At 63.6% G+C, this 115100-nt stretch carries 107 protein-coding genes, 1 tRNA gene and 2 riboswitches (1 of these 110 running past the window's edge); of the genes, 41 read left to right on the top strand and 67 right to left on the bottom strand.

Annotated elements, in window-relative coordinates:
- Positions 1 to 14, bottom strand: partial view of a hypothetical protein gene (locus PJL15_RS10170; RefSeq protein ID WP_281451025.1) — the start only. The gene continues 190 nt to the left of window position 1, outside the view; only the first 14 of its 204 coding nucleotides appear in the window; it begins with the start codon at positions 12 to 14; its stop codon lies beyond the left edge, outside the window.
- Positions 15 to 103: 89 nt separating this feature from the next.
- Entirely contained in the window at positions 104 to 448 is a 345-nt protein-coding gene (locus PJL15_RS10165; protein WP_281451024.1) for a hypothetical protein, read from the bottom strand.
- Positions 449 to 601: 153 nt separating this feature from the next.
- On the opposite strand from PJL15_RS10165, the gene PJL15_RS10160 reads away from it, so the two are divergent.
- Positions 602 to 802 carry a hypothetical protein gene (locus tag PJL15_RS10160; protein ID WP_281451023.1) on the top strand — a complete coding sequence of 67 codons (201 nt, stop codon included), beginning with the start codon at positions 602 to 604 and terminating at the stop codon, positions 800 to 802.
- 6 nt (positions 803 to 808) lie between these two features.
- Here PJL15_RS10160 and PJL15_RS10155 read toward each other — a convergent pair whose 3' ends face one another.
- Positions 809 to 2221 (bottom strand): MFS transporter, encoded by a 1413-nt coding sequence (locus PJL15_RS10155; protein ID WP_281451022.1) that lies wholly within the window; start codon positions 2219 to 2221, stop codon positions 809 to 811.
- Between the two features lie 78 nt (positions 2222 to 2299).
- On the opposite strand from PJL15_RS10155, the gene PJL15_RS10150 reads away from it, so the two are divergent.
- Positions 2300 to 3529 carry a GAF domain-containing sensor histidine kinase gene (locus tag PJL15_RS10150; RefSeq protein WP_281451021.1) on the top strand — a complete coding sequence of 410 codons (1230 nt, stop codon included), beginning with the start codon at positions 2300 to 2302 and terminating at the stop codon, positions 3527 to 3529.
- A 17-nt stretch (positions 3530 to 3546) separates the two neighbouring features.
- Here PJL15_RS10150 and PJL15_RS10145 read toward each other — a convergent pair whose 3' ends face one another.
- Positions 3547 to 4992, bottom strand: a complete 1446-nt coding sequence (locus tag PJL15_RS10145) for a serine/threonine-protein kinase (RefSeq protein WP_281451020.1) — start codon at positions 4990 to 4992, stop codon at positions 3547 to 3549.
- Positions 4993 to 5268: 276 nt separating this feature from the next.
- Positions 5269 to 5910 carry a TetR/AcrR family transcriptional regulator gene (locus PJL15_RS10140; RefSeq protein WP_281451019.1) on the bottom strand — a complete coding sequence of 214 codons (642 nt, stop codon included), beginning with the start codon at positions 5908 to 5910 and terminating at the stop codon, positions 5269 to 5271.
- A gap of 114 nt (positions 5911 to 6024) precedes the next feature.
- Here PJL15_RS10140 and PJL15_RS10135 point away from each other — a divergent pair, with 114 nt between their 5' ends.
- From PJL15_RS10135 to PJL15_RS10120, 4 genes are all read left to right on the top strand, one after another.
- Positions 6025 to 7485 (top strand): purine-cytosine permease family protein, encoded by a 1461-nt coding sequence (locus PJL15_RS10135; protein WP_281451018.1) that lies wholly within the window; start codon positions 6025 to 6027, stop codon positions 7483 to 7485.
- Entirely contained in the window at positions 7482 to 8690 is a 1209-nt protein-coding gene (locus PJL15_RS10130) for a serine hydrolase domain-containing protein (RefSeq protein WP_281451017.1), read from the top strand. The genes PJL15_RS10135 and PJL15_RS10130 overlap by 4 nt, the downstream gene beginning before the upstream one ends.
- Positions 8687 to 10306 carry an amidohydrolase gene (locus tag PJL15_RS10125; RefSeq protein ID WP_281451016.1) on the top strand — a complete coding sequence of 540 codons (1620 nt, stop codon included), beginning with the start codon at positions 8687 to 8689 and terminating at the stop codon, positions 10304 to 10306. The genes PJL15_RS10130 and PJL15_RS10125 overlap by 4 nt, the downstream gene beginning before the upstream one ends.
- Positions 10307 to 10407: 101 nt before the next feature.
- On the top strand, positions 10408 to 11001 hold the full coding sequence (locus tag PJL15_RS10120) for a histidine phosphatase family protein (RefSeq protein ID WP_281451015.1): 594 nt from the start codon (positions 10408 to 10410) through the stop codon (positions 10999 to 11001).
- A 340-nt stretch (positions 11002 to 11341) separates the two neighbouring features.
- Here PJL15_RS10120 and PJL15_RS10115 read toward each other — a convergent pair whose 3' ends face one another.
- From PJL15_RS10115 to PJL15_RS10105, 3 genes are all read right to left on the bottom strand, one after another.
- Positions 11342 to 11626 carry a hypothetical protein gene (locus tag PJL15_RS10115; RefSeq protein ID WP_281451014.1) on the bottom strand — a complete coding sequence of 95 codons (285 nt, stop codon included), beginning with the start codon at positions 11624 to 11626 and terminating at the stop codon, positions 11342 to 11344.
- Positions 11627 to 11738: 112 nt separating this feature from the next.
- Positions 11739 to 11969: a DUF6458 family protein gene (locus PJL15_RS10110; RefSeq protein ID WP_018779783.1), complete on the bottom strand. Its 231-nt coding sequence runs from the start codon at positions 11967 to 11969 to the stop codon at positions 11739 to 11741.
- A gap of 107 nt (positions 11970 to 12076) precedes the next feature.
- Positions 12077 to 12973, bottom strand: a complete 897-nt coding sequence (locus PJL15_RS10105; RefSeq protein ID WP_281451013.1) for an SDR family oxidoreductase — start codon at positions 12971 to 12973, stop codon at positions 12077 to 12079.
- Between the two features lie 104 nt (positions 12974 to 13077).
- Between PJL15_RS10105 and PJL15_RS10100 the strand changes: the two genes are divergently transcribed.
- Positions 13078 to 14928, top strand: coding sequence for a glycoside hydrolase family 15 protein (locus PJL15_RS10100; protein ID WP_281451012.1), 1851 nt, complete (start codon positions 13078 to 13080; stop codon positions 14926 to 14928).
- Between the two features lie 333 nt (positions 14929 to 15261).
- On the opposite strand, the gene PJL15_RS10095 is transcribed toward PJL15_RS10100, so the two are convergent.
- The gene (locus PJL15_RS10095; protein WP_281451011.1) at positions 15262 to 16110 is read right to left on the bottom strand and encodes a PRC and DUF2382 domain-containing protein; all 849 of its coding nucleotides are present in this window, start codon (positions 16108 to 16110) and stop codon (positions 15262 to 15264) included.
- A gap of 341 nt (positions 16111 to 16451) precedes the next feature.
- Between PJL15_RS10095 and PJL15_RS10090 the strand changes: the two genes are divergently transcribed.
- Together PJL15_RS10090 and PJL15_RS10085 are read left to right on the top strand one after the other, a co-directional pair.
- Positions 16452 to 17852 carry a glutamate decarboxylase gene (locus PJL15_RS10090; protein ID WP_281451010.1) on the top strand — a complete coding sequence of 467 codons (1401 nt, stop codon included), beginning with the start codon at positions 16452 to 16454 and terminating at the stop codon, positions 17850 to 17852.
- A gap of 22 nt (positions 17853 to 17874) precedes the next feature.
- Entirely contained in the window at positions 17875 to 18735 is an 861-nt protein-coding gene (locus PJL15_RS10085) for a class II glutamine amidotransferase (RefSeq protein ID WP_281451009.1), read from the top strand.
- A 116-nt stretch (positions 18736 to 18851) separates the two neighbouring features.
- On the opposite strand, the gene PJL15_RS10080 is transcribed toward PJL15_RS10085, so the two are convergent.
- Positions 18852 to 19502: an HAD family hydrolase gene (locus PJL15_RS10080; RefSeq protein WP_281451008.1), complete on the bottom strand. Its 651-nt coding sequence runs from the start codon at positions 19500 to 19502 to the stop codon at positions 18852 to 18854.
- 108 nt (positions 19503 to 19610) lie between these two features.
- On the opposite strand from PJL15_RS10080, the gene PJL15_RS10075 reads away from it, so the two are divergent.
- On the top strand, positions 19611 to 21527 hold the full coding sequence (locus PJL15_RS10075) for an HNH endonuclease signature motif containing protein (RefSeq protein WP_281451007.1): 1917 nt from the start codon (positions 19611 to 19613) through the stop codon (positions 21525 to 21527).
- A gap of 53 nt (positions 21528 to 21580) precedes the next feature.
- Here PJL15_RS10075 and PJL15_RS10070 read toward each other — a convergent pair whose 3' ends face one another.
- The 3 genes from PJL15_RS10070 to PJL15_RS10060 form a co-directional block, all read right to left on the bottom strand.
- Complete coding sequence (locus PJL15_RS10070) at positions 21581 to 22606, bottom strand: Gfo/Idh/MocA family protein (protein WP_281451006.1); 1026 nt, start codon at positions 22604 to 22606, stop codon at positions 21581 to 21583.
- Between the two features lie 152 nt (positions 22607 to 22758).
- Entirely contained in the window at positions 22759 to 23778 is a 1020-nt protein-coding gene (locus tag PJL15_RS10065) for a sugar phosphate isomerase/epimerase family protein (RefSeq protein WP_281451005.1), read from the bottom strand.
- Positions 23775 to 24962 carry a Gfo/Idh/MocA family protein gene (locus PJL15_RS10060; protein WP_281451004.1) on the bottom strand — a complete coding sequence of 396 codons (1188 nt, stop codon included), beginning with the start codon at positions 24960 to 24962 and terminating at the stop codon, positions 23775 to 23777. Before PJL15_RS10060 ends, PJL15_RS10065 begins: the two co-directional genes overlap by 4 nt.
- 160 nt (positions 24963 to 25122) lie before the next feature.
- Here PJL15_RS10060 and PJL15_RS10055 point away from each other — a divergent pair, with 160 nt between their 5' ends.
- Positions 25123 to 26139, top strand: a complete 1017-nt coding sequence (locus PJL15_RS10055; protein WP_281451003.1) for a LacI family DNA-binding transcriptional regulator — start codon at positions 25123 to 25125, stop codon at positions 26137 to 26139.
- A 54-nt stretch (positions 26140 to 26193) separates the two neighbouring features.
- Here the strand turns inward: PJL15_RS10055 and PJL15_RS10050 are convergent, their stop codons facing one another.
- From PJL15_RS10050 to PJL15_RS10040, 3 genes are all read right to left on the bottom strand, one after another.
- Entirely contained in the window at positions 26194 to 27120 is a 927-nt protein-coding gene (locus PJL15_RS10050) for an ATP-binding cassette domain-containing protein (RefSeq protein WP_281451002.1), read from the bottom strand.
- A 12-nt stretch (positions 27121 to 27132) separates the two neighbouring features.
- Entirely contained in the window at positions 27133 to 28185 is a 1053-nt protein-coding gene (locus PJL15_RS10045; protein ID WP_018779626.1) for an ABC transporter permease, read from the bottom strand.
- 64 nt (positions 28186 to 28249) lie between these two features.
- The gene (locus PJL15_RS10040) at positions 28250 to 29245 is read right to left on the bottom strand and encodes a substrate-binding domain-containing protein (RefSeq protein ID WP_281451068.1); all 996 of its coding nucleotides are present in this window, start codon (positions 29243 to 29245) and stop codon (positions 28250 to 28252) included.
- Between the two features lie 319 nt (positions 29246 to 29564).
- Here PJL15_RS10040 and PJL15_RS10035 point away from each other — a divergent pair, with 319 nt between their 5' ends.
- Together PJL15_RS10035 and iolB are read left to right on the top strand one after the other, a co-directional pair.
- Complete coding sequence (locus PJL15_RS10035) at positions 29565 to 30305, top strand: GntR family transcriptional regulator (protein WP_281451001.1); 741 nt, start codon at positions 29565 to 29567, stop codon at positions 30303 to 30305.
- A 17-nt stretch (positions 30306 to 30322) separates the two neighbouring features.
- Complete coding sequence (gene iolB / locus PJL15_RS10030; protein WP_281451000.1) at positions 30323 to 31216, top strand: 5-deoxy-glucuronate isomerase; 894 nt, start codon at positions 30323 to 30325, stop codon at positions 31214 to 31216.
- A 67-nt stretch (positions 31217 to 31283) separates the two neighbouring features.
- Here the strand turns inward: iolB and PJL15_RS10025 are convergent, their stop codons facing one another.
- From PJL15_RS10025 to PJL15_RS09960, 14 genes are all read right to left on the bottom strand, one after another.
- Entirely contained in the window at positions 31284 to 32153 is an 870-nt protein-coding gene (locus PJL15_RS10025; RefSeq protein ID WP_281450999.1) for a sugar phosphate isomerase/epimerase family protein, read from the bottom strand.
- 7 nt (positions 32154 to 32160) lie between these two features.
- Entirely contained in the window at positions 32161 to 33174 is a 1014-nt protein-coding gene (locus tag PJL15_RS10020; RefSeq protein WP_281450998.1) for a Gfo/Idh/MocA family protein, read from the bottom strand.
- A 47-nt stretch (positions 33175 to 33221) separates the two neighbouring features.
- A complete protein-coding gene (locus PJL15_RS10015; RefSeq protein ID WP_281450997.1) occupies positions 33222 to 34139 on the bottom strand; it encodes a sugar phosphate isomerase/epimerase family protein in 918 nt (305 codons plus the stop codon).
- A gap of 28 nt (positions 34140 to 34167) precedes the next feature.
- Positions 34168 to 35679 carry a CoA-acylating methylmalonate-semialdehyde dehydrogenase gene (locus PJL15_RS10010; protein WP_281450996.1) on the bottom strand — a complete coding sequence of 504 codons (1512 nt, stop codon included), beginning with the start codon at positions 35677 to 35679 and terminating at the stop codon, positions 34168 to 34170.
- Between the two features lie 42 nt (positions 35680 to 35721).
- Entirely contained in the window at positions 35722 to 37647 is a 1926-nt protein-coding gene (gene iolD, locus PJL15_RS10005; protein WP_281451067.1) for a 3D-(3,5/4)-trihydroxycyclohexane-1,2-dione acylhydrolase (decyclizing), read from the bottom strand.
- 21 nt (positions 37648 to 37668) lie between these two features.
- Positions 37669 to 38631 (bottom strand): Cgl0159 family (beta/alpha)8-fold protein, encoded by a 963-nt coding sequence (locus tag PJL15_RS10000; RefSeq protein ID WP_281450995.1) that lies wholly within the window; start codon positions 38629 to 38631, stop codon positions 37669 to 37671.
- Positions 38628 to 39647: a 5-dehydro-2-deoxygluconokinase gene (gene iolC, locus PJL15_RS09995; RefSeq protein ID WP_281450994.1), complete on the bottom strand. Its 1020-nt coding sequence runs from the start codon at positions 39645 to 39647 to the stop codon at positions 38628 to 38630. Before iolC ends, PJL15_RS10000 begins: the two co-directional genes overlap by 4 nt.
- Before the next feature lie 162 nt (positions 39648 to 39809).
- Positions 39810 to 40214: a tautomerase family protein gene (locus PJL15_RS09990; protein WP_281450993.1), complete on the bottom strand. Its 405-nt coding sequence runs from the start codon at positions 40212 to 40214 to the stop codon at positions 39810 to 39812.
- Positions 40215 to 40491: 277 nt separating this feature from the next.
- Positions 40492 to 41394, bottom strand: coding sequence for a succinate--CoA ligase subunit alpha (gene sucD, locus PJL15_RS09985; RefSeq protein ID WP_159703364.1), 903 nt, complete (start codon positions 41392 to 41394; stop codon positions 40492 to 40494).
- A 12-nt stretch (positions 41395 to 41406) separates the two neighbouring features.
- The gene (gene sucC / locus PJL15_RS09980; protein WP_281450992.1) at positions 41407 to 42576 is read right to left on the bottom strand and encodes an ADP-forming succinate--CoA ligase subunit beta; all 1170 of its coding nucleotides are present in this window, start codon (positions 42574 to 42576) and stop codon (positions 41407 to 41409) included.
- Between the two features lie 264 nt (positions 42577 to 42840).
- Entirely contained in the window at positions 42841 to 43539 is a 699-nt protein-coding gene (locus tag PJL15_RS09975; protein ID WP_281450991.1) for a hypothetical protein, read from the bottom strand.
- Positions 43540 to 43553: 14 nt separating this feature from the next.
- On the bottom strand, positions 43554 to 44990 hold the full coding sequence (locus PJL15_RS09970) for a putative Ig domain-containing protein (protein WP_281450990.1): 1437 nt from the start codon (positions 44988 to 44990) through the stop codon (positions 43554 to 43556).
- Positions 44991 to 45133: 143 nt separating this feature from the next.
- Entirely contained in the window at positions 45134 to 47668 is a 2535-nt protein-coding gene (gene pcrA, locus PJL15_RS09965) for a DNA helicase PcrA (RefSeq protein WP_281450989.1), read from the bottom strand.
- Positions 47669 to 47782: 114 nt separating this feature from the next.
- The gene (locus PJL15_RS09960) at positions 47783 to 48436 is read right to left on the bottom strand and encodes a response regulator transcription factor (RefSeq protein WP_281450988.1); all 654 of its coding nucleotides are present in this window, start codon (positions 48434 to 48436) and stop codon (positions 47783 to 47785) included.
- Between the two features lie 88 nt (positions 48437 to 48524).
- Between PJL15_RS09960 and PJL15_RS09955 the strand changes: the two genes are divergently transcribed.
- Genes PJL15_RS09955 through PJL15_RS09945 form a run of 3 tightly spaced genes read left to right on the top strand, consistent with a single transcriptional unit; the run spans position 48525 to position 51534 of the window.
- Positions 48525 to 49754, top strand: a complete 1230-nt coding sequence (locus PJL15_RS09955) for a sensor histidine kinase (RefSeq protein ID WP_281450987.1) — start codon at positions 48525 to 48527, stop codon at positions 49752 to 49754.
- Positions 49751 to 50899 (top strand): hypothetical protein, encoded by a 1149-nt coding sequence (locus PJL15_RS09950; RefSeq protein ID WP_281450986.1) that lies wholly within the window; start codon positions 49751 to 49753, stop codon positions 50897 to 50899. Before PJL15_RS09955 ends, PJL15_RS09950 begins: the two co-directional genes overlap by 4 nt.
- Positions 50893 to 51534 carry a LuxR C-terminal-related transcriptional regulator gene (locus PJL15_RS09945; protein WP_281450985.1) on the top strand — a complete coding sequence of 214 codons (642 nt, stop codon included), beginning with the start codon at positions 50893 to 50895 and terminating at the stop codon, positions 51532 to 51534. Before PJL15_RS09950 ends, PJL15_RS09945 begins: the two co-directional genes overlap by 7 nt.
- Here PJL15_RS09945 and PJL15_RS09940 read toward each other — a convergent pair.
- From PJL15_RS09940 to PJL15_RS09900, 9 genes are all read right to left on the bottom strand, one after another.
- Complete coding sequence (locus PJL15_RS09940) at positions 51527 to 53263, bottom strand: hypothetical protein (protein ID WP_281450984.1); 1737 nt, start codon at positions 53261 to 53263, stop codon at positions 51527 to 51529. The genes PJL15_RS09945 and PJL15_RS09940 overlap by 8 nt on opposite strands.
- Positions 53256 to 54059, bottom strand: coding sequence for a septum formation family protein (locus tag PJL15_RS09935; RefSeq protein WP_281450983.1), 804 nt, complete (start codon positions 54057 to 54059; stop codon positions 53256 to 53258). The genes PJL15_RS09940 and PJL15_RS09935 overlap by 8 nt, the downstream gene beginning before the upstream one ends.
- Before the next feature lie 79 nt (positions 54060 to 54138).
- Positions 54139 to 54732: an exosortase S gene (xrtS, locus tag PJL15_RS09930; RefSeq protein ID WP_281450982.1), complete on the bottom strand. Its 594-nt coding sequence runs from the start codon at positions 54730 to 54732 to the stop codon at positions 54139 to 54141.
- A 5-nt stretch (positions 54733 to 54737) separates the two neighbouring features.
- Complete coding sequence (locus tag PJL15_RS09925) at positions 54738 to 56099, bottom strand: glycosyltransferase family 2 protein (RefSeq protein WP_281450981.1); 1362 nt, start codon at positions 56097 to 56099, stop codon at positions 54738 to 54740.
- Positions 56100 to 56190: 91 nt separating this feature from the next.
- On the bottom strand, positions 56191 to 56373 hold the full coding sequence (locus tag PJL15_RS09920; protein ID WP_281450980.1) for a hypothetical protein: 183 nt from the start codon (positions 56371 to 56373) through the stop codon (positions 56191 to 56193).
- A gap of 40 nt (positions 56374 to 56413) precedes the next feature.
- A complete protein-coding gene (locus PJL15_RS09915) occupies positions 56414 to 57703 on the bottom strand; it encodes a choice-of-anchor G family protein (protein ID WP_281450979.1) in 1290 nt (429 codons plus the stop codon).
- Between the two features lie 207 nt (positions 57704 to 57910).
- The gene (locus PJL15_RS09910; RefSeq protein ID WP_281450978.1) at positions 57911 to 58747 is read right to left on the bottom strand and encodes an alpha/beta hydrolase; all 837 of its coding nucleotides are present in this window, start codon (positions 58745 to 58747) and stop codon (positions 57911 to 57913) included.
- Between the two features lie 46 nt (positions 58748 to 58793).
- On the bottom strand, positions 58794 to 59153 hold the full coding sequence (locus PJL15_RS09905) for a hypothetical protein (protein ID WP_281450977.1): 360 nt from the start codon (positions 59151 to 59153) through the stop codon (positions 58794 to 58796).
- A gap of 27 nt (positions 59154 to 59180) precedes the next feature.
- The gene (locus PJL15_RS09900; protein WP_281450976.1) at positions 59181 to 60026 is read right to left on the bottom strand and encodes an inositol monophosphatase family protein; all 846 of its coding nucleotides are present in this window, start codon (positions 60024 to 60026) and stop codon (positions 59181 to 59183) included.
- A gap of 33 nt (positions 60027 to 60059) precedes the next feature.
- On the opposite strand from PJL15_RS09900, the gene PJL15_RS09895 reads away from it, so the two are divergent.
- The 4 genes from PJL15_RS09895 to PJL15_RS09880 all read left to right on the top strand — a co-directional run bounded on the left by PJL15_RS09895 (position 60060) and on the right by PJL15_RS09880 (position 63522).
- Positions 60060 to 60680, top strand: a complete 621-nt coding sequence (locus PJL15_RS09895) for a hypothetical protein (RefSeq protein WP_281450975.1) — start codon at positions 60060 to 60062, stop codon at positions 60678 to 60680.
- 111 nt (positions 60681 to 60791) lie between these two features.
- Entirely contained in the window at positions 60792 to 61649 is an 858-nt protein-coding gene (locus PJL15_RS09890) for a hypothetical protein (protein ID WP_281450974.1), read from the top strand.
- Positions 61646 to 63100 (top strand): hypothetical protein, encoded by a 1455-nt coding sequence (locus PJL15_RS09885; protein WP_281450973.1) that lies wholly within the window; start codon positions 61646 to 61648, stop codon positions 63098 to 63100. Before PJL15_RS09890 ends, PJL15_RS09885 begins: the two co-directional genes overlap by 4 nt.
- Entirely contained in the window at positions 63097 to 63522 is a 426-nt protein-coding gene (locus PJL15_RS09880) for a hypothetical protein (protein WP_281450972.1), read from the top strand. Before PJL15_RS09885 ends, PJL15_RS09880 begins: the two co-directional genes overlap by 4 nt.
- Positions 63523 to 63544: 22 nt before the next feature.
- Here the strand turns inward: PJL15_RS09880 and PJL15_RS09875 are convergent, their stop codons facing one another.
- Positions 63545 to 64330: a DUF998 domain-containing protein gene (locus PJL15_RS09875; RefSeq protein ID WP_281450971.1), complete on the bottom strand. Its 786-nt coding sequence runs from the start codon at positions 64328 to 64330 to the stop codon at positions 63545 to 63547.
- A gap of 108 nt (positions 64331 to 64438) precedes the next feature.
- Between PJL15_RS09875 and PJL15_RS09870 the strand changes: the two genes are divergently transcribed.
- The 3 genes from PJL15_RS09870 to PJL15_RS09860 all read left to right on the top strand — a co-directional run bounded on the left by PJL15_RS09870 (position 64439) and on the right by PJL15_RS09860 (position 65351).
- A tRNA-Arg gene (locus PJL15_RS09870) sits at positions 64439 to 64511 on the top strand.
- 1 nt (position 64512) lies between these two features.
- Positions 64513 to 64956 (top strand): DUF6314 family protein, encoded by a 444-nt coding sequence (locus tag PJL15_RS09865; RefSeq protein ID WP_281450970.1) that lies wholly within the window; start codon positions 64513 to 64515, stop codon positions 64954 to 64956.
- On the top strand, positions 64953 to 65351 hold the full coding sequence (locus PJL15_RS09860; RefSeq protein WP_281450969.1) for an NUDIX hydrolase: 399 nt from the start codon (positions 64953 to 64955) through the stop codon (positions 65349 to 65351). Before PJL15_RS09865 ends, PJL15_RS09860 begins: the two co-directional genes overlap by 4 nt.
- A 58-nt stretch (positions 65352 to 65409) precedes the next feature.
- On the opposite strand, the gene PJL15_RS09855 is transcribed toward PJL15_RS09860, so the two are convergent.
- The gene (locus PJL15_RS09855; RefSeq protein ID WP_281450968.1) at positions 65410 to 67323 is read right to left on the bottom strand and encodes an ABC transporter ATP-binding protein; all 1914 of its coding nucleotides are present in this window, start codon (positions 67321 to 67323) and stop codon (positions 65410 to 65412) included.
- Positions 67324 to 67325: 2 nt separating this feature from the next.
- Positions 67326 to 68987: an ABC-F family ATP-binding cassette domain-containing protein gene (locus PJL15_RS09850; protein WP_281450967.1), complete on the bottom strand. Its 1662-nt coding sequence runs from the start codon at positions 68985 to 68987 to the stop codon at positions 67326 to 67328.
- Between the two features lie 215 nt (positions 68988 to 69202).
- Here PJL15_RS09850 and PJL15_RS09845 point away from each other — a divergent pair, with 215 nt between their 5' ends.
- The 5 genes from PJL15_RS09845 to PJL15_RS09825 all read left to right on the top strand — a co-directional run bounded on the left by PJL15_RS09845 (position 69203) and on the right by PJL15_RS09825 (position 73117).
- The gene (locus PJL15_RS09845) at positions 69203 to 69925 is read left to right on the top strand and encodes a hypothetical protein (RefSeq protein WP_281450966.1); all 723 of its coding nucleotides are present in this window, start codon (positions 69203 to 69205) and stop codon (positions 69923 to 69925) included.
- Complete coding sequence (locus PJL15_RS09840; protein ID WP_281450965.1) at positions 69922 to 70629, top strand: hypothetical protein; 708 nt, start codon at positions 69922 to 69924, stop codon at positions 70627 to 70629. Before PJL15_RS09845 ends, PJL15_RS09840 begins: the two co-directional genes overlap by 4 nt.
- Before the next feature lie 237 nt (positions 70630 to 70866).
- A complete protein-coding gene (locus tag PJL15_RS09835) occupies positions 70867 to 71682 on the top strand; it encodes an amino acid ABC transporter substrate-binding protein (protein ID WP_281450964.1) in 816 nt (271 codons plus the stop codon).
- Positions 71683 to 72342 (top strand): amino acid ABC transporter permease, encoded by a 660-nt coding sequence (locus PJL15_RS09830; RefSeq protein ID WP_281450963.1) that lies wholly within the window; start codon positions 71683 to 71685, stop codon positions 72340 to 72342.
- A complete protein-coding gene (locus tag PJL15_RS09825) occupies positions 72329 to 73117 on the top strand; it encodes an amino acid ABC transporter ATP-binding protein (protein ID WP_281450962.1) in 789 nt (262 codons plus the stop codon). Before PJL15_RS09830 ends, PJL15_RS09825 begins: the two co-directional genes overlap by 14 nt.
- A 34-nt stretch (positions 73118 to 73151) precedes the next feature.
- Here the strand turns inward: PJL15_RS09825 and PJL15_RS09820 are convergent, their stop codons facing one another.
- The 10 genes from PJL15_RS09820 to PJL15_RS09775 form a co-directional block, all read right to left on the bottom strand.
- Positions 73152 to 76181 (bottom strand): alpha-mannosidase, encoded by a 3030-nt coding sequence (locus PJL15_RS09820; RefSeq protein WP_281450961.1) that lies wholly within the window; start codon positions 76179 to 76181, stop codon positions 73152 to 73154.
- Positions 76182 to 76366: 185 nt separating this feature from the next.
- Entirely contained in the window at positions 76367 to 77230 is an 864-nt protein-coding gene (fdhD, locus tag PJL15_RS09815; RefSeq protein WP_281450960.1) for a formate dehydrogenase accessory sulfurtransferase FdhD, read from the bottom strand.
- Position 77231: 1 nt separating this feature from the next.
- Entirely contained in the window at positions 77232 to 79538 is a 2307-nt protein-coding gene (locus PJL15_RS09810) for an FdhF/YdeP family oxidoreductase (protein ID WP_281450959.1), read from the bottom strand.
- A gap of 64 nt (positions 79539 to 79602) precedes the next feature.
- A complete protein-coding gene (locus tag PJL15_RS09805; RefSeq protein ID WP_281450958.1) occupies positions 79603 to 80946 on the bottom strand; it encodes a molybdopterin molybdotransferase MoeA in 1344 nt (447 codons plus the stop codon).
- Positions 80943 to 81839: an NTP transferase domain-containing protein gene (locus PJL15_RS09800; RefSeq protein ID WP_281450957.1), complete on the bottom strand. Its 897-nt coding sequence runs from the start codon at positions 81837 to 81839 to the stop codon at positions 80943 to 80945. Before PJL15_RS09800 ends, PJL15_RS09805 begins: the two co-directional genes overlap by 4 nt.
- A gap of 42 nt (positions 81840 to 81881) precedes the next feature.
- Complete coding sequence (locus PJL15_RS09795) at positions 81882 to 82382, bottom strand: HNH endonuclease (protein ID WP_144662688.1); 501 nt, start codon at positions 82380 to 82382, stop codon at positions 81882 to 81884.
- A gap of 217 nt (positions 82383 to 82599) precedes the next feature.
- On the bottom strand, positions 82600 to 83373 hold the full coding sequence (locus PJL15_RS09790) for an NlpC/P60 family protein (RefSeq protein WP_281450956.1): 774 nt from the start codon (positions 83371 to 83373) through the stop codon (positions 82600 to 82602).
- Positions 83374 to 83467: 94 nt separating this feature from the next.
- Entirely contained in the window at positions 83468 to 84199 is a 732-nt protein-coding gene (locus tag PJL15_RS09785; RefSeq protein ID WP_281450955.1) for a C40 family peptidase, read from the bottom strand.
- A 4-nt stretch (positions 84200 to 84203) separates the two neighbouring features.
- Positions 84204 to 84364, bottom strand: a riboswitch (cyclic di-AMP (ydaO/yuaA leader).
- A gap of 145 nt (positions 84365 to 84509) precedes the next feature.
- Positions 84510 to 85346, bottom strand: a complete 837-nt coding sequence (locus tag PJL15_RS09780) for a M23 family metallopeptidase (RefSeq protein WP_281450954.1) — start codon at positions 85344 to 85346, stop codon at positions 84510 to 84512.
- A gap of 4 nt (positions 85347 to 85350) precedes the next feature.
- A riboswitch (cyclic di-AMP (ydaO/yuaA leader) is annotated at positions 85351 to 85564 on the bottom strand.
- A 207-nt stretch (positions 85565 to 85771) separates the two neighbouring features.
- Positions 85772 to 86467: a metal-dependent transcriptional regulator gene (locus PJL15_RS09775; protein ID WP_281450953.1), complete on the bottom strand. Its 696-nt coding sequence runs from the start codon at positions 86465 to 86467 to the stop codon at positions 85772 to 85774.
- 323 nt (positions 86468 to 86790) lie between these two features.
- On the opposite strand from PJL15_RS09775, the gene serC reads away from it, so the two are divergent.
- Positions 86791 to 87921 carry a phosphoserine transaminase gene (serC, locus tag PJL15_RS09770; protein WP_281450952.1) on the top strand — a complete coding sequence of 377 codons (1131 nt, stop codon included), beginning with the start codon at positions 86791 to 86793 and terminating at the stop codon, positions 87919 to 87921.
- Positions 87922 to 87989: 68 nt separating this feature from the next.
- Here serC and PJL15_RS09765 read toward each other — a convergent pair whose 3' ends face one another.
- The 3 genes from PJL15_RS09765 to PJL15_RS09755 are packed head-to-tail and all read right to left on the bottom strand — an operon-like array spanning position 87990 to position 90374.
- The gene (locus PJL15_RS09765) at positions 87990 to 89300 is read right to left on the bottom strand and encodes an MFS transporter (protein ID WP_281450951.1); all 1311 of its coding nucleotides are present in this window, start codon (positions 89298 to 89300) and stop codon (positions 87990 to 87992) included.
- 43 nt (positions 89301 to 89343) lie between these two features.
- Entirely contained in the window at positions 89344 to 89982 is a 639-nt protein-coding gene (locus PJL15_RS09760) for a DUF3027 domain-containing protein (protein ID WP_281450950.1), read from the bottom strand.
- An 8-nt stretch (positions 89983 to 89990) separates the two neighbouring features.
- Positions 89991 to 90374, bottom strand: coding sequence for a cold-shock protein (locus tag PJL15_RS09755; RefSeq protein WP_090820714.1), 384 nt, complete (start codon positions 90372 to 90374; stop codon positions 89991 to 89993).
- 225 nt (positions 90375 to 90599) lie between these two features.
- Here PJL15_RS09755 and PJL15_RS09750 point away from each other — a divergent pair, with 225 nt between their 5' ends.
- From PJL15_RS09750 to PJL15_RS09730, 5 genes are all read left to right on the top strand, one after another.
- Positions 90600 to 90815, top strand: coding sequence for a hypothetical protein (locus PJL15_RS09750; protein WP_281450949.1), 216 nt, complete (start codon positions 90600 to 90602; stop codon positions 90813 to 90815).
- A 54-nt stretch (positions 90816 to 90869) separates the two neighbouring features.
- Positions 90870 to 93335: a helicase-associated domain-containing protein gene (locus tag PJL15_RS09745; RefSeq protein WP_281450948.1), complete on the top strand. Its 2466-nt coding sequence runs from the start codon at positions 90870 to 90872 to the stop codon at positions 93333 to 93335.
- Between the two features lie 94 nt (positions 93336 to 93429).
- Positions 93430 to 95088: a DNA repair helicase XPB gene (locus tag PJL15_RS09740; RefSeq protein WP_281450947.1), complete on the top strand. Its 1659-nt coding sequence runs from the start codon at positions 93430 to 93432 to the stop codon at positions 95086 to 95088.
- 203 nt (positions 95089 to 95291) lie between these two features.
- On the top strand, positions 95292 to 95765 hold the full coding sequence (locus tag PJL15_RS09735) for a hypothetical protein (protein ID WP_189015628.1): 474 nt from the start codon (positions 95292 to 95294) through the stop codon (positions 95763 to 95765).
- 12 nt (positions 95766 to 95777) lie between these two features.
- Entirely contained in the window at positions 95778 to 97877 is a 2100-nt protein-coding gene (locus tag PJL15_RS09730) for a multicopper oxidase family protein (RefSeq protein WP_281450946.1), read from the top strand.
- A gap of 7 nt (positions 97878 to 97884) precedes the next feature.
- Here PJL15_RS09730 and PJL15_RS09725 read toward each other — a convergent pair whose 3' ends face one another.
- Entirely contained in the window at positions 97885 to 98106 is a 222-nt protein-coding gene (locus tag PJL15_RS09725; RefSeq protein ID WP_281450945.1) for a hypothetical protein, read from the bottom strand.
- Positions 98107 to 98185: 79 nt separating this feature from the next.
- A complete protein-coding gene (locus tag PJL15_RS09720) occupies positions 98186 to 99109 on the bottom strand; it encodes a LysR family transcriptional regulator ArgP (RefSeq protein ID WP_281450944.1) in 924 nt (307 codons plus the stop codon).
- 68 nt (positions 99110 to 99177) lie between these two features.
- Between PJL15_RS09720 and PJL15_RS09715 the strand changes: the two genes are divergently transcribed.
- The 4 genes from PJL15_RS09715 to PJL15_RS09700 all read left to right on the top strand — a co-directional run bounded on the left by PJL15_RS09715 (position 99178) and on the right by PJL15_RS09700 (position 102492).
- Positions 99178 to 99804 (top strand): LysE/ArgO family amino acid transporter, encoded by a 627-nt coding sequence (locus PJL15_RS09715; protein ID WP_281450943.1) that lies wholly within the window; start codon positions 99178 to 99180, stop codon positions 99802 to 99804.
- An 84-nt stretch (positions 99805 to 99888) separates the two neighbouring features.
- Positions 99889 to 100599: a response regulator transcription factor gene (locus tag PJL15_RS09710; RefSeq protein WP_026267426.1), complete on the top strand. Its 711-nt coding sequence runs from the start codon at positions 99889 to 99891 to the stop codon at positions 100597 to 100599.
- A 2-nt stretch (positions 100600 to 100601) separates the two neighbouring features.
- On the top strand, positions 100602 to 102065 hold the full coding sequence (locus PJL15_RS09705; RefSeq protein ID WP_281450942.1) for a sensor histidine kinase: 1464 nt from the start codon (positions 100602 to 100604) through the stop codon (positions 102063 to 102065).
- 136 nt (positions 102066 to 102201) lie between these two features.
- Positions 102202 to 102492 (top strand): WXG100 family type VII secretion target, encoded by a 291-nt coding sequence (locus PJL15_RS09700; protein WP_281450941.1) that lies wholly within the window; start codon positions 102202 to 102204, stop codon positions 102490 to 102492.
- 126 nt (positions 102493 to 102618) lie between these two features.
- Here PJL15_RS09700 and PJL15_RS09695 read toward each other — a convergent pair whose 3' ends face one another.
- From PJL15_RS09695 to PJL15_RS09675, 5 genes are all read right to left on the bottom strand, one after another.
- Positions 102619 to 103683 carry a ribonuclease HI family protein gene (locus PJL15_RS09695; RefSeq protein WP_281450940.1) on the bottom strand — a complete coding sequence of 355 codons (1065 nt, stop codon included), beginning with the start codon at positions 103681 to 103683 and terminating at the stop codon, positions 102619 to 102621.
- Between the two features lie 231 nt (positions 103684 to 103914).
- The gene (groL, locus tag PJL15_RS09690) at positions 103915 to 105540 is read right to left on the bottom strand and encodes a chaperonin GroEL (protein ID WP_281450939.1); all 1626 of its coding nucleotides are present in this window, start codon (positions 105538 to 105540) and stop codon (positions 103915 to 103917) included.
- Positions 105541 to 105862: 322 nt separating this feature from the next.
- Positions 105863 to 106066, bottom strand: a complete 204-nt coding sequence (locus tag PJL15_RS09685; protein WP_011773737.1) for a cold-shock protein — start codon at positions 106064 to 106066, stop codon at positions 105863 to 105865.
- Between the two features lie 168 nt (positions 106067 to 106234).
- Positions 106235 to 106867: a LytR C-terminal domain-containing protein gene (locus PJL15_RS09680; protein ID WP_281450938.1), complete on the bottom strand. Its 633-nt coding sequence runs from the start codon at positions 106865 to 106867 to the stop codon at positions 106235 to 106237.
- A 49-nt stretch (positions 106868 to 106916) separates the two neighbouring features.
- Positions 106917 to 107252, bottom strand: a complete 336-nt coding sequence (locus PJL15_RS09675) for a DUF3263 domain-containing protein (RefSeq protein WP_432443811.1) — start codon at positions 107250 to 107252, stop codon at positions 106917 to 106919.
- A gap of 108 nt (positions 107253 to 107360) precedes the next feature.
- On the opposite strand from PJL15_RS09675, the gene PJL15_RS09670 reads away from it, so the two are divergent.
- Together PJL15_RS09670 and PJL15_RS09665 are read left to right on the top strand one after the other, a co-directional pair.
- Positions 107361 to 108128, top strand: a complete 768-nt coding sequence (locus PJL15_RS09670; RefSeq protein WP_281450937.1) for a uracil-DNA glycosylase — start codon at positions 107361 to 107363, stop codon at positions 108126 to 108128.
- 279 nt (positions 108129 to 108407) lie between these two features.
- A complete protein-coding gene (locus PJL15_RS09665) occupies positions 108408 to 109247 on the top strand; it encodes a siderophore-interacting protein (RefSeq protein WP_281450936.1) in 840 nt (279 codons plus the stop codon).
- 15 nt (positions 109248 to 109262) lie between these two features.
- Here the strand turns inward: PJL15_RS09665 and PJL15_RS09660 are convergent, their stop codons facing one another.
- From PJL15_RS09660 to PJL15_RS09650, 3 genes are all read right to left on the bottom strand, one after another.
- Complete coding sequence (locus tag PJL15_RS09660) at positions 109263 to 110750, bottom strand: threonine/serine ThrE exporter family protein (RefSeq protein WP_281450935.1); 1488 nt, start codon at positions 110748 to 110750, stop codon at positions 109263 to 109265.
- 27 nt (positions 110751 to 110777) lie between these two features.
- Positions 110778 to 112094: a peptidoglycan bridge formation glycyltransferase FemA/FemB family protein gene (locus PJL15_RS09655; protein WP_281450934.1), complete on the bottom strand. Its 1317-nt coding sequence runs from the start codon at positions 112092 to 112094 to the stop codon at positions 110778 to 110780.
- 110 nt (positions 112095 to 112204) lie between these two features.
- Entirely contained in the window at positions 112205 to 113293 is a 1089-nt protein-coding gene (locus PJL15_RS09650; RefSeq protein WP_281450933.1) for a lipid II:glycine glycyltransferase FemX, read from the bottom strand.
- A 222-nt stretch (positions 113294 to 113515) separates the two neighbouring features.
- Here PJL15_RS09650 and PJL15_RS09645 point away from each other — a divergent pair, with 222 nt between their 5' ends.
- Positions 113516 to 114031, top strand: coding sequence for a class IV adenylate cyclase (locus PJL15_RS09645; protein WP_281450932.1), 516 nt, complete (start codon positions 113516 to 113518; stop codon positions 114029 to 114031).
- Positions 114032 to 114056: 25 nt separating this feature from the next.
- Here PJL15_RS09645 and PJL15_RS09640 read toward each other — a convergent pair whose 3' ends face one another.
- Positions 114057 to 114878: a DNA/RNA non-specific endonuclease gene (locus PJL15_RS09640; RefSeq protein WP_281450931.1), complete on the bottom strand. Its 822-nt coding sequence runs from the start codon at positions 114876 to 114878 to the stop codon at positions 114057 to 114059.
- 38 nt (positions 114879 to 114916) lie between these two features.
- Positions 114917 to 115100, bottom strand: a 184-nt coding sequence (locus PJL15_RS09635) for an L-serine ammonia-lyase, iron-sulfur-dependent, subunit alpha (RefSeq protein ID WP_281450930.1), incomplete at its 5' end; no start/stop codon positions are given.

The following is a 115100-nucleotide window of genomic DNA, read 5'->3' as shown; positions in this document are numbered from 1 at the left end:
TTTTGAGCAGTCATTTCGGTCGCCTTCCTGGAAGTTCCCATCAGCTCCTTTGGCTGATGGTTCAACCATCGGGCAGGGCCCTCAAGAACGACGCCGGGTCATCTCAAGATTTGCTCAAGCTTTCAAGCAAAGGAGACGGCTCTTCGATAAGCCGCTCGATGGCCGCGAAGCCCAGGCCGGACGCGATCGCAAGGTCGGGAAGGGCCGCCCCTGCAGCCACCGCGCTTCGCATTGCCTGGACCAGGCAGTCTTCGGCTTCATCCATTTCCCATTGAAGGCCCTCCACCCTGGCCGCGGCCGTCCAGACCACATCCAGCAGCCCGGTTCTTTTTGACGGGGTGGACCCCTGTGCGGGATCCGGGCCAAGCAATGAGCCGGGCTCCGGCATTTCCGTCGCGGGGCCCGGGAGAGAAGCATCCTTCTTCCCAGCCACAAGTACTGCAGTCATTTTGGCGCCCTTCCGCGAGAATTTGTTTCGACAAGCTAGTTATATGGCAAACTAACTAAACATGCCAGCCAGAGTGTGCGGCAGTGATTCACATCACAGAAACTCGAGTGTGATGAATCCCGTGGCCAGTGGCAGTCGATTGCCGGCGCCGCCGTGGCAGCTGTGACAGGAGAATCCCTGCCCCTGATCAGCCTCACCACGCCCGGTGGGGGCCTGGCCGTTAAGGCCAGGATCGGCGTCGGAATCCTCCGTCCGGCACCGGAGGTAGCCCGGGAAGTAGTCGCGGCAGTCCGCGGTCACCTGGGAAACGCAACGGCCGCCGTCGAGGTTTCAGTAGTCAAAGTGGGGCAGTAACCGGCCTCAACGCATGGTGGAGGTGTCGGCGTTCTCGCCCTGTTCTTCCTCGGCGGCCTGCGCATAGGAGGCAGTGACGCGGCGGTAGACAGGCGTCAGGAAAGCGAGGAGGGCCACCACGATCATGATCAGGCCCGCCACAAGGAACACCAGCGCAATGCCGCGGGACGTACCCTCACCCAGCAAAGGTTGCAACTGCTCGGCACCTTCAGCCGAGCGCGCGTAGGGGATGATCCAGTACTGAGCGATCGGCGCTATGAGGAAGGCCGTGATGGGCGCGGCTGCCGATTCGAAGGCCATGGCGAAGCCGAAGACCCTGCCCTGCCGTGGGAGGGGAACCACCTTTTGGATGACTGTCTGCTCAGCTGCTTCCACCACGGGCACCAACGCCATGTAGAGCCAGATACCGGCAATGTACAGCCACGCCCACTCCCGAAGGGTGAAGACGGCGCCCACGATCCCCATCACCGCCACGGCAATGAGGAGGGTACGCAAAGGGTTGGCACCAAGGCCGAACTTCCCGATCAACGCACCACCCAGGATGAATCCCGTGGCGCCGATCGCGAAGACAGTGCCCCAGATTTCCACGGGGAACATCTCCAGGCCGTACGGGTCCATCAATGCCATGTAGACCCCGCCGATGAAGTTGTTGAACGTGGAGAAAATGATCAGGGCGAACAACCCTGATATCGCCATGACGGCCGCCCAGGAGCCGCGGAAATCGAACCCACCCTGGGCGTCGGACGCCGCAGCCCGCACTTCCTCGGGCAGGCGGAGGGTCAGCAGATGGGCAAAGGCCAGCGCAGTGAGCACAAGCGCCACCACCACCGTCCAGCCCATTCCCAGAAGCCCCACCGAGAGTCCCGAAAGCACCGAGGTAACGATGAACATAAGGCCTTGGACCATGCCCACGAGCCCGTTGGCATTGGCGCGCCTGTCCGGCTCGATCAGGATGGTGACCGTGGTGGACAGGGCGATGTTGCGCATGTTTTCCACCACTGCACCGACGAGGATGATGAGGGTAAAGATCCAAAACCACGGTTGGGACAGGTCCAGCAGCGCCTGTTCCGGTGTCAACAGGAACATCACTCCGGACAGCACGAACATCACCAGGGTGAAGCCGGCGGCGAAGCGCATCACCGCAAGTTTGCGGTAGCGGTCCACGAAGGTGCCGAAGCTGATGCTGGACAGGGCAATGAGGAGCATGTACGCCCCGCCGATCACTCCAGTGGCGATCACGTTGCGGGTCTCCAGGTACACCCAGAACGTCAGCGCGAACCACAAATAGCTCGTGGTGATGTTGGCCAAGGCGGTATTGACCAGGATCCCGGTGAAGGTCCGGGACCGCTCCGCGGGGGTGCGTTCGGAGGGATTGACATTGCCAGTAGACCCGGCGGTGGCCGGTTCCTGCTCGGTCATGCGTCCCAGTAAACCACTGGGTGGAACGGCCCGGTAGTATCGGCAGGGAATTCACGAGACTCTTGGGGGTTGGTTTCAATGACGGAAATTCAAGGACGGTTGTCTTTCACCACGGACTTCGGCCGTGACATGGAGCTCCAGGAATACGGCCTTGACCCTGCAATGGATTCCGTCCTTCTCCCCAATGCCGCCGTGATGAGCGCGCTGCAGAACCTCGTCAGGCTCGCCACCGAACTTTGCGGTGCGCCGTTTGGCGTGGTCAACATCATCAGCGCCAAATACCAGCACCAGATAGGGGCCTGGGGTGTTGAACCCGGAGTCTGTTCCCGGGAGGACTCGATGTGCGCCAAGGTGTTCCTCTCCCGCGAGCGGACGGTTGTGGCCGACGCCTCCCAGGACCCGCGTTTCGCCGACAACCCTTTCGTCACGGGGGAAATCGGCAACGTCCGTTTTTATGCGTCAGTGCCGCTGCAAACCGAATCGGGCTTCGTGCCGGGGACCCTGTGCGTCTTTTCGGACAAGACAAGGGAGCTGACCCAGGAACAGGTAGGGATGTTGGAGGTCCTTGCCAAGCAGGTGGTTGAGCTGCTGGAACTCCAGCACCGCACAGCACAACTTGACCGCACCTATTCCGAACTCAGGGCCAGCAACGCCAAGCTCGCCGGTTTCGCAGGCCGGGTGAGCCATGACCTCCGCATTCCGCTGACCACCATCCTGGGCTACGTGGAACTGGTGGAGGACGACCCCGACATTGAGCCCAACAGCCCTGCCGCGCGGTATCTGGACCGTATTGGCGCCAGCGGCCGGCGGATGCTGGGAATGCTCGAAGACGTCCTCAGCTACTCACGGGTTGGGGGTAGCATCCAGCCGGACCGGGTCTCGCTGCGTGAGGTCAGCGAAGAGGTGGTGCGCGATCTGGGAATCGAGAACGATGACATCGTAAGCGTCCAGGACATGACCATTCACGCGGACCGCGGCCAGCTCCGGACGCTCCTGCAGAACCTGCTGTCCAACGCCCTTAACTACCGCAGCCCCGAGCGCGACCTCCGGGTGGCGATCACAGGGGTGTCCAATTACCACGGCGCAACGATCTCCGTGGCGGACAACGGCAAGGGCATCAAACCCGAAGACCGCGACAAAGTGCTGGAGCCTTTGGTGCGGTTGCGGCGTGAAGGCGACGGCCCGGGTTCCGGCCTGGGCCTGGCCACCTGCAGCAGCATCGCAAAAGCCCACGGCGGGGACCTCAGTATCAGTGAAACGCCCGACGGCGGCACCACCATCGCGGTGAGCTTTCCCGCCGGGACGTAGGACTCCACCGACGCTACTTACCTACCCGGCTTGTCTTTGTCCTTTTCCGGCTTGACGCTCTTGCCGTCGCTCTTGGTCTTGGCGATGTCCGCGCCCTTCATATCAGCCGGGGACAGAATGGGCTGTGTTTGGTCGGGAATGCTTTGGCCAGGGTTGTCCGGGACCGGATTGTTTTGGAGGACCGGCTCCGGCAAGGACGCCTGCTGAAGGTCGGCCACCTCCGCCGGCACGGCACCGGGCGACGGACTTGCCGGCACCGGGAGGACCGGTGAGGCAGGCTGCGGGTCGGCCTGGGACACATCATTGCTGGCGGGCTTGGCCGGATCTGCCGTGTTGGCAGTCGGAGTCAAACCCTGGGACAGTACCAGCGCAGCAAGCGGTATTGCCACGACTGCCGCCGCCACACCACGTACGGTCTTGGGCCGGCGTTTGCTCAAGTCTCGAATGCCGGTAATCGTCGCCGGCCTTCTTGTCCGGGGGCGGATGGCAGGGGGACGGCCGGCATGGCCGACGACGTTGGGTGTCCGTGCCGTCGTCGCGAGCGGTGTCCGCTGCGGGAGTGGTGGCAGGACGGCTGTCCTGCGCCCGGTCTGAATGCGCTCTTCCGAAAGCGCCTGCTCCACCTCGTGCGCGGTGGGGCGCATCTCAGGGTCCATGTCCGTCATTGCCTGGAGCAGGGAGCGCAGCGGCGCGGGCAGTTCCAGCGGTACCTGCGGTGCCCTGTGGAGCCGTGCCGACGCAGTTTCGATGGGCGTTCCCGGATATTCCGCATAGCCTGTCAGGCATTCCAGGAGCACCAAACCCAGCGAGTAGATATCGCTCTTGGGGGTCAGGTGCAATCCTTGTGCCTGCTCGGGGCTAAGGTACTGGGCGGTGCCCACGGTGAAACCCGTAGCGGTAAGGCGGTTGTCGTTCATCACCAAGGCGACCCCGAAGTCCGCCAGCTTTACCGACTCCGCCAGCCCGTCGTCGTCGGACACCAGGATGTTGGCGGGCTCGATGTCGCGGTGGATGACACCGTGCTCATGGACCTGGGCCAATGCCCCGGCGATCATGATTCCGATCCGCGCGGTTTCGGGAACCGTCAGCGGGCCCTCGGACAAGAGAGCCCGGAGATCCCTGCTGCCGGCGAGTTCCATGACCAGATAGGCGCGTTCCTCGTCATTGCGCGTGTCCACGCCCGCATCGAAGGCGGCCACCAATCCGGGGTGGTCGAAGGCAGCCAAGAGGCGCATTTCGGTTTCCTGGCGGGCACGGAACGAGTCGTCTCCTGAGCCGGGCAGGAAGATTTTGACCGCAACCTCGCGGCCGAGCACCAGGTCGGTGGCCCGATAGACAGCAGACATTGCGCCCCTGCCCAGGAGGGGTCCCAACTGGTAGCGGCCATCAAGTGCGCCGCTCGGTCCCCCGCCGTCCACGGAATCGGAGGCGCCTGAGCCCCCGTTTTTTTGGTTGTAGCCCACGGTTGTCACGTCCTTTGGGACTACCTGGCGCGTCACGGACCAAACCACTGTCCGCCGGTACCAGGTAATGCCGTCAATCACATTTCACGTAGCCGCCTGACCGGTTGCTTCAGCCCTGGCGGCTTGAGCAACTCAGCTCAAACAGCATCATCCGGTTTCACCAGATAAGTCATCAGGATACTGATTAAATGGCCGGAAGGACAATGGAGCGCTTCACGTAACGCCTCACGTGGCGCCTCCGGCGACACCTCGGCCGGCACCACACCAGGCGCCGCGTCATCCGTGGCGAAGTTGGTCCACCGCGGCCCGGAGCTTGCCCCCGGGAACGCCGAGCGACCATTCGGCCACGTCAGTGACGAACCGCGTAAAGGCCTCCTCTTCGAACGACCCCACGTTATTCACATAGGCGCCCACCCCGTCAATGGCCACCAGGATCCGAACGCAGGCAGCAAAAGAGTCATCCACCGCGAACTCACCGGCAGCCACCCCGTCATCTATCAGGGCCATCAGGCGGGACCTGTCCAGGTGCTCCTGGGCCTGGAGCGCCTCCTCCAAAGCGGGCGTAAACCTGCAGAGATGACGTGCATTGAGCCATAAACGCGAGAGCGGAGCGGCACTATCGCCTTCCACGCGGGAGATCAGGTGGGCCATGCGCTCCACCGGCGTGCCGCCGTCGGGGAACAGCTCCTCCCGCTCCTCCGATACCGCCAGCACGAAGGCGGCGATCACCAAGTCCTCGGCGGCCGGGAAGTAGTGGCTGATCAGTCCGGGCCGGACCCCCAGGCGGTCGGCAACAGCGCGAAGGGTGATCCGCTCCAACCCCTCGCCCAGGGCGATCGATGCGGCCTCGGCCAGGATCTCGGCCCGGCGCTCGTCGGGTAATTTTCGGGTCCGCGTGGATGTGGGGCTTGACACCATGACCAACAGTCTATTGGATTAGTGACCAATAGCACGTTGGTCGCATGACCAATAGCATGTTGCCGGGTCCGGTTCCCACTGCTGCGAACCCGCCCCCGCCCGAAAGGAACAGCGTTGTCCCAACCCCCCAAGACCCAGCACGCCAGCATTCCGGAGCCCCTCGCCCATCCGGAAACGCGTGGCATTGAACTCATCCAAGCCACCCAACGGCACGGCCGCGCCCGCGACCTCTTCCCCGTCTGGGCGGCCCCCAACGTCAGTGTCCTGAACTTCACCGTGGGCGCTTCCCTGATCCTTCTTGGCCTGGAGCTATGGCAGGCCTTCGTGGTGATCATCATCGGCAGCCTGCCGTGGATCCTCACAGGAATCGTGGCAACCAGCGGGCCGGCGGCCGGCACGTCCGGCTCCGTCATCACCCGCGCCATCTACGGAATCCGTGGCAACAGGGTTGTTGTCGCCTTCTTCGGCTGGTTCATCTCGGCGGTCTTTCTCGCGTTGAACTGGCTGGCGTCATCGTTCATGGGTGCGGAACTGCTGGGCCAGTTTGGCTTCACTGATCCGGTCCTGGCGCCGGTCCTCGTCACCATCGTGGTGGCGGCCGTAACTGTCTTGGTGGCCGTGTTCGGCCATGGCCTGATCCTTCGCAGCTACCCCGCAGTCGCATCCGTGCTGCTGGCCATCTTCCTGCTGGTCACGGCGTTCGTCCTGCCGCACGCACAGTGGGGGTATGTGGCCCCGGAACCCTTGGAAGGCGCTCCCCTGTGGTCGGCGATGACCATCGGCTTCGCCATTCTTGCTTCCACACCGCTTTCCTATACCAACAGCCCGGATCTGGCGCGCTACCTCCCGGAGTCCACCAAGCCCTCACGCATCATCGCCGCCACTGCACTCGGAGGCGCGCTGCCCTGCATCTTCTTCACCGCAGCAGGTGCGCTGATGGCCACGGGAATCGACGCCGTGGCCATGGACCTGGGGATCGAATCCGCCCTTTTGGCCCTTCTTCCTGCCTGGCTCGGCCCCATCTTCGTCGTCGGGGTCATCATCAACACCATCGCCCTCAATGGCATGACGACGTACACGGCCAGCATGGCATTCCAGTCCATTGGAGTACCGATCCGGCGCATCCCTTCGGCGGTGGTGGTCGGCGCGATCGGCACGGCACTGACCATTTACCTGGTGATGTCCACCAGCCTGCTTGACGCCGTCAACCTCATGCTGCAGTTGTTGGTCCTGATCTCCGGTCCCACCATGGCCGTCTTCGCCACTGACGTCATACTCCGCCGCAACCGCTACAGCGGCGCCGAGCTCTTTGACGAGGACCCTGGCAGCCCGTTCTGGTACAACGGCGGCTGGCATGTCCCCGGTCTGCTGGCTGTCGTCCTCGGCGCGGCGTCCGCGTCGCTCTTCCTCACCAACCCGGCGTGGACCGGGCCGATAGCCGCGGCGATGGGCTTGGTGGACCTGTCCGTTCCCGTCTCCCTGCTGGTCACGGCCGGGATCTACATCGCCCTGACCCGCCTGGCCGCCAAGCGCCGTCCCGGCGTGCTCCCCGCCGTCGAAAACGCTGCGGCATGACCGGCACCGGAAAGCACCCCGACCGTTACCCCGGCGCTGCTGCCCAACCAACGCTGGATTCCTGGCAGGAAGGACCGCACAACCGCTGGGCGTTCGCGCACCTTGGTGAACTGATTCCGACGGCGGCAGTTACCCGTCGCTTCCCGGCAACCCCTGCCGGGACTACTGAACGGCTGGAGACCCTTGGCATGCAGGGCTTGAGGCAACGGCTGGAGGAGAGCTACACCGACGCCTTCCTGGTTATCCAGGGCAACCAGGTCATCGCCGAGTACTACCGGCCCGGATTCGCCCCGGATGACCTTCATTTGGTCATGAGCATCTCCAAATCGCTGTGCGGCCTGGTGATCGGCGCCTTGGTGGATTCAGGGGAGATCGATCCTTCGGCCAGGGCGGTGGACTACGTCCCCGAACTCATCGGCTCGGCGTACGACGGCCCCAGCGTCCAGGCCGTGCTGGACATGGCGGTGGCTGTTGACTATCGCGAGGATTACCTTGATCCGGCGTCCGAGGTCCAAACCCATGATCGCTCCGCCGGCTGGCGGACCCGCAGGGACGGCGACCCCACGGACACCTATGCGTTCCTCACCACCCTGACCGGCCCAGGCAGCACAGGCGAACCAGCCCGCTTCCAGTACTGCTCCGCCAACACCGATGTCCTGGCGTGGATCATCGAACGGGTCACGGGGCTACGGTATGCGGACGCATTGGCCAAGTACCTGTGGTCCAGGATTGGCGCGGACCGGGACGCCACCATCACGGTGGACGCCGCCGGATTCGGCTTCGCCAATGGCGGGGTTTCCTGCACGGCCCGCGACCTCGCCCGGGTGGGCCGGTTAATGCTCGACGGCGGCAAAGGTCCAGGCGGCAGGGTGGCCTCCGAGGCGTGGGTCCGTGCCATCCTGGCGGGCGGGGACCCGGACGCCATGGAAGATTCTTCCTTCACCGCGCTACACCCGGGCGGCTCGTACACCCGGCAGTGGTGGTGCACCGGAAACGAACGGGGCAACGTCACCGGGATAGGCATCCACGGCCAATACCTTTGGCTTGATCCCCTCAGCGATACCGTGATCGTGCAGTTGTCCACGTGGCCGGAGCCGGACAGCGATGAGCTGCACGCACTCCAGAACACGTTGCTGCTGGACGTCAGCTACGCCATGGACGGGATCGGCAATACAGGAAAAGAAAGCAAGGAAAACGCAGCGTGACCACCCAGCTCTATACCAATGCCCGCGTCTTCACCGCCGATACCCGCCGCTGGGCTGAGGCCTTTGTGGTGCAGGAGGAACGGCTCCTCTACGTCGGCGATGTCGCCACAGCCGAACGGCTCAGCCCCGGCGCCGAGCGGATCGACCTGGACGGCAGGCTGGTCCTGCCCGGATTCGTCGACGGGCACGCCCACGTGATCGGCACCGGAGAAGCCTTGGGCCAAGTGAGTCTGTGGGGAGCCAAGTCCGTTGAAGAGATCCAACAGCGGATCAAAGAAAGGAGTATCGATCGCCCACACGATGACCGCGTCCTTGCCACCGGCTGGCTCCACGGCGCTATTCCGGGCGGCGTCCCGGACGCCGGAATGCTGGACGCCGTCCTCCCGGACAAGCCCGTGTACGCCTTCGCCTACGATTTCCACTCGGTGTGGGTCAACACGGCGGCCTTGGCTGAGCTCGGCATCACGGATACGACGACGAACCCCCTCGGTGGGACCATCAAGCGCGATTCCCACGGGCGGGCTACCGGCTACATCGACGAGAACGCCTTCTACGACATCGTGCTTCCTTTCCTCGATTCACAAGTCAGTGGGAGCCAGCACGGCGAGAGCATCGAAGCCGTCCAACAGGCCTACCGGGAAAGCGGAGTGACCGCAGCGTGTGACATGGGCTTCAATGAAACCGACCTCGAGGCGTTCAGGCGCGCGGACAAGAACCGCACCCTGACCAGCCGGCTGATCGCGTACTGGCGGGTCAACAACACGGGGTCCGCCACGGAGAACATCGCCCAGGTCCAGCGGGCGGCCGAGCTCGCCGTCGGGAATCAATCGCCTTTCCTGCGCGTGGTGGGCATCAAAGTGATTGTGGACGGAACCATCGATGGCTGCACCGCCGCACTGGGAATGCCCTACGCCGATGGCTCGAACGCCGAGCCCATCTGGAGCTTGGAGGACCTGGCCCCCGTAGTTGCCGCGGCGGATGCTGCGGGCTTGAAGGTTGCCATGCACGCCATCGGGGATGAAGCGGTGCGGATTGCCATCGGAGCCGTCGAACACGCCGTCGCGGTGAACGGTCCCCGCGAGCGCCGCCACAGGATCGAGCACCTCGAGCTGGTGGACATGGCCGACGTCGATCGCCTCGCCGCGCTGGGAATCACGGCCAGCATGCAGCCGGTGCACGCCGATCCCGCGATCAGCGGGAACTGGTGCGCCAAGCTGGGTGACGAACGCACGGAGCGCGGATTCGCGTGGCCATGGATGACGGATGCAGGTGCACGGCTGGCATTCGGGACCGACTCCCCCACGTCCCCGCACGCGCCCCTGCCGAACATGTATGTTGCCACGACACGCGCTTCCGCGCTGGACCCCGCCACAGGGACCAACGTTCCGGATTTTGCCCTCCCCTTGGCGGAGTCCATCGAGCACGCCACCAGGGATTCGGCCTGGACGTGCGGGGCGGAGCATGAGATCGGAAGGTTGGCTGCGGGGTTGTACGCGGACTTCGTGGTCCTGGACACGGACGTCCTGGCGGCGACAGACCCAACCGCGCTCCTGGAGGCGAAGGTCATCCGGACCGTGGTGGGTGGGCGGACGGTTTACCAGGCCCCTCGGCACTAGCGCGGCACTCACCCAAACACGACGCCCGACGGCGACCTGCCGCCGTCGGGCGTTTCCGCACGTGACGCAGGGAACTGCGCCCCCGTAGCCAACAGGGCACAATGGGAGGCATGACCCTGACAACTTTCGCCCTCGTCCGCCATGGCCAGACCGACTGGAATGCGGAGCGCCGGTTGCAGGGGGCCACGGACATTCCCTTGAACGACGTCGGACGCGGCCAAGCGCGCGACGCCGTCGCTTTCCTGTCCGGGCAGCAATGGGACACCGTGGTGTCATCGCCGTTGAGCCGGGCCGCAGAGACGGCGGAAATCATCGCCGACGGACTCGGGCTTACCGTTGCACGGCTGGTTCCGGAGCTGATCGAACGCAGCTTTGGACCGGCGGAAGGACTGCAGGCAGGGCCCGAACTCGAGGCCCTCCGCATCCCGGGCGGCTTCCGTGGCGGCGAGAGTGACCACGACGCTGCAGCGCGGGGCATCGCGGCCCTGGAGGAACTCGCCGAAGAGTTCGCGGGCAAGCGGGTGCTGGTGGTTGCCCACGGCACTTTGATCCGCCTGACCCTCAGCCGCGCGATCGGCCGCACGCTGGACAGTGTGCAGAACGCGGTCTTGAACCTTGCCCACCATCACCCGACCGACGGTTGGCAGCTTGAGTACTTCAACGGCGAGCGCATCACCGCGGACGTTCAGGCCTGAGCAGGCATCCCCGGCGCGAGTCTCCTGACTTCCTCAAGCAGGCCGGCCACCCAGTCCTCCATGTCCCCATCGAGGTGGCGGCCCACGAAGGTTCCGGCTCCGGGTAGGTCAAAGACTGCGATCGCCTGGTTCCCGCCTTCCCCTGGCCCGGCGTAAAACGTGACTTTGCCCCGATGGATCCCGGCAATATCGAAGCAAAGGTCGGTCCTGGACTCCAGGGACGACGCCCACGCCGCGATTGATTCAGGTGTGTAGGTATTGATGGCCGCTACTCCCTCGGCGCCGACTGACTGGGACGACGGTTAAGTAGCGGAAAAGCCGGGATCGTGACGCGGAACGGCTAGCCGGCCTGGAGCCGTGCCTTCAATTGCTCCGTAAAGTCGGCATAAGCGGCGGCGATCTCTTCGAGGTCAACCGTCTGCGGAAAGTCGATCACTGGTTGATGCTCCGCCATGAATGCGGCGGTTTCTTCGACCACGCGCTGCTCGTCGAAGCCTTCGAGCCCAACCTCGGCAAGGAACTCGGGATTGGTGTGGACCAGGGACTCCCCTGACTGTCCTTCAGCTGCCCAGCGCACCAGGTACTCGTTCTGATTCACCAATTCGATGTCGAATGTCTGCTCCATGGCAGCAGCCTACGCCGTTGGGCGGCGGCGACTTGGCCAACGCGGTCCGGACGCAGGAAGCGCACGACGGCGGACGCCCGCCGTCGTGCGCTTTTTCCGTTCGCTGCGGCTGCTAGATCTCGGGGCGCCGCTCGACGACCGTGTGGGGATCGCCGCGCCGCTCCACCACCGTGCGGCGGGTCCTGTTGGACATGGCGATCGAAATAATGAGGCCGATGACGCCGACCACGATCAGGATGTAGCCAACCAGGACCTGGTCGAGGAAGGGGATGATTCCGGGGGCGAGCGCGAAAGCCAGGATAGCTCCGATGGCGATCAGGGCAATGGAAGAACCGATTCTCATAACGTGCTCCTCATGTTTGTCCGGCACGTGTTCAGGGCATGGCCGGATGCGTGTCATCAGGATACTTATGATTTATCTTAGCCGCCAGCCATCCGACGGCGTTCCAACTAGTGGCCGTACCGTTCAGCCACCCGTCCAATGGCGTCCTCGGGGGTGGGAACCTGGCCGAACACCTGCTCCTGGCGGGCGGTGTCCGCAACGTATTTTCCGGTCTCGAACCACGCAACCATGCTGGCCATGTCACCCACCAAGGGAAGGACCTTGGCAGTGGCCTTGCCCAGCCCAGTGATGGCACCCGTGGGCACGGACATCACCTTCACCGGCTTTCCCGCACGCCTGGCCGCGATCCCAGCGGCTTCCTGCATGGTCACCGGGCGCGTCCACCCGATATCGATACGCTCGCCGTCAGCTACATCGGCATCAACGGCTGCGGCCAGGTAACCAGCCAGATCACTGGCAAGAACGAAGGTCAGGCGCGCGTCCTTGGACCCGAGCCAGACAAAGCGGCCCTTGGAGAACGGGTCACCTCCCATCCCCACGGCCTGGTCAAAGAAGGCCCCCGGGCGCAGCGCGACGAACGGTACGCCGAGCTCCTCGAACTTGTCCTCGGCGAGCTTCTTGTTCCAGAAGTGCGGGATCTGGGGAGTCTGGTCGCAGGTGAGAATGCTGATCAGCACGAAGCGCGGAACGGCCGCGTATTTGGCGGCGACTGCCAGGTTGCTGTTGCCGTAGCTGTCGATCAACTTGGCGTTCTTGTCGTTACGCGTGTAACCCGCCGCCGTCGAAACCACCGCGGAAACTCCCGTCATGGCAGCGATCAGTGATGACGTGTCCAGCATGTCACCCCGGGCAATCCCTACGCCTTTGGCCTCAAGCTTGGCCGCCTTGGAGCCGGGCCGGACCAGCGCCCGCACTTTCTTGCCGCGCTTCAAAAGCTCATCGACCACTTGGCCGCCCAGGAAACCCGTAGCACCAACAACAAGGACAGGCAGGTCTTCGGCCACAACTTCTCCTCTGGGGTTTGTTCCTACGTCAGTGGTAGCACGCCCCGGAAAGTGTGGCCAGACCCTTGGGCGTCTTCACGGACCCGCAGACTAGGATCTGTTCCATGGCGAGGATCGAGGACTACGCAATTATCGGGGACCTGAACACTGCCGCCCTGGTGGGGCTCAGCGGGTCCATTGACTGGATGTGCCTGCCGAGGTTCGACTCCCCTGCCTGCTTCGCGGCGTTGTTGGACAAGCCTGAGGCGGGCCGATGGCTCCTGGCACCTGCCGGCACTCCCGACGGCGGCAACTGCACCCGCCGCCAATACCGGGAGGACACCCTCATCCTGGAAACGGTGTGGGAAGTTGACGGCGGCTCAGTGAAGGTCATCGACTTCATGCCGGTCCGCGACGACGCCGTGGACCTGGTGCGGATCGTCGAGGGTTTGTCCGGCGAAGTAGACATGCACATGGAATTGGTCCTGCGCTTCGATTACGGCAGCGTGATCCCCTGGGTGCGGCACGGCAAGCATGGCATCAGCGCCGTGGCCGGACCCGATTCGGCCTACCTCACCACCCACGCCCCGCTCGAGGGACGGGACAACCGCACCTTCAGCGACTTCACCGTCCGCGCCGGCGAGCAAGTGCCGTTCGTCCTGCGGTGGGCTCCAAGCCACGAGCGCGAACCACGGCGGATCGATCCCCTTCGGGCCCTCAATGCCACGGAATCGTACTGGCTGGAGTGGATAGGCCGCAGCAAGATAGCGGGGAAGTACAAGGAGCCGGTGGAGAGATCCCTGATCACCCTCAAGGCCCTCACCTACGAGCCCACCGGCGGCATCGTGGCGGCGGCCACCACGTCCCTTCCCGAACAGATCGGCGGGCCACGGAACTGGGACTACCGCTTCTGCTGGCTTCGCGATGCAACACTTACCCTGCAGTCCCTCCTCGCCGCCGGCTACACGGAAGAGGCCTCGGCCTGGCGGGATTGGCTGCTCCGCGCCATCGCCGGCGACCCGTCGCAACTCCAGATTGTGTACGGACTCGACGGCGCCCGCAGGCTTCCGGAGGCGAGCATCCCATGGCTTTCGGGTTACGAAGGCTCCATGCCCGTCCGCACCGGAAATGCCGCCGCTCCGCAGCTGCAGCTGGACGTCTGGGGTGAGGTCCTGGACGGCCTTTCCCTGACCCGGGCAGCTTCCGCCGACGGCACCGTGGACAATTCCTGGGACATCCAGGTGGCGCTGATGGAATTCCTTGAAGGAGCCTGGAACCAGCCCGACAACGGGCTATGGGAAATGCGCGGCCCCCGCCGGCATTTCACCCACTCCAAGGTCATGGCCTGGGTAGCCGCGGACCGCATGGTCAAGGCGGTGCGGACATCCGGATTGCCCGGCCCACATGACCGCTGGGCGGCGCTCCGCAGCGAAATCCACAACGACGTCATGACCAAGGGCTTCGACGAGGACCTCAACAGCTTTGTCCAGTCCTACGGCAGCAAGGAACTGGACGCGAGCCTGCTGCTGATCCCCCGCGTCGGGTTCCTCCCCCACCGACATCCGCGCGTGACAGGGACCGTGGATGCCATCCAGAAGGGCTTGACGGAAGACGGCTTGGTTCTCAGGTACCGGACCCAGTCAGGCCACGACGGACTTCCCGGGGACGAAGGCGTCTTCCTGGCCTGCTCCTTCTGGTTGGTGGACGCACTCCTGGGTATTGGGCGCACTGACGAAGCGACGGAACTTTTCGAGCGGCTGCTCAGCCTGCGCAACGATGTCGGCCTGCTTAGCGAAGAGTGGGATCCCCGCACGAATCGGCAGCTGGGCAACACTCCCCAGGCGTTCAGCCATTTCCCGCTTATTCACAGTGCCCTGCAGCTGCATCACGGAGAAGCCCGCAAGAGCGATACTCCGTTTGGCAGCGCCGGGCCCTCCAGCGGCCCTACCCTTCGGAATGATCCCCGTCTTCAGTAGCTTCACCCTTGTGGCGGGCCTCCTCCAGATGCAGGTCCAGCTTGCGTTCGGCTTCGCGCCTGCGTTGACCGACCGTGCGCATCTGTTGGGTCGTTGGAGCTCCCGCATCCTCTGACGCAATGCCTGCCGGCTCAGCGGGCTCGTGTTTCTCTTGATCGCCCATACCAAAATCGTCCCATCGTGGGTGCTTTTGCGATAGCGGCAATTGCTTCGCGGCCGACTGTTCCACCGACCGGCGGTTGGCGGGCGTCCGACGGCGGCCTCCCGCCGTCGGACGCTGTTCGCACCAGAGGCTCGCCTCACCTACGGTGCGCCGTCGCGCGCTCCGGAGGGTCAGCGACGGGTCTCGTCCCTACCGGTCCCTTCGGTGTCGATACGTTCCTTCCGTACTTCGTCTTCAACCCGGACGTCATCCCTGACCGTGTCCTTTTCGAGGCGTACGCGCTCGACCGGGACAGTCTCCTTTTCCACCACCGGGCGTTCCTCGTGAAGGGTTACTTCGTGCTCGCTCTCGGTGAGGTCCGGACCGGACATAGCGTCGCCCGCGTTGGCATCGGTGATGGGCTCGCGCTCCACTCGGACTTCCTCGCGCTCCACGGGAACGGTAGTGGTGACGTTTTCAGTGGTGATGTACTTGCGCAGGCGCGCCCGGCCGGTGGCCTGCTTCTCGGTGCCGACGTTCAGCCGCTCTTCCGAGCGGGTCATGGCGGCGTCGTCGCGATTGGTGCCGACGGTGCTGTCTGCTGTGCCGGTGGTGGCTGCGGTCCCTGCGGTACGCGTGCCGGTGGTGGCGGTGCCGGCGTCGGCGTAATCCGTGCCGCGCGAGTATCCGTCCTGCCCGTTGGTCCCGGTGGTGCCGTAGTCGCCCTCAAGCCCGTAGTGGTTATAGAGCCGGCTTTCCTCACCCGGATCCAGGTGACCGTCCTCGGCGACCCGCGGGGCATCCTTGATGTGGTCCTTGCTGAAGGGGACCACTACGTCGTCACCCTCCACCGAGGCTTCCCTCAAGGGGATGAACGACTCCGAGCTGCCGAAGAGGCCTGTCTTGACGGTGACCCACGTGGGCTCACCCGTGTCGTCGTCGGTGTAGAACGTGCCGATGGACCCAACCTTGTCACCTTCTGTGGTGCGGACGTTTCCGTTCAGGCCCATCAAACGGTCAATGTTTTCCCTCGCGAGCATGATTATCTCCTTGGAATGCGGTTCTCTTGTATGGATCGCCAAGCGGTCTGCATCACCAGGCATGGTTTCCGGTCGCTGGAACGGGGAAGTTTCAACCCGTCAGCTTTAAGGAACACCAATACCATAAGCATGCTTACTGTTTCTTTGGCAAGCCCTCTTCGGCGATTCCTGACAAGGTTCCGGGCCATTTCCCAGGATGCGTGCAGCTGCGGCGATTGAAAGCACGCAAGGCTTGGGTGCGCGGCCCACCCCGGGTAGCGTGAGCCGCAGACGAGTTGCGCCACCTGCCCCACTTGCCCCGCTTGCCCCGCCGTGAGCGAACGAATCCAAGGAGCCGGCCCATGAGCAGATCCCACCAAACGTCCCACCACGAACCGGATACCGCCGTCGAACTCAATCCCCTATTCAGCAGGCCGGGAGAATCCACCATTTTTCCGCGGTTCACCCTTCCGGAAGGCGAATCACTGCCAGCCACCGCGTACCAGGTTGTCCACGACGAAGCCATGCTGGACGGCAATTCCAGGCTGAACCTGGCAACCTTCGTCGGGACGTGGATGGAAACGGAAGCCTCCACGCTGTACGCCGAGACGTTCGACAAGAACATGATCGACAAGGACGAATACCCGCAGACAGCACTTATCGAGACGCGGTGCTGGCGGATGCTCGCCGACCTATGGAACTCGCCGGATCCCGGGAAGAGTATTGGCACGTCCACCATCGGATCCTCCGAAGCGTGCATGCTGGGCGGCCTGGCCTTGAAGCGCCGCTGGCAACACGCCCGGCGTGCCGAGGGCAAGACCACTGACAAACCCAACCTCGTCCTGAGCTCAGCCGTTCAGGTGTGCTGGGAAAAGTTCTGCAATTACTGGGAGGTCGAGCCCCGCTTTGTTCCGGTCTCGGCTGAGCACCCCATGCTGGACGGCCATGACCTGGACCAGTACGTGGATGAAAACACCATCGGCGTCGTCGCCATCCTGGGCGTCACCTACACCGGGCGTTACGAGCCTGTACAGCTCATCTCAGACGCGCTGGATGAAATCCAGGCACGCCGCGGCCTTGATATCCCTATCCACGTTGACGGCGCTTCAGGCGCGATGGTCGCGCCGTTCCTGCAGCCCGGAACAGTGTGGGATTTCAGGCTCCCCCGCGTCGCCTCGATCAACACCTCCGGACATAAATACGGCCTGGTGTACCCGGGTCTGGGCTGGGTGGTGTGGCGGGATGCCGATGCGCTCCCCGAGGACCTGATCTTCCACGTCAGCTACCTCGGAGGCGACATGCCCACGTTCGCCTTGAACTTTTCCCGGCCCGGAGCCCAGGTGCTCCTGCAGTACTACCTTTTCCTCCGGCTCGGCTTTGCCGGGTACAGGGCCGTCCAGGCTACTTCCCGCGACGTGGCACTGTACCTCTCCAGCGAAATCGGAGCCATGGAAGCTTTCACCCTCTGGAGCGATGGTTCCGATATCCCCGTTTTCGCCTGGCAACTCACGGAGGGCTACACCGAGCACTGGAACCTCCACCACCTTTCCGAGCGCCTGCGGATGAATGGCTGGCTGGTGCCCGCCTACCCACTGCCTGACGGGTTGAGCGAGGTAACGGTCCAGAGAATCGTTGTCCGGAACGGATTCACCCGCGATCTCGCTTCCAGTTTCCTCGCCGATCTCACCAAGGCGGTGGACTACCTGGACAGCCTCACGTCCCCGATGCCCCCGGACAAGCAGCCCGAAGGTTTCCACCACTGACCCACGCGCAGGAGGCTTTCTTATGTGTCGACTTTTCGGTCTTCATGCCGGCGCCCAACCAGTGCGGGCAACCTTTTGGCTCTTGAACGCTCCCGATAGCCTCTCAGTCCAAAGCCGTCGGGAACCGGACGGCGCCGGGATCGGGACATTTGGGGTGGACGGGAAACCCCACGTGGCCAAACAGCCGTTGGCAGCATGGGAGGACCACGCCTTCGCCCGCGAAGCCCGCGACCTGAAGAGCACCACCTTCCTGGCGCACGTGCGGTACGCCAGCACCGGCGCCCTCACCATGGTCAATACGCACCCCTTCGAACAGGACGGCCGGCTCTTTGCGCACAACGGGGTGCTCCGCGGCCTCGAAAAACTTGATCGCCGCCTTGTTGAGCTCAAGGCCATGGACCTGGTGCTGGGCCAATCGGACAGCGAGCGTCTTTTCGCGCTCATCACCGCAGAAACCCGGGCCGCCCATGGGGATGTCCACGCCGGCATTGTGACCGCCGTCAGCTGGATCGCCAAGGAACTGCCGGTGTTCAGCCTCAATTTCATCCTGACGACTGCAACGGATATGTGGGCCCTCCGGTACCCGGACACCCACGCGCTCTACATCCTTGAACGGCACCCCTCCAGCAAGCCCAGCCCACTCGACGCCCACAGCGAGCGAATCCGATCCCGCAGCGCCGAGCTCTCCCAGTCCCCGCATGTCCTTTTCGCCACCGAACCCATGGACCAAGACCCTGGCTGGCGGCCCATGTCATCCGGCGAACTGGTGCACGTTGGGCCGGACTTGGCGGCGACATCCGTCGTCACCTTCCCAGACACCCCTGCGCACCCGCTCACCCTCGCTGACCTCGAACCGGCAGCGGCGGCTTCGCAGGCGCCGTAACAACCGCTCCCGGAACCCGTACCTGAGGCGAACAACGTACGACGGCGACCTGCCGCCGTCGGGCGCTTTCCGGTTTTGACGCCGTGGCGGTTTGGCGAGTTAGCGTGGGCTGCCGGTCAGGCGGGGCCCCATGTAAGGGCGGCATTGATGGCTTCCGCAACGGTTGGAGCCGCAAGGTTCGGAGCGGTTATGCCCTCAGGCCACGTTTCGCCTCGGGATATCCAGCCGGTTTTCAGGCCCGCACCTCTGCCGCCGACGATGTCCGCCGTCGGGTGATCGCCGATCATCCAGCCCATATTCACAGATTCGCCCAAGCTGTTGGCCGCGAGGTGGAAAATTTCTGCGTCCGGCTTCTTCACGCCTACGGCCTCGGAAATGATGACAGCGTCCACGTAGGATTCGAGGCCGAGATTACGGACTTTGAGCGTCTGTTGTTCCGTTGCGCCGTTGGTCACGATGCCTATTTTCCATCCTGATTCACGGGCATCCCGGAGTGCGGTCACAGCGCCCTCGTCCATGGTCATCAAGGGCACGTGATCAAAGAGCAGCATCTGGACAATCGTCCCGGGATCCGGCGCGTCCTCGAATCGTTCCCCAATGGCACGGGCCAGGGAGTCGCGGGGTTCGTAGCCGTCCCGGTCTGCCTCGATGAGCCATGTCATGTCCGAAGCGGATCCCCCAAGCGTGCCGATGAAGGACGACGCCCAGGCATTGAAGGCGGCGGCCCTGTCCACAAGGGTGTTGTCGAGATCCACGAGCAGCAGCATGCCCCCAGAATACGCAGCCGTTTGGCTGGGTTCTGCGCCTGCGGCAGGTTGTCCACATACGGTGATTCAGGACTTATGGTCATTTTGATGCGGTGACAGGCTTGATCCATGGACGGAATCGAGCAACTCGTGGAACCTGGGACAGCGTCTCCGGGCCAGGGAGTGGCGCCGTCCACCGGTTTCCCCTATCCCCGGCACGATATCGAAGATGCGCTTGCCGTGGCCGTGGGCTCTTCCCTTGACGATGCGTCGGAGGCGTTGGCTGAGTTGCGTGCCTCGGTTGCCGCTGATGCCCGGTTGTTTGGGTTCGCTGAGGCCGCGGATTTCGCGGGCAGGGTCGAGGATCTGTCGCGGCAGTTGGAGTACGTGCAGGTGGTCGCGGCGCAGGCAGTGGAGCGGACCCGGCGCGAGGCGGCACAGGTCGAATCGCGGGCGGGCGGGTCTGCGCGGCAGGCCGGGTCTGGCGGTTCGGCGGTAGCGCCGCAGTGGCGGACCGGGTGGACCGAACCAGTCACGCCATCCGCCGATTCGGACTCCGCTGCTGCCACCCAAGCCCCCGCCAGGGCATCCAGCGCGGTGGGTAGTGTGTTGGATGACGGGTACCGGAACGCCGCGGAGTTCCTGCGGGCCCGGTTACGGATCGGGATCGGTGAAGCCCGCCGACGCCTCGCCCTGACCCCCAACGTCCTACCCCAGACAGGAATCACCGGGCAGGACATCCCCGCCCGCCGCGAACACCTCGCCGGTGCCCTGGCCGACGGCACCATCTCCTCCCGCTCCGCGACCATCATCAGCACCGCCCTGGACAAAGTCCACCACCTCGCACCGGCAGAGCTGCTCGCCCGGATGGAACACGCCCTGACCACCACCGCGACCGAAACCGACCCCGACTTCGTGACTAAAATGGCCAACCGCTGGACCGACCGGATCGACCAAGACGGCCCCGAACCACCCGAAGAAACCCTCCGCCAACTCCAAGGCGCGTTCCTGCGCCGCCGACGCCGCCACGGACTCCACCACCTCGAAATCTTCGCCACCACCGAACAATACGAAACCCTCACCACCGCCATGAACATCGCCACCAACCCCCGCCTCACCACCACCAGCACCGGCACCACCAGTGGGGATGCCCAGGCAAGCACAGATACCCAGGCAAGCGCAGACACCAGCGTGGGCACCACTACCAGCACGGATACCACCGCCGCCAACGGGCTGGCCGCCGCAGCGTCGAACACGAAAGCAACGGCTCACATCGAAGCCGGCCCGGGACAAGAGAGCGGCTCCCCCGGCCCGGAACTGGACCGCCGAACCCGCGCCCAGAAACTCCTCGACGGACTCGTCGGGGCCTGCGCCGTGGCCATGACCACCGGGAAACTACCCTCCAACGGCGGACTCCGACCCCAACTCACCGTCAACATCGACTACCGCGACCTCTGCGACACCATCCGCCACCACCCCACCAGCACAGGCACCAGCACCAGCACCACCGGACAGGGCACCGGCACCGGCACCACCGGACAGGGCACCAGCACCGGCACCGGCACCGGCACCGGCACCACCGGACAGGGCACCAGCACTACCGCGGGACCGCGCATCAGTACCGGGACCGCGACGTTCACCGGCCCCATCCACCCCAACACCATCCGCAAAATAGCCTGCGACGCCGACATCATCCCCGTCGTGCTCGGCAGCGACTCCGAAATCCTCAACATCGGCCGCACCAGCCGGATCTTCCCACCCCACATCCGCAAAGCCATCACCGCCCGCGACGGCGGCTGCGCCTTCCCCGACTGCACCATCCCCGCACCCTGGTGCGAAGCCCACCACATCACCTACTGGTCACACCAAGGCACCACAGGAACCAACAACGGCACCCTCCTCTGCTCCCACCACCACCACCTCATCCACAAAGAACAATGGCGCATCACCATGGAAACCGGCACCCCCTGGTTCATCCCCCCACCACACATCGACCCCCACCAAACACCCAGACGCAACCACCACCACACACCCCCCAAAACATAAGCACGGGCTCAATAGCATGGGCTGATTCGACGGGTGAAGCCAGCCCGACGAGGCTAAGCGGAAACCCTGACCGGAGCCCCAGTTTCCAGTGACTCCTGCGCTGCGTCGGCCACTTTGGATGCAGCCACGGCGTCGTCCGGAGTGCAAGGGTTCTTGCGCTGACCCAGCACAAGTTCCACGAAGGCAGCCATCTCCGAGCGGTACGCCTGATCGAAGCGTTCAGCGAACGTGGCATGTGGCATACCGGCTGGAAACGAGACTCCGGGTTCAGCCGAGCGCATGGCCATCTGCGGATCCATGCCTACCAGCACGGACCTTTCGGAGCCCTGGAGTTCCAGCCGGACATCATGCCCGGCCCCGTTGTAGCGGCTGGCCGAAACCGTGCCGACCGTGCCGTCGTCGAACGTCACGACCGCCAAGGCGGTATCGACATCGCCCACCTCACCGATTGCGGGGTCGCCGTTATTGGAGCCCTTGGCGTAGACCTCCACGATTTCCTTGCCCGTGAGCCAGCGCAGGATGTCGAAGTCGTGCACCGAACAGTCCCGGAACAGGCCGCCGGAGGTCGCGAGGAATTCCACCGGTGGCGGAGTCATGTCGCAAGTAACAGCCCGAAACGAGTGTATCCAGCCGAGCTCTCCTGCTTCGTAGGCGCGTTTCGCTTCGAGGTAGCCTGCGTCGAAACGGCGCTGGTGGCCGATCTGGACCACGCCATTCTTCTCGCGTATGTAGTCCAGGACCGGGAGCGATTCCGCCACGTTTACGGCCACTGGTTTTTCGCAGAACACGGGAATGCCTGCATCGACACCGGCCCGGATGAGGTCCGGGTGGGTTGCGGTTCCTGTCGCGATGACCAGTCCGTCTACTCCGGAAGCGATCAACTCCTCAACGGAGCCCAAGTAGTCGGCACCGACCTTGCGTGCGACCGAGCGCGCATGCTCTTCCGCGACATCGGTCAGCTTCAATCGCACCTGTACACCGTCCTGGGCCATCGAGCCGTTCAGCGCGCTGATGTTGTTCGCGTGCATCACGCCGATCCGGCCGACGCCCACCAGGCCCAGGGTCACTACGTTCGTCATGTTCTGTCTCCGTCGCTGCAGCAGAAAGTGGTCTCCAGAATGAGACGCTGAAGCGAGACTAAACCTTGTCAGTTTGTCCTGTCAAAGATTTAATGGGTTTGATGACTTGGCACCAGAGCCCCGCGCCGCCGTCATGCCTTAAGTCGCCCTGATCACGCGGTAACGTTCAGCGACTCCTCCAGCGCCGCATCGGCATCCCGGAGCACTTTGGCAGCGACTTCCAGGCCCTCGATGCGTCCCAGTGAGACATCCTCGTGCTCAATGTTCACCAGCATGTTCGGATCAACGTCGTACAGTGCCCGGAGGAACTCAGTCCAGTACGCGGTGTCATGTCCGCGGCCCAGGGCAACGAAGTCCCAGGCGGAGTTTTTCGGCCATTCGTTGGCCCACTCGTCGCCGCCCAGGTTGGTGCGGTTCTCATCGGCCGTGAGCCGGCGGAAGCTGTTGTCCAGCACACCATAGAGTGCCGCGTTTTCCGTATTGATCCGCACGTCCTTGGCCGCCGCCTGAAACACCAGCGGCCCAAGCTCCCGAACCACTGCCACCGGATCCATCTGTTGCCAGAACAGGTGCGAGGCATCGAGTTCAACACCCACATGGGTGGCTCCGGTGAGTTCAATGAGCTTGTAGACGTCCGCAGTGTTGAACACGATGTTCTGCGGGTGCAGTTCCAGCGCCACCTTGATGTCGTGGTCTGCCGCCAGGCGGTCGGTTTCCTTCCAGAATTCAGCGGCCACGCCCCACTGATAATCCAGCACATCCAGGGCTGCCGAATTCCAGGCGTTGACCACCCAGTTGACGGTGGTTGCTCCAGGCTCGCCACCGGGAAGCCCGGACATGGTCACCACGCGGCCCTGTCCAAGGCGGCTTGCCAGGCGGATGGACCGCCGAATGTCCTCGGCGTGCTTTTCGCCGATCTCGCGGCGCGGGTGCAGCGGGTTGCCGTTGCAGTTCAAGCCTGCAATCGACACACCTGTGCCATCAAAGATTGCCAGGTAGTCGTCGCGCGCGGCATCGCTTTCCAGGATCTGGTCGAATGTGGGCACGTGCACGGCCGGCAGGAACCCTCCGGTGTTGATCTCGATTCCCGTCAGGCCAAGGTCGGCAATGACCTTAAGTGCCTCGGGAAGTGGCCTGTCATGGAGGATTGCGTTGTAAACGCCGAGCTTCATAGCGTGATCTTCTTTCCGTTGTTGAGTGCGGATTCGGTGACGGCCCCAAGGAGTTCCATGTTGCGTACGCCTTCATCGAATGTGGCGCACCGAGGGAGGGACTCCGCGTCGGACAGTCCTGCAACTTCTTCGAGGAACGCCCTGGCCTGGTAGCCGAACGCGTCGTTCTGGCCAAAGCCAACCTCGGGTGCGTCCATGGCCAGGCCGCCTGCGATGTAAGGGTGGTCCGGGCCGAGGATCACCTGACGGTAACCGTTCCGGCTCCCGTGGCCATCATTGAGGAACAGCTGGATTTCGTTGGGACGGCGCTGGTCGAACTTGGCGCCTCCGTTCTCGCAAAACACCTCGAACTGCAGGCTGTTGGCATGGCCGGCCGCTACGCGGGAGACTTCGAAACTGCCCGCGCCGCTGGCGAATTCCGCGTTGAAGGCTGCGTAGTCGTCGTTCTCCACGGCTTCGTAGGTGTCGCTGACAGCCACGTGGTCATGGCCCATGACCGCGCTGAGCGGCAGGGGCCGCTTGTCGATCGCAGTGGTCAGGCGACCCCCACTGATGGACCTGATGTCTCCGCAAAGGAACTCGGAGACGTACGTCAGATGGCTTCCGACGTCGGCCAGGGCACCAGAGCCCGGCCCACCCTTGTAGCGCCAGCTCATAGGAGCCGCAGGGCTGAAGCCATAGTCCGTCCAGTAGCGGCCGCTGAAGTGCAGGACGTTGCCAAGGGTCCCGTTCCGGATCAGGTCCCGAATGTAGGCGATGCCAGGCGTCCGTCGGAACGTGAAGCCAATTCGCGCCAGGGTTCCACGGGCTTCCGCACTACGGGCGGCCTCGGCCATGACCCGGGCATCGTCCAGGGTATCGCTGAGCGGCTTCTCGCACAGGACATGCTTCCCTGCAGCCAACAGCCCTTCGACGACTTCCCGATGAAGCGAATTGGCGATGACAACACTCACAACATCAATGTCGTCAGCCTCGGCAATGGCCTGCCAGGATGCATCGTTCCGCTCGTACCCGAACCGGCGCGCGGCCAGTGAACCGAATTCAGCGTTGACGTCGCCAATCGAAACCAGCCGCACCTGCGGAAGAACAGGACTATAGAGCGCAGAGGCCGTCCGGTACGCGGCAGCGTGGGCCTTACCCGCCATACCTGCACCGATAACGGCTACGCCGAGGCTTTCAGCCATTGATTTCTCCTTCGAAATTTTCACCGCAACACAGTGCGCTTGCCAGATTTTGTAGCGCTACAATTTCTACGCTGGGTTTGATCGTAACTATGTCTATATGTCCTGTCAATGACTGACCGGCTATCCTCGAAGACAGAGACGAAAGGCATCGAAGATTCCCTTGAAAAGCCCCGAGACGCAGACAAGTCCCCTTGCCCGACGCCCCACGCTCTATGACGTCGCCGCCCAGGCCGGCGTCTCGCCGTCGTTGGTTTCCTTGTTCCTGAAGGACCCCAACAGGATCAGCGAGAAGCGCCGGAACGCCGTCCAAAAAGCGATCTCCGAACTTGGCTACAGGCCCAGCCGCGCTGCCACCACGCTGGCCAGCAGCCGTACCAAAAGCATCGGCCTGGTCATTGACGACTACCGGAACCTCTGGTTCGTCGACCTCCTCCGGGGCATGGAATCGGTCCTTTCAGACCTCGGCTACCAGGTGATGCTCGCGGACTCCAGGCCCGGCGAGAACCGCATCAAGGAAGCCACTGACGGATTGCTCGCCATGCACGTGGACGCACTGGTGCTGGCCGCCGAACCCAGCGAGGCAATGCTGGCGGGAACGTGGGTTCCCACCGTGGTGGCCGGATGGCGCAAGGGCGTTCCGGACGGTGCCGACCTGATCACCAACGACGACGACGGAGGGGGCAGCCTGGCCGCCAACCATCTGTTGGAATTGGGGCATGTCAGCATCGGCCACCTCTCAGGTTCCGACGGCGCCTCCGCCCACCGGCGGGCCGGTTTCCTGCGCGCGGTGGCGGCTGCCGGCGTCGAGCCTGTGATCAGTGAATCCATCGGGACGTCGGAAGAAGACGGCTACGCCGCAGCAGTGTGGCTCCTGGAGCACCACCCGGACACCACAGCGATCTTCGCCGCCAATGACACCATGGCGCTGGGCGCTTTCGCCGCCCTCAAGGCCCGGGGACTCTCGGTCCCTGACGATGTTTCCGTGATCGGCTATGACAACTCGCCCTTGGCGAAATCCCGCTACCTGGACCTCACGTCCGTGGACAACCGAAGCGACCTCGTAGGGATCGACACCGCACACAGGCTGTTGGCCCGGATCGCGGACCCGGCGCTGAACCCGGAGCGAAAGCTGATTGAACCAGCGCTGGTACTGCGCGGCACTACGTCCGTCCGCTAGGAACGGCTCCGCCCGGAACCCTTGCAGGCTCCGGGCGGATCGATGCAGGCCAGCCTAGTGGCGCTTGGTGGTGGCCTCCGGCGCGGCGTCGGCGACGTCGGCCACCTCGGCTTTGACTTCCTCAAGCGCGTCGGAATGGCCGCCGAGCTGTTCCAGCTCATGGGCCAGCTCGGCCAACTCGGCGCCACCGGCCATCTGGGCCGTCAGCTCATCGAGCGTGATGTCCTTCTTGTCGTAGTAGCCGATCGACTTGCCGCGCTTGAGCAGCAGGAACCGGTCACCCACGGGGAAGGCGTGGTGCGGGTTGTGGGTAATGAAGATAACCCCGAGGCCGCGGTCGCGCGCCTGCAGGATGTAGCGGAGCACGACGCCGGACTGCTTGACTCCCAGCGCGGCCGTCGGTTCGTCCAGGATCAGCACTTTTGCGCCGAAGTAGACGGCCCGGGCAATGGCGACACACTGGCGCTCACCACCGGAGAGCTGGCCGATGGGCTGCTCGACATCACGCAGGTCGATGCCCATGTCCGCGAGCTCCTTCTTGGTGATGTCCTTCATCTTCTGGACATCCATGCTCTTGAACGGGCCGAACCCGCTGGTCAGCTCGGAGCCCAGGAAGAAGTTCCGCCAGATGGGCATCAGCGGGACCACAGCAAGGTCTTGATACACGGTGGCGATGCCGGCGTCGAGGGCGTCCCTGGGTGAGTTGAACTTCCTCTCGTCCCCCATCACCTGCAACGTGCCTTCATCATGCTGGTGCAGTCCGGCGATGATCTTGATCAACGTTGACTTTCCGGCGCCGTTGTCGCCCAGGACACAGGTGACGCGGCCATTGTCCACGGCCATGGTGACATCGCGAAGGGCGATGATGTTGCCGTAGTGCTTGCCTATGCCATCGAGTGAGAGCAGGTGCACCGGTGTGTGCGTCAAGGGATCCTTCTCGTCTTTCAGCAGGGTTTGCTGGTCGATCTGTTGTGCATTCATGGTTCCGGCCCCTTACTTCAGCTCTGCCCGGCGTTTGACGATGAGGTTGACGATGGTGGCCAGCAGGAGCATCAAGCCAAGGAAGAACTTGAACCAGTCCGGATTCCATTGTGCGTACACAATGCCCTTGTTGGCCATGCCGAAGATGAAGGCGCCGATCGCACCGCCAACTGCCGAGCCGTAGCCACCGGTCAGGAGGCAGCCACCGATGACCGCGGCGATGATGTAGAGGAACTCGTTGCCTACGCCTTCACCGGACTGCACGGCGTCGAAGGCAAAGAGATTGTGCATGCCCAGGATCCAGCCGCAGAAGCCCACGGCCATGAACAGGCCGATCTTGGTCTTGGTCACCGGCACACCCACGGCGCGGGCTGCGTTGGCGTCGCCACCGACGGCGAAGATCCAGTTGCCTACCTTCGTGCGCAGGAGCACCCAGGAGGCAATGAGAACAAGAACGATCCAGAAGAATACGGTGATCTTCACTTCCACGCCACCAATGCTGACGGAAGAGGCAAAGACAGCGCGTGCCGATTCGAAGCCGTCAAGCTTGGAGATGGACGGGGAGGAGACACTGCCACCGATCAACCTGGTCAATGCCAGGTTCAGGCCGGTCAGCATCAGGAACGTTGCCAGGGTAACGATGAAGCTGGGGAGCTTGGTCTTGACCAGGATCCAGCCGTTGATGAAGCCAATGCCCAGTGAGACAACCAGGGCCAGGCCAACCCCAACCCATGCGTTCAGTGAGAAGTTCCAACTGAAGAGCGAGGCCGTCAGGGCGGAAGAGATAACGGCCACGCCGGTGGAGAGGTCGAATTCACCGCCGATCATCAGCAGTGATACTCCCACCGCCATGATGCCGATGGTCGATGAGCCGTAAAGGACGGTGGCGAGGGCGTTCGGCTGGGTGAATGTCTGGGACACCGAGGCGAAAAAGATGAAAAGGACCACGGCACCTACGAGGGCACCGACCTCGGGCCTGGCGAGGAATTTCTGGAAGGGGTTGCGTCGGCCGACCCGTTCATCACCAGGCGATGTCGCCGGCGGCAGGGTTGCTGTGTTTGCCATGGGAGTGACTCCTTGTTGTCCAGGCTGCGCGGCGGTTGCCCGCCGCGCAGCCTGATGCCGGGATCTAGCGGACGCCCTGCTGGGCGAATTTGAGGACGTCGGAAGCGTTGGACTTGTCCACGATGGTGGGACCGGTCAGGACTGGCTGGCCGCCACCGATCTTGAAGCCTCCGCGCTTTGCCTGCCACAAGGAGTCAACCGACATGTAGCCCTGAAGCCACGGCTGCTGGTCAACAGTGAAAATCACTGCGCCGTCCACGATCTTCTGCGCGAGGTCGGCATTGAGGTCGAAGCTCGCGACCTTGGCGGAGCTTCCGGCGTCGGAAACGGACTTGAGCAGGGTCAGGGTGATCGGGGCACCGAGTCCGATGATCACGTCCGCGTCCTTGGCGGCCTGGAGCTTCGCCGTCGCCGTGGACTGCACCGCGGTCATATCCTTGCCGTCAACGTAGAGGATCTCTGTGGCGGGAACCTTGGCCTTGACGCCGGCGCAACGTGCTTCAAGGCCAACGTGGCCCTGCTGCTGGATGACGCATACGGGGTGTTTGTAGCCTTCGGAAGCGAGCCTTGTACCAACAGCTTCACCGGCCAGTTGCTCGTTGGAGCCGAAGTGCGTGAAGGCGCCGAGCTTGGCCGAGACGGACTCTCCGGCATTGAGGCTGACCACCGGGATTCCGGCGTCGGTGGCCTTCTTCAGAACATCTTTCAAGGCGTCAGGGGTGGCCAGCGTTACGGCGATGCCATCGACCTTCTGGTCAATGGCCTGCTGGACGAGCTGCGCTTGGCGGCCGGCTTCGGGGTCGCTCGTATAAAGGAGCTCAACGTTGTCTTTCGCGGAGGCTTCCTCCGCACCCTTGCGGACGATGTCCCAGAAGGTGTCGCCTGCGGCAGCGTGCGTAATCAGGGCGACTTTGATCCTATCCGTGCTGGCTACCTGGCCAGCGGCTGCTCCCCCGCCCGAATCTGCCGGCTTGCCACCCTGGCTCGAACAGGCGCTCAGTGCCACCAAGGGAACCACTGCAGCGACGACCGCCGCTTTGCGCCATGAGAATTTTGCCACCATTATCTCCTTTGATTTCAGGTTGAGGGGTCCGGAGACTCGTATCCGGATCTCCCCACTACACCGATCATGGTGACTCGCCTCACACTTTGTCAATAGTTTGTCCTGACATTAGGATGTTTTTACGTAAGCTCCTCGTGTAGACCTCAAATCACTCCCCATGGAGCACCCATCCTTGACGGCCCCAACCCGGCTGCTATTATCAGAAAAAGGCAGTATGTCCTATCAAGAGAACATGAGCGGACATACGCTTCCATCCGGCAGAGGAGCCACATCCCGCTCCCCTGGCCGGCCTTCAGCAGGCGTCTAGGAGAATCCAGTGGCGAACCAACTCAGTCTCAGCATCGATCGTTCGTCCCCCGTCCCCCTTTACCATCAGGTGGTCCAAGGCATTGAGGCTGCAATCCACAGCGGCATCTTGGAACCCGGGAGCCGCCTGGACAACGAGATCGACCTCGCGGCGCAGCTCAACCTGTCCCGCCCCACCATGCGCAAAGCCATGGACGAGCTGGTCCGCGCGGGTCTCCTGGTCCGCAAACGCGGTGTGGGGACGCAGGTGGTTTCCAGCCAGGTTCGCCGTCCCTTGGAACTCTCCAGCCTGTTCGATGACCTCAGCAACAACGGCAAAAAACCCACCACCGAGGTCCTGAGCTTCTCGCATGTCGAAGCCGATGCCGCTACGCTCACGGCCCTCCAACTGCCCGCCGGCTCCAAGGTTTACCACTTCACGCGCCTGCGCAAAGTGGGCGGCAAGCCCCTGGCACTCATGGAAAACTGGGTCCGCGACGACATCACCAGCATGGACGAAGCACAACTTGCCAGCGAGGGACTCTACGCCATCCTTCGGCGCGGAGGCGTGAACTTCCGGCTCGCCTCCCAACGCATCGGCGCCATGATCGCCAATGACTACCAGGCTCCCCTCCTCGAAGCCGAGGTCGGCTCGGCCCTGGTCACCATGGAACGCACCGCGGTGGACGACACCGGACGCATGGTCGAAACCGGCCACCACGTCTACCGCGCCGATTCCTACAGTTTTGAAATGACACTCGTACAGCGCTAACGCAAGGACAATTACTTATGGCCAACTGGGTCTACCCGCTGGGAACAGCCAATGACGGCAAATGGGACATCTCGCTGGGAACGTCCGATTCGAACCTCGCCGTCGACGGCTGGGCCCACACAGGACTGAAGGCCGCGACGCTCGCGGCGGGGGCCGCCGTCGAACTTCCCGCTGCGGCAGAAGAGCGCATCGTGGTGCCGCTGAGCGGCTCCTTCACGGTGACGGTCGACGGCGAGTCTTACCGCCTTGCCGGCCGGGAGTCCGTTTTCCACGGGCCAAGCGACGTCCTGTACACGGGGATCGAAAAAGCAGTCACCATCAGCTCGAACGACGGCGGCCGCGTCGCCGTCGCGACGGCACCGGCCAAGGCCGGGTACCCAACCAGGCTCATCACCGCCGCGGAAACGCCCGTGGAGCTACGGGGCGCGGGCAACTGCTCCCGCCAGGTCCACAACTTCGGCACGCCCGCCGCCCTGGAAGCTGACCGATTCATCGTCTGCGAAGTCATTACTCCGGCCGGCAACTGGTCCTCCTACCCTCCCCACAAGCACGATGAGGAGAAGGACGGCGAGACCAACCTGGAGGAAATCTACTACTTCGAAACGCGCGTAGCGCCCGGCTCCCCCGCCCCTGAAGACGCTGACGCCTTCGGCCACGCCCGCATCTACGCCTCCGATGAGCGGCCGATCGACGTCTCGGCTGAGGTCCGTACCGGTGATGTCGTACTGGTGCCCTATGGCTGGCACGGCCCCGCCATGGCAGCGCCTGGCTACGACCTCTACTACCTGAACGTGATGGCCGGCCCGGGCCGCGTCCGTGAATGGCTCATCAGCGACGACCCCCACCACGGCTGGATCCGCCAGACCTGGGAGGGCCAGGACGTGGACCCGAGGCTCCCGTTCACGGCCTGAGTTTTTAGTACAGCTAATGCCCCTAAGACCACGTCTTAGGGGCATTAGCTGTACAAAAACCGAGGTGCTAAACCTGGGCGATGTAATCCGTCATCGTCTTGAGCTGGTAGCGGGAAACATCTTCCGCATTCTCATCCTCGGCAAAGACCGAGGAAACCATCACGGTGTTGGCCTTGTCCAGGAAGCCGATCTCCTTCAGGCCGCCAAAGAACTCGCTCCAGTTGACGTCCCCGTCGCCGATTTTCAGGTGCTGGTGGACGCGGACGGCGTTGCCGGGCGGGTTGGTGATGTACCGCAACCCATGCGAGGCGTGGTGGTTCATGGTGTCCGAAACATGCACCAGGCGAAGCTTGTCCCCTGCTGCCCGCATGATCTCCAGCGGCTTATTGCCCATGTGGAACGTGTGGGACGCAACGTAGACCATGCCGATGTTCGGCGAGTTGACGCCGCGGATGACGCGCAGCGCAGCCAGGCCATCCTCGACGAAGTCGTCCGGGTGCGGATCAATCAGCACGTCCATGTCTTCGCGTTCGATGATGGGCAGGAGCTCCTCCATGGAACGGTAGAACGCCCGCTCGGACTCCTCGGCCTTCTCGGGCCGCCCGCTGAACTCGGTGTTCATCGTCTGCACGCCGAGGTCCACGGCAATCTGGATGGCGCGCTTCCAATAGCGGACAGCGGCTTCCCGCGCGTCCTCGTCCGGGCCGGACCAGCGCAGGACGGGCAGGACAGAGGCGATTTCGACGCCGGCATCCTTGCATGCTGCTTTCAGCTTCCCCACCAGTTCGTCGTCTGCCTTGGGGTGGTTGAAGAACGGGATGAGGTCCGCGTGCGGGGTCATCTGGAGATACTTGTAGCCCAGGTCTGCCGCGACGCGCGGGAACTCCAGCAGGCTGTGGCTGTGGTGGAACGGTGTGGGATCCAGTGCGATTTTCATGCCGCGCCTACTTGTACAGATCCGGCTTGGTGTTCAGCTGGACCTTGACCCTCTCGCCGGACTTCTGGGCCTCGACGCCGGCCTCGCAACACGCTGCGGTGGCGTAACCGTCCCAGGCGGTCGGACCGCCTATTTCGCCGCGAAGGGCGGCGTCCACCCAGGCCTGCACCTCGACGTCGTACGCTGCACCAAAACGGTCCTCGAAGCCCGGGGTGACATTGCCGCCCCACTTGCCCGCAGTCTGGACGTAGGGACCGGAGTCGCCACCGATGCTTACGATGCCGTCCTCGAAGGACGCCTGCGTGGCCACCTGGTAGCCGAACTTTGCGTTGACGTAGATCTCGACGTCGGCGAGCACACCGGACTCGGTTTCCAGCAGCACGTGCTGGGGATCGTGCTGGCCGTTCGGGGCGTTGCGCGTTGCCTTGCCCAGGCGGACCTGCACGGATGTGATCTCTTCGCCCGTGAAGTAGCGGATCGCGTCGAACTCGTGCACCACGGAGTCGTTGATCAGCATTTCGTTGGTGAAGCCTTCAGGAGTGCTCGGGTTGCGGTGCTGGTGGTGCAACATCAGCAGCTCCCCCAGTTCGCTGTTGCGGATGACCGATCCGAGCGCCGCGTATTCGGCGTCGAAACGGCGCATGAAACCCACCTGGATGCGCTTGTGGCCCAGGGCCAGCTCCGCTTGCACAACCTTCCAGGCGCTCTCGGCATCCGGGGTCAGCGGCTTCTCGCAAAGGATCGGGAAATCCTTTTCGAGTGCCTTGTAGAGGATTTCCTCGTGGAGGAATCCCGGGGTGGCAATCAGTACGGCGTTCACGTCGCCGTTGTTCAGTGCCTCATCGGCACTGGCCAGCGCCACGGCGCCGTCGATTCCCTGGATGGCGGCTTGCGCCCTGGCGAGGTCGACGTCGACGACGGCGGCCACTTCAGCGCCGTGGATGCGCTTGCTGAGACGCTTGATGTGGTCGGCACCCATGCGGCCTGCACCGATGACGGCAACGCGGAGAGTCTTGGTCACTGTTCTGTCCTTCGTGAGGTTCTGTTGTGAATTGCTACTGGGCGGCGCTACTGGACCCGCGTGCGGGAACCGCAGGAGAGCAGGTAGTTGCGGGTTCGCTTGGCGATGGGCATCGGCACATCGAACGCTACCGGGTACATGTCCTGCTCCACGATGCCGAAGATGGGCCGGTTGAGCCCTTCGACAGCTTCGATGACTGCACGCAGGTCCGGAAGGCCATTCGGGGGCTCAGTCATGACGCCCGCAAGGTTGGCAGCTGCCCAGGTCATGTTCTTCTCGTTGACCTCGGCGAGGATCTCCGGGTTGATCTGCTTCAGGTGCAGGTAACCGATGCGGTCCGGGTAGTTCTTGATGAGCTCCAGGCTGGACGCGCCACAGTACTCTGCATGACCGGTGTCCAGGCACAGGTTCAGGTACTGCGGATCGGTTGCCGCGAGGAGGGTTTCGATGTCCTTCTGCGCGCCAACATGCGAATCAGCGTGCGAGTGGAACTGCTGGTGCAAACCGAAGTCTTCCAGCAGAACCTTGCCCATGCGGTTGTGGCCCGCGAAGAGATCAGCCCACTGCTCGTCTGTCAGTTCGCCGTTCTCCACCGCCTCACCGGTAACGTCATCGCGCCACATCGCCGGAATAACCACAATGTGTTCACCACCCATGGCAGCGGTCAGTTCTGCTACCTTGCGCGCGGGTTCCCAGGCTTCGTCGTACTGCTTGGCACCGCGGTGGAAGGCCGTGAAGACGGTGCCCGCGGTGACCTTGAGGTCACGCTGCTTGAGTTCCTCCGCCAGGCGGGTCGGATCATTCGGGAGGTAGCCGTACGGGCCCAGTTCGATCCACTTGTAGCCGGATTCGGCTACCTCATCAAGGAACCGTTCCCACGGGGTTTGCTGGGGGTCGTCCGGGAACCAGACGCCCCAGGAATCAGGGGCGGTGCCGATGATCAGCTTGTTCTCAACATCAGTCATGACAGCGTTGTCTTTCTTCGGGAAGCTGCTAGTTGGAGGGGAAGTTGTAGGAGGCGCCGGAGGCGTGGTGGGTTTCGGGCCAGCGGGAGGTGATGACTTTGCCGCGGGTGTAGAAGGAGACGCCTTCGGGGCCGTAGATGTGCTTGTCTCCGAAGAGGGAGTTCTTCCAGCCGCCGAAGGAGTGGTAGGCCACCGGCACGGGCAGGGGCACGTTGATGCCCACCATGCCCACGGTCACGGAGCGCTGGAACTTCCGGGCCGCTGCACCGTTGGAGGTGAAGATCGCGGTGCCGTTGCCGTACGGGTTGGAGTTGATCAGCGCGATGCCCTCTTCAAGGTCGGCCACGCGGACCACGACCAGGACGGGGCCGAAGATTTCCTCGGTGTAGGCGGTCATTTCGGTCTTGACGTGGTCGATCACGGTGGGACCGACCCAGAAGCCGTCTTCGTGGCCGGGGACCACCAGGTCGCGGCCATCCACCACCATGGCAGCACCTGCTTGCTCTGCTTCGGTGACGATCCTGACGATGCGTTCCTTGGACGCGGGGGTGATGATCGGGCCCATTTCAGCGTCGGGTTCGGTGCCGTTGTTGACCTTCACGGCCAGGGCTCGTTCTTCGACCTTCTTGACGATCAGGTCCGCGGCGTCCCCGACAGCTACCGCGACGGAAATCGCCATGCAGCGCTCCCCCGCGGAACCGAAAGCAGCGGCTGCGAGGTGGTCTGCGGCGTTGTCGAGATCGGCGTCGGGCATCACGATCGCGTGGTTCTTCGCCCCGCCCAACGCCTGGACCCGCTTGCCGTGCTTGGTGGCGGTTTCGTGGACGTATTGCGCGATCGGGGTGGAACCAACAAAGCTGATCCCATCCACGTCCGGGTGGGTCAGGAGTCCGTCCACGGTTTCCTTGCCGCCGTGCAGGACCTGGAACACGCCATCGGGCAGGCCGGCCTGCTTCCACAGCTTGGCCAACAGCATCGAGGCCGAGGGGTCACGCTCGGAGGGCTTGAGGATGAACGCGTTGCCGGTAGCGATCGCCATCGGGGCCATCCACAACGGAACCATCACAGGGAAGTTGAACGGGGTAATCCCGGCCACCACGCCCAGGGGCTCGCGGAAGGAGAACACGTCAATGCCGGTGGAAACCTGGTCCGAGTAGTCACCCTTGAGCAGTTGCGGGATGCCACAAGCGAACTCGATCACTTCCAGGCCACGACCGATCTCACCCTTCGCGTCGGAGAGGACCTTGCCGTGCTCGGCAGTGATCAACTCGGCCAGCTCATCCACGTGCGCGGCGACCAGCTCACGGAACTTGAACAACACAGCGGTGCGCTTGGCCAGGGAAATATCGCCCCAGGCATCAGCTGCCTTGCGGGCCGCTGCAACCGTGGTGTTCAGGTCAGCCTCATTAGCCAGGCGCAGCTCGGCCGTGACCTGGCCGGTGGCCGGGTTGTACACAGGCTGGGTACGGTCGCCCTCACCCGTAGTCTCAACGCCGTTGATGAAATGGTGGATGGTGGTCAGTGTGGTCGTCGTCGACATGTGCGGACTTCCTTTGGTCTGTGGGGTCTGTTGAGCTGGGGATCAGCCGAGCAGCTTGCGCTGGCGGCTCTTGTGGTCGGTGTACGTCTTGTAGGCCTGCTGCGTGGATTCCAGTTCAGAGACTTCGGAGACTGGGACGTCCCACCACGACTCGGAGCTGGGGGCATCCAGCAGAGGATCGGACTCGACGTGGATCACGATCGGGCCGGTTTCCGGGGCAGCTTTGGCTTCCTTGATGGCAGCGCCGAGGGCTTCGATGACGTTCTCGCCCGGTTCGATCCGGATGACCTTCGCGCCGAGCGATTCAGCGTTCGTGGCGAGGTCGATGGGCAGGTGCTCACCGGCGTCGAAGCTGTGCTGTTCCTTGTCCAGGACCCGGTACTGGGTACCGAACCGCTGGGAGCCGAGGGATTCGGACAGGGAACCGATGGAGGCGTAGCCGTGGTTCTGGATCAGGACCACGATCAGCTTGATGCGTTCGGCGACGGCGGTGACCAGTTCGGTGTGCATCATCAGGTAGGAGCCGTCCCCCACCATGACCACCACATCCCTGTCCACACCACCGGCAGCGGCTTCGGCCAACGCTGCACGCTTCACGCCCAGGCCACCGGGGATTTCGTAGCCCATGCAGGAGTACGCGTATTCCACGTGGTAACCGAACGGGTCACGGACACGCCACATCTTGTGCAGGTCGCCCGGCAACGAACCGGCCGCGCAGATCACCACATCGTGGTCATCCATGGCCTTGTTCGTGACGCCGATGATCTCGTTCTGGGCTGGCAACGGCGTGTAACGGGTCTCGAAGGCCTCGTCCACGATCGCATTCCAGCGCTTCTTCTCAGCCGCGATCTTTTCTTCCAGGTCAGCACCCACGCGGTAACCACCCAGCGCTTGGTTCAGTTTCACCAGCGCCTTACGGGCGTCAGCGACGATCGGCAGGTGCGTGCCGTGCTTGTAGGCGTCAATCGCAGCAACGTTGATGTTCACGAACTTCACGTCCGGGTTCTGGAACGCTGTCCGGGACGCGGTGGTGAAGTCCTCGTAGCGGGTGCCGATTCCAATGATGAGGTCCGCTTCGGCTGCAATGGCGTTCGCCGCCGTCGTGCCGGTTGAACCAATGGCACCGAGGGAGAACTTGTGGTCCCACGGAAGGACGCCGACGCCTGCCTGGGTGTTGCCCACCGGGATGCCCGTGAGCTCTGCGAACTTGGCAAGTTCTTCGTGGGCGTAGGCGTAAAGCACTCCGCCGCCGGCGATGATCAGCGGACGCTTGGCGGCGCGGATGGCCTCCACGGCGCGGCGGATGTCGTCATCCTCTGCTTCGGGGCGGCGGATCCGCCACTCGCGCTCGGCCAGGAATTCCTCCGGAACATCGAACGCTTCGGCCTGGACGTCCTGCGGCAGCGAAATGGTCACCGCGCCGGTCTCGGCGGGATCGGTGAGGACCCGCAGCCCGTGATGGAAGGCGGAGAACAACTGCTCCGGACGGTTTACCCGGTCAAAGAACTTGGACAGCGGACGGAAGGCGTCGTTGACTGTGATGTCGTACGCGTACGGGAGTTCCAGCTGCTGCAGCACCGGGTCCGCCGCGCGGGTGGCGAACGTATCGCTCGGCAGCAGGAGCACCGGGAGGCGGTTGGTCGTGGCCAGCGCAGCGCCGGTGAGCAGATTCGAGGAACCCGGGCCGATGGAGGTGCTGATCGCAAACGTCTGGCGGCGGCGGGTGTGCCGTGCGTAGCCGACGGCCTGGTGCACCTGGGCCTGCTCATTGCGGCCCTGGTAGTACGGCATGATGGTGGGATCCGCGGCCTGGTACTGCTTCAACGCCTGCCCAACACCGGCCACGTTGCCGTGTCCGAAGATACCGAACGTGCCAGGAATCAGCCGCTCGCGGTACTCCACGCCATCGATGGAATCCACGGTGTACTGCTTGGACAGGAATTCGACCACAGCCTGCGCCACGGTCATCCGACGGGAAGACATCTGTTCTTACTCCGATACTTTCACTGGGATTCGGGCATCAGCGCCGTTCTGCGCCGCAACGGCGGGCACTGGCGAAGTGTTGTTCAGCAGCGAGGCGGCTGTTGCGACGGCACCTGCCACGTCGCCGTCGTGCGGGTACAGCAGCGTCCGTCCGACCGTCAGGCCACGCACGCCGGGCAAGGCGAGTGCTGCCTGCCAGCTCGCAAAGACTTCCTCCTGCGTTCCGGTGGGGTCCCCGCCCAGGAGCACGGTGGGCAGTGTTGTGGAGGCCATGACGCGCTCCATCTCGTCCACCACCGGGAGCTTCATCCACGTGTAGGCGCTGGTGGAACCCAGGCCCTCGGCGATCCCGACGGACTTGATTACTGCGTCCGCGCGGAGGTCGTTGCGGACCTTTCCGTGGGAGTCCCGCACAGAGAGGAACGGCTCCACCATGGCAATTAGCTTGCGCTCGGCCAGGGAATCAATGGCCTTGGCTGTGGCTTCAAGGGTGGCTACCGTGTCCGGGTCGCCCAGGCAGATACGGGTGAGCATTTTGCCGCCGTCCGCGCCGAGGGCTTCCAGGGCCGCTGCAGTGTGGCCCGTGAACCGGTCATCGAACTCGTTGACCAAGCCCGCCAGCCCACCACGGTTCATGGAACCGAAGATGAGCTTGCCCTCGAGCGCACCAAGGAGCAGGAGGTCATCCATGATGTCCGGAGACGCGAGGATACCGTCCACTGCCGGGTTGGCCAGCGCGATCTGCAGGCGATCCAGAAGATCGCGGCGGTCCGCCATGGCCATCGGCTCGGAGCCGACTGCCAAGGCGCCGCGGGCCGGGTGGTCGGCGGCGACAATGAAGTTTTGCGTGCCGTGCTTGAGGCCAGGATGACGACGGCGGGTGGCAGCTGCGCGGGCAACAGCCTCCGGGTCCTCGAGCCGGATCCGGCTCAGGTGCTCGTAGCGGCGGGGATCATCGTTGAGGCTCAACGGACGGCTCCTTCTGTAAGGGTGGCAGCCGCAACGGAAGCACCGGGGATGGGACGGCCGCGTTCGGCGAGCAGCGAGGTAACCTCATCCGGCGTCGGCATTGCATCCGCGCAGGAGACACGGGAGGCGACGATGGCACCAGAGGCGTTCGCGTAATCCAGGACCTCGGACAAGGGCCAGCCGGACAGCAGTCCGTGGCAGAAGGCCCCACCGAAGGAGTCGCCGGCGCCGAGTCCGTTGACGGTTTCCACCGGCACTGGCGCGGACACCACGCGTTCCGTGCGGGTCTTTGCCATGACGCCTTCCGCGCCAAGTTTCACCACGGCGATCTCGACGCCGGCGGCCAGCAGGCGGTCGGCCTGCTCATCAGGGGTTCCTTCGCCCACGGCGACGGCGCATTCCTTGTCATTGCCGATCGCGACGGTGACGTGCGGGAGGATCTTTGCAACCTCGGCGCGGGCTTCTTCTTCGGAAGCCCAGAACATGGGCCGGTAATCGAGGTCCAGGATGGTGAACTGGCCTTCCTTAAGCCCGGTCCGGGGACGGGCCTGGTGTGCGGCGATGTGCGCGCTGCGGCTGGGTTCCTGGCACAGGCCGGTGACCGTGGACCAGAAGATCCCCGCCTCCCGGATGGCGTCCAGGTCCAGCTCTTCGGCTTTGATCTGCAGGTCCGGCGCCGAGGGAAAGCGGCCGTAGAAGTAGAGCGGGAACTCATCGGTTGCCGGCTTGATCGCGCAGAACGTCACAGCCGTCGGGTACTGCGTCACCGGAGAGACGAACGAATCGTCAACGTTGAACTTGTGCAGTTCGCGGTGCAGGTACTTCCCGAAAGCGTCATCGCCGGTCCGGGTAATGACTCCCGTGCGACGGCCATGGCGGGCGGCAGCAACGGCCACGTTGGAGGGTGAACCTCCGAGGTATTTGCCGAAGGACGTCACGTCCTCCAAGTCCACTCCGATGTCATTCGGGTAGATATCAACGCTGATGCGCCCGATCGTGAGCAGTTCGTGGGTCACGGTGATCGTTGACCTTTCTCTTGTGAACTCTGAACCTTTGAGCGCTGGGCCCCAATGCCTTGCCACCCCTCAGTGAGCGGGGCCACATGACTACTTTGCACCAGATTTCATGTCCTGTCAAAGGTTTGTACTGACATATTTACAACATGACACAGACTGCTTTTATTTGGCCGGAACTGCCAGTTCTCCGGTGACATACTGGCTGCGCCCGAAGCCGAAGGACCAGTCCCCTGGAGTGTTTTCCACGTAACCGACAAAGACATCCCTACCGTCGACCCCCACACTGGCCAGGCCGGTTGCGATGGCTTCGAACAGTGAACTCTTGGCTGCCTGGCTGCGGCCGCCCTGAGTGAAGATCTGGATCATGACCACGCCTGCGGAGCGCTCGAAACCCAGCCCCGCATCCTGCGCCACGATCTGGCCCGACGGGTGCTCCGTGAGGATGTGGAAGTAGTCCCGCTCCGGGATCCCATACTCGGAAAGGATGGCGTCATGGATAGCGCGGCTGATCCCGGCCAGCTCCTCGGGCGAACGGCCCTGGTTTACGTCGATTCGTACAAGCGGCATTGCGATCCTCCTGAAGTAGTTTGTCCTGACATACTAACAAATAATTGCAACGCGGGGTCATTTATGGCCCATGTTTGGCGTCAACATGGGCCATAAGTGACCCCGGGTTGCTCGGGTGGCGGGGGTGCGCACACGCGCTTAAAGCACGACGGCGGCCCGGTACCTTCCGTGGGGAAGGCGCCGGGCCGCCGTCGTACTTTAAACAGCAACGCGGGGTCACTTAGGGCCCATGTTTCCTCTCGGAATGGGCCCTAAGTGACCCCGCGTTGCTTTGGAGCTAGAGCGTTGCGAAAACTTCGCGCAGCAGCTTGGCGGTCTCGGACGGCGTCTTGCCGACCTTCACGCCTGCAGCCTCGAGGGCTTCCTTCTTGGCCTGTGCGGTACCAGCGGAACCGGAGACGATGGCGCCTGCGTGGCCCATGGTCTTGCCCTCAGGAGCGGTGAAGCCTGCCACGTAACCGACAACCGGCTTGGTGACGTTTGCCTTGATGTAGTCAGCGGCACGCTCTTCTGCGTCGCCACCGATTTCACCGATCATCACGATGGCCTTGGTCTCGGGGTCAGCCTCGAACGCAGCCAGGGCGTCGATGTGCGTGGTGCCGATGACGGGGTCGCCACCGATGCCGATCGCGGTGGAGAAACCGAGGTCGCGCAGTTCGTACATCATCTGGTACGTCAAGGTACCGGACTTGGACACCAGGCCGATGGGGCCCTTGCCCGTGATGTTCGCCGGGGTGATGCCAACCAGGGCTTCGCCAGGGGTGATGATGCCGGGGCAGTTCGGTCCGATGATGCGGGTGATCTGCTTGCCGTCGGCGTCCACCTTGGACTGGGCCAGTGCCCAGAATTCGGCGGAGTCCTGAACCGGAACGCCTTCGGTGATGACCACGACGAGGCCGATTCCGGCTTCGATGGCTTCAACAACGGCGTCCTTGGTGAATGCCGGCGGAACGAAGACGATGGAGACGTCCGCGCCGGTTTCAGCGATGGCTTCCTTGACGGTGCCGAAGACGTTGATTTCCTTGTCGCCGTGCAGGACCGTGGTGCCGGCCTTGCGGGCGTTGACGCCACCAACAATGTTGGTGCCGGCCTTGAGCATCAGGGCGGTGTGCTTGGTGCCCTCGCCGCCGGTGATGCCCTGAACGATGACCTTGGAGTCTTTGTTGAGGTAGATAGACATTGTCGCGTCCCTTTACTTAGCTGCGTTGGCGAGCTCGGCGGCCTTGTCGGCGCCCTCGTCCATGGTGGCGGCCAGGGTTACCAGCGGGTGGTTGGCCTCGGTCAGGATGCGGCGGCCTTCTTCAACGTTGTTGCCGTCGAGGCGAACAACCAGCGGCTTGTTCGCGGAGGAACCGAGCTCGGCAAGTGCACCGACGATGCCCTTTGCCACAGCGTCACAAGCGGTGATGCCACCGAAGACGTTCACGAAAACGCTCTTGACCTGGGAGTCGCCCAGGATGACGTCCAGACCGTTGGCCATGACCTCGGCGGAAGCTCCACCACCGATGTCCAGGAAGTTGGCCGGCTTGACGTTGCCGTGGTTTTCGCCTGCGTAAGCAACGACGTCGAGGGTGGACATCACAAGACCGGCGCCGTTGCCGATGATGCCTACTTCGCCGTCCAGCTTGACGTAGTTGAGGTCCTGCGCCTTGGCCTTGGCCTCGAGCGGGTCGGCTGCGTCCTTGTCCTCCAGCGTTGCGTGGTGAACGTGGCGGAAGTCGGCGTTCTCATCCAGGGAGACCTTGCCGTCGAGGGCAACGATGTCGCCTGCGCCGGTGCGGACCAACGGGTTGACCTCAACCAGGGTTGCGTCTTCCTTCTTGAAAACGTCCCAGAGCTTCAGAATGACGTCGGCGACCTTGCCGCGCAGTTCTTCAGCGAAGCCTGCAGCTGCGACGATCTCGTCAGCCTTGGCCTGGTCGATGCCCACAGCGGGGTCGATGGCGATCTTGGCCAGGGCCTCGGGACGCTCGACAGCAAGCTGCTCGATTTCCATTCCGCCTTCAACCGAGCACATGGCCAGGTAGTTGCGGTTTGCGCGGTCCAGGAGGACCGAGAAGTAGAATTCCTCGGCGATGTCCGCACCCTGGGCGATCATCACCTTGTTGACGGTGTGGCCCTTGATGTCCATGCCCAGGATATTGGTGGAGTGCTCAAGTGCCTCTTCGGCAGTCTTGGCAACCTTGACGCCGCCGGCCTTGCCGCGGCCACCAACCTTAACCTGTGCCTTGACGACTGTTACGCCGCCGATCTTCTCGGCAGCTGCCTTCGCTTCTTCAGGAGTGTGCGCCACGATGCCGGCGAGCACGGGTACACCGTGCGCTTCGAACATATCGCGCGCCTGATATTCAAACAGGTCCACGGTTTAGTGTCCTTCTACGTCGAAGTAGTTTTCTGTTCAGCCGGGAACCGCGATGACCGCGATAGCCAGCTGCGGAAAGTACGCGGTAACAACCAGGATTGAAGCCGGTCACATTGCGTAAGGTCCTCTCGGAACTTTAGCCCTTTGAGGAGTCCCGCCAGCTACACACTACCTGTTAAGTGAGTAACCTTACACTTCTATCGCATGTAGAAAAACCGCATAATTACGCGGTTTTTGCCCTCATCGACGGCGATACCGAGGTGATCAGAAGCCTTCCTTCAGGCTCCCGCGGACCGTCTTGCCGCCGTCGGAAACCAGCTGGTAGCCCTCGCGGCTGACAAAGAACGCCACGCCACCTGAGACGTTTCCGCAGGCAACGCCGCCGTTGTACGCCGAGCACCGCAGGCCGTTTCGTTCAATGTTCTGTCCGTCGGCCAACTCGCGAAGCTTGGAAATGGGGCCGTTGCGGCTGCCCTTTGGCCCGAACTCCGACTCCATTTGTGTTACGCCGGAACGACATGCGCCGTACACAGCCTTGTCGGGCGACAGGAGTGCCGTGCCGCCGAGATAGCCCAGCCCGGTACCGGCGCAATCATCCACCATGTCATCGAGCTCAGGTTTGGCATAGGCGCCAAGCTCGCAGTGAACCACCGGCACCACGGCGAACTTGTTGTTGGCCGCGTTCGAGTACGTGTTCGGCTCGTAAGGCAGGTTGAGGTGGCCGCCCCTTGACGACGTCATGGCGCACACGATGTTCCGGTCCGCCGCGATGAACGCGGTAACGTCGTCACCCGCAGCCAGGGTGGTGGGATCAGTGACAGGAGCCTGCTCCAGTTGCTCCAAGGGCGGCAAGGGGGCAGGCGGAACGTAGTCTGGGTCCTTGGTGGCGAAGGAGCAACCCGTGGTTAGAACCAAGAGCACGGCAGCAAAAATCCCCAAAACAGTCCCTCGCATGCCACCCATTATGCCGTGACGGTTCAGCCGCCCCCGCCACGGCGCCGGCGCTGGCGGGCAACAGCAGCAGCGAGCAGCGCTCCCACTATGAGCAGGCCAGCCGATGTTCCTATCAGCGCCTGGAGGCTTCCTGTGCGGAGGCCGGTCGCCGCCAATTCAGCATCCGACGCCGACACCAAAGCCCCTGCGGGCAGCACCACTGCCTGAGGTGCTGGAGCCTGCACCGCCACGGGCGGATCCACGACGGCCGGCGGCTGTTCGACCGCGGGCGGTCGGGTCGCCAGAACCGTCACGACGGTGGAGAAGATCCCTTGGTTGTACAGGCCGGAGTCACTGAAGTACACCGAAACCTGGAAGCTACCGACTCTCTCGGGTATGCCGTGCAACACTCCATTTTCATCAATGGTGAGCCCGTCCGGTCCTGGATCATGCCACCATAGGCTGCCGGCCATATGACGCGGTGTCGCCCACCAAAAGCGATACGGTGCCACGCCCCCGGTGACGGAGGCGATCTTCGCCGAATACGGTTCACCCAGGACCGCGACCGGCACCGCGAAGCCCGTGGACTGTGGCGCCGAGGCCCGTACAGTCAACGTAAACTCCGCATCCACGGACTCATAGAGGTCTGTTGCCCGCAGCGTGAATTTGTACGTGCCCGCGACAGTTGGAGTACCCGATGCGGCGTTCTCCCCCCACGACATTCCCGGAGGGAGTGCCCCGGAGACAACGGCGGTGGTGAAGGGCTGGGCGCCGGCTGTTCTGACCCAGACGCCCTCCTGGTACCAGGCTCCCACCACACCGTCAGTGAACTTGTCTGTGTCCGTCACCGTGTCGAACAGCGGTATTGCATAGTCGAAGAAATCGATCGCGACTTCCTGCTCCACGAATTGCGCGGGCTCTGACGAATCTGTCACTGTCACCGGCATCCGAAAGTATCCCTGCTGGGTGGGCATCCCCGTGAACCTGAGGGTGTCCGGGTGGAACGTCAACCCGGGAGGGACGTCACTGACAGTCACTGTGTAGGGCGCAGCTCCGCCGGAGATCACCAAAGGCGCGTCGTACGCTTTGGTGAGGTACCCCCGGTCCACGTAACGCCGCACTGTCAAGGGATCGGCCGCTTCCACGGTCGCGCGCGGTTCCGTGACGAGTGGCTCAACGGCCGGCGGCTGCGCTGCCGCAACGCCAGCACTCGGCGTCGGTTCAACGGTGGGCGCCGGCGTCGGGGTTGACGTCGGCGCGGGTTCCGTCGCCGGAGGAGTAGCTTCGACGCTGGCATTCGCAGTGACGGCCGGCGCTGTTGCGTTGGCCGTGGGCACTGGAGACGTCGCAGGCACGGGAGGCTCCGGATTCGCTGTCCCACGCGGCGCAAACTGCAGCGCCAACGCACTGGCCAAAGCCCCCGCCAGCACTACCCTCGCAGCCTTGACAGCTATTCCACGTTTCCCAAAACTGGCGCCCATGCGCGTCCTCCCCCACAGGAATGCAACCTTCCGGACGCATTGCAAAGTGGGCAACAGGATGACGTCGACCCCCAATGCAACGCCCCGTCAGTCTAGGGGTGGCATCCATTCATGACAATGGCTGCTGCGGAACTTCACAGCATTTAAGCGTCCAGCTTTGTCAGCGGCGCGTAACGCAACAGCAGGCGCTTCTCGCCGACGTCGAACTTGACCTTGGCGACCGTCTTGTCACCCGCGCCTTCGACGCCCAGCACCACGCCGTTGCCGAAACTAGTGTGGTTGACCTTGTCCCCCACCACCACGGAAATGACTTCCTTTTGCGGCTGCACCCTGTTGCGTGCGACGGCGGCCGGCACGTCGGCGTCGAAACCTGCGGTTGGACTCGCGGCCACTCCGCGGGAGGTACCGGCGCCCCAGAACGAACCACCGTAGCGGTTCGAACCGATGGGAGCACTGCCCCATCCGCCCGCTTGGCGGCTCATGCCTTCACGCTTCCATTCCACGAGTTCGGACGGAATCTCTTCCAGGAACTGGCTTGCAGGGTTGTACTGGCTTTGGCCCCACATGCTCCGGACCTCCGAACGAGTGACGTAGAGCCGCTTCCGGGCACGGGTGAGCCCTACATAGGCCAGCCGGCGCTCCTCTGCGAGTTCCTTGGGGTCCGTGGCCGAACGCTGGTGCGGGAAGATGCCGTGCTCCATGCCGGTAAGGAACACCACCGGGAACTCCAAGCCCTTGGCGGTGTGCAAGGTCATCAGCGTGACAACGCCCATGCGCTTGGCTTCTGCCACGGCGGCATCAATGTCCGCGCCGGGTGCATCCGGGATCTGGTCGGCATCAGCCACCAGGGAAACCTGTTCCAGGAACTCGCCCAGCGAGCCCTCCGGGTTGTCGCGCTCGTACTCGCGGACCACGGCCACCAGTTCAGCGAGGTTCTCCACCCGTGATTCATCCTGCGGATCGGAGCTGGCGCGCAGTCCGGCGAGGTAGCCCGTCTGCTCCAGGACGGCTTCAAGGGCTGCAGCCGCGCCAGAGCCGGAGGCTACTTCCGCAAGGTCGTCAAGTAGCTTCACAAAGCCCAGAACGGCATTGACCGAGCGCGTGGCCATGCCCGGCGCCTGGTCTGCCCGGCGCGCCGCGGCCATGAAGGACGTTCGTTCGCGTTCGGCAAGCGCGGCCACCGCACCTTCGGCACGGTCACCGATCCCGCGCTTGGGTTCGTTCAGTACACGGCGAAGATTGACGTCGTCGTCCGGGTTCACCAGGACGCGCAGGTACGCCAGGGCGTCCTTGATTTCCTTGCGCTCGTAGAACCGCGTTCCGCCAACAACCTTGTACGGCAAACCAACCCGTACCAGTACGTCTTCAATGGAGCGCGACTGTGCGTTGGTCCGGTAGAAGATGGCAACGTCTCCCGGACGAAGGCCTTCCTCGTCCTGCAGGCGGTCGATTTCCTTGGCGATGAACTGGGCTTCGTCGTGCTCGTTCTCCCCCACGTAACCGATGATCTTCTCGCCGTCGCCTTCGGCGGTCCACAATCGCTTTTCCTGGCGGTTGGGGTTGCGGGAGATGACCGAGTTGGCTGCACTGAGGATGTTCTGGGTGGAGCGGTAGTTTTGCTCCAGCTTGATGGTGCGTGCGTTCGGATAGTCGGCTTCGAACTCCACGATGTTCCGGATGTCCGCGCCACGGAAAGCGTAAATGGATTGGTCGGAGTCGCCCACCACCGTGAGTTCGCTTGGCTGGACGCCGGTATCGGTTCCGAGTCCGACGATTTCGCGGACCAGCGCGTATTGGGCGTGGTTGGTGTCCTGGTACTCATCCACCAGCACGTGCCGGAACCGGCGTCGGTAGGACTCCGCGAGCGCCGGGAACGCCCGGAACATGTAGACGGTCTCAGCGATGAGGTCGTCGAAGTCCATGGCGTTGGCTTGGCGCAGGCGTTGCGTGTAGCCCTTGAAAACCTCGGCTACCGCTTGGTCGAAGGGGTCGTTGTAGTTCGCCGAGGACGAGTAGGAATCTGCATCGACGAGCTCGTTCTTGAGGGCCGAGATTTTGTGCTGGATGGCCTTGGGGGCGAACTTCTTGGGGTCCAGGTCCAGGTTCTTGGCCACCAAGGTGATCAGCCGCAGGGAGTCAGCGGAGTCGTAGATGGAGAAGTTCGAGTTCAGGCCCACGTTCGCTGCCTCGCGCCGCAGGATGCGGACGCAGGATGAGTGGAACGTCGAAATCCACATGCCCTTGGCCCGGGGCCCTACCAACGCTTCAATGCGTTCGCGCATCTCTGCCGCTGCCTTGTTGGTGAAGGTGATGGCAAGGATTTCGCCGTGGTGGGCCCGTTTGGTGGCGATGAGGTAGGCGATCCGGTTACTGAGTACGCGAGTTTTGCCGGATCCGGCCCCTGCAACGATGAGCAGGGGACTTCCGGCGTGTTTGACCGCTTCTTCCTGCTGGGGGTTGAGCCCTTGAAGCAGGGCATCCGCCGACGGCAGCCCGGATGCGCCGGAGTTGCCCCATCCTCCCGAGGCAGGGGTGTCAGGCCTGCCTTCGCCACCCTCCTGAAGGCGGGCCCCCGGGGCACCACCACCTGAACGCGAAAGCTCCGGGGCAGCCTTGACTGCGGCCTTGGTGCCTGCTTTGAAGGGTCCGTCTGCGTAGGGGTCAAACAACATATCCATGGTGCCTACCAGTCTAGGCGGTGCCCCCGACACTATTGGGCGGTGCGTCCACAGCCCTAAGTCCAGTCCAGCGCCAGTCCAGCGCCAGTCCAGCCCGCACCGAACCACCGAAAGCTACTGCCGCGGGTCCTCCAGCAACCACCCTGCGGCGGTGAGCCGCTCACGAAGTCCCAGCCGCGTCAGCGGTTCGGGGCCGTCCTGGAACTTCCGGCGCACCGATGCCAGATGTTTCTTCACACCGTCCACGGAGATGCCCAGCAGTTGTGCCGTCTCTGCCATGGTCCCGGCAGCTCCTCCAAGGTAGACGGACACCACCTGGTGCTCGCGCGCGGACAGTTGCGGTTCGCCCAGCCCGGCGTCCATGGCGGCGGCGACTTCGGGGGTGATGTGTTGCAAGCCTTGCGCAGCGCGCCTGAGCGCGGTCTCCACCACGCTCGCGGGGGCAGTCTTGGGGATATACGCCAGGGCACCCGCCGCCATTGCCTGGCGCATGACGGCCGGATCAAGGACTGAACTGCAGACCACCACCTGCGGCCCGGAAGAGAGGATTGCCTGGATCTTGGCGCGCAAGGGAACCTGGTCGCCCAAGAGGACATCGAGGATGACGACGTCGGACAAGGCGCCCAAGCGGGCGGCAGCCTCGGCCCAGGAGGTGAACCGGCCCACCACCCGGATGCCCGTGGTGTTGTCCTGCAGCCATTGCGAAAGTCCCTCAAGGAGGACCGCGTGGTCTTCGACAATGTCCACTTCAATCGTGGGTTGGGACACCGGGTATCGCAATTAAATCGGTCCTCCCCACATATGATTCTGCCTAAGTCGTCATCATATTCGGACGACACGTTTTGGGGAGATATTCATGGGGGCATGGATAACGCGGCTGGCAGCCCGCCGGCCTGCGTTGGATCGCTCGGACCTGCTGGCCAGGTCCGGGACAGTGATGAGCTTTGTTTTCCTGGCTGCCTCCTGGCTGTATCTGTTCCCCATCATGGGCGGCCCCCTGTGGCACCGGGTACTTGCCTGGGCAATCGTCACGGTGCTGGTTTTATGCCTCGCTGTCATGCTGCTGACCGATGTTTGGCCGCTTCGGCTGGTGATTGTGTCGGGCTTGATCGCCTTGTCCGAACTCCTGGCAGGCGTCAGCTACCGCCACGATTCGGATTCGCTGCTCCTGGCCCACAGCCTGCTGATTGGTGCCAGCTCCACGGTGGCGTTGTCCTTGCGGGGTACGTGGCAGTCGGGCGTCTATACCGCGCTGCTGGGCATCCTGGTGTTCGGGCACACCGTAACGACATCAATCCTGCACCGCCTCGGTCCCACCACTTTTTTGATTCTCGTGGGATTCTGGCTCATCATGCTCGCTATCCGTCACTCGGCGCCCAGGGCCCTGGATGTCTTCATGCGCGACCAAGCCGTGAAGGCGGAGTCCCTGGCGGCCCAAACAGTTGCCCGGGACAGAATCAGTGCCGCCTCGCAGGATGCCCGGCACCTTCACGACACCGTTCTGCGGGGACTGACGCTCCTGGCCCGCGGAGGTGCCGGTGTGGCCCCGGAAGACTTACGGAGCATGTTCGCCACAGGAGCGTACGACGACGACGGGCCTGGGGTCCGGAACACCGGCACCACTGCAGTGGACGCTGGGGAGGACGAACAGCAGGCGACCATCGGCGCCGGAGGCCGCCTCGCCGTCGTCGAGCCTTCCACCGCAACCGAGGTGGCGTCGTTACTGAGGGCGCGGGCCCGTGAACACAGCCGGAGTGGTTTCTCTGTGGACGTGTTTGGTGAGGGCGGCTCGTTGCCTCCGGACGTCATGCTGGCGATGGCTGACGCAGCTGGCGAGTGCATGGTCAACGCGGCCCGGCATGCCGGGAGCGACCACGTGGATGTGTTGATTTCCCGGACAGGTCCCTTGGTGTCGGTCCTCGTCAGCGATGCGGGCTGTGGGTTCGACCCCGGGTACCTGCCGGCGGAGAGTTTCGGTGTGAGGCATTCGATCATCGAGCGGATGGAGCAGGTAGGCGGAAGGGCCCGGCTGTTGTCGACGCCGGGTCGCGGAACCACAGTTGTCCTTGAGGTAGAGGCAGCATGAGCAGGGTCTTTCCGGCAGTACCCGGAATTGCGACCGGACCGCTTTTCCTGTCCCGGAGCGTTCTTGTCACTGCCAGCGTGACGCTGTGGATGTTCTCGGCCATTACCCAAATCGGATCCTTTGACGGGAGCAGCCTGGATCGTTCAAGGCTTGCTGCGGTGGCCTTTGACCTCTCGGGCTGCGGCGTGGCCTTCCTGGCGTCCGCGCCCATGACGCCCCGGCGGCATCTTCCGTATTACCGTGCGCTCTGGCTTGCCACGTCCATGGCATCGGGCGTCATGACGGCACAAGTGGTGACGCTGGCCTCGGGCTACCTCGCCCTCGCCTTCAACGTCATGCTGGGCACGGCCTTGGTCTTCCTGGTAAGCGTGCGTTGGGACCTGATGGGTTTCATGCTCCTGACTGCTGCCAACTCCTTGCTGAGCAGCATCTACTACGCCGCCACTCCCCGGTTCGGATCCGGGGAGGGCCTGCTGATCTTCTTCATCACCCTGGTCCCCGGACTCTTGGGAGCTTTGATCGTGGTGGGCATCCGGAGCCGCATGGCAGAACAAATTGCACGGCATTCCTCCCAGGCCCTGGCCGAGCTGACCCAGCAGGCTGATACCCGTGCCTCGGCCCACAGCCAGGAGTTATCGGCCACCCATCATCAGATCCAGGAGCTGTTTGCCAGGGCGGCCCGGAGCGAAGGCCTTTCGTTGACTCCGGGCCTGGCGGAGGAGGCCCAACGGCTCGCGGCCAGGTTGCGCACCCAGTTGCTGGTGGCCCAGACCAGCAACTGGTTCAACGAGTCCTTGGTATTGGCTGGACTGGATGCCAGGGTGTCTGTGGCAGCGCAGCCGGATCTTTTGCAGCGTGTCCCCCAGGCCCAGCGTCCCGCCCTCTTGTCAGTCACCATGCTGCTCGCCACCCCCGTTCACCATCCCGGACAGCAAAACGTCGAAGTGCCACAGCGGCTGCATGTGTATGTGGAACCCGATGTGGAGGAGCAGTTGCTGATTACGTGGCGGGTGACCCTCCTCGATCCCGTCCGTTGCACGCCCGCGTTGTGGAGCGAGATCGAATCGCTGGGAACCCCGCGCGTTCAGACCGATCCCGGAGGAGCAAGCGTGATGGTCCATGTAAAGGCGCCCAAATTATGGTGACCCGGCTGATGGTGGTGGACCAGCACCAACTGATGATCGACACTTTGGATGCCTGGCTGCGCAGCAACGCTCCTGACCTGGTGGTGACGGCGGGCTTCATTTCTGTTCCCAGCCAGCTCCAACAGGAGGCCTTGGCAGGACTATCCGTCACGGTGGCGGTCCTTGGCACTCTGGACCACCGCGCAAACCTGATCCCGGCGGTTCGACAATTGGTCCAGGCCGGCCTGCGCGTGGTGGTCCTGGCAACGGCTCTGGACCGTTGGGACGCCGGCGCTGTGCGCTCTGCGGGGGCCTTGGCTTACGTCCCCAAGGCAGCCGGGCCGGAACACACCGAGATGGCAATCCGTGCAGCCGCGTCCGGCCAGGAATATCTGCATCCCGATGTCGCTGCCGGCACGGAGGGTCGGACGGCAGCGCGCATCGCTCTCTCACCCAGGGAGCAACTGCTCGCCGAACTGTACCTGGGAAGCGATGCCTTGTCCGTCCGGGGGGTTGCCGACGCCATGGGCATCAGCGAACAAACCGTCAAAGCGCATCTTCACCGGATCCGGCAGCGCTATGCCACCGCAGGCATCAAGCTGGGCAATGTCATCAGCTTGCGCAAGCAACTCAGCATCGATGGCTGGATCAGCTGACAGCTCGCTGTGCCCTGGCCCGGCGCCCTCTGCGCTTCTGCGCCAAGGCCTTCCCCGGATCCGAGGCCAGGATACTGATCAAAGCCACCAGCAACGGCACGCATAGTGCGGCCACGAAGCCCGCGATGATCATGTTCTTGTAAATCTCGCCTTGCCCTCCGTTGAGCATGACGGCCCAGAACTGCAGCCAACCTCCGAGTACCAGGATGACCGCCAAACGCCCCACGGCGCTTCGCTTCCGGAAGGAGACCGCAAGGCCAAGCAGAAGCGTCACCAGTTGCATGCCGACAAACGCCACGGGAGCAGCTTTGAGGCCGCTGAACAAGCCCAACACCGCGGGGAAGCGCCGCTCCTTCTCATAGGGGCCGTGTTCGCTGCCTTCAAGGTAGGAGCCAACGTAGCCCAATTCCGGCGTCAGCATGGCAGTGATGCCCCGTTCGCCCATGGTGACGAGGCGTTCGGGATGTGTGGCGTAAAAACCGACGATCTTGCCCAGGCTGATTTGTTCCTGGAACTGTAGGTAGCGCGGGTTGTAAACCGCCGAACGCGGTGAAGCGATAGTGGTATCCATGGCATTGATGAAACCCGGATCCAACCCCAACCAATCGAGGTCCGCTTCAGGGGTGGGGCTGTACGGAAGAAGCTCTACGAAGACGGCGTTGTAGAGGTTTACTTCGGAGAAACGCTTTGGTTGGGCGTTGAGGAAGGCCACGGAAAACGCTGCGAGGAGCAGTACCGCCGTCGCAGGCAGTACCAACGCGCGCCAGCGCGGACGTCTCCTGCCGGCGTCGGCCAATGGCGCGTCACCCTGGGAAACGTCGACGGCGACCGGCCCGCCATCCGTTGTGCCCCGCCGCCAAGGCTGCCAGAGCAGCGCAAGGGCGATGACCGGCAGCCAAGCCACCATCTGTGTCTTGGCCGCAAACGTAAAGGCCGTGGCAAGGACAACCAGCAGCAACGCAAGCCAGCGCGGACCCCGCCCATTCCAGTAGTTCAGCAACGCCACCGATACCGCCAGGATCCCCAGGAAGGCCGCGGGCTCACTGTAGGGCGAGACGAAGAAGTCGGCGAAGACACCATCCGCCATCACTCCGGTGACCAGCGCCGCGATGAGGAGGCGGAACCATGTCCGCCCGGGCAGCACGTTGATCAGGGCCGCGATCAGCAAGCCGAACACCACGCAGCAAACGATGCCCACGGCGCGGGTATCCAAGCCAGGTCCCCAGCCCAGCAAAGGCGTCAACAGTTTCCCGAGCCACAGGAACAGCAGTTGCGACGAGTAATAAGGTTCCCCGGTGCCGTTGGCGCCGCATCCTTCGCCGAAGAACTGGTGCGGAACCCAACCGGGATGAATGTATTTGGTGAACCCGGCGTAGTCCCAGGGCCGCTGGTTCATGACTCCCAGGGAGCACACCAGGCCGTGTCCGTCTCCCTGGTCAGCCATGCCCACGGGTTCCGGTATCAGCAACCGGATCACCATGATGGCCGCCGACACCAGTCCGGCGATCATCGCCACGCCAGGGACAGAGCCCAACGTCAAGGGGCCGGGGCCGAAGGTCCGGGCAAGGTATCGTGCCAGGCTGCCAATTGGCCGGGCCCTGGTTCCCTTTCGGCCGCGCACCGGAGCCGGGGCAAAGGTTGGGGAGGCTTCCTGTGCTTCCTGGGTTGTCTGCACAACCCCGTCGACTTCGCGGAGTTGCGTGGCATTTCCGGATCCGTGTTCAGCCATTGCTTGCCACTCCCCCGGTTTCAGGCACGCGCACTTTAGGCGTTCGCTCCGGTGCCAGGCTTCCTGTCACCAAAACCGGAGACTGGCCCGGTGCCAACACTTCCGTGGGCGCTACGGCGCACCGGACAGTCCGGGCAGTGCCCACGGTGCGGATGATGGGCTGGACAACAATGCCAGCCGGCATGTTTTCGATAGAGAGGAACTCCAGGGCGTAGGGAAGGCAGCGTGCCTCGCGCTCCGCAGGCGTTGCCAGTGAAGCATCCTGCGGAATCCAGGCACTGATGTCCTCTGCCGTGTGGGGTTCGGAGCACGGCACATCGATACCGTCTTCGGAAAGAACGCCGTCTTTGGCTTCCTGCCGGTAGCAGAGCCTTACAGCGGCGGAGTTCGGTCCGGCCAGGGCTCCCTTCAGGTCGAAGCCGGTCTCCTGCGGAGTTCCGTCCTTGTCCGTCACCGCAACGTCACAACGTACGGCGCGACTCCCTGCTGCCCAGTCGTCCCGGCTTGGGAAGTAGCTGGTGACCGCCAAGCCGATGGTTCCGTCCCTGTCGGATGCCGAGAGATATCCGCGGAGGGCCTCCACGGTGCACAGCGTTTTCCCGGCAGCCTTGAGTTGCTGCTGGTTGGGGCGTACTTCCAGGCTCGCCAAGGGCCCCGAAAGTTTTGTCACATGGAACGTTTGGGTGGTGTGCGACCCTGCACACGCTACGGACGGGCTGGATTCGCTGGTGGCGTCGTACTCTTCGGGAGAGAGCACTGCATGGCATAGCCCGGTTTCGGGGTTTGCCGTGCCCACACCCGGATTTCCTTGATCGCAGGCGGCAAGTCCGCCAGTTAACACCATTGCGGCCAGGACTGCCGCTGTTCGGAACGGGCTACGAGGACGCACGCCGGCCCTTGCCGCGGGACGCTGCACGGTCTTTACGGACGACGGCGGCACGCACCAGCACGATGATGGCGGCCACGAACCCGAAAATCACCACGAAGGACCCCAGGAAGTGGTGCATGAGGTCGAATCCCTGCTGGCCCCAACTTTGCTGGGCGGCAGCGATCATGAAATAGCGGGTGGCGTTGCTCAGGCACACGATAACGAGGGCGATGATGGCCGCGGGCATGAGCCGCGATACGGGAATCCGGCCCATCAGGAACAAGATCCCGGCCAGGCCCGCGATCGGTGCAAGGAGGACCGCACTGGAACAGAGCCCGGTGACTTGGAGGGCGAACGGCTGGCCACCGCCCACGTTGTGGAAGATGATGTCGTCCACGCTGTAGGACGCTCCGCCCAGGACGCCGTCGAAAATGACGGACATAAGCCAGGCTTCGGCGGACCGGATGTGCTCTTGCTGGAGCATGGCCGCCGCAGCGGCCGCGATGAAGACAAGTCCGATGAGGCCCCCGCCACGGGCCTTCCGTACGGGGATTGCCCGCGGTCCTGTGGGGACGCTGATGTTGCCGGCTTGGGCGCTCATGGCCACTACGCTTCCTTCGCTAGGAGTTTGACGTCTGCTTCCTGGTTGCGGCGGGTCTTTGCCCATCCCTGCCGACCCGTGATGAGGCGGTAAGTGGCCCTCAGCACGGTGACATAGTTCTGGTACATGTACAGCCAGTAGCCAAAGCCCCAGAGGACACCGTGCATGAAGTTCTTCTCAGGCGTGACCTGCTTCCGGTACACCAAACCCCACAAGGCAAAGGGCAGCACGCCCGTGGCGAAGATCAGGGGAATGATGAACCAGGCCGCACTGATCCAGGCACCGAAGCTGCCCATGGTCAATGAGCCCTGGGCCACCATGGTGATGAACAGTGTGGGCCACAGGACCAGTCCAAGGATCTGGATGAAGGGCTGGACCAGGAAGTAGCTGGATTCGATCGCGCCGACGTTGCTGAAGTAGGGCGACTCGAAAATCCGCTTCAGGTAGACGCTGCACTGCATGCCTCCGTGGCACCAACGCGTGCGCTGCGTGAGGAGGCGGCGGAGGTCCGGCAGTGCTTCCTGGGCAACGTGGGTATCGTGCATGTAGACCGTCTTGTAGCCGCCAAGCATGATGTGGATGGCGAGCTCGTAATCTTCCAGGAGGGCGCCATGCCATGGCTGGCCGGACGTTTTGGCAATCACATCCAGTGCGGATAACCGCGTGAACTGCCCGTTTCCGCCCAGGCCAACCGTCAGCGTGTGGCGTCGAAGTGATTGCATGGCCGCGATGGTGGTCCGGAACTCCATGTCCTGCATGAGGACCAGGTACCGTCCGAACGACTTCCTGAAGCGCTGCCTTCCCGTACCGCCCTCAAGGGCGGGGTCCTTCAGGTTGGACATCCAGACGGCGGTTTGGGCGGCGCCCACTTCCGGGTCGCCGAACGCGAGGGGACCAGCCGCCTGACGGAAGGCATTGTCAGCCAGGTGACCATCGGCGTCGACCACCAGGACGATCACGGAAGAACGGTCGACGTCGGCGGGGAGCCAGGCGTCCAGCGTACGGTAGGCGGCGTTGAGTGCGTCTCCCTTGCCGGTGCGCGCCAGGGGTCGCCGGCGTCGCACAAGGTGGATCAGGGGGTCGGACACTGATGCGGCATCGACGATGTCCGCGGTGGCGTCGTCGCTGTCGTCATCGACAACCCAGACGTGTGCCTGCGGGAATTGCCTGCGCAGCAATGCAAGGGTCTCGCTGATGACCACTTCCTCATCCCGGCACGGAATGAACACATGCCACGAGTACGCGTCGGGATCGCCCTCGGGGTCGGGTTTGCGCCGAAGGAAGGGCACCAGAATCACCAGGATGTACGACAGAAACACCACCAGGAGCACGAAAGCCAGTGCCTGTGCGGATTCGAGTACCGACATTTAGTTCCGATGTTCGGGGCTTGGCCTGAAAGGCCCAGGGGAAAAATTGGGATGGCGGGACGGCCCGGTGAGGGCCGCCCCGCCGATGGTATTACGGGTTGGGATCTGTTCCCCGCTTTGCGGCTTTGAGCCTGCTGTTGCGCAGGACCACAAAACCGGCAATCAGCAAGGCAACCCCCACCAGGATGACCCAACCAAGGGTTGGGGCACCGGTGACAGCCAGCGTGGTACCGCCGGCGGCCGTGCCGCCTGCGGTCCAGTTATTGCCGTACATTGACAGTTCTCCTTTCGCCGTTACCTGGTCGCCGGGGCGATCAGGCAGCAGCTACCGCGGTGCGGCGGCGCGAGCGGACGAACAGCCAGGTGAGCAGTGCCAGGAGGGCCACGCCACCGCTGATGGCCATGGTGTCGGTGTTGACCAGCGGGATCGCCGCTGCGTCAAGGTTGGGTCCGACAGTTGCGTTGGCGAGGTTGACCGTGGCGATGGAGCCGCCGGCAACAGCGATCTGCAGGGCGCGCTGGGTAAAGGCGCCCGACGGTGCGGTTTCCTGGACGTTGACCTTGGCCGAAACCAGGGCTGTCAGTGCGGTGCTCAAAGGAGCCACGACGCTGGAAGCGACTGCGCCGGTGACACCGTTCAAGGTTGTGCTCAGGAGGGCCAGGGCCGGTCCGGCCGCGATCTGGGCGATGGGGCCGAGGCCGTTCACCGCAGTGGTGGCGGTTGCCAGCGTGCTGCTCACAAGAGAGGTCAGCTTGTTGGCAACAGCCTGCGGGAGGAAGGAAATCAGGTCGGTTCCGGCGGGCAGGGAGTTCAGGTCTGCAACGCCGGCAACGGCCAGAAGGTCTGCCTCGGTGATGGAGATGGTGCCGCCGGCTACCGGGTTGGCCACCGTGACGCCCAAGGGGGTCAGGACGGCGTTGGCGGTGTTGATGGCGGTGCTGATGGTGCCTGCGACGCCGCCGATGACCGTGCCGCCAACTTCAGCGGAAACGCCGGCCAGTGAGTAGGCTCCCTGGGGTGCTGAGCCCTGGTCCTTCTTGGCTGCTGCCGCGAGGGTTGCCACCTGAAGGTTGACGTTGACCAGGTCGGTGCCGCCGAGGATGGCTGCAGTGCCGAGGCTGACGCGGGCTGCCGGGATGGACGGGTCGCCGTTCGACGGAAGGCCGGCGGGCAAGGTCACCAGACCGGGAGCGCCGCTCACGGTACCGGAGAATGCTTCCGAGGAACCGTCGTTGACGGCCTTGCCGTACTGGCTGACAGCGCCAACCTGGATGATGCCGTTGTTCTGGAGCAGCGGAATGTTGCCCGCGCCCACATTCACGACGCCGAACACGGCGCTGAGGTCCAGCGGAGTGTTGTTTTCAATGACTGCCGGTCCGCTCGGCGGTGTGCCGATCTGCTGGGCAGTCGCTGCGCCATTGGATGCGAGGCTGGCGAAGTTTGGAAGTGCCAGGACAGACCCGTCGATGATCTGTCCGCTGCCCACCGAAATAACATCGGTGGGTGCTGCGTTTGCGGCCGGCGCGGCCACGAGGCCGATCGCCAGTGCCGATACGGCGGTGACGCCGACGGCTGTGGGCCACAGCTTGCTCTTGCTGTTCAAGTATTCCCCCTTGCGAACGCTGCAGGACAGGGCTGTTCTGCAGCTGAGACTGCGAGGGGCAGGCGCCCCCCGGTGCAAAATAACAAGGAGATTGGGAGCAAACCCGCGGGGGTACCCGAAGGGGTTAACGCTTACGCGCGGGGGTCTCGGACAGCTACATGGACCGGTCAACCAGTACGACAGGACCAGGCCGACCCTGGCTTTGGGTCAGCTGTAGATCCAGCGGAGTGCGTCGGGAAGAAGTACGCCCCCGTGGTTAGGGCTGTGGCCGCCGTCTCCCTGGACGAAGCGAAAGTCGTATCCGGCTTCAGCAAGGGCGGCAGCCACCCGAAGATTGTTTGCCAGCCAATTGTGATGTGGCCGGTTCCAGTTCAGGTCGCGGTGGCCCGCCTGCAGGAAGATCCTTATCGGCTTCGGAGGCGAGGCGGCCAGCAGCCGGGGGTAGGGGTTGCCGCCTGGCATCTGCGCGAAGCTGGACAGGAAGCCAACGACGCGGCGGAACTTATCGGGACGTAGCCATGCGGCTGTGAAGGCGCAGTTCCCGCCGCTGCTGCCGCCGCAGATTCCCCAGCTTTCCGGGTCTTCGGAGATCGAGTACCGCTCGGCAACCTGCGGGATGACTTCTGTCAGGAGAAAGGTGACGTAGCGGTCGTCGAATGCGTCGTATTCGACATTCCGGTTCTTCGAATTTCCGGTATCAGCAACCACTCCGGGGTCTACGAACAACCCGATGGTGACAGGGATGTGGCCTTGATGGATGAGGTTGTCGAGCACGATGCCACCACGGACGTCCCCTTCCGGATCCAGATACAGGCGCCCGTCCTGGAACACCATTAGCGCGGCCGGTACGGCAGGATCGTATTGTGCAGGCACATGAACCCAGAATTTCCTCGAGGTTCCCGGGTAGCGCGTGCTCGAGTTCCATTCGAACTCGAGCGCTTGGCCGGCAGGCACCCCGCGCTGCACTGTCGAGTCCGGGCCGTGCAGGTAGCGGATGTTGGACTGGCTGGGCGGCAGCGGCAGGTAGGGCACTTCAACGGTCACAGCTGGCAGACTACTGCACAACGCAGAGAGAGTATCCGTTTTCCTGTTACTGCCGTGGCCAGCATTCATCCGTTTGACGGTCAACCGCAACGCCGGAGGACGCCTTGGCGAGCTTCTTTGCAAAGCGCCAGGCTGCCGGGATTGCTTTGTGTTTGCTGCCCTCAACGGAAACGTCGTAGCTGTGGCTCAAACCGATCGCGCTGGTGGGTACGTCGTCGGGGTCTTCGTCCAGGGGGCCGTCCACAGTGAACGCATACTCGCCGCGACGATCAACTGGCAGGAACATGGGCATCGATTCCAAGTCCGCCCCGGAGGCGATACTCAGTCCCCAACTGGACGCCACAAGTCCGCGAAGTGTGGCGGCATCGAGGACGCCGGAAGAATAGACACGGAGGTCATAGGACACAGAAACTCCCGGCTCAGGCTTCAGCCACTACGCGAACTGCGGAACCGAGGTCAGGGCGGCACCCAACTCGCGGACCGCCGTCGGGCTTCCGGCAACGAACCAGTTCATGCCGTTGACCTTGACGACGGCGGTGTCCCCACCTGCCGCGCGTACGATCGCCTTGCCCGGGAGCCAATCCCATTCGGGGCAGCTGTGCTGGAACCAGCAGCCGAGTTCACCATCGGCCACCCGTCCGAGGTCGCATGAACCGGAGCCGAACATCCGAAGGGACGCAGCGGTGATGGCGGCCGCGTGCCACGGCATGGCTGTTCGGGGGTCGGCGAGCCAGGTGGGATGGATGTAGGTGGCTGCCGAGATTTCGGCCACTGGCGCATCCCCGGATCCGGAGATCGGCTCTCCGTTGAGTGTGGCCGGCTGGTCTTCGCCGCCCAGCCAAAGCTTGTCGAGTTCGGGCTGGTAGATGGCCCCCAGCAGCACTGACGGGTCCGCTACGGGGCTTCCTCCATGGTCGGCGTCGTCCCGCTTCAAGGCGATGGCCGAGCACCAGTACGTGGAGCCGTGCAGAAAGTTGTAGGTGCCGTCCACGGGGTCGATCACCCAGGTCCGCCCGCTGGTCCCCGCCACCGAGGCACCTTCTTCACCAAGGATGCCGTCCTCGGGCCGGCAGCGTCGCAACTGTTCCAGGACGTAAGCCTCGGCTGCGTGATCGGCCGCGGTGACGACGTCGGAAATTGACGTCTTCCGTTCGCCCTGTAAACCGCCCATCCGCATCAGCAGCGCCAGTTGGCCTGCTTCGCGGACCAGGGCGCTGGCCAGCTGGTAGTCGTCGAGGGTGGGATCGAGTTCAGTTGCGGTGTGCCTGCCGGTGGTCATGGTTCCAGCTTATGTGGCGGGATAATGAATGACATGGCCAAGACACCAGCGCAACGCATCAAGAAGCACGGAGCCAAGGCAGTGGTTCCCGATCACAGCCTTCCTCCCGTGATCAACCCCACAACACAGCGCACGCCGGCCAAGGCGCAAAGCAACTCCAAGCTCATTGTGATCGCGGGCGTGGTGGCCAGCTTGTTCCTCTTTTGGTACCTGCACCTGCTGACCCTGAACCAGATGACGCAACTCTCGGGCGGGCTGGCCATGCCGGACTCCCTGATCGGTGGCTTCTCCCAGGATTATGTCGCCCAGCTCCGCGCTGCCATGGACGAGTCCGCCCGAGGCCAGCTCAATTACGTCCACAAGACCGCCGGTACGTTGTTCCCGCTGATCTTCGGCTTCAGCTGGCTGCTGCTGATCGGGACCAACGTGGCGCGCAAGTCGTGGCGCTGGGCCATGTGGGCCGCTCCCCTGCTTTTCGCCGTGGCCCACTTGTGGTCCAACGTGGCCATCGATTCGGTGCTGGCAGCTGAAACGCCCGACGCCGGTTCGGTCGCCCTTGCGTCGGCGGTCACTGTTGCGTCCTGGGTACTTTTCCTGGTGAGCCTCGTGTGCGGAGTGGTTGCCGTGTTCCTGGGGAAGAAGCGCGCCGGCTGATCCGCGCCCCCTGAGCCGGGGGGCACTTCTCCCCATTCCACGCCCAGACCCTCCCCGATAGTGTTGCGCATGCCGCCAAGTGCTGGCGTGCGCGAGTGGATTTGGGGATTCATGAGGAAACTTGAGGCCGATTCCAGGCTCAACATCGTCGAGGTCAGTGGTCTGGCGTGGGCTGAGAGTGTCCGCAGGGCAGCAGAAACGCTGGGAAACGAAGCGGACTTTGCCGACTACCAGGCTTCCTTGCCTGAGCAGGGCGTCCGTTCACCGGAAACCGGGGACGAACTGCGCCGTGCCGGCATTCTCGATGCCCATGGCGTGATGTCGCCGCAGTGGGTGCTTGCCGTCGCCCTTGCCGCATCCGCGCCCGTGAAGGCGTCGACTGTGGTGCAGTTCAGGGACACAGTGCAGTTCAAGGACACTGTGCAGCTCAGGGACGCTGCTCCGTCTGGAGACGCAGTCCGGCCTGAGGAACACTCTGTCCACACGGAGATCGGGCTGGCAGGTGGCCGGGGCGTCGGCGTTTCGTATCAGCGCCGCATCAGCCATCAGGCTGACGGTGCCGGTCTAACGGAAGTCCGCAACGCCGTCGAGGTTTCCTTCTTCCAGGAGGAAGACGCGTGGGCCGCCCTCAGCCGCCAATTTCCGGACCTCTCGCAGTTGGACGGGCAGCATGGGGCCACGCCGGGTGAAACTGCGGCCGACACCACCTGCACAATCCATCTCGGCGTCTCAGCGACCCCCACGGGGCAGGCTGGTTCCCGGCCCTATGCCAGGGGCCGTGTGTGGGCTGTCGCAGACCGGCTGTACTCCGTGGACCGGTCGTACTCTTCTGACGAAACTCCGGAAGAAGACGCCCCTGTGTCCTTGGCGGCAGTTCCTGCCACAGACATCGGACGGGAATTCGCGTGGTCCCTCCTGGGAGCCCGCGAATATCTTGGCAGCGCTGCCGATGGGAGCGTGCGCGCATGAGCCTCCATGGAATGGACGTCGAAGCCGGGCGACGCCTCAGCAAAGAGTTTGCCCGCAGCAGCCAGCGATTGCTGGATTTGAGCGGCAGCCTCACGCCCCTGATCACAAATGTCCAGTGGCACGGCGACGACGGGCAGCGGTTCGCACAGGACTGGAAAGCGTACCGCAGCCAACTCGTCGCGGCCGGGCACGCGCTCGAGGCTGCCTCCAACGCCGTGCAACGCAACGTTGAGGAGCAACTGGCGGCCAGCACCACCTCGGCGGGGTCCGGAGGCAGTACTGCCCTTGACCGGCTCTTGGACTCGGCGTCCGAAGAGGCCGGGGACCTTTGGGACGACGTCGGTAGGGTCACCAGTGTGCTGGCCGGGACCGCCTCAACCATGTGGCATCTCGCCCAGGACCTGGCTCCCCTGCCGGTCGGAAACCTGATGGATGCCGAGGAAAACCGCGCCACCCGGTTCGGCGACTTCGTGAACATGGGCTGGGGGTGGCTCATTTCGGGCGAACCGCCGTCGATCACCCAGCTGGTGTCCAACGGAGTGCTTTTCGTAGCGGCGACATGGAACACCGCCGCCACGGTGACAAGTTTCGGCTTCCACAATCCGCACCTGATGGATGACGGCCGGCCGGTCGCCGGGGAGCCGATCCCGCTGACCGTGGGGAATCCCAATAAATCAGATGCGAACGGCAGATCCGAAACACCTGTGCCGTCCAGCATCAGTGCCATCGTGGCCACCACCAATGCAGCCTACGGCGACGCCGGAATGGCCGGCACTGAGGACACCGGCATCCGCATCACCACCGTGGACAAACCGGGCGGACCTCCTGCCTACATCGTCAGCATTCCGGGAACCACGCGCTGGATGCCCGATGGCGCCGCCAATCCCACAGACCTCACCGGAAATCTTGAACTCGCCGGCGGCAACCTGTCCACCGCCGCAGAGGCAGTGCGCCTGGCCATGGAGAAAGCCGGAATCCCCAATGATGCCCCGGTGATGCTGTCCGGACACTCCCAAGGTGGCATGATCGCCACGGCCCTGGCCTCGGACAGCAGCTTCACCAACAGGTTCAACGTCACCAACGTGGTCACGTTCGGCTCACCCGTTGATTCGGCACCCATCCCGGCGTCCATCGATGTCCTTGCCCTTCAACACGCCGGCGACCCCGTCCCACAGGTTGACCTGGCCGACGCCACGCTGCTGCCCGGTGGCGGCGTGAGCGCAACCCGGGACAACAACGCGATGGTTGTCACGCTGCCCAATCCGGACATCGATCCGGGATTCGCCGGGATCAGCTACCACGACTCCAACCGCTATGTTGAGTCGGTTACCCAGCAGGAGGGCGGTGGTCCCATCAACCAGTACAGTCAAAAGGAATCCACCCAACAGTTCCTCACAATCGACGCCAGCCAGGTGTCCTCAACCGTTTCCAACATCTCTCGAAAGCAGTGATCTTGAGCAAACTTCCCAGGCGCGTAGCGTCTGCCTTCATCATCGGGCTGCTCATCCTCGGCATCACCGCGTGCGGTCTGGGTGGTCCCTCCAAGGCAGAGCGCCTCGGCAAGGACATGCACGACGCCGCGATGTCGGTTCCCGGGGTGACGGACGCCCGGTTACACGTGAATATGAACACCTCAGGGAACTTCATCACCGCGTCACTCACAGGGACCGGCACTGACCAATCCGAGCTTAGCCAGGCACTGGGCAAAGCCCTCCCCGCAATGCTCGAGAAGACCAAGGACCTCGACAACGGGTCCTTCTCGGTCAGCATCTTTTCGCCGGACGACTCGGTGTCGGTGGGGTCGGATGCCCTCGGCTACACAGGCACTTCCTCGCTGGTGGACTTCCGCGAGTACTTCCTCAACCAGCCCTAAGCGCTCAACCGACTCTGAGCGCTCAACCGGCCCTGAGCGCTTTTCGTCCCGCGTGCACGCGCTGCGCGATCACCAAGCCCGCCGTTGCCAAACCTATGGTTACGGGATAACCCATGAGCCGTTCCAGGATTCCGGGTTGGGGCACGTCCATTCCCGTGATCCCTCCGACCACCAGCGCACCCAAACAGATCAGCCCACACACAGCGAGAAACCAACTCACGGGCGTCTGCCGGAACCACACTATGGCCAGCAGGAGCAACGCGAACCCGCCTCCAATAAAGAACATGAGGGCACCGGCGAAGTGCCACGGTGAGCCGAGGTCTTCGGGAACAAGCCCAACAATTACGGTTCCAAGACCCGCCACGCCCGTGAGGATCCGGATGGCAACGGCCAGGATCCACGGCACCGCCAGCACACGGGTCGGCGACGAACCGCCCTCCACGGCACGGAAGCGTCTGGCCTGAACCCCCGGCCTTGCCGCGACGCTCAACAGCCCTGCCGTCAGGAAGAGCGCCCCCAGGACCAAGGCAAGGCCCTGCACTACGAAGGAGGCGTTCATCAGCCAATGCAAGGGCGAACAGACAGACCGGTCTTCGTACAGTCCGCAGGAAACCGCGCCCAGGTCACTGATGAATCCGGTGGCCCGGCTGTACGGCTCCGGACCCGCCCAGGCCTCGATCACGGCGGACTCGGCCACGAAGTACTGGACAACGCTCAGTTGCGCCCAGCCTCCGATGCGTGCCCTGATGCTGCGGACGTCGGGGAGGAACCATCCGGCAGGTGCCGGTGCAGTCAGATGCCCTTTCATGACCGCCAGCCTAGTGGTGTTCAGGCACGGCCCCGGCAGCTTGTATGCTTGTAGTCGTGTCCGGGCCCTCGAGCTCCAGCAGTGGGATTCCAAGCCGTGGACACACAGGCCCTCGTAGCTCAGTGGATAGAGCACGGCTCTCCTAAAGCCGGTGTCGTTGGTTCGATTCCAATCGAGGGCACTTGAACCATCAGCAGCCCACCCCGGACCTGCGGGCCTACCTGGCCGGCAGCTGGGCGGTGGAGCGGACCCTCCTGGACCGGTCCTCAGGCACCCAAGGCACCTTTACCGGCGTCGTGCGTTACCAACAGAACCCCGACGGCGGCCTGGACTACCGTGAAGACGGAACCATGCACTGGCCCACACACTCAGGTCCCGCCTTCCGCGAATACGTCCTGAAGCCAGGCAATGGACCCGACGCGATGGACGTGTTCTTTCCCGATGGCCGGCCGTTCCACGTCATGAGCTTTTCAGAGCAGGGCCACCAGGACGAACACTGGTGTGATCCCGACGATTACCGCGTCAATTACCTGTGGGAAGGGCCTGATTCATTCAGCTTCACCTGGGACGTGCGCGGGCCCGCCAAGGATTTGCTGCTGGTGTCGCACCTGAGGAGAAACACATGAACGTGATCGTGGTCAGCGCAGTATGCGTCTACAACCAGGCCGGCCAACTCCTCACCGTCAGGAAGCGCGGCACGGAGAAGTTCATGCACCCCGGCGGAAAGCCGGAGGCCGGTGAGAGTGCTGCAGAGGCGGCGTCCCGGGAGCTCCTCGAAGAAGTTGGCATCGAGGTGTCCCCGGAAGACCTGGAACTCCTGGGCGTCTGGCATGCTGTCGCCGCCAACGAAGACCAAACCACTATCGAGGCCACTGTCTTCACGGCTCCAGGAACATGGGAAGCCCAGCCCTCTGCGGAAATCGCTGAAATCCGCTGGCTCGACCTCGACGCTCCCCTGCCCGGGGACCTTGCACCGCTCCTCACGGACCACGTGCTCCCGGCCCTCGCGGCACCCAACTAAGTGACAGCAAACGCTCCACTGAGGTGCCAGTGGAACGTTTGCTGTTACCCAGTTGGGTCTACAGCTCCGGAACCGCCTCCTGCGCCACAGCCGTGGCCTCCGCGAACTGGGTCTGGTACAGCTCGGCGTATCGACCGTCCGCGGCCAGCAGTTCGGTATGGGTGCCCCGCTCCACGATCCGGCCGTCCTCAACCACAAGGATCGCGTCGGCGGCGCGGATGGTGGACAGCCGGTGCGCAATCACGACGGCGGTACGCCCCTGAAGCGCCTCACCCAAGGCCGCCTGCACGGCGGCTTCGTTGGTGGAGTCCAGCGCTGCCGTGGCTTCGTCCAGGATCACGACCCGCGGCTGCTTGATGAGCAAACGCGCGATGGTGAGCCGTTGGCGCTCGCCGCCGGAGAGCCGGTAACCGCGCTCGCCCACCACGGTTTCCAGGCCATCGGGCAGGGAACGGATCATGGGTTCCAGGCGGGCACGCCGGAGCACATCCCACATGTCCTCCTCGCTGGCATCCGGTCGTGCGAGGCGCAGGTTGGAGGCGATGGTCTCGTGGAAGAGGTGGCCGTCCTGGGTCACCATGCCCAAAGTGTCGCGCAGCGAATCGAAGGTGATGTCGCGGACATCGGCGCCGGTCATGGAACCGTGGCCACCGAGGCGGACAGCACCGGAATCGACGTCGTACAAACGGGACAGCAGCTGGGCGATCGTTGACTTGCCGGCGCCGGAGGAGCCCACCAACGCCACGGTCTGACCGGGTTCAACCCTGAAGCTGACTCCGTGCAGCACTTCCTCCCCGCCGCGGGTGTCCAGCGTGGACACTTCCTCCAACGAGGCAAGGGACACCTTGTCCGCTGAAGGGTAGGAGAAGCGGACGTCATCAAATTCCACCGCCACAGGACCGGGGGCAACCTCGACGGCGTCGGGCTTCTCCGTGATGAGCGGCTTCAGGTCCAGGATCTCGAAGACCCGCTCAAAGCTGACCAGGGCGCTCATGATCTCAACACGGGCGTTGGACAACGCCGTCAATGGAGCATAGAGGCGGGTCAGCAGGAGCGCCAGGACCACCACATCGCCAGGGGCAAGCTGACCGCTGAGGGCCAACCAGCCGCCCAGGCCGTACACAAGAGCCAGGGCCAGCGCGGATACCAGGGTCAGGGCTGTGACAAAGGTGAATTGCAGCATGGCTGTCCGGATGCCGATGTCCCGCACCCGTCCTGCCCGGTCGGCGAATTCCCGTGATTCCTCGTCCGGTCGGCCGAACAGCTTCACCAGCGTGGCACCGGGCGCCGAGAAACGCTCCGTCATCTGCGTACCCATGGCGGCGTTGTGGGCCGCTGCTTCACGGCGGAGGTCGGCCAGTTTGGAACCCATGCGGCGCGCAGGGATCAGGAAGATCGGCAACAACACCATGGCCAGCACCGTCACCAGCCAGGAGGTATTGAGCATGACGGCCAGGGTCAACGCCAGGGCCACCACATTGCTGACCACCCCGGACAGGGTGCCGGCAAAGGCGGACTGCGCACCGATGACGTCATTGTTCAGCCGGCTCACCAAAGCACCGGTCCGTGTCCTGGTGAAGAACGCAATGGGCATGCGCTGCACATGGTCGAACACCCTCGTGCGCAGGTCCACGATCACGCCTTCGCCGATGATCGAGGAAAGCCAACGCGTCAGCAGCCCCACTCCGGCCTCGCCAACAGCAACGATCGCGATGAGGACGGCCAGCCAAATGACTGTTCCCACGCCCGCGTTGGCGATGATGGCGTCAACAACCTGGCCTGCGAGCACCGGCGTGGCCACCGCCAGGAAAGCGCCCGCGATGGAGGCAATGACGAAGGCGATCAGCTTTCCCTTGTGCGGGGCGGCGAAGGCCAGGACCCGTTTGAGGGTCTCCTTGGAGAACGGCTTGGAGCCGGACTTTGCGGTGGTGATGTTGTACAGCGAGCTCCAGGCCACGCGGTCCATGCTCATGGTTACTTCTCCTGGCTTGGGGTGTGGTGGAGCTCCCGGACTTGTCCGTTTTCCAGGTGCCACCTCGAATCGAGTCGGACGTTTTCGAGCAGCCGGCGGTCGTGAGTGACCAATAGGAGCGCACCTTCATAGCTCTCCAGTGCCTCTTCGAGCTGCTCGATGGCTGGAAGGTCCAAATGGTTGGTGGGCTCGTCCAGCACCAGCAGGTTCACTCCGCGGGCCTGCAGCAAGGCGAGCGCCGCGCGGGTCCGCTCTCCGGGGGACAACGAATCCACAGTGCGTGAGGTGTGGTCCGCTTTGAGGCCGAACTTGGCCAGGAGGGTTCGGACATCGGCGCTGTTCCAATCCACCAGCACGGCTTCGACGGCATCGCCCAGCTGCAGGCCGCCGTCGAGCAGTCCACGCGCCTGGTCGATTTCGCCGATGGCGACGGACGCTCCCATGGAGGCCTCGCCGTCGTCGGGTTTTTGCGTTCCCAGCAGCAACCGCAGCAGGGTTGACTTGCCGGCGCCGTTCGGGCCCGTGATGCCGATCCTTTCGCCGCCGTTGAGTTGGAGGTTCACCGGTCCCAGCGTGAAGTCGCCCTGGCGCGCGACGACGTTGCGCAGGGTTGCGACGACGGCACTTGAGCGGGGTGCCTGGCCGATGCTGAACTGCAGCTGCCACTCCTTCCGGGGCTCCTCCACTTCGGTGAGCCGGGCGATCCGGGACTCCATCTGGCGGACTTTCTGCGCCTGCTTCTCGGACGATTCGGTGCTCGCGGCACGTCGGATTTTGTCATTGTCCGGGTTCTTCTTCATGGCGTTCCGGACGCCCTGGGAGCTCCACTCCCGCTGCGTGCGTGCCCGGGACACGAGGTCGGCCTTGGTGTTGGCGAATTCCTCGTACCGCTCACGGGCGTGGCGTTTGGCTACGGCGCGCTCTTCAAGGAACGCCTCGTAGCCGCCGTCGTAGACCGCCACCGAGTTCTGGGCCAGGTCCAATTCCACAACCGTGGTGACGCAGCGCGCCAGGAATTCGCGGTCGTGGGAGACAAGCACGACGCCGCCGCGCAGGCCCTGGACGAAGGCCTCAAGCCGCGCCAGCCCGTCAAGGTCAAGGTCATTGGTGGGTTCGTCCAGGAGCACCACGTCGAAGCGGCTCAGCAGCAGTGCCGCGAGCGCCACACGGGCCGCCTGCCCACCGGAAAGACCGGTCATGAGGGCCTCTGCCCCAAGTTCCAGCCCGAGGTCTGCCAGGACGGCGGGAATGCGGTCTTCCAGGTCGGCCGCGCCCGAGGCCATCCAGCGGTCGAAGGCCAGGGAGTAGGCGTCATCAGCGCCAGGCGCCCCCGAGCCGAGGGCTTCGGCAGTGGATTCCATCTCCGCGGTGGCCTTCGCGCAGCCGGTGCGGCGCGCTATGTAGCCGGCAATGGTCTCCCCCGCCACGCGTTCGTGTTCCTGCGGCAACCAGCCAACGAAAGCGTCCGACGGCGCGAGGCTGAGGCTTCCTTCCTGCGGCTGGTCGACACCGGCCAGGATCCGGAGCAGCGTTGATTTTCCGGCACCGTTCGCGCCCACCACGCCCACCACATCGCCGGGGGCAACGGTAAGGGAAAGTTTGGAAAAAAGTGTGCGGTGGCCATGACCACCGGCAAGTTCCTTGGCCACCAAGGTTGCAGTCATTTGTCTATCCTCCAGCAAGGGAACGCAGATCGTCAGGCCGCGATTCCCGCGGGCATGGAAAAACCCGCTGGTCCGGACTTGGGGGGTGTACGGACCAGCGGGTTCAATCATCAAGCATAATTCAATGTGGCGTCGGCGTAAAATCGATCTGTACTCCCACTTACCCCGTTTTGTCCTTTTTGTCTTGCCGCGTGCCACATCACAGAGAGTCCCACATGCCCTTACAGTCCAAGGCGTTCCAGCGCTGGCTTCATGGCGTTGCGCCTGATGCCAGCACAGCTGACGTCTGCAGGATCGCCGGCATCAAACGGACAACCCTGGCCCAGCAGCTGGTCCGTGGCAAGGTGGCCGAGTCCACCTTGGTGAGCATCAGCAGGGGCTTCAACATCAACCCGGTCCAGGAGTTGTCCACCTTTGACCTGTACTCCGATCTCCGTGGCGAGCCCGTTCCGCCAACGAGCTGCGAGCTGGTGAGCCAGATCGCCACCATCGATCTCCTGCGGGCTGTGGTGGAACGCAACGAGCCCGGCTCAGCGCCCGTGGCTCCCCTTTCGGAACCGCCGCACCCTACGTCGGTGCGGAACTGGGTGGACGCGATCGACGACGGCGAGCTGCGGCACCGGGTCAGCGACACCACCGGCATCGCTCCCCAGAACTTTTCCGCCCACCTGACGGCAAACAGGCTTCCCCCCGAACTGGCGATCGCCACCTCCCGCGCGGCCGGCGTCGGACCTGCGGGCGGCTTGGTGGCCGGAGGACTGATCACCGAAGCCGAAGCCGGATGGCCACCCAATGCCCGCCGCGAGGCTTTGGACAGGATGTCCCAAAGTGCACTGGTGACCCTTGCCGGTGAACGGCTTCTGGCTTTGGGCAAGACCCTTCGCCGCCAGGAACAAGACCACGAACGAACTGAACGAATTTGGGAGAACCTCGGATGACGGCTGTCCTGCCCTGGGTCACGCTGGTAGTTTGCCTCGCGATTACCGTCGCACGGATCCCCAGCGCGCTGCGCGGGGAAAACCGGGTGGTCTTCTACATTTTCTCGCTGATCTCGCTCAGTATTTTCATCAGCATCGAAGCTCCGTACCTCGTCATTGACAGCTGGCTGGGAGGGATGAACATCGGCAACCTGGTTCTGCGCTTCCTGCTGTATGCCACGTTCTTCTTCATGGGCATCAAGATCGCCACCGCTTTCGGCTCGCAATCGGCCGTGCGGGCCATCCGCGGACCGATCGGCATCACCGTGGCTGCCATTGTGGCCGTACTGACGATCTACTTTTTCCTGATTACCGATACCCGCGGCTCGTCGGCCGGAATGAGTGGGCTGGCGTGGGGGCCGTCGTTGGAGGCTTATGCCTTCATGGGCCGCTTCTATCCGGGGTTTGTTGCCGCTTGCCTGGTTCCCGCCATCTGGCGCACTGTGGTGAGCCAGGCACCCGTGCTGTTGCGGGTCGCCTCGGGACTGCTGCTGCTGGGTTTGTCGCTGCTTTTGCTGTCCCAGCTCTTTCCGCTTATCCCGTTCTCGGAGGCTTGGTTGCGGGTCCTGATCAACTACTCCGCGGCCATGCTCACGTGTATTGGATTGGCCGGGATTTGGTTCTCCAAAGCCTTCGCACGTCGTAAACGGCGTCTCTCAGCGTAAGACTTTCACAAAACCATTAGATCGTGGCACAATCATGAATGTGTGAATGCGGCTGCAGCCTGACACCGGAATCAGAGAACGGGTTTCCGGTGGATGTGGCGCCCACGTGATCACAATTGGGGGGATGAGTGGTGGCGGGCTGTTGGGGACCGCCCCCACTCAGCCTTTTTAACGCACTTTTACCTGGCATCGGTGTCCGCCGCCGTACCGGTTACCTCCGATGACTAAGATGGCTCCATGAACAGCCTCCGCACCCGTCGTTCCATCCTCGCCGCCACCCTGGCTTCCGCTGCCCTTGCCCTTTCGGCCTGCGGCGGAGGATCAGCCCCGGCGCAGTCCGGCGGAGACACCTCCCTTTCCGATGTGAAGTCCAAGGGCGAGCTGGTGATTGCCACCGAGGGAACCTACCGCCCGTTCAGCTTCCATGCGGAGGGAGCCGGTGACCTCACCGGGTTCGACGTCGAGATCGCAAAGGCAGTAGCGGAAAAGCTCGGCGTCAAGGCAACCTTCCAGGAAACCCAGTTCGACGGCATCTTCGCAGGTTTGGATTCCAAGCGCTTCGACACCATCGCCAACCAGATTTCCATCAACGATGACCGCAAGGCCAAGTACGAGTTCTCTACCCCGTACACCATCTCCACCGGCGTAGTGGTCACCAAGTCGGACAACTCCAGCATCAACAGCTTCGCCGACCTCAAGGGCAAGACCACCGCCCAGTCCCTCACCAGCAACTTCTACAAGATGGCCGTGGAAGCGGGCGCCAACGTCCAGGCCGTCGAAGGCTGGGCCCAGTCCGCCACCCTGGTCCAGCAGGGCCGCGTGGATGCCACGGTGAACGACAAACTCACCTACCTGGACTACGCCAAGACCACTCCCGACTCCGGCCTGAAGGTCGCAGCGGAGGCCCCGGACAAGACCGAGAGCGCGTTGGTCTTCCGCAAGGGATCCACTGAGCTCACCAAGGCAGTGGACAAGGCCCTGGACGACCTCCGTGCAGACGGAACGCTGGCGAAGATCTCGGACAAGTACTTCGGCGCGGACGTCACCAAATAGATGAACTGGGACCTCGTCTGGAGTTCCTTCGGACCGCTCATCACTGGAGCCGTGACAGGGACCATACCGCTGACGTTGATGTCGTTCGCCTTCGGCTTGGTCCTTGCCCTGCTGGTGGCGCTGCTGCGGTTGAGCCCCAACGTGGTGCTTTCGGGAATCGGCCGTTTCTACGTTTCGGTGATCCGCGGCACTCCCCTGCTGGTGCAATTGTTCGTGATCTTCTACGGCCTGCCCAGCGTTGGAGTAAAGCTTGATCCGTGGCCCAGCGCGGTCATTGCGTTCTCGCTGAACGTAGGCGGTTACGCTGCCGAGATCATCCGCGCCGCCATCTTGTCCGTGCCCAAGGGCCAATGGGAAGCCGGGCACACCATCGGCATGTCCAACCGTCAGACGCTGGTGCGGATCATCCTGCCCCAAGCTGCCCGGGTCTCGGTTCCCCCGTTGTCCAACACCTTCATATCCCTGGTGAAGGACACGTCCCTCGCGTCACTGATCCTGGTCACCGAACTGTTCCGCAATGCCCAGCAAATCGCTGCCTTCAGCCAGGAGTTCATGGCCCTGTACCTGCAGGCAGCCCTGGTCTACTGGGTCATCTGCCTGGTTCTTTCCACTGCGCAGTCCGCCGTGGAGAGGAGATTGGACCGCTATGTCGCCCACTGATCCCTCGAACATGGTCCTGGAGGCACGGAACCTCGCTAAGTCCTTCGGCAGCAACACAGTCCTGCGGGACATCGACGTCGAGATCCGCCGCGGCCAGGTTGTGGCCCTGATCGGGCCTTCAGGCTCCGGTAAAACCACTGTCCTGCGCTCGCTCAACGGCCTGGAAATTCCCGACGCCGGTACGGTCACCTTCGGCAGCGGCGATGCCTCAAGCGGGCTTGCCATCAATTTCGGGGCCAAGGTTGGCAAGAAGGACTTGGCCGCACTGCGGGACCGCAGCGCCATGGTGTTCCAGCAATTCAACCTGTTCCCGCATATGACGGTTCTGAAGAACGTCATCGAAGGGCCCGTGCAGGTACAGAAGCGCCCCAAGGCCGAGGCCATCGCCGAGGCCGAGCGCCTGCTGGAGCGCGTTGGTTTGGCGGACAAACGCGACGCCTATCCCTTCGAGCTTTCCGGTGGCCAGCAGCAACGCGTGGGCATCGTGCGGGCGCTGGCTCTCAAACCCCAGCTGCTGTTGTTCGACGAGCCCACCTCAGCCTTGGATCCTGAGCTGGTGGGCGATGTCCTGGGCGTCATCAAGGAACTCGCTGAAGAAGGCTGGACCATGGTGATCGTCACGCACGAACTGGCTTTCGCCCAGCACGTTGCCGACGAGGTCATCTTCATGGACGGTGGTGTGGTGGTGGAGCGCGGCCCGGCTGCCGAGGTGCTGCGCGCACCCCGGCAGGAACGGACCAAACTCTTCGTGAAAAGGCTCCAGCACGACGTCTAGGCTTGTTGCGCCGGCCATTTCCCGTGTTGCAGGACTAGCGGGAAAAACGCAGCGTTACCAGCTGGAACGGGCGCAGCACCAGGCTGACGGTGGAGTCTTCCTTCACTGTCACGCCAACGGTGTCTGTGGTGCGCTCCAGCAGGTCCGTGGCAGTGGCCGCCGTGACGTCGAAACCGGGCGTCACAAGGGCAACCGAGCGCTCTCCCAGGGACTCATAGAGCCTCACGACAACGTCGCCGGAACCATCCTCGGCCAGCTTTACAGCCTCCACCACGACTGCCGGGTTGGAGACTGAAACCAGTGGCTCAACGCCATGCCCGCCGGTAACGAAGCGCGGCTTCAGGTTGGTCCGGTAGCCCTCCTCCACGGCGTCGGCTATCGCGGCTCCCGGCCTGATGGACAGCTCGAGCGTGTGCTCGCCGCGGTCTGCTTCGGGATCCGGGAACCGCGCGGAGCGCAGCAGCGAGGTGCGGACCGTCGTCGTGGTTCCGCCGTCTTCGCGCACCGCCCTGGTGACGTCATGGCCGTAGCTGGACGCGTTGCTGATGGCCACGCCGTAGCCTGGCTCGGCCACGTGGATCCACCGGTGGGCACAGATCTCGAACTTTGCCACCTCCCAGGACGTGTTGGTGTGGGTGGGCCGGAAGACGTGCCCGAATTGCGTTTCCGAGGCTGAGCGGTCCGCCCGGACGTCCAGCGGGAAGGCGATCTTGAGCATCTTCTCGCGCTCCTGCCAGTCCACTGTGGTGGCGATTCCCAGCGAGGAGGCACCGGCGTCGAGCGTCAGGCGTTGCGTAATGGTGGACGCGCCCACTCTGCGCCTGACCACTACGACGGCGCCCACTGGCGTGCGCTCAAGGTCGATGGCTTCCGCGTGGGTGAGCGGGGTGACGTTTCGGCGGTAGAACTCTTCGATGTCCCAGGCGTCCCACTCGTTGGGGGTGTCGCGGAAGAGTTCCAACAGGTTGCCGGCCTGGCCGGGGGCGATTGCCTCCCTGCCGCTGGCATGGTCCACCAAGGAGGTCAGCAGGCCGTTTGCGTCCACCACCGCCCGGATCACTCCGTTCTCCAGCACGAAGCCGTCCGCGGACTGGTCAACGTGGACACCAGTGCCCGGTTGGTCGGCCTCGTCGATGCCCAGGGCGGGGACACCACTGCGCTGGTGCGGAGCGGCGTTCAAGAGGAACCCGGTGGTGCCGGTGCCTACCAACGCCTGGGCTGCGTCCGCGATGATCTTCTCAAGGTCGCGGGAAATCGCTTCATAGTTCCGCTCGGCATCCTGGTGGACCCACGCGATGGAACTGCCCGGAAGGATGTCGTGGAACTGCTGGAGGAGAACCAGGCGCCAAAGCCGCTTCAGCTCGTCCTGGGGGTACGTGTAGTCCTTGCCAAGGCGGACAGCAGCGGTGGAGCACCACAACTCCGCCTCACGCAGCAGGTGCTCGCTGCGCCGGTTGCCCTTCTTGGTCTTGGCCTGGCTTGTGTAGGTCCCGCGGTGCATTTCCAAGTACATCTCGCCCACCCAGACAGGAAGGTTGGCGTACTCGGCCTCGGCCTTGGTGAAAAAGTCCTTGGCAGTACCCATGCGGACCTTGGGTGAGCCCTCCAGGTCCGCCGTACGGTGCGCGGCAGCCACCATTTCGCGCGTGGGTCCGCCGCCGCCGTCGCCGTATCCGAACGGAACCAGGGACATGGTGCCACGGCCGTGATCGCGGTAGTTGCGCTCTGCGTGCGCCAGTTCCCGGCCATGGAGTTCAGCATTGTAGGTGTCCACGGGTGGGAAGTGCGTGAACAACCGGGTCCCGTCGATGCCCTCCCATGTAAAGGTGTGATGGGGCATGCGGTTGACCTTGTTCCACGAGATCTTCTGCGTCAGGAACCACCGTGAACCGGCTTCCTTGACGATCTGCGGGATGGCGCCCGAATAGCCGAAGGAATCGGGAAGCCAGGCTTCCTCGCATTCGACGTCGAACTCCTTGAGGAAGAAGCTCTTGCCTTCCACGAACTGGCGTGCCATTGCCTCGCCACCGGGCATATTGGTGTCCGATTCCACCCACATGCCGCCCACGGGTACGAACTGGCCGGCTTTGACCTTCTCCCGGATACGGACGAAAAGCTCCGGGAAGTACTCCTTCATCCATGCCATCTGCTGCGCCGAGGAACAGGAGAAGACGAAGTCCGGATCCTCGTCCATGAGGGCCACTACGTTGGAGAAAGTCCGGGCACACTTGCGGATGGTTTCACGGACCGGCCAGAGCCAGGCCGAGTCGATGTGTGCATGGCCCGTGGCCAGGAGCTCATGGGCTGAGGCATAGGCGGGGCGGCCCAGGACCTCTTTGAGCGCTTCACGGCCGGCCGCGGCGGTCCCGGCGACGTCGTCCGGGTCCATGATGTCCAGCATGCGTTCCAGGGCGCGGAGGATCTCGTGGCGCCGGGGCAGCTCCGTGGATAATTCATGCATCAACCCGCTGAGCGTCCAGATGTCCTGGTTGAGTTCCCAGACTGTCTCGTTCAGCTCGGCGATGGCGATGCGGCCCAGGCGGTAGCGCGGCTCGTCGCCGGAGGTCGCCTTGTCTCCCAGCGCAGTGGGGACAAAGGACCAGCCCTGCGCGACGTCCGGGTTGGCGGCGGCCTCAACGTAGAAATCAACGGACTGTCCACCACCCAGGAGTTTGAGGGGGACGTGGTAATTCCGGGGAGAAATAGCCTTGATGATGCTGCCGTCCGCGCGCCAGGCAGTTCCCTCGCACTGGAATCCGGGGGCGTCGCTGTTGAAGCCCAGGTCCACGACGATCTCCACGGCAGTGGAATCGGACATGCCCCAGTCCTGCGGAACTTCGCCCTGCAGGCGCAACCACTTGGTGCTCCAGGCCTTGCCCCAAGGTGCGCCCGGTTCCTGCGGGGTGAAGAGTTGGCGCATCGCTTCGGCCGCTGGAACAGGCTCCCCCGGTGCGTCCCAGCTGCTGAGTTGAAGCGGTATCGCCCTGCCGTAAATGGCCGGAAGAATGCGGTCCCGAACAAATCGGTCGAGACGCTGTTCAGTGATCCGGCGGTCGTCGTGCAATTAATTCCCCTTTGGGCGTTGGCTCGGTGGCAAGGCGTGATGACCGGGCCCCGACAAGCTACGTGTGGACGGCGTTTCTGGTTTGGTTTCTGGTTCCGCCGCGCTTCCAATCGATGGATAAAATCTACGTTGTTCACGGTCAATAGCCAAGTGAGTGGGCGCTATCCACAGGTGTACAGCAGCTTTTAGGCGGGTTGCTCTGCAATCCTTTCGCGGCCGGCGTAGACATTCAGGCTCGAACCGCGGCTGAAGCCAACCAGCGTGATGCCCGACTCTGCAGCAAGCTCAGCTGCGAGGCTGGAAGGTGCGCTGACGGCCGCCAGGACAGGGATCCCGGCCATGGCGGCTTTCTGCACCAGTTCAAAGGACGCCCGGCCGGATACCTGCAGAACCGTGCCACGCAAGGGCAGCTTGCCGGCGCGCAGTGCCCAGCCCACCACCTTGTCCACCGCGTTATGCCGGCCGACGTCTTCCCGCAGGCACAGCAGTTCAGTAGTGCCGTCGTCGTGGATCCTGAAAAGTCCGGCCGCGTGGACGCCGCCTGTCTTATCAAAAACGGCCTGCGCTTCGCGGAGCCGGTCCGGCAGGGCGGCGAGCGCCGCGACAGGAATGGTGACATCGTCCTTCAGGGGGCTGTGGTGGGACGATTTACGGACGGCCTCAATGGAATCCGTCCCGCAAATTCCGCACGAACTGGAAGTGTAGACATTCCTGCCCGTATCGGGGCGTTCCACGTCCGGGCGGAGCTGCGCATCCACCACGTTGAAGGTCTGTACCCCGTTTTCGTCCTCGCCCGAGCAAAAGCGCTCGGAAATCAGCTGCGAAGGCTCCCACACGATCCCCTCCGAAACGAGGAAGCCTGCCACGAGGTCGAAGTCGTCTCCCGGAGTCCTCATGGTGACCGAGAAGGACATCTCCCCCAACCGGATCTCAAGGGGTTCCTCCACCGCCAGGATGTCTTCCTTGAAACGGACAGGATGCTCCAGGGCCTGGGGCGAGCCGTCCAGGACAAACTTGTGCACCTTGCGGCGCTGCGTCACTCGTCCCACGTCAGGCTCCAACCTCCTCATGGTTCACAAAGCGCACGGTCATTGCCTTGTAGCCGGGGGTGTTTGATTCCCGTGCCACCAGCTCGCGGTGCACCAGGGCGTTGGCCTCCGGGAAATAGGCGGCGGCACAACCCTTGGCCGTTGGATAGCCGATAAGCCGGAACCGGTTGGCCCGCCGCTCCGTCCCGGCGAAGGTGGAAATAACGTCCACCAGGTCACGGTCCTGGAATCCGAGGTCAGTCAGGTCATCGGGATGGACCAGGATCACACGTCGCGCATCCGATACGCCGCGGTACCTGTCATCGAGGCCATAGAACGTGGTGTTGTACTGGTCATGGCTGCGAACCGTCTGCAGGATCAGGTGGCCCTCCGGCGCTTCGAGGTACTCGAGGGGCCGCACGGAGAACCGGCCCTTGCCGATATCCGTGGCGAACGTGCGGGTGTCGCGGGGTGGGTTGGGCAGCACAAAGCCGTTCTTGGTGCGCACGCGGGCGTTGAAGTCCTCAAATCCGGGGATGACGCGCGAGATGTGGTCCCGGATCACGTCATAGTCCTCGGCCATGGCCCGCCAGTCCACGCCGTGGTCATCGCCCAAGGTTGCTTGCGCCATGCGGGCCACGATTACCGGTTCACTGAGCAGGTGCTCGGACACCGGTTCAAGCCTGCCCTGCGTTTTGTGGATGACGGACATGGAGTCCTCCACCGAAAGGAACTGCTTGCCTTTGGGGTGTTTGTCGTCTGTGTCCGTGCGTCCAAGTGTTGGCAGGATCAGCGATGTCTTGCCGTGGACAACGTGGGCGCGGTTGGGTTTGGTGGAGATATGGACGGTCAGTCCGGCCTTCTTCAGGCCCTCTTCCAGCGCGGCCGTGTCCGAACCGGCAGCGGCAAAGTTCCCGCCCATGGAAACAAACACGTCCACCTCGCCCTTTTCCAGGGCGTGCTGTGTTTCCACGGAGTCGTAGCCATGGTCCCGGGGCATGTGGAAGCCGAATTCCTTGTCCAAGGCGGCCAGGAAGGATTCCTTGGGTTTCTCCCAAATTCCCATGGTCCGGTCGCCCTGCACGTTGGAGTGGCCACGGACGGGACAAGCACCGGCGCCGCGCTTGCCGAAGTTGCCCTGCAGCAGGAGCAGGTTGATGATCTCCCGCAGGGTGTCCACCGAGTGTGGCTGCTGGGTCAGTCCGAGCGCCCAGCAGATGATGGTGGCCTTGGAGGAAGCCATCATCCCAGCCACCTTGGTGATGTCTGCGCGGCTCAGGCCCGTGGCCCGTTCCGTTTCGTCCCAGTCCAGCACCGAACGCGCATCCTTGTAAGCGGCGAACCCTTCGGTCTGCTGCTCAATGAAGGAATGGTCGACGACGGTACCCGGGTTGAGTTTCTCCACTTCCAGGAGCAGATGGCCCAGGGCCTGGAACAGTGCCAGGTCACCTCCGACCTTGATCTGCAGGAACTCATCGGCGATGGTGGTCCCGCCACCGATCACGCCGTTGAGGGACTGGGGGTCCTTGAAGTTCAGGAGCCCGGCTTCGGGGAGGGGGTTCACGGCCACCACTTTGCCGCCGTTGTTCTTGCAGTCGCGCAGGGCGGACAGCATCCTTGGGTGGTTGGTTCCCGGGTTTTGGCCTACCACCAGCACCAGCTCGGAGTGGTGGATGTCCTCCAGTGACACTGTGCCCTTGCCGATTCCAATGGTGGGGTTCAGCGCGCTGCCCGAGGATTCGTGGCACATGTTGGAGCAGTCCGGCAGGTTGTTCGTCCCCAGGCTTCTGGCGAAAAGCTGGTACATGAACGCGGTCTCGTTGGCGGTCCTGCCGGAGGTGTAGAACACGCACTTATCCGGCGTGGTGCCGTGGATGTGTTCGGCGATCAACGCGAAGGCCTCGGTCCAGCTGATCGGTGAGTAGTGTGTATCCCCTGGCTTGATCACCACGGGCTCGGCGATCCGGCCCTGGCTTCCGAGCCAGTATTCGGTCTTGTTTTCAAGGTCGGCGATGGAGTGTTCGGCCCAGAACCCGGCGCCGACTGTGCGTGTGGTGCTTTCCTCGGCTATTGCCTTGGCGCCGTTCTCGCAGAACTCTGCCGGGCTCCTCCTGCCGGTGATGGATTCCGGCCATGCGCAGCCCGGGCAGTCGAAGCCATCGTGCTGGTTGACCCTCAGCATGGAACGGACCGTGCGGGCTACGCCGGCCTGGGCGTAACCGCGCTCGAGGGCGACCGTGACGGCTTTGACGCCTGCTGCGGCTCGTTTGGGCGGGTGGATCTGCAGGTCATCTTCATTGATGTCCTGTTCTGGGGCATGCCTGTTCATGAGTCCATCATTGCACTTCGCAGCCAACGCCCATGCTGCGGGGCGGCTGCCGGGCGTCATGGCCTCAGGCGTCCAGCCCGCTCCAATCCACGGGGCCCGCGGGTGCCTTCCGTTGGGGCCGGGCGGGCGCCTTCCGGGGCTTGTCCTCCGGGGACTTCGGCACCGGCAAGGGCCTGCCCCACGGCAGCGGGAAAGCCGGGACCGGTTCACCCAGCTGGACTCCATGGGGAGGGACCACCATTACGCCGTCCGCGCCGGCCAATCCCCGCATCATTCCGGGGCCTGTGTGCTGGGCGGGAGATGCCAGTCCGTACACCAGTTTGAACGGCATCAGGCGTGTCCGCCCGGGGTCCGCGTCAATGGTGGCGCCACAGGGAACCTCTCCTGCTTCCTCCAGCTGCCTGTGCCTCAGGGCCGCGAGCAACGGTGCCCCCACGGTGAACAAGGCCATCATCGCGGCCAAGGGGTTGCCGGGCAGCCCCACCACGAATCGGCCGTCGGGCAACTCGGCCAACACGGCAGGATGACCGGGGCGCATCGCGATGCCGTCTATCAACAGCCGGCCACCGAGCTCGGCCACGGCCCTCCGGAAGTGGTCCGTTCCGGAGCGTCCCGTCCCGCCTGTGGTTATTACGACGTCGGCAGGCGGCTCTGCTTCCGGGTCCGGTTCACCCGGTGCTGGCTCAGTGTCCTCAAGCGCGGCCATCCATTCCTCGTAGCTGTCGCCTACCCGGAGTTGTTCGCCTGCGATTCCGCCCAGGAGTTCGACCACCGAGCCCAGCTGCGGACCAAAAGTGTCCCTGACCTGTCCGGGCTGCGGAATCCCTCGCTCCACAACTTCCGATCCCGTCAGGAGGAACCGGACCAGGGGCTTGCCCAAAACGTCCAGGTGATCCAGGCCCGCCAGTGCCGCGAGCGCGATGTGTGCCGGATTCAAGACTGTTCCGGCCTTGAGCAGGACATCGCCAACAGCTGCTTCTTCGGCAGCCTTACGGATGTGCTGGCCGTTGCGCGGCTCCCCCGGTTTGGCGCCGCCGCCCAGAGCGAGAAGCGGCAGGCCGTCGTCGTCCGTGGTGATGACGCCGCTCTCGCTGCGCAAAACTGCCTTGGCGCCTGGCGGGACCAGGCCACCGGTGACAATCGGGCTCGCCTGGTGTGGTGCCAGCCTCAGGCCGGGCTCGCTCAGGATCCATGGGCCGCTTCCGTTGACTGCCCAGCCGTCCATGGCGGAGGAAGCGTAATGCGGCATATCCTGCACTGCCAAGGCATCCGAGGCCAGGGTGCGGCCAAGCGCAGCCGCCAGCGGCACTGGTCCCGGGGGTATGGGCGTTGCAGCATCGAACGCGCGCTGCCGGGCCTCGTGCCATGTGTGTGCCGCGTGGTGGCCCTCGCCCGGGGCCTCCGTCATTCGGCGTCAGTCCCGGATTCCGAGTACTCCTTGGCTATCTTGCGGGCCAGGTCCAGCGCGGCGTTCATGGAAGCATCATCGCTGGCCTGGCCAATGCCGCGGGCCATTCCGGCGGCGTATCCGGCGATGAAGGTAGTAAGCGGCGCGGCCGGGCGGACCACCGAATGCGCGGCCACACCTGCCACAGCAAGTACCTCGTTGATGTCTACTTCCACGCCTTCAAGCTCGAAAGCCTGCAGCAATGTGCGGCACCAGTCCTCGAGTGTCTCTTCCTGGCTCTTCACGTCCGCCTCCAACTTGTAGTCAATACCCAGGGCCGCGGCGTCTTCCCACGTATCCACGTCGTCCGTGGACCCTGCGGGGACGTCAACGTCCAGCAGGTTCAGCCTAGCAAGCAGCTTGAACACTGAAGAGTTCGTTAACCCCGAACCCTGGGAAGCCACGTCGACTTCCCGTTCAAGGGCTGCTGTGCTGTAGATCCCCAACAAAGGTTGTTTCCGGCCATCAACGGAGACCGCCATTACGCCTTCCACCGCTGGATGCATTGCGAGGGCTTCCCACAGGCTGCCGACGCCCTCGGCCGCCTTGGGCATATCGCACGCCAGAACCAGCGTCCAGCCGGCCTTGGATCCCGAGGCTTCCAATGCCCGCAAACCCGCCTCAATGGCTGCAGCAGGCCCTGCGAAGGCTGGTTCCTCGCGCGCGATCAACACTGAATCCGGCATGGCATCACTGAACGCATCGGGACCCACCACAACCACAGCAGCCGCGCCCCGCGCCGCCTCGAGGGCATGGGCGAGGAGGGTGCCGCCGTCGTACTCCAGCGACGGCTTGGGCACGCCACCGAGGCGGGTGGCCCTGCCACCCGCCAGAATCACGGCGTTGAACTCCATCCGCCCAGAGTACCCGGACAGCTGGAGGTCAGCAGAAATCGATCAGGCAGCGGATTCCGGCAACAGGAACGGGTCCCAGTCCGGCGCAGGTTTCTCGAGTTCTTTGATCTGCCACATGGTCCCTTGGGGCACACCGGGTTTGAAACGGAGCTTCCAGCCCATTTCAGCCAGCGTGTGGTCGCTTTTGGCGTTATTGCATTTCAAGCACGCCGCAACCAGGTTTTCCCAGGAATCCGCGCCGCCCCTGGATTTGGGGTGGACGTGGTCTATGGTGTGGGCTGTTTTCCCGCAATAGGCGCAACGGTGACCGTCGCGGCGAAGAACTCCGCGGCGGCTCACGGCAGTGATCCTGTTGTACTTGGGACGGATGTAGCGGTTAAGGAGGATCACGGAGGGGCGTCCGAGAATCTCCTGTGGCCCGACGACAGGCTCGTCGCCTTCGGCCACTACGCTAGCTTTCCCAGTGAGCACAAGGACCAGCGCCCGGCGGAATGTTATTACCGCCAGCGGTTCATATCCAGCATTCAGAACGAGTGTGCGCATGAACGTACCTCTTAACGGCCGCACCCGTCAGGGGCACGAGGGCCGGCTGCCCTCTGCATGTACGGGCTGTGGATCGACAACACAAGGGTAAGCACTTATATGCCGTATCAACGAATTTATTTGTCGTTTCGATCACAGTGTCTGCAAATGTTCATGTGTGGTTAAAGCAGAACACCCCGCCGGCATATGCCTGCGGGGTGTTCCTAAGAGCTAAAGATCAGCCGTTGACGCGGATGAAGACCGGTCCGGAGCCGACGTTGACGCTGAACAGTGCCGTGGTGGATCCGTTCCATCCACCGTGGACTGCCATGCCGTTGCCAACGTAGACAGCGATGTGGGCCTGTCCGGCCAAGCCGCCGTTGGCGTAGTAGGCGAGGTCGCCGGGCTGTGCTTCAGCTGCGCTGACAGTGCGGCCCAGGGAGAGGTAACCGGCCGGCCAGTCGTGGAAGTGGATGCCCACGGCTGCCAAGGAGTTGGTAACCAGCATGGTGCAGTCCTGGGTCACGCCGAGCTGTGCGTAGGCGGCAGCGGCAATGGCTGCGCCAAGTCCGCTGGAGGCAGCCGGAGCGGCAGGCGCCGGGGTTGCGGCGCTGACTGCCAGGTTGGCGTTGGTGGCCGGAGCCGCGCTGGCTGTGGACGCCTTGGCCTCAACCTTTGCCGGAGCTTCTTCCACCACGGGAGCCGGAGCTTCCTCCGTCTTGACGACGGGACGCTCGTAAGAGATGGCGACCGTGGAGTCAGCGGCGATGGTGGCCTGGGCAACAGACTGGACGTCAAGGGCCGAGGTGGACGTCGATTCGCGGTCGACGTTCGTTTCAGCAGCGTTTGCAGCGATACCGCTGGTCAGGACCAAGCCTGAAGCTGCGGCGATGACTGCTGCCTGGCGGCCGACGCCACCTGCATTGACACTGACGGCCTTGGCGATGACGGCAAGCGAGCTGGTCTTGGGGGCCTCAGCGCGGTGCCGTGCAACTTTGTTTGCACTGGTCATTGTTTTTCTCTTTCGTATCCGTAGGCAGTTGGGGTACCTGCGGGTAGTGGGTCAGCTGGCAGGGGTACGCCAGCCGGCCCCGAATCGGGTTGTTTTAGCGGAGGGTGAAGAACGAAGACGTGCCGGTGGAGGCTGCGGAGTGCAGCAGGGTGCCCTGGCTGGGGTTCAAGGCGCTGATCATCATGCCGTTGCCAACGTAGATGCCTACGTGCGCACCGCCGTTCTGCATGACCAAGTCACCGGGCTGGGGGTTGCTGGTGGGCTTCATCGCCGTCCAGGCGTTGACGCGGGGGATGCTGATGCCGGCCTGTGCATAGACCCACTGGGTGAAGCCGGAGCAGTCCCAGCCGCTGGGAGTGGTGCCGCCCCAAACGTACGGGGAGCCGATTCCGGTGTAGGCAATGGCGGCGAGCCCGGATGCTGCAGCACTTGAGGCTGAGTCCTTGGCTTCGGAGGACTGGGCCGTGAGCTCGGTGGCGTCGCCGGCTGTGCGCTCCGTTACCTGGGCTGCACGCTGGACAACCTTGGGGGCTTCCTTGGTGGCCACGACGGGGCTCTCGAAGGAAACGGTGGCTGTTGGCTCTGCGGTGACCACTGCGGTGGCGGCCAGCTGTTGGGTGCTGGAGACTTCCGAGGTGGTGACGTCGGTGTCAGCGGCTTGTGCCGGCAATCCGACAGTGAGGACGAGGCCCGAGGCTGCTGCCAGCACGACGGCCTGGCGGCCTACGCTTCCGGCGTTCGACGAAACAGCCTTCGAAAGAGTGTTCAACGGGTTCGAACGAACCGTTTCAGCGCGATGGCGCGCAGGGGTAGTGCGTGATGACACGTAGGTAGCCTCTCCCAATGCCTGCGAGGTGAGCTGTCGGATTCGGATGGGAGTCATCCGGCCGCGCTGCTTCCTGGGAAACTTTGCGACTTAACCCCAAGGCCTTCATCAGAAGACCAGAAGTGGTTCCCCCGCCCCTGCCAGACGATTTTGCGAACGGACCTCGAGTGGTGGCAGAGCTAGGCAATCCACTCAAGTGCACCGGCCCCCTAAAAAGCCGATGCGCTCTGAAGGTTATAACAATTGAAAGCGAATGTCACATTCAGGTCACGAGGACCGTCATCAATGCGAGAGAACACCATCAACTGGCTTAGAGCCAGCCCATGGGGTCAACGACCTCGCCGTTGACCTGTACTTCGAAGTGCAGGTGGCAGCCGGTGGAGGCGCCCGTGGTGCCACTCAGGGCCACGGTGTCGCCGCGGTTGACGGTCTGGCCCACCTGGACGTTGAAGGAAGACAGGTGGTTGTACGTGGTCTCGAGGCCGTTGCCGTGGTCCACGACCACGCGGTTGCCTCCGCCGTACTCGTGCCACCCGGCGAAAGTCACTTTGCCTGCTGCCGCTGCATGCACGGCAGTTCCGCACTGGGCCACGAAGTCCTGGCCACGGTGGAAATCGCCCGTGCCGCCGGTGAGGGGGCTGACGCGGTAACCGAAGGGCGAGGCCGTAACCAGGGAGTCGAGGGGGCTGCCCAGGGTGCCTGCCGAAGAAGCGCGCTGGATGCTGCCGACGGACTGTGCACTGAGCAGTTGCTTCAGCTTTCCATCGGGGTCGGCGGCGGTGGCGACAGCTGCGCGGCTGAAGTCGATTTTGGCTGATGCTGCCGCGGAAACCTCGGGCTGGCTTCCTACTGTCCCGCCAACGGAGAGGGCGGACTCGGTCTGGCCCGACTCCGATGTGGCCATGACGGGGCTGGTGGCCGGCAGTCCGACAGTCAGGACAAGACCGGTGGCGGCAAGCGCAACTCCGGCCTTCTGCCCGACGCCACTTGCTGCGGCGAAGTCGGCAACCTGGCGCATCGGGCTCTTACGGCGGCGCACCTGGCGTTCGGTGTCGCGGGGCCGGATCTCCGATACGACGCGGGCCGGCCGCAGCTCAGTAGCGGGGCCGGACGCGCGGCGGCGGCCCCTGACGTTCTGCGATGTCAAACTCTGTTCCTCTCTGGAAAGCCTGCGAAGTTAGCTGTCGGATTCGGGTCAGAGAGTTCAAAGACCCGGTCCGCACGAAGGGCTCATGGCACACAGGTATCCCGGAAGGGACTTGCATCAATGGGCACTTCTGCTGCGGACTTCACCCCAAGGCTGCTTCTTTAGACAGCCGCTTGTGGTTCCCCCGCCTCTGCCAGTGGTGGTGGTTCACTTGATCCGCTGGCAGAGCTCGGCTCCGGATCAGGTAACGCTTTGGTATCAGCGCTAGTAGATAACTATAGGGGATTAAGACCCTTGGTAATAAATTCGTTATCAACAGATTCGGGGGCGGGAGAGGCCATCCCTTATCACTTTTTTCGAAGACCCGCAGGTCACACGCGCGCCGAAGGCCCTGAAAGTGAGCTTTGACACTGAATTGCGGGCTGTTAGTTCAGGGACACAAAGACGTGCGCCGCAACTTCCGGGGGGAGCTCCAGGGCACCCTCAATGCCCGGCACCCGGACAGAGATGTATTCGCCAACCCGTTCGAGCGAAACCGGCGCACCTGGCCGGATTCCACCTTCGTCCAATTGGGTGAGGAGTTCAGGCTCAACCTGGATGGGCTCGGCCAACCGGGTGACGACCACGCGGGAGTCGGCTGCGTAGCCATCCATGGCCTGGAGGAGGTTGACATCGATCCTGGGGAACTGCTGGCCCGTCAGGCCACCCAGCGCTTCCAGTCCGGGAATGGGATTTCCGTACGGAGATTCAGTGGGGTGTTCAAGGAGTTCGTAGAGCCGGCGCTCCACGCGCTCACTCATCACGTGTTCCCAACGGCACGCTTCGTCGTGCACGTAGGCCCAGTCCAGACCGATCACATCGGCCAGGAGACGCTCGGCCAGGCGGTGCTTCCGCATGACTTCGGTGGCGCGCTTGCGACCAACCTCGGTCAGTTCCAGGTGGCGGTCGTTGGAAACGATCACCAGGCCGTCACGCTCCATCCGGCCGATGGTCTGGGAGACCGTGGGACCAGAGTGCCGCAGCCGTTCGGCGATGCGGGCCCTGAGAGCCACAATGTTTTCTTCTTCAAGCTCCAAAATGGTCCGAAGATACATCTCAGTGGTATCGATCAGATCCGTCATCCAGCTCAGCTCTCCTCGAACGCAGTTCTTGCGTAATCTCCACCGTACCGCGTCCCATGCCGGGCTGGGCGGTGCCGCCGCGACCCATGAACGCCAACCCCAAGCCTAGCTTATTTGGAATTACTCCGGATAATTTTCCCCGCACCCTTGTCGTATTCCGATCGCATCTTGTTCGCATCTTGTTGGTTCGCGTTCCACGTGGCGGACTATGACGGCCACAGGTTCCTGCGCCCGCGACGAGTCAGGCAGAATTGGGGAGTCGAAGGGGCAGATGTTGCCACCTGCCACCTCCCATCTTTGACCGATACCCATTGGAGCCACCCGTGAGCGACAACAGCATCACCATTCCCGCCGACTTGCTGCCCAAGGACGGACGCTTCGGCGCAGGACCGTCCAAGGTCCGCCCGGAGCAAATCGAAGCCCTGTCAGCTGCAGCAACAACCATCCTCGGTACCTCCCACCGCCAGGCACCGGTCAAGAACCTGGTGGGTTCGGTCCGCGAGGGACTCAGCCAGTTCTTCCGTGCTCCCGAAGGGTACGAGGTTGTGCTCGGCGTCGGCGGATCCACCGCTTTCTGGGATGTTGCCGCTTTTGGATTGGTGGAGAAGAAGGCCCAGCACCTTTCCTTCGGCGAGTTCGGTTCCAAGTTTGCCGCAGCCACCAACAAGGCCCCGTTCCTCGATGCGTCCTCCATCATCAAGTCCGAGCCCGGCACCCGTCCTGTGGCGCAGGCGGAAGCCGGCGTTGACGTGTACGCCTGGCCCCAGAACGAGACGTCCACCGGCGTCGCCGCTCCCGTGAAGCGCGTGGCAGGCGCCGATGAAGGTTCCCTCGTCCTGGTGGACGCCACCTCCGCCGCCGGCGGCCTGGACGTGGATGTCTCGGAGGCGGACGTTTACTACTTCGCCCCGCAGAAGAATTTCGCTTCCGACGGCGGGCTGTGGCTTGGCCTCTTCTCCCCCGCCGCGCTGGAGCGCGCCGCCAGCATCAAGGCCAGTGGCCGCTGGATCCCCGATTTCCTGGATCTGCAGACGGCCATCGACAACTCCAAGCTGAACCAGACCTACAACACACCGTCGTTGTCTACCCTGGTCACGCTGGATGCGCAGGTGCAGTGGTTGAACAGCAATGGCGGCCTCGACTTCGCCAGCAAGCGCACGTCGGATTCGGCCAACCGCATCTACTCATGGGCAGAGGCTTCGGAGTATGCCACGCCGTTCGTCGCCAAGGCCGAAGACCGCTCCAATGTCATCGCCACCATCGACTTCGACGATTCAATCGACGCCGCCGCCATCGCAAAGGTCCTGCGGGCCAATGGCGTGGTGGACACCGAGCCATACCGCAAGCTCGGCCGCAACCAGTTGCGCATCGCCACCTTCGTGGCCATTGAACCGGACGATGTCTCCGCCCTGCTCGCAAGCATCGACTACGTCGTGGGCGAACTGAAGAAGTAGTCCCCCAACGCCAGTTGGAACGGAGCCGCCTGGGTCATTCCCCGGCGGCTCCCCCGTTTAAGGCGCTCTTAGCGGACCGGCCCAGGGCCGCCGTCGCCCGCTTCAGCAGCTGGACCGGAGAGCAGCGACTCGACCCGGAAATGCCGCAGGCCACGGGCCCGCCGATCGAAGCGCAGCCGCAGCTGCTTCGCGCGGATGATCCAGACCAAGCCCACGACGGCGGTGCTTACGCCGGCTACCGCCGCGACGCCAACGGACCATCGGGGGCCTCCAACATTGGCAACCCAGCCCACCAGCGGAGCGCCGATGGGTGTGCCGCCCATGAAAATGGCCATGTACAGGGACATCACGCGGCCACGCATGACGGCCTCGGTGGTGGACTGCACGTAACCATTGGCGCTGGTAATCAGCGTCAGGGCGAACAGGCCGCACGGAACCAAAGCGAGGCCGAACGTCACCGCGTTCGGAGCCAGCGCCGCCAAGGCCGCTGCCACTCCGAAGCCACCGGCAGCGGCGAAAATCAGCCTGAGGCGCGGCCGTCCGCGCCTGGCCGCCAGCAGCGCACCGGTAACGGAGCCGATGGCCATGACGGAGTTCAACACCCCGAAAGCGCCGGCGTCCATGCCGAACTGCGTACCCACCATCGCGGCAATGAACAGGGGAAAGTTCAGGCCGAAGGTTCCAACGATAAAGATCGCCACCAGGACCACCTGGATGTCGGGCCTGCTTCGGACATAGCGCAGCCCCTCGCGGATGCGTCCCTTACCGGCCGCTGCGCGTGGCTGTGCCCGCAGGGACGACGCCGGTATGAGCTTGAGCGCCACAAGCATGGCGACGAAGGACACTGTGTTGATCAGGAAGACCCAACCCGGGCCCACTACCACCGTAAGGACGCCCGAAACTGCGGGGCCGATCATGCGCGCCACATTGAAGGAAGCACTGTTGAGGGCCACCGCATTGGACAGGTAGTCGTCGGTAACCAGTTCCGACACGAACGTTTGGCGAACAGGCGCGTCCAAGGCCGTCACGATGCCCAGGAGCAAAGCGAAGACGTACACATGCCAGAGCTCGGCCACGCCCGACAACACCAGGATGCCCAGGCCCGTGCTGAGCAGGCCCATGGCTATGAGCGTAATGAACAGGAGTTTGCGGCGGCTGTACCGGTCGGCAAGCAGCCCCGCCCAGGGAGCAAGGAAGAGTTGCGGCCCCAGTTGCAGGGCCAAAGTGATGCCCATCGCCCCGGCATCATGGGCTGTCAGGTGGTCAAACACCAGCCAGTCCTGGGCGGTGCGCTGCATCCAGGTTCCGATGTTGGATATCAGCGCACCAAAAAACCAGATGCGGTAGTTGAGGATTCCGAGCGACCTAAACGTGGACATCAGCGTCCGCCGTCCCTTGAGTCACCCAGTGTTTCCGCAACGCCTATTCAGCCCCGGCTTCGTCGTTGGCTGGTTCGGCGTCGGCGTCGTCCGCGTCAGATTCGGCCTCGTCAGCTTCGTCCTCGTCCGCTTCGTCGTCGGCAGGTTCGGTCGCCTCATCTTCGGCAGCCTGGACGGACTCCTCGGAAACGTCGCCTTCAGTTTCTTCCACCAAAGGCGTCTCATCTTCGGGACGGACACGCTTGGCCCACGGCACCCATTCCGGAGCCAGGATGGAATCCTCCGAGGGCAGCAACCCCAGCTCGCTCACGGTGACGATCTTTGAGCGTGAATTACGGGTCACCACGGCGTACCACTGCCAGCCACCGTAGCCGGCCAGCTTGGATTCGAACAGGTGGGTGACCACGCGGTCACCCTCGGACTTGGCGCCAAGGTGCGCCCCCACCTCGGCTGGCTTGGCGATGCCCTCTACTGCCTCGCGGGCAGTATCGACGGCGGCGGCCAGGAACGCATCCGGCTTGCCTGTGCGCCACACGGGCAAACCGGCACGCGGCTTGGTGGCTGCGGGCTTCCGCGCGGGAGCAGCCCCGTTGCCAGGAGCCCGGGCACCGCGAGGACCCGCCCCGGTGTTATCCAGGGCGTCCTTTGCGGGAGTTGTTTCCTGTGCGGATTCCGAGGTCATGGCCGGTCCTAGGCTTCCAGCTCGTCGGCAACCTTGCGCAGCGCCATGCTGATGGCCTTGGCCTTGTTGCCATCGGGGTACTTGCCGGACGACAGGGAACCTGAGAGGTTGTCCAGGACGGTGACCAGGTCCTGGACCATCGGGGCGAGGTCCTTGGCATTCATGCGCTTGGCCTTGGCGATGGACGGCGTCTTTTCCAGGACGCGGAGTCCCAGGGCTTGTGCACCGCGGCGGCCGTCGGCCACGCCGAACTCCACCCGGGTTCCGGCTTTGAGTTCCGTTACGCCCGCGGGCAGGGACGTCTTGGGCAGGAAGACTTCCTGGCCGTCTTCGGCCGCGAGGAAGCCGAAGCCCTTTTCCTTGTCATACCACTTGACCTTGCCGGTAGGCACGTAATCAACCTTCTTCGTTCTTGCTGTGGGAGACACGCCGGGCCGTTACCGCATCCGCAGGTTGCTGCGGGATCGAGGGTGACAGCCCGGTCCGTGTTGGTCTGTTCCTTCAAGGTTATCCTGCCGGACCACCTATTCCCGCTTTGTCCGGCCGTGCTCCGGTAAGCTGCCGCTTCATTTTCTCTGGCGGGCCACCCCTGACGGGCTGCTGCTAGCGTTGAGGGCATGACTTCCCCGGGTTACCGCCGCCCCCTCACGATCGCTGCTGCCGCCATTGCCTTCCTTTCCCTGGCCGCTGTTGCCGCGGTCATAGCGGTGGCCTACAACGGCGCAGTTGCGCCCGTTTGGGTTACCTCCACCGCCCTTTACGGCCTGCCCGTGGCCTTCATGCTCGCCGTGCTCCTGATGGTGGACGCGGTCCGTCAACGTCGCCGGCAGTAGGACCGTCCACCCCGGAACGGGCAGGAGCGGCCCGGGGGCGGTAACGTTGGATTGATGTCCCTTATACGCGCGCTCAGCAAGGAACTGGAGGCGCGCAGCGACAACTCGCTGCGGGCCTTGTTTGCCGCGCGGCCGGACCTCATTTCCCCCATGGCTCCGGACTTTGCGGCATTGGCTGCGAGGGCGAGTGCCCGCGTCAGTGTCCAGCGGGCCCTGGAACGGTTGAACAAGCCGGAGATGCAGGTCCTGGAAACCCTGCACCTTTGTACCAACGCCGATACCGGGCACAGCGTTTCTGCTGCCGGGTTGAAGAAAGTCATCGCCGGCTCCACGCTTTCCGCTCTGGATCCCATTCTGGCGAAGTTGCAGGAACTGGCCCTGATCCACCGGGCGGACCCACCCCAGGGCTCACCGACTACCTCCTCCCGCCAACGCTTCTACCTCCCGGTGGGCAGCCTCAAGGATGTAATCGGCATTTACCCGGCGGGGCTGGGCAGGAGCTACACGGAGCTTGTCCGCCTGCAGCCGGCTTTCGCGCAGCGTGTGGTCCATTTGGTGGCAGAACTGCACCACAGCGGCCTCGGCATCCATCCTGCCAGCACGCCCATGGATGCCGCCCTGGCCCTGCAACGCTGGACATCCACTCCGGAGAACCTGGCCGCAATCCTGTCCACAGCCCCCGAGCGGACCACCGGCTTACTGGACAAGTTCGGCAGCTGGGCCATGGGCGCAGTACCCCAAGCCCAACGGCGGGCGTCGGTCACGCACGAAAGCCACGACGTCGGACCCATCGACTGGCTGTTGGCCCGCGGCCTGCTGGTACCCCTGGATGCCGGCCACGTGGAGTTGCCGCACAGCGTGGGCCTTGCCCTCCGCGGTGGCGCCATCATTGACGATTTCACGCTCTCCCCACCGGTTCCCGAACTCGGCCACACCAGTGCGGCCCTGCGCCGCAATGCCGCCATGGGTGCCATCGCCGAAACGTTGAGACTGGCCAATGAGCTGCTGTTCGCCGTTCGGGAGCAACCCCTCGCTACCCTCAGGAGCGGCGGCGTGGGCGTCCGGGAATTGCGGCGCCTTGCTGAGTCGATCCGCTTGGGCGTGCAGCAGACGGCGATTCTCCTTGAGCTGTGCGCCTTGTCCGGCCTGCTGCGGCTGGATGTGGACAGTTCAACCTGGATCCAGCCGCCATCGCTGGAATGGCTTACTTTGCCGCGGCAGGAACAATGGCTCTGGCTGGTCAATGCATGGTTGGCCAGCGAGCGCGCCCCTTCGTTGGTGGGACAGCCCCTGACGGGCCCTCCGTCCACCTCCGCCCATCATGGCGCTGCAGGGGCCACCATCAACGCTTTGTCCGCGGAGGCCCAGCGGCCCGACGCCCCGGTGGTCCGGCGGAGGGTCCTTGAGATCCTGAACGAGTTGACTGTGGAGGCCGCAGCCCCGGATGGCAAGGCTCCCGTGCTGGATGCCAGGGCTGTCCTGCAGCGGGCTGAGTGGGCCCAGCCACGGATGTCCCGCAGGTTCAGTTCGTTGGTGCGCGGCATCCTTGAGGAGGCCACCCTTCTGGGACTCATGGGCTCCGGCGCACTGACCCAGCTGGGCTCGGCCATTGCCGGGTCCCAGCCCGAGAAGGCCATGACCATCCTGGGCGAACACCTTCCTGCCGCCGTGAACCACATCCTCCTGCAAGCTGACCTGACCGCGGTTGCCCCGGGCTACCTGGCACCGGAGCTGAGCGAGACGCTGCTGTTGATGGCCGACGCCGAGGGGCAGGGTCCGGCGTCGATCTACCGGTTCTCCGCCGCCACAGTCCGCCGGGCCCTCGACGCCGGACAGGACGCCGAATCGCTACTGGCCTTCCTCCGCGAGCACTCCGCCACCGACGTGCCCCAACCGTTGGCGTACCTCATCCAGGACACGGCATCCCGGCATGGCCGCCTCCGGGTGGGTACCAGCGCCAGCTTCATTCAAAGCGACGACGAAACTGCCATCTCCGAGCTCCTGCACGAAGCGCGGACCTCTGTCCTGAGCCTGGTGCGCATCGCCCCCACCGTACTGACGTCCTCGGCCAGCCCCCGTGAAACGGCCCGCGTCCTGCGTGAGCTGGGACTCTCACCCGCCGTGCAGGAGGCCGAGTCCGCCGTCGTGCGTTTCAAACGCACCACAGCGGTGCCCGGAAGCGCGCGCCCCGTCTATACGGCTCCCCGGACGGCTCCGCCGGACGACGACGTCGAGGCACAGCTTGTGGTCCTTCGGCAGCATCGTGCCGTCCCGGCCGAGGCGACGGGCGAAGCCTCCACGCAGCTTGGCCTGGAGACATTGCAGACAGCTATCCGGCTCAAGCAGGCCGTCACCATGAACGTGGTGGACAGCCTGGGGAATGCCAACACCGAAACGGTTGTTCCTGTATCCGTCTCCGGCGGACGCGTCCGGGTGTTCGATCCCGCCAAGGACACCGAGCGGGTGTTGTCCATCCACAGGATCATCGATGTGGAGCCGGCAGGAGACGTGCGTTCATGAAGCCGGCACCGCCCGCCAACCCGCGCCGTGAGGGTGCCAAGTGAGGATTGAACTGTGACCGTGAGGACTAAGCCGTGACCGTGAGGACCAAGCTGTGAACGACGGTCCGCTGATCGTACAAAGTGACAAGACCATATTGCTGGAAGTCGACCACGAGCTCGCCACCGAAGCCCGGCATGCCATTGCGGCCTTCGCCGAGCTGGAGCGCGCCCCGGAACATATGCACAGCTACCGGCTCACGCCCTTGGGCTTGTGGAACGCGCGGGCTGCGGGACTGGACGCCGAGCAGGTGCTCGATACCCTGCTGAAGTACTCGCGCTTTCCCGTGCCACATGCGTTGCTGATCGACGTCGAAGAAACCATGTCACGCTACGGCCGCCTGCGGTTGGAGAAGGACCCCCAGCACGGCCTGGTGATGCGGACCGATGACTACCCCGTGCTGGAGGAGGTCATCCGTGCCAAGAAGATCGCTCCCCTGCTGGGACCGAGGATCGATGGCGAAACCGTGGTGGTGCATTCCTCGCAGCGGGGCCAGCTGAAGCAACTGCTCCTCAAACTGGGCTGGCCCGCCGAAGACCTCGCCGGGTACGTCGACGGGCAGCCGCACTTGATCATGCTCGACGAAAGCGGCTGGCAGCTGCGGCCGTACCAGAAGCTGGCCACTGAGAACTTCTGGGCCGGCGGCAGCGGCGTCGTCGTGCTTCCCTGCGGTGCCGGAAAGACCCTGGTGGGCGCGGCGGCTATGGCGACGTCCTCCACCACCACCCTCATCCTGGTAACCAACACTGTTTCCGCGCGGCAGTGGAAGGATGAGCTCCTCAAGAGGACGTCGCTCACCGAAGACGAGGTCGGCGAATACTCCGGAGCCGTCAAGGAGGTCCGGCCGGTCACCATCGCCACGTACCAGGTGCTGACCACCAAGCGCGGTGGCCTTTATCCGCACCTGGAACTCGTGGACGGCCATGACTGGGGACTCATCATCTATGACGAAGTCCACCTGCTGCCTGCCCCGATTTTCCGCATGACAGCTGACCTGCAGGCCCGGCGCCGGCTTGGCCTCACCGCCACGCTGGTTCGTGAGGACGGCCGGGAAGGCGAAGTGTTCAGCCTGATCGGCCCCAAGCGGTACGACGCGCCGTGGAAAGACATCGAAGCGCAGGGTTACATTGCGCCCGCGGACTGCGTGGAAGTCCGAGTCGACCTCCCCCGGGACGAACGCGTGGCCTACGCCATGGCCGACGACGCCGACAAGTACCGTCTCTGCGCCACCTCGGAAACCAAAACCAAGCTCGTGGAAGACCTGGTAGCGGTCCACAAGGGCGAGCAGCTGCTGGTGATCGGACAGTACATCGACCAGTTGGACGAAATCGCCGAGCGGTTGGATGCACCCCTGATCAAGGGCGAAACCAGCGTCAAGGCGCGGCAGAAGCTCTTTGATGCCTTCCGCAAGGGCGAGATCCACACCCTGGTGGTGTCCAAAGTGGCCAACTTCTCCATCGACCTCCCCGAAGCGTCCGTGGCGATCCAGGTGTCAGGTTCCTTTGGCTCACGCCAGGAAGAAGCCCAGCGCTTGGGCCGCCTCCTGCGCCCCAAGCAGGATGGCCGCGCCGCCCGGTTCTACTCACTGGTGGCCCGGGACACGCTGGACCAGGACTTCGCTGCCAAGCGCCAACGGTTCCTGGCCGAACAGGGCTATGCCTACCGGATCATGGATGCCAAGGATGTTGGCAGGGATGTGGGGCAGGAACAGTAGCAGGCTCGCAGGGAATCACCCCGCGCCTCTTGCTATTGACCTCCAACGACTTTACGATTCCTAAAGAAGCTCTCCGCCCCAGGTGGCTGCCCTTGGTCCAGGCAGTCCGGCGGCCAGCCGTCGGCACTGGGGGAAGCCCGCAGCCAGGGAGCCGGCGGTTTGAAGGCCTAAAAGAATCCACGCATTCCCGTAGAGGATTCCCCATGCGTAAAGCCCTTCTGGTCATTTCCGCAATAGTCCTGTTATCAGCACTCGCACAGTTGTTTTTTGCAGGCTACTTCCACTTCCAGAACACCATCGAAGCCCAGCACGAAGCGGGCGTTTTCCACGTGATGAACGGCCAGTACGTGCTGCGTTATTCAGCGCTTCTCGCCGCCATCGTCGCTGCCATTGCCCGGATGGGCGCCCGGACAATCTGGCTGGCCGCTGGAATTTTCCTTCTCTCCTGGGTCCAGCTGTTCATTTTCATCATTGGCGGCATGCTGACCGGTTCTTCAGAAGATTTCATTACTCCCGCCGGCTCGTGGGTTGTGTCCATCCACCCGCTGACCGGGCTGCTGATGATTTTCATGTCCTACTGGCTCTTCACCCGCGCCCGCGCGGCTGCCCTCAACCCACAGCCGTTGCCTCCCAAGGCTGCTGCTTCGGATGCTTCTGCCTCCTCCAGCGCAGCCTGAGCAAAGGCAGCTGTGAATACCTCGCAGCTGCTGGCGGTGGATTTGGTGTTGTCCGTCCTCGCGGCCGCAGCATGGACCGCTGCCGTGTGGATGACCGTTGTATCCAGCACTGACCGCAGACCAGGGCCACGCCGCGGAGTTGGCGGAGTTGGTTTGGCCTTGCTGTTGGTGGGCGCCGCCGTCGTCCTGACGGTGGCACGTTATGCCTTGCTTCCAACTTTGGTGGCCGGCAGTTGGTGGTTTGCCAGCGAACGCATAATCATCAATGTGCCTCTGACCGCCATCCCCGCGGCTTGGGCCGCGATGGCCGGTGTTCCGTTCTTGCTGAGGAGGCGGAACACCGGCTCCAAACCCGCCAGGGAGGTCCGTTGGAAAGTGGGATCGACCCGGCAAGGCGCCGTAATGGCGATGGTAGCCGCAGCCGCGGCCGCGGTGGCCTCCTTGGCATTGGTCCTGATCCTGGGCCCGTTCCCCGCGCCGTGGAGCATCGCAGTACTGCTTTTCATGGTGGCCGGGACGGTGTTGATCGCCAGGACCGCGCTGACAAGCCCGGCTCACCCCCGCCCTGCCGGCACCACTGGCAGACGCTCGACGGCGGCGGCCTCCGTGGCGGTCCTGATGGCCTGCACGGCATTGGGTTCGGGAGTCTTTGCCTGGCTTGGGAGCCGCTCCGCCGACGGCGCGGTGATCGCTGCCGCCGTCGGACATCACCACGGTGGCTTCCCCACCACCGTGACGGACCCGACGCCGGTAACCAGCCTCATAGGCAATGTCCCCGCAGGCGCTGTGGTCCGGCACTACGAACTGACCGCCCGGGTGGAGCACGTAACCCTGCCGTCCGGACAAACCACCGAGGCTTGGACCTTCGGGAGCCTTCCCGGCCCTACGATCGAAGCCACGTTGGGTGAAGTGGTGGAGGTGGTTCTCAACAACCGCGATGTGGCCGCCGGCGTTACCCTGCATTGGCATGGATATGACGTCCCGAATGCCATGGACGGAGTCGCTGGCGCAACACAGGACGCAGTGATGCCGGGCCAATCCACCACCTATCGTTTCACTGCCGCGCAAGCCGGTTCATACTGGTATCACACACATCAGGATTCGGCCGAAGGTGTCCGCAAGGGCCTCTACGGCGCATTCGTCGTGCACCACCCTGCTGCTGTCCGTGCCGGCACGGACATCGTGGTGGCGGGGCACGACCTCGGCGGTCTGGGGTTGCTGGGCTCCTCAGACCGCAGCAGTGGGTACCAGGCCGCCCCTGGCACCACTGTGCGGCTGCGGCTGGTAAATACCGATTCCTTACCTCAGCGCTATCTTGTGGAAGGCACCTCCTTCAAGGCCGTGGCCGTGGACGGAACCGAGGTCAACGACCCCCAGGACATCGCCGGAAAGCTGGTGCGGCTGGGAGCGGGCGGCCGGGTGGACATCGCGTTCACCATGCCTGCTTCGGCAGTCACCCTGCGCTCGGACTCAGCTGCTGACGCCGTGGTGGTCGTTGCACCGCCGGGAACCCAGGCAACGGTCGGCGGGAAGGCACCCTCAAGCGTCTTTGCCACTACCCCCGTGCTGGACTTTTTGGATTATGGCAAACCCTTGTCCTCGGGGGTCACAGGGTCCACGGGGTCCTTGGGCGAAACCCGGCCCGGGAGCCCGGCGGGAACCTCCACGGCTCCGGCCGTGACACGTGATGAGGTCATGGTGCTGGACCGGCAGTTTCGCTTCGTGGATGGAGTCCCGCGTTATGCCTTCACCGTGAACGGGGCGGCGTACCCATTGGTCCCCTCCATTGAGGTGGCTGAGGGCGACACCGTGAAACTCACAGTTGTGAACCGGACCGCCGAGCCGCATCCGATGCATCCGCACGGCCACCATGTTCAGGTGCTCAGCCGAAACGGGGTGGCCCCCAGTGGCTCGCCCCTGGTCCTGGACACCGTGGAAGTTCTGCCCGGCGAAGTGTGGGAACTGCTGCTGCATGCTGATAATCCAGGCATCTGGATGGATCACTGCCACAACCTGGAGCATGCCGCAGAGGGCATGATGATGGTTCTCAAGTACGAAGGTGTGTCATCGCCGTTCGTCCACGGCGGTCACATCGGAAACCGGCCGGAATAGCCAGGATTCAGGCAACCATCCGGCTGGCGACTGTGGTGTTCACCTGGTCAATAACGGCCCAGGCATCGGCGTCGCGAAGTTGGGCACTTGCAAACCGTTCGGCGGCCGCAAGGTCCTGGAAGTCTTCGCGGCGTACACGGCCGGTGTCCGTGTCCAGGTACGTGACATGGAACTCGACATCGGAGGCATGCTGCTGGTGGATGCTGACTGGAGCTGCTGTGTTTGCCATGTTTAAAGTGTGGAACGGGGCACTGACATTTTAGGAAGCATCGGTGGGCGTGTCCGGATTCAGGATTCCTCAGGTGGATTCAGGGCTTCCTCAGGTACTGCGCCGAAACCTCCCGCACGGTCTCGCTGAGCGTGTCCAGCACCGAAGACGCCGTGCGCCAACGCTGCCAGTAGAGCGGCACGTCAAAGGGCTGCCCCGGGGCCAGCTCAACAAGCCGGCCGTCGGCAATGTCCGGACCGCACTGGACTTCCGGAATGAGCCCCCAGCCAAGTCCCAGGCGGATGGCGTCTCCGAAGTCCTGCGACGCCGGCACATAATGGCGGGGCCCCTTCCTCTCGGGGACGGGTTTGCCTTCAGCTTTGAAACAGGACTGCACGAAGGCCCATTGGTAGGTGTCCTTTCTGTCGAAGTCCACCGTGGGGGAAGCGTTCAGCGCGTGGGCGTCCGGGCCCTCCGGAAAGGCTGGAAACCAACGCTGCACGAAATCCGGTGCAGCCACGGGGAGATACCGCATGATGCCCAGGCTCTCAACGCGACAGCCCTGGACCGGCTCGGGCGTAGCCGTGACGGCAGCCATGACCGTCCCGGACCGCAACAGAGATGTGGAGTGCTGTTCGTCATCACGGTGGAGGTCGAAAGTGACGTTGAGGCCGGCGGGAACCTGGGCAAGTGCTTTCAGGAACCACACCGCCAGTGAGTCGGCGTTGACGACGATCGGCACAGCCAGTTGTGGCCGGCCGCCATCCAGGCCTAGTTCCTTGCCCGCGTCAGCTTCCAACTGGGCCACCTGCCGGGCCAGCCGCAACACCACTTCACCGGCTTCGGTTGCCAGGGCAGGGTTGCTGCGTTGCAGCAGGACGCGGCCGGTGGACTGTTCCAGCGCCTTCAGCCGCTGTGACACCGCCGACGGCGTGATGTGCAGCAAGCGTGCCGCTGCTTCCAGCGTGCCTTCGGAGAGGACGGTGGCGAAAGTGAGCAGTTGCTCGGAGGGAAACGGGGTCATTAGCTAAGCTTATGCGGCCTGAGAATCTTTAGCTGGTCTAAGGAAGGCATGATCCGTAGTTTCAGAGAGTGACTTCCCTTGATTTCCTCCATTCCGCAGGCCTCGGCCTGGCCACGGGCCTTGCCCTGATCGTCGCCATCGGTGCCCAGAATGCCTTCGTCCTGCGCCAAGGCATCCGTGGCGAACACATCGCCCCCATCGTTGCGGTGTGTGCTCTCTCCGACGCCGTCCTGATCGCGGCGGGAGTCCTTGGCACCGGTGCGCTGATAACGGCAGCCCCTGCCGCCGTCGTCGTGCTCCGCTATGTGGGCGCCGCGTTCCTGGTGACCTATGGCCTCATGGCGGCCAAGCGCGCAATGCGGCCCACTTCGTTGACGGCTGGAGATACGCATGCCCACGGCAAGGGAGGGGCAGCGGCCGCGATCACCACCGTGCTGGCACTCACCTGGCTCAACCCGCACGTCTACTTGGACATCGCGCTCATCGGCTCGTTGGCCAGTGCACAGGGAAGCCCGCTGCAATGGTGGTTCGGAGCCGGTGCCATGCTGGGCAGCATCCTATGGTTCTGTTCCCTTGGTTTCGGCGCCCGTTTCCTCCGCGGATTCTTCGCCCGCCCGTTGTCCTGGCGGTTTTTGGACGGTGGAATTGCCCTCACCATGGTGGCCTTGGGGGCGGGGCTGGTTCTGGGCGCTTGACGTGCCGGCGCGTAGTGGCGGCACGCAGTGCGCTCACATGCGGCATCCAGATAACTCCCAGTTTCTGGGAGCACTATGGGTGTCATGAAAAAGAACGGTCCTGAAGCCAAGCTCCTTGTGGTTGACGACGAACCCAACATTCGCGAGCTTCTGTCCACGTCGCTGCGTTTCGCCGGTTTCGAGGTGGTGGCCGCCGCGAACGGTCGCGAAGCCCTCGCCGCTGCCGACCTTCATGCCCCGGATCTGGCGGTCCTGGACGTCATGCTTCCGGATATGGACGGTTTTACCGTCACCCGCCGCCTGCGTGCGGCCGGCAAGCATTTCCCCGTCCTCTTCCTGACCGCGAAGGACGACACCGAGGACAAGGTCACGGGCCTCACTGTCGGTGGCGACGACTACGTCACCAAACCGTTCAGCCTGGACGAAGTAGTGGCGCGCATCCGGGCCGTTCTCCGACGCACCCAGCCCCTCGAAGATGACGACGCTGTGATCCGTGTTGACGATCTGGAACTCGACGACGACGCACACGAAGTCCGCCGCGGCGGCACCGTGATCGAGCTTTCGCCCACCGAGTTCAAGCTCCTCCGCTACCTGATGCTCAACCCCAACCGGGTGCTGTCCAAGGCCCAGATCCTTGACCACGTGTGGGAGTACGACTTCAACGGCGATGCCTCGATTGTTGAGTCCTACATTTCCTACCTTCGCCGCAAGGTGGACATCGACCCCGATGCCGCAGCCCTCATCCAGACCAAGCGCGGCGTGGGCTACGTGCTGCGGACGGCAGAGAAGCGCTGACCTTGTTGCAACGCTGGAAGTCGGCTTCCCTGCGGTCGCAGCTGGTAGCCATCATCATGTGCCTGCTCCTGCTTGCCCTCGCGGCGACCGGCGCGGGCACACTGACACTTGTCAAGAGCTACCTGCAAGGCCAGGTGGACGACAAGCTGAAGGCCGCCGTCGCCCTGGCCCAGGACCGCCAGTCCTTCGACAGGTTGACCGAACCCAACAGTGCCGTGCCGGCGGACACCGCTGTTCCCACGGACTATTCCCTGACGCTGTACGTCCCTGACCTTGCGCCATACCCGTTCGGCGGGAGCCAGAGCGATCGTCCCGCGATCTCCAACATCACCCCGTTGGAGGCAAAGCAGCGCGCGAATGCTCCGTTCCAGGTCAAGGGAACGGCCGGGACCAACTGGCGGGTTGTCGCCGTCGGAGTGGTTGCCAACGGGCAGAACGGCGTCGTGATCATTGGGCTGCCGCTGACGCCCGTGGACAAAGTCATGGAGCATGCCGTCCTTGTGGTGGTGGGTGTTGGCCTCTTGACGCTGGTCCTGGCCTTCTTCATCGCCACTTGGACAGTCGCACGATCCTTCCGGCCCCTGGCAAAGGTGGAAAAGACGGCCGCGGCCATCGCCGCCGGAGATCTCTCGCGCCGCGTGGAAGTGGATAATCCACACACCGAAGTTGGCCGGCTCGGTGGTTCCCTCAACGCCATGCTCGCCCACATTGAGGCCTCGTTTTCCGCGCGCGCAGCTTCGGAGGGCCGGATGCGCCGCTTTGCAGCGGATGCCTCCCACGAACTGCGGACTCCCCTGGTGACCATTCGCGGTTTCTCGGAGCTATACCGGCACGGAGCCCTGTCCACCGAGGAAGACGTGGCAATGGCGATGGGCAGGATCGAAAGCGAAGCCAAGCGGATGGGTTCCATGGTGGAAGACCTGCTGCTTCTGGCCCGATTGGATGAACAGCGGCCACTGCAACTCAAGCCGGTGGACCTGCAGCTGCTGGCGCACGATGCCATGGTGGACACCAAAGCCTCCTCCGGAGACAGGACCATCACCCTCACGGGGCTCGACGGCGGCTCCCCCTCCGCTGCGCCGGTTCAAGGCGATGAAGCCAAACTTCGGCAGGTCATTGGGAACCTCGTGGGTAACGCCTTGCGCTACACGCCTGAGGGAAGCCCGATTGAGCTCGCCGTGGGTGTCCGGCCCACTCCCGCCGGCAAGGACTCAGTGATCGAAATCCGCGATCACGGGCAAGGTATTCCGGAGGCGGAAACCAACAAGATCTTCGAGCGCTTCTACCGGGCGGACACTTCGCGCACCCGGGAAACGGGCGGAAGCGGCCTTGGGCTGGCGATCGTTGCGGCGATCGTGGGTTCGCATGGTGGTTCCGTCCAGGTCAGGGAGACCGACGGCGGTGGGGCCACTTTGGTGGTCAGCCTTCCGTTCCACGATGAACCGGCAGAGGCGCCCTCCGCGTAGCGGTTCTATCCACATAGAGACCTTATCCACATAGCGACGAAGGGCCATTACGGGCGTTGAGCCCTGTGCCTAGGCTGAATGCAGTGGCCACGCATCCCCCGCATTCCGCGGAACACTTCGTCGAAAGGCATCACCCATGAGCGTCATCTCCGTTGATACCGAACTGCTTCAGCTCAAGTCGGCCAACGTCAAGGCAACTGTGGATCGCATCAGTTCGGACGTGCACTCCATGACACGGGGCCTGGAGGAACTGCAGGCAACCTGGAAAGGTTCAGCCGCCAGCAACTTCCAGGCCCTGGTGGTGGAATGGGCGCTTACCCAAAGCAAGGTTGAGGCCTCGTTGGCTTCCATCACGTTGGCCCTGTCCTCGGCAGCAACAAGCTACTCGGAGGTTGAGCAGGGCAACACCCAGCGCTTCACCTACTAGGTGAACCGGAGACCACTGAACTTCAGGGATTCATCGAACTCCTGTGGGGCCGGCTGTCTTCCCCCTGTGCATCCGGCCCTACAGGTTACTTGGCCCTAATCCCGCTGGTGCTGATTCCCCATCGGACTATTTTTCCGGAGTGCCCTGGTGGAACCGGAGCCGCCACTGGCCCCGGTCCAGCGTCCAGACCGAGCTGCGAAGCGCTGAACCCGTGTGCGCGAAACTCCGGTAGGTCAGCAGGATGGTGTTTTCACTGAGTCGGTCGGCGCCCAGGAGTTCCAGTTCCGTGGCTTCACCCGGGTCTTCTTCCAGGGCCATCATCATGGCGTCACGGGTCCAGTACCGGCCCGAGCTGCCAATCTCCGCAAAGTCCGGGTGGAGCAGCACCCCGATCCTGCCAATATCGGCCCTGACATCCGGCCTCAAAAGCTCGCGCTCCAAAGCGAGGACCGTGTCCTCCGGCGAAAGCTCCGGCGCTGAGGCCTCGTCGCCAAGTTCACTGAACAGATCGGCCTGCCCGAAGATGCCCGATTCACCAAAGAGGGTGGGCTCAAAATGTGGCCGGATGCTGCGATCAGCCCGGGCCGGCGCGGGGACTGCGCCCGCAGTCGAGGCACGGCCCGCCCCTGCGGGTACGGACACAGCCTCGGAGGTAAGGACCGAGCCGGCAGAGGCAGGCGCCGCGCTCAGGGACTCGCTGCCAGAGGTGGCTCCAACACCCGGCGCTCCGGGGAAGCCAGGGCCACTTCGGGGAGCTACGCCTTGTTGGTAAGCCATGGCCACAGCACGTGCGCGCTCGTCCGCGGCCTCGTTGAGGTCATGGCCCGCATGGCCTTTGACCCATTCAAACTTGTACTTCCGTCCCACGATCGCCTGGTCGATGTCTTTGAGGAGGTCGACGTTCAGGACGGGCTTCCCATCGGCCTTGCGCCATCCCTTGCGCTTCCAGCCCGGCATCCACTTTGTGATGCAGTTGATGACGTATTGGCTGTCGCAGAGGATCAGCAGGTCTTCGTGCGGCACGTGGGCTGTTGAACGGAAGAGGTCCAGGACAGCCATCAATTCGCCCTGGTTGTTGGTGCCGTGCGGCCACCCTCCCGCGTGCCAACAGGATTCATCAACGTACCAGGCCCAACCGGCCGGCCCAGGATTACCGAGGGCGGACCCATCGGCGGCAGCAATAATCGTCATGCGTTAATCCTGCCAGACCCCACAGACAATGAATTCGCGTCCGCGCCCATCGAGAACGCGGGAATCAGGCGAAATCGCTGTAATTCTCCCCACGAATAGGACGTTTTCGCACTCGTTCGGCGATCTACGGACAACGCCGAAACGCCGACGGCGGCCCCCACCAAAAAGGTGGGGACCGCCGTCGTATGTTTCAAGCGTGAGCTTGGCGCCGTATTGCTACAGCGGGGTGGCTTAGAAGCCGCCCATGCCGCCCATGTCGTCGCCGCCGGGAGCCGGAGCGTTCTTCTCGGGCTTGTCAGCGACTACAGCTTCGGTGGTCAGGAAGAGACCAGCGATGGAAGCAGCGTTCTGGAGAGCCGAGCGGGTGACCTTTACGGGGTCGTTCACACCGGCGGCCAGAAGGTCTTCGTAGACGCCCGTGGCAGCGTTCAGGCCGTGGCCGGAAGGCAGGCCGCGAACCTTGTCCACTACAACGCCAGGCTCGAGGCCGGCGTTGAAGGCAATCTGCTTCAGCGGAGCGTCGATGGCAACCTTGACGATGTTGGCACCCGTTGCCTCGTCACCCTGCAGGGTGAGGTTGGCGAATGCCTTGGCGCCGGCCTGGATGAGGGCAACGCCACCACCGGCAACGATGCCTTCTTCAACAGCAGCCTTGGCGTTGCGGACTGCGTCCTCAATGCGGTGCTTGCGTTCCTTGAGCTCAACTTCGGTAGCTGCACCGGCCTTGATGACTGCAACGCCGCCGGCCAGCTTGGCCAGGCGCTCCTGCAGCTTCTCGCGGTCGTAGTCGGAGTCGGAGTTCTCGATCTCGGCGCGGATCTGGGCAACACGGCCCGCGATTGCGTCGGCGTCGCCGGCACCTTCAACGATGGTGGTCTCGTCCTTGGTCACAACAACCTTGCGGGCGGTGCCGAGGAGGTCGAGGCCGGCGTTTTCGAGCTTGAGGCCAACTTCTTCGGAGATGACCTGGCCACCGGTGAGGATGGCGATGTCGGCCAGCTGGGCCTTGCGGCGGTCACCGAAGCCCGGAGCCTTGACGGCGACTGACTTGAAGGTGCCACGGATCTTGTTGACGATCAGGGTGGCCAGGGCCTCGCCCTCGATGTCTTCGGCGATGATCAGCAGCGGCTTGTTGGACTGCATGACCTTCTCCAGAACCGTGACGAGTTCCTTCACGTTGGAGATTTTGGAGTTGACGATCAGGATGTACGGGTCCTCGAGGACCGTTTCCTGGCGCTCTGCGTCGGTGACGAAGTAAGCGGAGATGTAGCCCTTGTCGAAGCGCATGCCTTCGGTGAGCTCGAGTTCCAGGCCGAAGGTGTTGGACTCTTCAACCGTGATGACGCCTTCCTTGCCCACCTTGTCCAGGGCTTCGGCGATGAGGCTGCCGATTTCCGGGTCACCGGCGGAGATGGAAGCCGTGGCTGCGATCTCTTCCTTGGTTTCGATTTCCTTGGCGGAGTTCAGCAGCTCGCTGATGACTGCCTCAACAGCCTTCTCGATACCGCGCTTGAGGGACAGCGGGTCGGCGCCGGCGGCAACGTTGCGCAGGCCTTCCTTCACCAGTGCCTGGGCAAGAACGGTTGCAGTGGTCGTACCGTCGCCAGCGACGTCATCCGTCTTCTTGGCAACTTCCTTGACCAGCTCTGCACCGATCTTCTCGTAAGGATCGTCCAGCTCGATCTCCTTGGCGATGGAAACACCATCGTTGGTGATCGTGGGGGCGCCCCACTTCTTTTCGAGGACGACGTTGCGTCCACGCGGGCCGAGGGTGACCTTGACGGCGTCTGCGAGGGTGTTCAGACCCCGCTCGAGGCCGCGGCGTGCCTCTTCATCAAATGCAATGATCTTGGCCATAACGGCGGTAGTCCTTTCGGGACAGTCGTTAAGAAGGTACCTGTCAGATGGAGTGCCCGCGACGGACGGTCCTTTGCGAGCGGCCTCTGTATGCCCCGCGCTCCGGACCTCACCCCACCAAGGTGTTTCTTGATCCCCCGACGGTTCCACCACTGTCCGGCAGCCGGGATACCCGGCTGAGGTTTTAGCAGTCGAACCGTAAGAGTGCTAAATCAATAATTAGCACTCGACCGGGGAGAGTGCAAGCAGAGACTCCACTTTTCGCACTAAAGACGGGGCTTTCAGCCAACAGCTGACCGGGCCCCGGGGAACGCACGAAGGGTCAGGCGACGCGGACACCTTCGGCCTGGGGCCCCTTCTGACCCTCTCCCAGTTCGAACTCCACCCGCTGGCCCTCTTCGAGGGCGCGGAAGCCATCCATCTGGATAGCCGACCAGTGCACGAAAACGTCGTCACCGGACTCATCCACAGTGATGAATCCGTAGCCTTTTTCGGCGTTGAACCATTTGACGGTTCCCAATGCCATGATGCCCACACTTTCGCAGTAGCCAAGACCGGTTGCCGGGATCTCCGGACCGGAATTAGTCCACTGTAACCACAGTCACTCTGCCGGCGCTGCCCTCAAAGGGCAGGGCGCTGGTTTTGTTATTGAGGCTTAACCGAGTTTGGGTTTATGGGCCCTGGAACCGCGTGATTACTGGTAGCCCGGTCCCGCTACGACCACAAGCGGCTGCTGGACATCAGGCGTTTCAACGATCGATTGGATACCCAGGAGGGCTCCCAAAGCCTCGGCGTTGGCTTTCTGTTCGGGAGCGTTGTAGAAGATCACGGAGGTCTGCTGGGGAATGCCGCCCCAGTTGCCCACCGTACTGAGCGTCCAACCGCCGCCTTGCACGAGCCCTGCCACACGGCCGGCCAGGCCTGCGGTACCGGCCCCGTTGTAGACAGCGACGGGAACACTCTTGTCCACCGGCGCCGAGGACGGAGTCGCCGACGGGCTGGACGACGGGCTCGACGAGGATGTGGGCTGGCTGCTCGGTTCGCTGGAAGCGGACGGGGCGCTGCTCGATTCGGAAGGCGCAGCGGACGGCGACGTCGACGTTTGCTGGGGCACCGGCGTCGAGACGTTTGACGACGCGCTGGGCGCGACCAGCCCGAGGTTCGGAAGGATGAGGAACGCCACCAGGCCGAGTACCAACGCCACGGCTCCAACGGTCAGGACGGGCCACAATGTGGGACGCGCAATGTCCTGGCCGTCGCGATGAACGCCTTGCCGGGAGGTGTTCTGTGGGACCTGGTCGAATTCGTCCCTGGCATATTTGGTCATGGTGAAGCGTTGTCCTTGCTGGTTGCTGCTGACAGATCAGCCTGGCGAATTACGCGTCCGACCCCAAGCGCCGCGCTGTCCGCGCACGCTGGCGGGACGTACGTAGTCTACGCAATCTCTTGACGAGCATGGGGTCGTGGGCCAGCGCGTCCTCGGTATCGATCAACGCATTCAGGATCTGGTAATAGTGGGTGGCCGATAGATCGAAGAGCTCCCGGATAGCCTGTTCCTTGGCCCCGGCGTACTTCCACCACTGCCGTTCCAGTGCCAACATCTGCTGGTCGCGTTCACTCAATGGGGAGTCGCTTCGGGTCCCGGCCGCGAGGTCTTCCAAGGCCAAGCCATCTGCCTGCGGCGCCATTGGTTCCGGTGCTGGTTCTGCCACGGCATACTCCTTCGACGCTTGTTGGGGAAAATGTCCTACCCCCATGTTACGGGCGAATAACATCACTGTCATTCGCCCCGTCCCCGCCACGCGGGAGACAATGGCCAGGTGACTGGCGAGGATGCTCTCTTTGATCTTGAACCCGCTGGCGTGGCGGATCCGGGCTACGCCGCGCTGATTGACCGCCCCCTTGAGGAGCTGATGGCTCCTGACTGGGCCGATGCGATGCGCCCCGTGGAAGAGCATCTTCGCGATGCCCTGGCCTATGTCGCCGGGCAGGCCGGAGCCGGGAAACACATACTCCCTGCTCCAGGGAACGTCCTCCGCGCTTTCCAGCAGCCCCTTGCCGACGTCAAAGTACTTCTCCTGGGCCAGGACCCCTACCCGACACCAGGTCACGCGGTGGGGCTCTCCTTCTCCGTCTCGCGCCAAACGCGGCCGATTCCGCGAAGCCTTGCCAATATCTACCGCGAACTTCACGACGACCTGGGCCTCCAACCCCGCGTCCACGGCGACCTCAGCGCCTGGACCGAGCAGGGTGTGCTGCTGCTGAACCGCGTCCTCACCGTGGAGGCACGAACTGCCGGCGCCCACCGCGGCAAAGGGTGGGAGGCCATTACGACGGCGGCAGTCACCGCCGTCGCGAACCGTACTGACGGGGCGGGGCAGCGGAAGCCGCTGGTCGCGGTGTTGTGGGGCAAGGACGCCGAAAGCGTCATGCCGCTGCTGGACGGCGCGCCCGCGGTGGTTTCGGTCCACCCGAGCCCACTTTCGGCGTCGCGGGGCTTCTTCGGCTCCAAACCCTTCAGCCGGACCAACGAGCTGCTGGCTGAACAGGGCGCGGACCCCGTCGATTGGGAACTTCCGGTCCTTTAGCCGCCTCCTCCCCCAACGCTCACTCACATCCCACCCCCTTCAACCCAACCCTCATCCACATCCCACCCGTTTGCGGCCAACCCTCACCCACATCCCCACCCGAACAGACAGGACGCGAAGGACGGCCCCACTCGCGCACGCGAAACGTGAATGCGTCCCGGTCCAAGCACGCAGAACGTGAAGGAGGGACCGGCTGAAGCATGGGTGATGTGAGCGAGCGCTTGTAACCTTCGACTCATACCCAGCGGACGTTCGGGCCATTAGCTTAGGCTTACCTATATGTCTGCTCTTCCCGTCACGTCGTCCGCCACACGCAACACCCGTCCGCAGGTCAACTTGACTGTCCTGCGCAGCGAGCTGCTTTCGCCGCACATGGTGCGGATCGTTGCAGGTGGTCCAGGGTTCAGTGATTACGCGAACAACGACTATGTGGACCGGTATGTAAAGATCGTCTTCCCGCAGCACGGCGTGGACTACGAGCAGCCCCTGGACTTGTGGGCCATCCGCGAGAATATGCCACGCGAACAATGGCCGCACACCAGGACCTACACCATCCGGTGGGTGGACTTGGAGGCCCAGGAGTTGGCCATCGACTTCGTCGTTCATGGCGACGAGGGCTTGGCGGGCCCCTGGGCGGCCGCCGCCAAACCCGGAGATTCTTTGATCTTCACCGGCCCCGGGGGCGGCTACAACCCCTCCCCCGATGCCGACTGGTACCTCTTCGCCGGCGATGACGCCGCGATCCCGGCCATCGCTGCCTGCGTTGAAGCGCTCAGCCCCGATGCCCGGGGAACTGTCTATCTCGAGGTGGACAGCGAAGCCGACATCCTTCCGATCTCAGCGCCGCAGGGCGTGGAACTGCACTGGCTGCTGCGCAAGGGAACACCGGCCGGATCCAGCGACCTTTTGCTGGACGCCCTTCGAAACACAGACTGGCAGCCAGGCCGCGTCGATGTCTTTGCCCACGGTGAGCGGGGATACATGAAGGGCCTCAGGGAGATCTTCTTCGTCCAGCGCGGCTTGGAGCGTTCGCAGGTTTCATTGTCCGGATACTGGGCCCAGGGCCGCGTGGAGGAAGTCTTCCAGGCGGAAAAGAAGCTTCCCGTCGGCCAGATCTAGCCACTCCACACGAAGCTAGCGCCGCCGCACCCGGCGTCTTTCATTGCTGGAAAGACCCTTGGTCAGCGGCCGGGCCAGGTTGTCGCCGAGCACGATTCCAGCGGCTACACCCAATACGATCGCGCCTGCGTTGAACATTCCACCCGCGCCCAGCAGGATGTTGCCGCCTTCAACGGTCAAGGCGTACATGGAACGGAAAATGGTGAGCCCCGGAAGCAGTATCAGGGCCGCTGGAACAGCCACAACCAGTTGCGGGGCACCCAATTTAAGAGCCACCACGCGCGCCAACAGACCTATGACCACCGCTGCGACGGCTGGGGACAAACGGTCGCCGAGGCCACCTTGGCCGACCCCCCACAAGACGAAGAAACCTACCAACCCGACTGCCGCCGTCGGAATTAACAGCCGCATTTGCGTCTGTTCGGTGACGCCGATTGCGACCACCGCGATGGCGATCAGGATGGCTTGGCCCCACAACGGATACGCGTCGGGGAATGTTTGGGTGACGTCCAGGACCGCACTGCCCATGAGGGTACCCACCACCACGGCCACACCGATGCCCGCCACGATTGCGCCAAAGGTCAGAAGCGTGGAAAGGAACCGGCCGGCAGCCGTCACGGGGAAGCCGTTGATCGCATCCTGGACCGATGACACCAACCGGCCTGTGGGAAGCAGCAGCAGGATTCCACCGGCCACCACAATGGATGGCGCTATCTCCACACCCGCCCAGCGCAGCATCAGGGCCACGAAGGTGACCAGGAAGGCGCAGGCCATGGTGTTGAAGAAGTCGGCCGTCCGCCATCTGACGAGCTGACGGGACAACAGGCTGATGAGGATGTTGGAGCCGAAAGCCACCGCCGAGGCACCAATACCGCCGCCCAGCACGCCCACAAACACGGCCGCGAAAATTCCGAAGGCGATGGTAACCATCCACCGAGGGAAGGGTTTGGCGCTACGGATGATCTCGTTCAACCGACGGACGGCTTCGTCACGGCCCACTCCCCCGGCCACGATGTCCGTGACCAGTTGGTGCACCTGCGCGAGACCGGCGTAGTTGTTGGTCCAGGAGCGCACCACCCGCAGCAGCGTAATGGGCGTTTGGTCCTTGGGTGCGTAGTTGATGGCCACCGACTGGTTGGTGATGTCCACTTCCACGTTTTTCAGGCCAAGCGCGGCCGTGACAGCGATCATGCTGGTCTCGACTTCCAACGCACCTGCGCCATACCGGAACATGACTTCGGCCAAATGGAGAGCGAAATCAATGGTCTTGCGGGCCGAGGCATCTACGCCCACCACTTGGATGGTGGGGTTGGCGTAGGGACTTCCCGCGAGCCGGTCCACGATGTTCATTGGAGCGGTGGGCGGACTATCGCCCTGCACCAAGCGCATGAGCATGCGTTTGGCATTGACGTTCTGCCGGACCTGGGATGGCCGCAGCGGCTGGGTCTTGGGCAAACCGTCAGTATGCGGCCGGCCGGTGGACCCGTCGGGGCGTTCAGTCACGCGGTGATCCTCCCTTGGCTTGTTTGATTAGCGGTTACCCCGCAGTTTTCGTACTACCGGCAATTTCTCAAGCGGCAATCGTCCCAGAACTGTCTGGGCGGCTCCTGCGAGCTTCCTGGCCACGCGGTACGCGTTGTACTTGAGGGGGCTGACAGGAGCAACGAAGTCACCCAGCAACTGGACGACCTCACCGCCGAAGCCCTTCTTGAATTCGTAGCCACCGTGGCCGGTCTCGTCCTGGCCCTGGATGCCGAACGTTCCGTAGAAGTTGTACCGGGAGTAGCCATTGTTCAGCGCATGGAGCATCATGCCCCAGTAGAGGGACGTCGCACCGTTGAAGTAGATGTAGTCCTGCACGGTGCCGCCGATGACGCATGTCAGTTCGTCCCCGGAACACGCAAAGTGGATAGCCGCTACCGTGGCCACTCCGACGGAATCCGGGAACCGCTCGATGTCCTTGAGGCTGCGTTCGTAGCTGTCCACAAGGTCCTGGACAACCTTGACGCGGTTGGCCTTCTTTTTGCTGCCTGTCTCCTCGACTTCCCGCTTGAGGTCGGCGAGGGTTTTGGACTCAGCTTCCAAGCGCTCCGTGATGGACGCCCGATACTCGGGGATGTTGATCTTGGCCATCATGAGCTTGGTGAACTCGTCTGAGGTGTTCCTGAGGAGTTCCTCGTAGTACTCGCGTTCGCGGTACGTGAAGCCTTTCTCGTCCCCTGCAGTACTTAGCGCATTGTAGAAATCATCCAGGGTATCCAGCGTTGCCTGTTCCAGGTAAACGCCGTTCTTCTCCGCTTTCCTGATCGCCTTGCGCGTGCGGTAATTCATGCCCATGATGAGTTCTTCGGAATCGGCGATGCCGTCGAGCTGCTTGATGAACATCCAGTTGATGTTGGCGAAGTTCATGTCGAAGCCCTGGTGCTGGAAGCCCAGGCCCTCGAGTTCCTTGAGCAAGGGACGGTTGTCCTCGACCTCGGGGTGCTCCGCGCCGTCCTCATCACGAGCGATGTAACGGAGGTTCGGAGAGATCCGCAGCTCTGCGGCATTCTTCGAAGCCGCATGCTTTTTCAACTGCTCGACGACGAAGCGAACCACAGCGGGGTCGCTATAGTCCATCAGCGGTCCCTTGGCGCAGTCGGCGGTTTTGTAGCCGACGCGGTTGGACGTGTAAGTAAGCTTGCCCGCTGCAATGAGGCTCCCCCCGCGGGTCACGCCGAAGAGTTCCACTTCCTGCCCGCGGGCGCGCTGGAAACGCGTCAGGTCCATGGACTGGATGAAACTCCCCTGCGGGTGTCCCTTGGCGAACGTTTCGAAATCAGCGTCACTGAGAATCACGAATTCCATGTCGGTTCCAGCCTCGATCGGAGTCAAAGAAATTACCTCACCTAGATTAGTTTTGCGCCCGTTGGTGGCCGGGGCGGGCCTGTTCGTTGGCTTGTTGGCTTGGCTGCCCGTCAGTAGAACTGACCGCCGGTACGCATGGTTTCGAGCCGACGGAACACCCGCTCGGCCCCTTTGAGCCATAGCTTGTAGCGGACCGGACCCAGCACGAGGTCGTAGCAGCCCACAAAGTCAGTGACAGTCTTGGTGAAGCTCGTCTTGAACGATCCCAATCCGTACAGCGGATGGGATTTGTCCTTGATACTCGCCGCGGGAGGTGTGCCGCAGAAGTCGTACTCCACGCAGCCGAGCTCCTGCATCCGCTGGATCGCTGCCCATTGGACCAGGTGGGAGTCACCATATTGCTTGCGGTTTTGGGTGGATCCACCATCTTTGTAGGTGGCCTTGGAGCCGTAGTTGATGACGAAAGCTCCGACGCTCGGAGCACCGTCTTCGTAGACGAAGAAGAATTGTCCTTGGCCACGGCTGCAGAACTCGCCCCAGAACGTGGCGTAGTACTCGTAGCTTCGCAGTGGCATGGCACCCTTGGCGTTCATGGTGTTCTGCATCAGGGCGTAGAGCTTGCGGTAGCTGTCTTCGCCCGGCTCCCCTCGGACGACCTCGCAGCCTTCGCGCTCGGCCCGACGGACTGCGTTGCGGGCACGGGAGGAGATACTCCTGAGCACCTCGTTGGCCGGGGCCGCGACGTTCAGCACAGCGGTGGAGTCGTTGGATTGGATGTTCGGGGCCTTCACCAGGCCACCCGCCTTCAGTTGGGCAACCACCTCAGGTGACTCCACGACGTCGGGCTCTATCTTGATGGCGAAGACGTTCAGTTTCTGCTCTCTCGCCAAGGTGGCGACGGCGTCCAGCATCGGCTTGATGTCGTCGACGGACTCCGCGTCCGGCCCCTTGATGAGGTACCAGAGCCGTCCCAGGACGGGGAACTTCTTCTCCAGCAAGAGGTTGTAGCTGGAGTACTCTGCGGTCTCGATGACGAGCCGGCGGACCAGCCAGCCGTTGCCGTCCTTGACTGCCGCGTAGGCGTCCGACTGCAGCATGTTGCCGCCGTTCGGATTGGCAGTGACGTGCTTGTCCCAGTTATCGGTTTCCTCGGCAGTGGCAAAGCGGGCGGTAAATTCTCGCAAGGTGGCCGTGTCCAATCTCAGGGTTTTGGTGCAGTGTTCAAAGCGGTGTTCAAAGCATGGTGCGCATGCGGACATGCAGCTCCAAGTCTATCGGGCTGGGAGAAATCGGCTGGTTGGGCCAGCCGGAAGAGCAAACGAAACGTTCCCCAGGAGTCTTACAGCTGTTCGCTAGGCTTGGTAGCCACCGGTGGCTCGTTCCGCCGCGTCAATAGTCGCCAGTGATCCGGGGGGAAGTCCATGCCAACGAATATTGAAATCAAGGCACGTGTCGACAGCATCGAGCGGCTGTTACCGATCGTGCTTGCCTTGGGTGGCTCAGAACCTGTGCACAGCAGGCAGGATGATACTTTCTTCGAGTGCCCGAACGGGCGGCTCAAGCTTCGCATCACCGGCGATGGTGATGGGGTGCTGATTTTCTACCGCAGGCCAGACGAGCTTGGACCGAAGTCGTCGTATTACACCCATTCTGCGACGTCGGACCCGGACGGACTTCGCTTGGTGCTGACGGACGCGCATGGGGAGCTTGGACGTGTGAGAAAACATCGCGCCATGGTTCAAGTGGGAGATGCCCGCATCCATTTGGACTCGGTGGACGGGCTGGGTGACTTCGTCGAGCTTGAAGTTGCCGTTGGAGAACGACTTGGTCCCGAAGAAGCCACTGACCAGGCCCGTGAACTCATGGAAGCCTTGGGAATCGACTCCCAGAATCTGGCAAAGGGCGCCTACCTGGATCTGATCATGGCCAAGCTTTAAGTCTTCTTACTCACATGGGGTGGGCTTATAGTCGGATCTGTTCCATGCTCTCCAACTGGATGGCCTTGGGCGCTTTCCCAAGCTCACGCTGGCCGCTGACCAGCCTGTCCGCGTTCGTGAGGCGGCTGAGGCTCAGCCCGGTGAGGTCCGCGATCTCTCCGATGGGAACCTGGAAAGTCCGGAACGGTCCCAAGGGCGGCGGCTCGCCTTCCAGGAGCCGTTGGTCGATGGCCCTCTTCAGTTCCACTTTGCCGAGCAAGGGCGACTGGTCAAGGACGAATCCGACGGCGGCCAGCTTGGCATCGTTGGTCCACGCGGCGATCTTCCAGAACTTCCTTGGCACTTGGACGCCGCGGTAGGGAGGATCATCGTCCAGGAGCACAGGTCCAGTGAAGACACTGAGCTTGGCGTCGTAGGCGTCGGCATGTCCCAGCACGTGGTCCTCCAGGCCCACCCAAAGTTCCTTGCCCTGGTTGAAGTCGTCCACTTGGGGCGCGGCATTGGTGAACGAGAATGTAGCTTGGTTGGCCTTCTTGGCCGTGGCCGCATCACCCCACACGGGGTCCAGCCGCCGCACCAAGTGGCCCCGATCGAAGGCGTTGTTCTTGTAGACATCAGGGCCGGCCTGCTGTTCCCTGGGGATCCTGTCATCGAAGTGCCAGGTCCCTTCCCGTGCTAGGGGGTTCAGTTCCGCACCGCTGATGTTGACTCCCACGATCGCCGCGAGCTTCCGGGCAGCCCGGAAACGCACGGAGAAGTGGATGTAGTCCAAAAGTATCGTCGTTGCCGACGGACTGGGCAGTTCAAGGCGTGCCCGCAAAAAATCCCTGTCGTATCCCCCGCTCATGGATACAGCATGGCACTAGGCACCGACAGTAAAAAGACTCAGCATTCGACGACGTTGACGGCGAGGCCGCCCATCGCGGTTTCCTTGTACTTATCGGACATGTCCTTGCCCGTTTCACGCATGGTCACGATCACCTCATCCAACGACACCCGATGCGTCCCATCCCCCCACAACGCCATCTTCGCCGCGTTGATCGCCTTCGCCGCAGCAATCGCGTTCCGC

Origin of the sequence: Paenarthrobacter nitroguajacolicus, assembly GCF_029952445.1 — a bacterium.
Taxonomy (GTDB): Bacteria; Actinomycetota; Actinomycetes; order Actinomycetales; family Micrococcaceae; genus Arthrobacter; species Arthrobacter nitroguajacolicus_B.
This window is presented reverse-complemented; position numbering and strand designations above follow the sequence as displayed.

Excerpts from the sequence above, each read along its gene's own strand:
- PJL15_RS10165 (WP_281451024.1), bottom strand. The coding sequence starts at position 448 with ATGACTGCAGTACTTGTGGCTGGGAAGAAGGATGCTTCTCTCCCGGGC.
- PJL15_RS10155 (WP_281451022.1), bottom strand. The coding sequence starts at position 2,221 with ATGACCGAGCAGGAACCGGCCACCGCCGGGTCTACTGGCAATGTCAAT.
- PJL15_RS10150 (WP_281451021.1), top strand. The coding sequence starts at position 2,300 with ATGACGGAAATTCAAGGACGGTTGTCTTTCACCACGGACTTCGGCCGT.
- PJL15_RS10140 (WP_281451019.1), bottom strand. The coding sequence starts at position 5,910 with ATGGTGTCAAGCCCCACATCCACGCGGACCCGAAAATTACCCGACGAG.
- PJL15_RS10130 (WP_281451017.1), top strand. The coding sequence starts at position 7,482 with ATGACCGGCACCGGAAAGCACCCCGACCGTTACCCCGGCGCTGCTGCC.
- PJL15_RS10120 (WP_281451015.1), top strand. The coding sequence starts at position 10,408 with ATGGGAGGCATGACCCTGACAACTTTCGCCCTCGTCCGCCATGGCCAG.
- PJL15_RS10115 (WP_281451014.1), bottom strand. The coding sequence starts at position 11,626 with ATGGAGCAGACATTCGACATCGAATTGGTGAATCAGAACGAGTACCTG.
- PJL15_RS10110 (WP_018779783.1), bottom strand. The coding sequence starts at position 11,969 with ATGAGAATCGGTTCTTCCATTGCCCTGATCGCCATCGGAGCTATCCTG.
- PJL15_RS10100 (WP_281451012.1), top strand. The coding sequence starts at position 13,078 with ATGGCGAGGATCGAGGACTACGCAATTATCGGGGACCTGAACACTGCC.
- PJL15_RS10095 (WP_281451011.1), bottom strand. The coding sequence starts at position 16,110 with ATGCTCGCGAGGGAAAACATTGACCGTTTGATGGGCCTGAACGGAAAC.
- PJL15_RS10090 (WP_281451010.1), top strand. The coding sequence starts at position 16,452 with ATGAGCAGATCCCACCAAACGTCCCACCACGAACCGGATACCGCCGTC.
- PJL15_RS10085 (WP_281451009.1), top strand. The coding sequence starts at position 17,875 with ATGTGTCGACTTTTCGGTCTTCATGCCGGCGCCCAACCAGTGCGGGCA.
- PJL15_RS10080 (WP_281451008.1), bottom strand. The coding sequence starts at position 19,502 with ATGCTGCTGCTCGTGGATCTCGACAACACCCTTGTGGACAGGGCCGCC.
- PJL15_RS10075 (WP_281451007.1), top strand. The coding sequence starts at position 19,611 with ATGGACGGAATCGAGCAACTCGTGGAACCTGGGACAGCGTCTCCGGGC.
- PJL15_RS10070 (WP_281451006.1), bottom strand. The coding sequence starts at position 22,606 with ATGACGAACGTAGTGACCCTGGGCCTGGTGGGCGTCGGCCGGATCGGC.
- PJL15_RS10065 (WP_281451005.1), bottom strand. The coding sequence starts at position 23,778 with ATGAAGCTCGGCGTTTACAACGCAATCCTCCATGACAGGCCACTTCCC.
- PJL15_RS10060 (WP_281451004.1), bottom strand. The coding sequence starts at position 24,962 with ATGGCTGAAAGCCTCGGCGTAGCCGTTATCGGTGCAGGTATGGCGGGT.
- PJL15_RS10050 (WP_281451002.1), bottom strand. The coding sequence starts at position 27,120 with ATGAATGCACAACAGATCGACCAGCAAACCCTGCTGAAAGACGAGAAG.
- PJL15_RS10045 (WP_018779626.1), bottom strand. The coding sequence starts at position 28,185 with ATGGCAAACACAGCAACCCTGCCGCCGGCGACATCGCCTGGTGATGAA.
- iolB (WP_281451000.1), top strand. The coding sequence starts at position 30,323 with ATGGCCAACTGGGTCTACCCGCTGGGAACAGCCAATGACGGCAAATGG.
- PJL15_RS10025 (WP_281450999.1), bottom strand. The coding sequence starts at position 32,153 with ATGAAAATCGCACTGGATCCCACACCGTTCCACCACAGCCACAGCCTG.
- PJL15_RS10015 (WP_281450997.1), bottom strand. The coding sequence starts at position 34,139 with ATGACTGATGTTGAGAACAAGCTGATCATCGGCACCGCCCCTGATTCC.
- PJL15_RS10010 (WP_281450996.1), bottom strand. The coding sequence starts at position 35,679 with ATGTCGACGACGACCACACTGACCACCATCCACCATTTCATCAACGGC.
- iolD (WP_281451067.1), bottom strand. The coding sequence starts at position 37,647 with ATGACCGTGGCGCAGGCTGTGGTCGAATTCCTGTCCAAGCAGTACACC.
- PJL15_RS09990 (WP_281450993.1), bottom strand. The coding sequence starts at position 40,214 with ATGCCGCTTGTACGAATCGACGTAAACCAGGGCCGTTCGCCCGAGGAG.
- sucD (WP_159703364.1), bottom strand. The coding sequence starts at position 41,394 with ATGTCTATCTACCTCAACAAAGACTCCAAGGTCATCGTTCAGGGCATC.
- PJL15_RS09975 (WP_281450991.1), bottom strand. The coding sequence starts at position 43,539 with ATGGGTGGCATGCGAGGGACTGTTTTGGGGATTTTTGCTGCCGTGCTC.
- PJL15_RS09970 (WP_281450990.1), bottom strand. The coding sequence starts at position 44,990 with ATGGGCGCCAGTTTTGGGAAACGTGGAATAGCTGTCAAGGCTGCGAGG.
- pcrA (WP_281450989.1), bottom strand. The coding sequence starts at position 47,668 with ATGGATATGTTGTTTGACCCCTACGCAGACGGACCCTTCAAAGCAGGC.
- PJL15_RS09955 (WP_281450987.1), top strand. The coding sequence starts at position 48,525 with ATGGGGGCATGGATAACGCGGCTGGCAGCCCGCCGGCCTGCGTTGGAT.
- PJL15_RS09950 (WP_281450986.1), top strand. The coding sequence starts at position 49,751 with ATGAGCAGGGTCTTTCCGGCAGTACCCGGAATTGCGACCGGACCGCTT.
- PJL15_RS09945 (WP_281450985.1), top strand. The coding sequence starts at position 50,893 with ATGGTGACCCGGCTGATGGTGGTGGACCAGCACCAACTGATGATCGAC.
- PJL15_RS09940 (WP_281450984.1), bottom strand. The coding sequence starts at position 53,263 with ATGGCTGAACACGGATCCGGAAATGCCACGCAACTCCGCGAAGTCGAC.
- xrtS (WP_281450982.1), bottom strand. The coding sequence starts at position 54,732 with ATGAGCGCCCAAGCCGGCAACATCAGCGTCCCCACAGGACCGCGGGCA.
- PJL15_RS09925 (WP_281450981.1), bottom strand. The coding sequence starts at position 56,099 with ATGTCGGTACTCGAATCCGCACAGGCACTGGCTTTCGTGCTCCTGGTG.
- PJL15_RS09920 (WP_281450980.1), bottom strand. The coding sequence starts at position 56,373 with ATGTACGGCAATAACTGGACCGCAGGCGGCACGGCCGCCGGCGGTACC.
- PJL15_RS09900 (WP_281450976.1), bottom strand. The coding sequence starts at position 60,026 with ATGACCACCGGCAGGCACACCGCAACTGAACTCGATCCCACCCTCGAC.
- PJL15_RS09895 (WP_281450975.1), top strand. The coding sequence starts at position 60,060 with ATGGCCAAGACACCAGCGCAACGCATCAAGAAGCACGGAGCCAAGGCA.
- PJL15_RS09890 (WP_281450974.1), top strand. The coding sequence starts at position 60,792 with ATGAGGAAACTTGAGGCCGATTCCAGGCTCAACATCGTCGAGGTCAGT.
- PJL15_RS09885 (WP_281450973.1), top strand. The coding sequence starts at position 61,646 with ATGAGCCTCCATGGAATGGACGTCGAAGCCGGGCGACGCCTCAGCAAA.
- PJL15_RS09875 (WP_281450971.1), bottom strand. The coding sequence starts at position 64,330 with ATGAAAGGGCATCTGACTGCACCGGCACCTGCCGGATGGTTCCTCCCC.
- PJL15_RS09860 (WP_281450969.1), top strand. The coding sequence starts at position 64,953 with ATGAACGTGATCGTGGTCAGCGCAGTATGCGTCTACAACCAGGCCGGC.
- PJL15_RS09855 (WP_281450968.1), bottom strand. The coding sequence starts at position 67,323 with ATGAGCATGGACCGCGTGGCCTGGAGCTCGCTGTACAACATCACCACC.
- PJL15_RS09850 (WP_281450967.1), bottom strand. The coding sequence starts at position 68,987 with ATGACTGCAACCTTGGTGGCCAAGGAACTTGCCGGTGGTCATGGCCAC.
- PJL15_RS09845 (WP_281450966.1), top strand. The coding sequence starts at position 69,203 with ATGCCCTTACAGTCCAAGGCGTTCCAGCGCTGGCTTCATGGCGTTGCG.
- PJL15_RS09840 (WP_281450965.1), top strand. The coding sequence starts at position 69,922 with ATGACGGCTGTCCTGCCCTGGGTCACGCTGGTAGTTTGCCTCGCGATT.
- PJL15_RS09835 (WP_281450964.1), top strand. The coding sequence starts at position 70,867 with ATGAACAGCCTCCGCACCCGTCGTTCCATCCTCGCCGCCACCCTGGCT.
- PJL15_RS09830 (WP_281450963.1), top strand. The coding sequence starts at position 71,683 with ATGAACTGGGACCTCGTCTGGAGTTCCTTCGGACCGCTCATCACTGGA.
- PJL15_RS09825 (WP_281450962.1), top strand. The coding sequence starts at position 72,329 with ATGTCGCCCACTGATCCCTCGAACATGGTCCTGGAGGCACGGAACCTC.
- PJL15_RS09810 (WP_281450959.1), bottom strand. The coding sequence starts at position 79,538 with ATGAACAGGCATGCCCCAGAACAGGACATCAATGAAGATGACCTGCAG.
- PJL15_RS09805 (WP_281450958.1), bottom strand. The coding sequence starts at position 80,946 with ATGACGGAGGCCCCGGGCGAGGGCCACCACGCGGCACACACATGGCAC.
- PJL15_RS09800 (WP_281450957.1), bottom strand. The coding sequence starts at position 81,839 with ATGGAGTTCAACGCCGTGATTCTGGCGGGTGGCAGGGCCACCCGCCTC.
- PJL15_RS09795 (WP_144662688.1), bottom strand. The coding sequence starts at position 82,382 with ATGCGCACACTCGTTCTGAATGCTGGATATGAACCGCTGGCGGTAATA.
- PJL15_RS09790 (WP_281450956.1), bottom strand. The coding sequence starts at position 83,373 with ATGACCAGTGCAAACAAAGTTGCACGGCACCGCGCTGAGGCCCCCAAG.
- PJL15_RS09775 (WP_281450953.1), bottom strand. The coding sequence starts at position 86,467 with ATGACGGATCTGATCGATACCACTGAGATGTATCTTCGGACCATTTTG.
- PJL15_RS09765 (WP_281450951.1), bottom strand. The coding sequence starts at position 89,300 with ATGTCCACGTTTAGGTCGCTCGGAATCCTCAACTACCGCATCTGGTTT.
- PJL15_RS09760 (WP_281450950.1), bottom strand. The coding sequence starts at position 89,982 with ATGACCTCGGAATCCGCACAGGAAACAACTCCCGCAAAGGACGCCCTG.
- PJL15_RS09750 (WP_281450949.1), top strand. The coding sequence starts at position 90,600 with ATGACTTCCCCGGGTTACCGCCGCCCCCTCACGATCGCTGCTGCCGCC.
- PJL15_RS09745 (WP_281450948.1), top strand. The coding sequence starts at position 90,870 with ATGTCCCTTATACGCGCGCTCAGCAAGGAACTGGAGGCGCGCAGCGAC.
- PJL15_RS09735 (WP_189015628.1), top strand. The coding sequence starts at position 95,292 with ATGCGTAAAGCCCTTCTGGTCATTTCCGCAATAGTCCTGTTATCAGCA.
- PJL15_RS09725 (WP_281450945.1), bottom strand. The coding sequence starts at position 98,106 with ATGGCAAACACAGCAGCTCCAGTCAGCATCCACCAGCAGCATGCCTCC.
- PJL15_RS09720 (WP_281450944.1), bottom strand. The coding sequence starts at position 99,109 with ATGACCCCGTTTCCCTCCGAGCAACTGCTCACTTTCGCCACCGTCCTC.
- PJL15_RS09710 (WP_026267426.1), top strand. The coding sequence starts at position 99,889 with ATGAAAAAGAACGGTCCTGAAGCCAAGCTCCTTGTGGTTGACGACGAA.
- PJL15_RS09700 (WP_281450941.1), top strand. The coding sequence starts at position 102,202 with ATGAGCGTCATCTCCGTTGATACCGAACTGCTTCAGCTCAAGTCGGCC.
- PJL15_RS09695 (WP_281450940.1), bottom strand. The coding sequence starts at position 103,683 with ATGACGATTATTGCTGCCGCCGATGGGTCCGCCCTCGGTAATCCTGGG.
- groL (WP_281450939.1), bottom strand. The coding sequence starts at position 105,540 with ATGGCCAAGATCATTGCATTTGATGAAGAGGCACGCCGCGGCCTCGAG.
- PJL15_RS09685 (WP_011773737.1), bottom strand. The coding sequence starts at position 106,066 with ATGGCATTGGGAACCGTCAAATGGTTCAACGCCGAAAAAGGCTACGGA.
- PJL15_RS09680 (WP_281450938.1), bottom strand. The coding sequence starts at position 106,867 with ATGACCAAATATGCCAGGGACGAATTCGACCAGGTCCCACAGAACACC.
- PJL15_RS09665 (WP_281450936.1), top strand. The coding sequence starts at position 108,408 with ATGTCTGCTCTTCCCGTCACGTCGTCCGCCACACGCAACACCCGTCCG.
- PJL15_RS09655 (WP_281450934.1), bottom strand. The coding sequence starts at position 112,094 with ATGGAATTCGTGATTCTCAGTGACGCTGATTTCGAAACGTTCGCCAAG.
- PJL15_RS09645 (WP_281450932.1), top strand. The coding sequence starts at position 113,516 with ATGCCAACGAATATTGAAATCAAGGCACGTGTCGACAGCATCGAGCGG.
- PJL15_RS09640 (WP_281450931.1), bottom strand. The coding sequence starts at position 114,878 with ATGAGCGGGGGATACGACAGGGATTTTTTGCGGGCACGCCTTGAACTG.